This is a genomic window from Phenylobacterium sp. (assembly GCF_041913825.1).
Lineage (GTDB): Bacteria > Pseudomonadota > Alphaproteobacteria > Caulobacterales > Caulobacteraceae > Phenylobacterium.
The window spans coordinates 1-113,630 of record NZ_JAYSEO010000009.1 but is presented as its reverse complement, the minus strand read 5'-3'; the positions used below and the strand labels follow the sequence as shown (position 1 = coordinate 113,630).

At 68.6% G+C, this 113,630-nt stretch carries 94 protein-coding genes and 1 pseudogene (1 of these 95 running past the window's edge); 51 read left to right on the top strand and 44 right to left on the bottom strand.

Annotation, left to right across the window (positions count from 1 at the left end; translation table 11 throughout):
• Positions 1 to 686, bottom strand: the 5' portion of a protein-coding gene (locus ACE3Q8_RS09350; RefSeq protein ID WP_374470004.1) for an HlyD family secretion protein. Its footprint begins 448 nt before the window's first position; only the first 686 of its 1,134 coding nucleotides appear in the window; it begins with the start codon at positions 684 to 686; the stop codon falls past the left edge of the window.
• Between the two features lie 76 nt (positions 687 to 762).
• On the opposite strand from ACE3Q8_RS09350, the gene ACE3Q8_RS09345 reads away from it, so the two are divergent.
• Positions 763 to 2,361: a DHA2 family efflux MFS transporter permease subunit gene (locus ACE3Q8_RS09345; protein WP_374470003.1), complete on the top strand. Its 1,599-nt coding sequence runs from the start codon at positions 763 to 765 to the stop codon at positions 2,359 to 2,361.
• 3 nt (positions 2,362 to 2,364) lie between these two features.
• Here the strand turns inward: ACE3Q8_RS09345 and ACE3Q8_RS09340 are convergent, their stop codons facing one another.
• From ACE3Q8_RS09340 to ACE3Q8_RS09325, 4 genes are all read right to left on the bottom strand, one after another.
• Positions 2,365 to 3,573 (bottom strand): acyl-CoA dehydrogenase family protein, encoded by a 1,209-nt coding sequence (locus ACE3Q8_RS09340; protein WP_374470002.1) that lies wholly within the window; start codon positions 3,571 to 3,573, stop codon positions 2,365 to 2,367.
• 111 nt (positions 3,574 to 3,684) lie between these two features.
• Positions 3,685 to 4,089, bottom strand: coding sequence for a MerR family DNA-binding transcriptional regulator (locus ACE3Q8_RS09335; RefSeq protein WP_374470001.1), 405 nt, complete (start codon positions 4,087 to 4,089; stop codon positions 3,685 to 3,687).
• An 11-nt stretch (positions 4,090 to 4,100) separates the two neighbouring features.
• Positions 4,101 to 5,276, bottom strand: a complete 1,176-nt coding sequence (locus ACE3Q8_RS09330) for an acyl-CoA dehydrogenase family protein (protein ID WP_374470000.1) — start codon at positions 5,274 to 5,276, stop codon at positions 4,101 to 4,103.
• Between the two features lie 10 nt (positions 5,277 to 5,286).
• Positions 5,287 to 7,647 carry a TonB-dependent receptor gene (locus tag ACE3Q8_RS09325; RefSeq protein ID WP_374469999.1) on the bottom strand — a complete coding sequence of 787 codons (2,361 nt, stop codon included), beginning with the start codon at positions 7,645 to 7,647 and terminating at the stop codon, positions 5,287 to 5,289.
• A gap of 131 nt (positions 7,648 to 7,778) precedes the next feature.
• On the opposite strand from ACE3Q8_RS09325, the gene ACE3Q8_RS09320 reads away from it, so the two are divergent.
• Positions 7,779 to 8,555, top strand: a complete 777-nt coding sequence (locus ACE3Q8_RS09320) for a LuxR C-terminal-related transcriptional regulator (RefSeq protein WP_374469998.1) — start codon at positions 7,779 to 7,781, stop codon at positions 8,553 to 8,555.
• Here the strand turns inward: ACE3Q8_RS09320 and ACE3Q8_RS09315 are convergent.
• The gene (locus tag ACE3Q8_RS09315; RefSeq protein ID WP_374469997.1) at positions 8,552 to 9,442 is read right to left on the bottom strand and encodes an oxygenase MpaB family protein; all 891 of its coding nucleotides are present in this window, start codon (positions 9,440 to 9,442) and stop codon (positions 8,552 to 8,554) included. The genes ACE3Q8_RS09320 and ACE3Q8_RS09315 overlap by 4 nt on opposite strands.
• A 103-nt stretch (positions 9,443 to 9,545) precedes the next feature.
• Positions 9,546 to 10,223 (bottom strand): TetR/AcrR family transcriptional regulator, encoded by a 678-nt coding sequence (locus ACE3Q8_RS09310; RefSeq protein ID WP_374469996.1) that lies wholly within the window; start codon positions 10,221 to 10,223, stop codon positions 9,546 to 9,548.
• Between the two features lie 153 nt (positions 10,224 to 10,376).
• On the opposite strand from ACE3Q8_RS09310, the gene ACE3Q8_RS09305 reads away from it, so the two are divergent.
• Positions 10,377 to 11,213, top strand: a complete 837-nt coding sequence (locus ACE3Q8_RS09305) for an enoyl-CoA hydratase-related protein (RefSeq protein ID WP_374469995.1) — start codon at positions 10,377 to 10,379, stop codon at positions 11,211 to 11,213.
• Here the strand turns inward: ACE3Q8_RS09305 and ACE3Q8_RS09300 are convergent.
• The 6 genes from ACE3Q8_RS09300 to ACE3Q8_RS09275 all read right to left on the bottom strand — a co-directional run bounded on the left by ACE3Q8_RS09300 (position 11,210) and on the right by ACE3Q8_RS09275 (position 21,688).
• Entirely contained in the window at positions 11,210 to 12,709 is a 1,500-nt protein-coding gene (locus tag ACE3Q8_RS09300) for a tryptophan halogenase family protein (RefSeq protein WP_374469994.1), read from the bottom strand. The genes ACE3Q8_RS09305 and ACE3Q8_RS09300 overlap by 4 nt on opposite strands.
• Before the next feature lie 29 nt (positions 12,710 to 12,738).
• A complete protein-coding gene (locus tag ACE3Q8_RS09295) occupies positions 12,739 to 13,770 on the bottom strand; it encodes a cupin-like domain-containing protein (RefSeq protein ID WP_374469993.1) in 1,032 nt (343 codons plus the stop codon).
• Positions 13,767 to 14,477 (bottom strand): SapC family protein, encoded by a 711-nt coding sequence (locus ACE3Q8_RS09290; protein WP_374469992.1) that lies wholly within the window; start codon positions 14,475 to 14,477, stop codon positions 13,767 to 13,769. Before ACE3Q8_RS09290 ends, ACE3Q8_RS09295 begins: the two co-directional genes overlap by 4 nt.
• 93 nt (positions 14,478 to 14,570) lie before the next feature.
• Positions 14,571 to 17,672 carry a TonB-dependent receptor gene (locus ACE3Q8_RS09285; RefSeq protein WP_374469991.1) on the bottom strand — a complete coding sequence of 1,034 codons (3,102 nt, stop codon included), beginning with the start codon at positions 17,670 to 17,672 and terminating at the stop codon, positions 14,571 to 14,573.
• 237 nt (positions 17,673 to 17,909) lie between these two features.
• On the bottom strand, positions 17,910 to 20,393 hold the full coding sequence (locus ACE3Q8_RS09280) for an exo 1,3/1,4-beta-D-glucan glucohydrolase (protein ID WP_374469990.1): 2,484 nt from the start codon (positions 20,391 to 20,393) through the stop codon (positions 17,910 to 17,912).
• A 272-nt stretch (positions 20,394 to 20,665) separates the two neighbouring features.
• Complete coding sequence (locus ACE3Q8_RS09275; RefSeq protein WP_374469989.1) at positions 20,666 to 21,688, bottom strand: LacI family DNA-binding transcriptional regulator; 1,023 nt, start codon at positions 21,686 to 21,688, stop codon at positions 20,666 to 20,668.
• Positions 21,689 to 21,865: 177 nt separating this feature from the next.
• Here ACE3Q8_RS09275 and ACE3Q8_RS09270 point away from each other — a divergent pair, with 177 nt between their 5' ends.
• The 3 genes from ACE3Q8_RS09270 (at position 21,866) to ACE3Q8_RS09260 (ending at position 25,231) form a co-directional block, all read left to right on the top strand.
• On the top strand, positions 21,866 to 22,801 hold the full coding sequence (locus ACE3Q8_RS09270; RefSeq protein ID WP_374469988.1) for a 2-hydroxyacid dehydrogenase: 936 nt from the start codon (positions 21,866 to 21,868) through the stop codon (positions 22,799 to 22,801).
• Between the two features lies 1 nt (position 22,802).
• On the top strand, positions 22,803 to 24,002 hold the full coding sequence (locus ACE3Q8_RS09265; RefSeq protein ID WP_374469987.1) for a sodium/glutamate symporter: 1,200 nt from the start codon (positions 22,803 to 22,805) through the stop codon (positions 24,000 to 24,002).
• Positions 24,003 to 24,067: 65 nt separating this feature from the next.
• The gene (locus ACE3Q8_RS09260) at positions 24,068 to 25,231 is read left to right on the top strand and encodes an iron-containing alcohol dehydrogenase (protein ID WP_374469986.1); all 1,164 of its coding nucleotides are present in this window, start codon (positions 24,068 to 24,070) and stop codon (positions 25,229 to 25,231) included.
• On the opposite strand, the gene ACE3Q8_RS09255 is transcribed toward ACE3Q8_RS09260, so the two are convergent.
• Entirely contained in the window at positions 25,222 to 26,646 is a 1,425-nt protein-coding gene (locus tag ACE3Q8_RS09255; protein ID WP_374469985.1) for a short-chain fatty acyl-CoA regulator family protein, read from the bottom strand. The genes ACE3Q8_RS09260 and ACE3Q8_RS09255 overlap by 10 nt on opposite strands.
• A gap of 183 nt (positions 26,647 to 26,829) precedes the next feature.
• On the opposite strand from ACE3Q8_RS09255, the gene ACE3Q8_RS09250 reads away from it, so the two are divergent.
• A complete protein-coding gene (locus ACE3Q8_RS09250; RefSeq protein WP_374469984.1) occupies positions 26,830 to 27,213 on the top strand; it encodes a MerR family transcriptional regulator in 384 nt (127 codons plus the stop codon).
• 4 nt (positions 27,214 to 27,217) lie between these two features.
• On the opposite strand, the gene ACE3Q8_RS09245 is transcribed toward ACE3Q8_RS09250, so the two are convergent.
• The 3 genes from ACE3Q8_RS09245 to ACE3Q8_RS09235 all read right to left on the bottom strand — a co-directional run bounded on the left by ACE3Q8_RS09245 (position 27,218) and on the right by ACE3Q8_RS09235 (position 33,061).
• Entirely contained in the window at positions 27,218 to 29,128 is a 1,911-nt protein-coding gene (locus tag ACE3Q8_RS09245) for a tetratricopeptide repeat protein (RefSeq protein ID WP_374469983.1), read from the bottom strand.
• Positions 29,129 to 29,193: 65 nt separating this feature from the next.
• Positions 29,194 to 30,810, bottom strand: a complete 1,617-nt coding sequence (locus tag ACE3Q8_RS09240; RefSeq protein ID WP_374469982.1) for an amidohydrolase family protein — start codon at positions 30,808 to 30,810, stop codon at positions 29,194 to 29,196.
• Positions 30,811 to 30,877: 67 nt separating this feature from the next.
• The gene (locus ACE3Q8_RS09235) at positions 30,878 to 33,061 is read right to left on the bottom strand and encodes a penicillin acylase family protein (RefSeq protein ID WP_374469981.1); all 2,184 of its coding nucleotides are present in this window, start codon (positions 33,059 to 33,061) and stop codon (positions 30,878 to 30,880) included.
• Between the two features lie 179 nt (positions 33,062 to 33,240).
• Here ACE3Q8_RS09235 and ACE3Q8_RS09230 point away from each other — a divergent pair, with 179 nt between their 5' ends.
• Both ACE3Q8_RS09230 and ACE3Q8_RS09225 read left to right on the top strand, forming a co-directional pair.
• On the top strand, positions 33,241 to 33,807 hold the full coding sequence (locus ACE3Q8_RS09230) for a putative glycolipid-binding domain-containing protein (protein WP_374469980.1): 567 nt from the start codon (positions 33,241 to 33,243) through the stop codon (positions 33,805 to 33,807).
• Between the two features lie 101 nt (positions 33,808 to 33,908).
• The gene (locus ACE3Q8_RS09225; RefSeq protein WP_374469979.1) at positions 33,909 to 34,586 is read left to right on the top strand and encodes a TetR/AcrR family transcriptional regulator; all 678 of its coding nucleotides are present in this window, start codon (positions 33,909 to 33,911) and stop codon (positions 34,584 to 34,586) included.
• Here the strand turns inward: ACE3Q8_RS09225 and ACE3Q8_RS09220 are convergent.
• Genes ACE3Q8_RS09220 through ACE3Q8_RS09210 form a run of 3 tightly spaced genes read right to left on the bottom strand, consistent with a single transcriptional unit; the run spans position 34,583 to position 37,334 of the window.
• Positions 34,583 to 35,743 carry an MFS transporter gene (locus tag ACE3Q8_RS09220; RefSeq protein ID WP_374469978.1) on the bottom strand — a complete coding sequence of 387 codons (1,161 nt, stop codon included), beginning with the start codon at positions 35,741 to 35,743 and terminating at the stop codon, positions 34,583 to 34,585. The two genes, ACE3Q8_RS09225 and ACE3Q8_RS09220, sit on opposite strands and share 4 nt — an antisense overlap.
• A complete protein-coding gene (locus tag ACE3Q8_RS09215; protein ID WP_374469977.1) occupies positions 35,740 to 36,390 on the bottom strand; it encodes a class II aldolase/adducin family protein in 651 nt (216 codons plus the stop codon). Before ACE3Q8_RS09215 ends, ACE3Q8_RS09220 begins: the two co-directional genes overlap by 4 nt.
• Positions 36,390 to 37,334 carry a carbohydrate kinase family protein gene (locus tag ACE3Q8_RS09210; protein WP_374469976.1) on the bottom strand — a complete coding sequence of 315 codons (945 nt, stop codon included), beginning with the start codon at positions 37,332 to 37,334 and terminating at the stop codon, positions 36,390 to 36,392. The genes ACE3Q8_RS09215 and ACE3Q8_RS09210 overlap by 1 nt, the downstream gene beginning before the upstream one ends.
• Positions 37,335 to 37,415: 81 nt before the next feature.
• On the opposite strand from ACE3Q8_RS09210, the gene ACE3Q8_RS09205 reads away from it, so the two are divergent.
• Positions 37,416 to 38,693 carry an aminotransferase class III-fold pyridoxal phosphate-dependent enzyme gene (locus ACE3Q8_RS09205; RefSeq protein ID WP_374469975.1) on the top strand — a complete coding sequence of 426 codons (1,278 nt, stop codon included), beginning with the start codon at positions 37,416 to 37,418 and terminating at the stop codon, positions 38,691 to 38,693.
• 16 nt (positions 38,694 to 38,709) lie between these two features.
• Here the strand turns inward: ACE3Q8_RS09205 and ACE3Q8_RS09200 are convergent, their stop codons facing one another.
• Positions 38,710 to 40,260 carry a N,N-dimethylformamidase beta subunit family domain-containing protein gene (locus ACE3Q8_RS09200; protein WP_374469974.1) on the bottom strand — a complete coding sequence of 517 codons (1,551 nt, stop codon included), beginning with the start codon at positions 40,258 to 40,260 and terminating at the stop codon, positions 38,710 to 38,712.
• Between the two features lie 234 nt (positions 40,261 to 40,494).
• On the opposite strand from ACE3Q8_RS09200, the gene ACE3Q8_RS09195 reads away from it, so the two are divergent.
• The gene (locus ACE3Q8_RS09195; RefSeq protein ID WP_374469973.1) at positions 40,495 to 42,726 is read left to right on the top strand and encodes a TonB-dependent receptor; all 2,232 of its coding nucleotides are present in this window, start codon (positions 40,495 to 40,497) and stop codon (positions 42,724 to 42,726) included.
• 43 nt (positions 42,727 to 42,769) lie between these two features.
• Here ACE3Q8_RS09195 and ACE3Q8_RS09190 read toward each other — a convergent pair whose 3' ends face one another.
• On the bottom strand, positions 42,770 to 43,228 hold the full coding sequence (locus ACE3Q8_RS09190) for an Lrp/AsnC family transcriptional regulator (RefSeq protein ID WP_374469972.1): 459 nt from the start codon (positions 43,226 to 43,228) through the stop codon (positions 42,770 to 42,772).
• A 130-nt stretch (positions 43,229 to 43,358) separates the two neighbouring features.
• Between ACE3Q8_RS09190 and ald the strand changes: the two genes are divergently transcribed.
• On the top strand, positions 43,359 to 44,444 hold the full coding sequence (ald, locus tag ACE3Q8_RS09185) for an alanine dehydrogenase (RefSeq protein ID WP_374469971.1): 1,086 nt from the start codon (positions 43,359 to 43,361) through the stop codon (positions 44,442 to 44,444).
• Positions 44,445 to 44,446: 2 nt separating this feature from the next.
• On the opposite strand, the gene ACE3Q8_RS09180 is transcribed toward ald, so the two are convergent.
• The 5 genes from ACE3Q8_RS09180 to ACE3Q8_RS09160 are packed head-to-tail and all read right to left on the bottom strand — an operon-like array spanning position 44,447 to position 52,528.
• The gene (locus ACE3Q8_RS09180) at positions 44,447 to 45,760 is read right to left on the bottom strand and encodes an APC family permease (protein ID WP_374469970.1); all 1,314 of its coding nucleotides are present in this window, start codon (positions 45,758 to 45,760) and stop codon (positions 44,447 to 44,449) included.
• 13 nt (positions 45,761 to 45,773) lie between these two features.
• Positions 45,774 to 47,474: a PDZ domain-containing protein gene (locus ACE3Q8_RS09175; protein ID WP_374469969.1), complete on the bottom strand. Its 1,701-nt coding sequence runs from the start codon at positions 47,472 to 47,474 to the stop codon at positions 45,774 to 45,776.
• A gap of 5 nt (positions 47,475 to 47,479) precedes the next feature.
• Positions 47,480 to 48,979 carry a hypothetical protein gene (locus ACE3Q8_RS09170; RefSeq protein ID WP_374469968.1) on the bottom strand — a complete coding sequence of 500 codons (1,500 nt, stop codon included), beginning with the start codon at positions 48,977 to 48,979 and terminating at the stop codon, positions 47,480 to 47,482.
• Positions 48,980 to 48,983: 4 nt separating this feature from the next.
• Complete coding sequence (locus ACE3Q8_RS09165) at positions 48,984 to 51,026, bottom strand: amidohydrolase family protein (protein ID WP_374469967.1); 2,043 nt, start codon at positions 51,024 to 51,026, stop codon at positions 48,984 to 48,986.
• Complete coding sequence (locus ACE3Q8_RS09160) at positions 51,026 to 52,528, bottom strand: S10 family peptidase (protein ID WP_374469966.1); 1,503 nt, start codon at positions 52,526 to 52,528, stop codon at positions 51,026 to 51,028. Before ACE3Q8_RS09160 ends, ACE3Q8_RS09165 begins: the two co-directional genes overlap by 1 nt.
• 231 nt (positions 52,529 to 52,759) lie before the next feature.
• Between ACE3Q8_RS09160 and ACE3Q8_RS09155 the strand changes: the two genes are divergently transcribed.
• Positions 52,760 to 54,235 (top strand): S10 family peptidase, encoded by a 1,476-nt coding sequence (locus tag ACE3Q8_RS09155; RefSeq protein ID WP_374469965.1) that lies wholly within the window; start codon positions 52,760 to 52,762, stop codon positions 54,233 to 54,235.
• Positions 54,236 to 54,248: 13 nt separating this feature from the next.
• On the opposite strand, the gene ACE3Q8_RS09150 is transcribed toward ACE3Q8_RS09155, so the two are convergent.
• The 7 genes from ACE3Q8_RS09150 to ACE3Q8_RS09120 all read right to left on the bottom strand — a co-directional run bounded on the left by ACE3Q8_RS09150 (position 54,249) and on the right by ACE3Q8_RS09120 (position 64,665).
• On the bottom strand, positions 54,249 to 55,739 hold the full coding sequence (locus tag ACE3Q8_RS09150) for a hypothetical protein (protein ID WP_374469964.1): 1,491 nt from the start codon (positions 55,737 to 55,739) through the stop codon (positions 54,249 to 54,251).
• A 14-nt stretch (positions 55,740 to 55,753) separates the two neighbouring features.
• On the bottom strand, positions 55,754 to 57,031 hold the full coding sequence (locus tag ACE3Q8_RS09145; RefSeq protein WP_374469963.1) for an amidohydrolase family protein: 1,278 nt from the start codon (positions 57,029 to 57,031) through the stop codon (positions 55,754 to 55,756).
• On the bottom strand, positions 57,028 to 58,446 hold the full coding sequence (locus tag ACE3Q8_RS09140; protein ID WP_374469962.1) for an amidohydrolase family protein: 1,419 nt from the start codon (positions 58,444 to 58,446) through the stop codon (positions 57,028 to 57,030). Before ACE3Q8_RS09140 ends, ACE3Q8_RS09145 begins: the two co-directional genes overlap by 4 nt.
• A 2-nt stretch (positions 58,447 to 58,448) precedes the next feature.
• Entirely contained in the window at positions 58,449 to 59,396 is a 948-nt protein-coding gene (locus tag ACE3Q8_RS09135; protein ID WP_374469961.1) for an ornithine cyclodeaminase family protein, read from the bottom strand.
• The gene (locus ACE3Q8_RS09130; RefSeq protein WP_374469960.1) at positions 59,396 to 60,355 is read right to left on the bottom strand and encodes an ornithine cyclodeaminase family protein; all 960 of its coding nucleotides are present in this window, start codon (positions 60,353 to 60,355) and stop codon (positions 59,396 to 59,398) included. The genes ACE3Q8_RS09135 and ACE3Q8_RS09130 overlap by 1 nt, the downstream gene beginning before the upstream one ends.
• Positions 60,356 to 60,454: 99 nt before the next feature.
• Positions 60,455 to 63,445: a TonB-dependent receptor domain-containing protein gene (locus tag ACE3Q8_RS09125; RefSeq protein WP_374469959.1), complete on the bottom strand. Its 2,991-nt coding sequence runs from the start codon at positions 63,443 to 63,445 to the stop codon at positions 60,455 to 60,457.
• Between the two features lie 173 nt (positions 63,446 to 63,618).
• On the bottom strand, positions 63,619 to 64,665 hold the full coding sequence (locus ACE3Q8_RS09120) for a pyridoxal phosphate-dependent aminotransferase (protein ID WP_374469958.1): 1,047 nt from the start codon (positions 64,663 to 64,665) through the stop codon (positions 63,619 to 63,621).
• 274 nt (positions 64,666 to 64,939) lie between these two features.
• Between ACE3Q8_RS09120 and ACE3Q8_RS09115 the strand changes: the two genes are divergently transcribed.
• From ACE3Q8_RS09115 to ACE3Q8_RS09105, 3 genes are all read left to right on the top strand, one after another.
• The gene (locus ACE3Q8_RS09115; protein WP_374469957.1) at positions 64,940 to 65,422 is read left to right on the top strand and encodes an Lrp/AsnC family transcriptional regulator; all 483 of its coding nucleotides are present in this window, start codon (positions 64,940 to 64,942) and stop codon (positions 65,420 to 65,422) included.
• Positions 65,423 to 65,557: 135 nt separating this feature from the next.
• Positions 65,558 to 66,811 carry an aminotransferase class V-fold PLP-dependent enzyme gene (locus ACE3Q8_RS09110; RefSeq protein WP_374469956.1) on the top strand — a complete coding sequence of 418 codons (1,254 nt, stop codon included), beginning with the start codon at positions 65,558 to 65,560 and terminating at the stop codon, positions 66,809 to 66,811.
• The gene (locus ACE3Q8_RS09105) at positions 66,808 to 68,358 is read left to right on the top strand and encodes a S10 family peptidase (protein ID WP_374469955.1); all 1,551 of its coding nucleotides are present in this window, start codon (positions 66,808 to 66,810) and stop codon (positions 68,356 to 68,358) included. The genes ACE3Q8_RS09110 and ACE3Q8_RS09105 overlap by 4 nt, the downstream gene beginning before the upstream one ends.
• 1 nt (position 68,359) lies before the next feature.
• On the opposite strand, the gene ACE3Q8_RS09100 is transcribed toward ACE3Q8_RS09105, so the two are convergent.
• Complete coding sequence (locus ACE3Q8_RS09100) at positions 68,360 to 68,812, bottom strand: Lrp/AsnC family transcriptional regulator (RefSeq protein ID WP_374469954.1); 453 nt, start codon at positions 68,810 to 68,812, stop codon at positions 68,360 to 68,362.
• A gap of 111 nt (positions 68,813 to 68,923) precedes the next feature.
• Here ACE3Q8_RS09100 and phhA point away from each other — a divergent pair, with 111 nt between their 5' ends.
• The 15 genes from phhA (at position 68,924) to ACE3Q8_RS09025 (ending at position 82,661) form a co-directional block, all read left to right on the top strand.
• Positions 68,924 to 69,802 carry a phenylalanine 4-monooxygenase gene (gene phhA, locus ACE3Q8_RS09095; RefSeq protein ID WP_374469953.1) on the top strand — a complete coding sequence of 293 codons (879 nt, stop codon included), beginning with the start codon at positions 68,924 to 68,926 and terminating at the stop codon, positions 69,800 to 69,802.
• On the top strand, positions 69,802 to 70,998 hold the full coding sequence (locus ACE3Q8_RS09090; protein ID WP_374469952.1) for an amino acid aminotransferase: 1,197 nt from the start codon (positions 69,802 to 69,804) through the stop codon (positions 70,996 to 70,998). Before phhA ends, ACE3Q8_RS09090 begins: the two co-directional genes overlap by 1 nt.
• Positions 70,999 to 71,014: 16 nt before the next feature.
• Positions 71,015 to 72,088 carry a 4-hydroxyphenylpyruvate dioxygenase gene (gene hppD / locus ACE3Q8_RS09085; RefSeq protein ID WP_374469951.1) on the top strand — a complete coding sequence of 358 codons (1,074 nt, stop codon included), beginning with the start codon at positions 71,015 to 71,017 and terminating at the stop codon, positions 72,086 to 72,088.
• A gap of 13 nt (positions 72,089 to 72,101) precedes the next feature.
• Positions 72,102 to 73,397, top strand: a complete 1,296-nt coding sequence (gene hmgA / locus ACE3Q8_RS09080) for a homogentisate 1,2-dioxygenase (RefSeq protein ID WP_374470079.1) — start codon at positions 72,102 to 72,104, stop codon at positions 73,395 to 73,397.
• A complete protein-coding gene (gene fahA / locus ACE3Q8_RS09075) occupies positions 73,394 to 74,731 on the top strand; it encodes a fumarylacetoacetase (protein ID WP_374469950.1) in 1,338 nt (445 codons plus the stop codon). Before hmgA ends, fahA begins: the two co-directional genes overlap by 4 nt.
• Entirely contained in the window at positions 74,728 to 75,093 is a 366-nt protein-coding gene (locus ACE3Q8_RS09070) for a Rieske (2Fe-2S) protein (protein WP_374469949.1), read from the top strand. The genes fahA and ACE3Q8_RS09070 overlap by 4 nt, the downstream gene beginning before the upstream one ends.
• 526 nt (positions 75,094 to 75,619) lie before the next feature.
• The gene (locus ACE3Q8_RS09065; protein ID WP_374469948.1) at positions 75,620 to 76,054 is read left to right on the top strand and encodes a hypothetical protein; all 435 of its coding nucleotides are present in this window, start codon (positions 75,620 to 75,622) and stop codon (positions 76,052 to 76,054) included.
• Between the two features lie 194 nt (positions 76,055 to 76,248).
• Positions 76,249 to 77,043 (top strand): hypothetical protein, encoded by a 795-nt coding sequence (locus ACE3Q8_RS09060; protein WP_374469947.1) that lies wholly within the window; start codon positions 76,249 to 76,251, stop codon positions 77,041 to 77,043.
• Between the two features lie 168 nt (positions 77,044 to 77,211).
• On the top strand, positions 77,212 to 77,766 hold the full coding sequence (locus ACE3Q8_RS09055; RefSeq protein ID WP_374469946.1) for a Panacea domain-containing protein: 555 nt from the start codon (positions 77,212 to 77,214) through the stop codon (positions 77,764 to 77,766).
• A 319-nt stretch (positions 77,767 to 78,085) separates the two neighbouring features.
• Positions 78,086 to 78,469, top strand: a complete 384-nt coding sequence (locus tag ACE3Q8_RS09050) for a hypothetical protein (protein WP_374469945.1) — start codon at positions 78,086 to 78,088, stop codon at positions 78,467 to 78,469.
• 71 nt (positions 78,470 to 78,540) lie between these two features.
• Positions 78,541 to 78,936, top strand: a complete 396-nt coding sequence (locus ACE3Q8_RS09045; protein ID WP_374469944.1) for a hypothetical protein — start codon at positions 78,541 to 78,543, stop codon at positions 78,934 to 78,936.
• Complete coding sequence (locus ACE3Q8_RS09040; protein ID WP_374469943.1) at positions 78,929 to 79,402, top strand: ImmA/IrrE family metallo-endopeptidase; 474 nt, start codon at positions 78,929 to 78,931, stop codon at positions 79,400 to 79,402. The genes ACE3Q8_RS09045 and ACE3Q8_RS09040 overlap by 8 nt, the downstream gene beginning before the upstream one ends.
• A gap of 152 nt (positions 79,403 to 79,554) precedes the next feature.
• The gene (locus ACE3Q8_RS09035) at positions 79,555 to 80,706 is read left to right on the top strand and encodes a DNA cytosine methyltransferase (RefSeq protein ID WP_374469942.1); all 1,152 of its coding nucleotides are present in this window, start codon (positions 79,555 to 79,557) and stop codon (positions 80,704 to 80,706) included.
• Positions 80,693 to 81,616 carry a DUF4928 family protein gene (locus ACE3Q8_RS09030; protein WP_374469941.1) on the top strand — a complete coding sequence of 308 codons (924 nt, stop codon included), beginning with the start codon at positions 80,693 to 80,695 and terminating at the stop codon, positions 81,614 to 81,616. The genes ACE3Q8_RS09035 and ACE3Q8_RS09030 overlap by 14 nt, the downstream gene beginning before the upstream one ends.
• Before the next feature lie 70 nt (positions 81,617 to 81,686).
• Positions 81,687 to 82,661, top strand: coding sequence for an HNH endonuclease (locus tag ACE3Q8_RS09025; protein WP_374469940.1), 975 nt, complete (start codon positions 81,687 to 81,689; stop codon positions 82,659 to 82,661).
• A 36-nt stretch (positions 82,662 to 82,697) separates the two neighbouring features.
• On the opposite strand, the gene ACE3Q8_RS09020 is transcribed toward ACE3Q8_RS09025, so the two are convergent.
• The gene (locus tag ACE3Q8_RS09020; RefSeq protein WP_374469939.1) at positions 82,698 to 83,528 is read right to left on the bottom strand and encodes an AbiJ-NTD4 domain-containing protein; all 831 of its coding nucleotides are present in this window, start codon (positions 83,526 to 83,528) and stop codon (positions 82,698 to 82,700) included.
• Between the two features lie 177 nt (positions 83,529 to 83,705).
• Here ACE3Q8_RS09020 and ACE3Q8_RS09015 point away from each other — a divergent pair, with 177 nt between their 5' ends.
• From ACE3Q8_RS09015 to ACE3Q8_RS08990, 6 genes are all read left to right on the top strand, one after another.
• Positions 83,706 to 84,296: a recombinase family protein gene (locus ACE3Q8_RS09015; protein WP_374469938.1), complete on the top strand. Its 591-nt coding sequence runs from the start codon at positions 83,706 to 83,708 to the stop codon at positions 84,294 to 84,296.
• Between the two features lie 798 nt (positions 84,297 to 85,094).
• On the top strand, positions 85,095 to 85,577 hold the full coding sequence (locus tag ACE3Q8_RS09010; RefSeq protein ID WP_374469937.1) for a hypothetical protein: 483 nt from the start codon (positions 85,095 to 85,097) through the stop codon (positions 85,575 to 85,577).
• A gap of 62 nt (positions 85,578 to 85,639) precedes the next feature.
• Positions 85,640 to 86,005 (top strand): hypothetical protein, encoded by a 366-nt coding sequence (locus ACE3Q8_RS09005; protein ID WP_374469936.1) that lies wholly within the window; start codon positions 85,640 to 85,642, stop codon positions 86,003 to 86,005.
• A gap of 125 nt (positions 86,006 to 86,130) precedes the next feature.
• Positions 86,131 to 86,412, top strand: coding sequence for a hypothetical protein (locus ACE3Q8_RS09000; RefSeq protein ID WP_374469935.1), 282 nt, complete (start codon positions 86,131 to 86,133; stop codon positions 86,410 to 86,412).
• A gap of 63 nt (positions 86,413 to 86,475) precedes the next feature.
• Positions 86,476 to 86,922: a hypothetical protein gene (locus ACE3Q8_RS08995; RefSeq protein WP_374469934.1), complete on the top strand. Its 447-nt coding sequence runs from the start codon at positions 86,476 to 86,478 to the stop codon at positions 86,920 to 86,922.
• A 1-nt stretch (position 86,923) separates the two neighbouring features.
• On the top strand, positions 86,924 to 87,229 hold the full coding sequence (locus ACE3Q8_RS08990; protein ID WP_374469933.1) for a hypothetical protein: 306 nt from the start codon (positions 86,924 to 86,926) through the stop codon (positions 87,227 to 87,229).
• A 7-nt stretch (positions 87,230 to 87,236) separates the two neighbouring features.
• Here the strand turns inward: ACE3Q8_RS08990 and ACE3Q8_RS08985 are convergent, their stop codons facing one another.
• The 3 genes and pseudogenes from ACE3Q8_RS08985 to ACE3Q8_RS08975 all read right to left on the bottom strand — a co-directional run bounded on the left by ACE3Q8_RS08985 (position 87,237) and on the right by ACE3Q8_RS08975 (position 89,406).
• Positions 87,237 to 88,484: a phage integrase SAM-like domain-containing protein gene (locus tag ACE3Q8_RS08985; RefSeq protein WP_374469932.1), complete on the bottom strand. Its 1,248-nt coding sequence runs from the start codon at positions 88,482 to 88,484 to the stop codon at positions 87,237 to 87,239.
• 201 nt (positions 88,485 to 88,685) lie between these two features.
• Positions 88,686 to 88,838: pseudogene (locus ACE3Q8_RS08980) on the bottom strand (DUF6538 domain-containing protein); the annotation flags it as partial.
• Positions 88,839 to 88,950: 112 nt separating this feature from the next.
• Positions 88,951 to 89,406 (bottom strand): hypothetical protein, encoded by a 456-nt coding sequence (locus ACE3Q8_RS08975; protein WP_374469931.1) that lies wholly within the window; start codon positions 89,404 to 89,406, stop codon positions 88,951 to 88,953.
• 29 nt (positions 89,407 to 89,435) lie between these two features.
• On the opposite strand from ACE3Q8_RS08975, the gene ACE3Q8_RS08970 reads away from it, so the two are divergent.
• The 4 genes from ACE3Q8_RS08970 (at position 89,436) to ACE3Q8_RS08955 (ending at position 91,357) form a co-directional block, all read left to right on the top strand.
• Positions 89,436 to 89,573 carry a hypothetical protein gene (locus ACE3Q8_RS08970; RefSeq protein ID WP_374469930.1) on the top strand — a complete coding sequence of 46 codons (138 nt, stop codon included), beginning with the start codon at positions 89,436 to 89,438 and terminating at the stop codon, positions 89,571 to 89,573.
• 124 nt (positions 89,574 to 89,697) lie between these two features.
• The gene (locus ACE3Q8_RS08965; RefSeq protein ID WP_374469929.1) at positions 89,698 to 90,240 is read left to right on the top strand and encodes a hypothetical protein; all 543 of its coding nucleotides are present in this window, start codon (positions 89,698 to 89,700) and stop codon (positions 90,238 to 90,240) included.
• Between the two features lie 105 nt (positions 90,241 to 90,345).
• On the top strand, positions 90,346 to 90,747 hold the full coding sequence (locus ACE3Q8_RS08960) for a hypothetical protein (RefSeq protein ID WP_374469928.1): 402 nt from the start codon (positions 90,346 to 90,348) through the stop codon (positions 90,745 to 90,747).
• Between the two features lie 16 nt (positions 90,748 to 90,763).
• Positions 90,764 to 91,357, top strand: coding sequence for a hypothetical protein (locus tag ACE3Q8_RS08955; protein WP_374469927.1), 594 nt, complete (start codon positions 90,764 to 90,766; stop codon positions 91,355 to 91,357).
• Here ACE3Q8_RS08955 and ACE3Q8_RS08950 read toward each other — a convergent pair.
• Both ACE3Q8_RS08950 and ACE3Q8_RS08945 read right to left on the bottom strand, forming a co-directional pair.
• The gene (locus tag ACE3Q8_RS08950; RefSeq protein WP_374469926.1) at positions 91,354 to 94,686 is read right to left on the bottom strand and encodes a TM0106 family RecB-like putative nuclease; all 3,333 of its coding nucleotides are present in this window, start codon (positions 94,684 to 94,686) and stop codon (positions 91,354 to 91,356) included. The two genes, ACE3Q8_RS08955 and ACE3Q8_RS08950, sit on opposite strands and share 4 nt — an antisense overlap.
• A 9-nt stretch (positions 94,687 to 94,695) precedes the next feature.
• A complete protein-coding gene (locus ACE3Q8_RS08945) occupies positions 94,696 to 95,703 on the bottom strand; it encodes a helix-turn-helix transcriptional regulator (RefSeq protein ID WP_374469925.1) in 1,008 nt (335 codons plus the stop codon).
• A gap of 77 nt (positions 95,704 to 95,780) precedes the next feature.
• Here ACE3Q8_RS08945 and ACE3Q8_RS08940 point away from each other — a divergent pair, with 77 nt between their 5' ends.
• From ACE3Q8_RS08940 to ACE3Q8_RS08925, 4 genes are all read left to right on the top strand, one after another.
• Positions 95,781 to 96,083, top strand: a complete 303-nt coding sequence (locus tag ACE3Q8_RS08940; RefSeq protein ID WP_374469924.1) for a hypothetical protein — start codon at positions 95,781 to 95,783, stop codon at positions 96,081 to 96,083.
• Between the two features lie 88 nt (positions 96,084 to 96,171).
• Positions 96,172 to 99,066, top strand: a complete 2,895-nt coding sequence (locus ACE3Q8_RS08935; RefSeq protein WP_374469923.1) for an MrcB family domain-containing protein — start codon at positions 96,172 to 96,174, stop codon at positions 99,064 to 99,066.
• The gene (locus ACE3Q8_RS08930) at positions 99,063 to 100,136 is read left to right on the top strand and encodes a hypothetical protein (RefSeq protein WP_374469922.1); all 1,074 of its coding nucleotides are present in this window, start codon (positions 99,063 to 99,065) and stop codon (positions 100,134 to 100,136) included. The genes ACE3Q8_RS08935 and ACE3Q8_RS08930 overlap by 4 nt, the downstream gene beginning before the upstream one ends.
• A gap of 8 nt (positions 100,137 to 100,144) precedes the next feature.
• On the top strand, positions 100,145 to 100,420 hold the full coding sequence (locus ACE3Q8_RS08925) for a hypothetical protein (protein ID WP_374469921.1): 276 nt from the start codon (positions 100,145 to 100,147) through the stop codon (positions 100,418 to 100,420).
• Here ACE3Q8_RS08925 and ACE3Q8_RS08920 read toward each other — a convergent pair.
• Positions 100,417 to 100,752 carry a hypothetical protein gene (locus ACE3Q8_RS08920; RefSeq protein WP_374469920.1) on the bottom strand — a complete coding sequence of 112 codons (336 nt, stop codon included), beginning with the start codon at positions 100,750 to 100,752 and terminating at the stop codon, positions 100,417 to 100,419. The two genes, ACE3Q8_RS08925 and ACE3Q8_RS08920, sit on opposite strands and share 4 nt — an antisense overlap.
• A 60-nt stretch (positions 100,753 to 100,812) precedes the next feature.
• Here ACE3Q8_RS08920 and ACE3Q8_RS08915 point away from each other — a divergent pair, with 60 nt between their 5' ends.
• Together ACE3Q8_RS08915 and ACE3Q8_RS08910 are read left to right on the top strand one after the other, a co-directional pair.
• On the top strand, positions 100,813 to 101,220 hold the full coding sequence (locus ACE3Q8_RS08915) for a hypothetical protein (protein WP_374469919.1): 408 nt from the start codon (positions 100,813 to 100,815) through the stop codon (positions 101,218 to 101,220).
• A 324-nt stretch (positions 101,221 to 101,544) separates the two neighbouring features.
• The gene (locus tag ACE3Q8_RS08910) at positions 101,545 to 102,432 is read left to right on the top strand and encodes a hypothetical protein (RefSeq protein ID WP_374469918.1); all 888 of its coding nucleotides are present in this window, start codon (positions 101,545 to 101,547) and stop codon (positions 102,430 to 102,432) included.
• A 12-nt stretch (positions 102,433 to 102,444) separates the two neighbouring features.
• Here ACE3Q8_RS08910 and ACE3Q8_RS08905 read toward each other — a convergent pair whose 3' ends face one another.
• Together ACE3Q8_RS08905 and ACE3Q8_RS08900 are read right to left on the bottom strand one after the other, a co-directional pair.
• Complete coding sequence (locus ACE3Q8_RS08905) at positions 102,445 to 103,170, bottom strand: hypothetical protein (RefSeq protein WP_374469917.1); 726 nt, start codon at positions 103,168 to 103,170, stop codon at positions 102,445 to 102,447.
• Between the two features lie 9 nt (positions 103,171 to 103,179).
• Positions 103,180 to 103,398 (bottom strand): hypothetical protein, encoded by a 219-nt coding sequence (locus ACE3Q8_RS08900; protein WP_374469916.1) that lies wholly within the window; start codon positions 103,396 to 103,398, stop codon positions 103,180 to 103,182.
• A 415-nt stretch (positions 103,399 to 103,813) separates the two neighbouring features.
• On the opposite strand from ACE3Q8_RS08900, the gene ACE3Q8_RS08895 reads away from it, so the two are divergent.
• From ACE3Q8_RS08895 to ACE3Q8_RS08880, 4 genes are read left to right on the top strand one after another with little or no spacing between them, the layout of a single operon-like run.
• Positions 103,814 to 106,948, top strand: coding sequence for a DUF499 domain-containing protein (locus ACE3Q8_RS08895; protein WP_374469915.1), 3,135 nt, complete (start codon positions 103,814 to 103,816; stop codon positions 106,946 to 106,948).
• Between the two features lies 1 nt (position 106,949).
• Positions 106,950 to 107,576 (top strand): DUF3780 domain-containing protein, encoded by a 627-nt coding sequence (locus tag ACE3Q8_RS08890; protein ID WP_374469914.1) that lies wholly within the window; start codon positions 106,950 to 106,952, stop codon positions 107,574 to 107,576.
• 14 nt (positions 107,577 to 107,590) lie between these two features.
• Positions 107,591 to 110,416: an anti-phage-associated DUF1156 domain-containing protein gene (locus tag ACE3Q8_RS08885; RefSeq protein ID WP_374469913.1), complete on the top strand. Its 2,826-nt coding sequence runs from the start codon at positions 107,591 to 107,593 to the stop codon at positions 110,414 to 110,416.
• Between the two features lie 2 nt (positions 110,417 to 110,418).
• Positions 110,419 to 113,205, top strand: coding sequence for a phospholipase D-like domain-containing anti-phage protein (locus ACE3Q8_RS08880; protein ID WP_374469912.1), 2,787 nt, complete (start codon positions 110,419 to 110,421; stop codon positions 113,203 to 113,205).
• Positions 113,206 to 113,630: the final 425 nt, after the last annotated feature.

Here is a 113,630-nt window from a genome sequence, read left to right as displayed (position 1 = left end):
GCCGCCTCGGCGCGCGCCACCCGCGCCTGGGCCTTGGCCAGCGCCGCCACGAGGCTGGGGTGGCGCGCGTCGGCGGCGGCGAGCTCCTCGCGGCTCACCCGGAGCTGGGCGCGGCTCCGCTGCGCCTCCGAGGCTGCGGCCACGGCGTCGGCGCGGTAGCGGTCGAGGTCGCGGCGCGGGGCGAACCCGCGATCCGCCAGCCGCTCGAACCGGTCGCGGTCGGCCTGGGCGCGGGTGTTCTGGGCGTCGGCCGTGGCGATGGCGGTGCGCACCGCGTCCACGCCGGCGGCCGCCAGCCGCCGCTCGGCCGCCAGGGTCTCGAAGGCGGCGCGGGCGCCCAGCTCCTCGGCGCGGGCGTCCTGCAGGTCGGCCTCCGCCGAAGCCAGCCGGCTCTCGAACTCCTCGGGCGCGATCCGCACCAGCGGCTGGCCCCGCCGAACCGGCTGGTTGTGGCGGACCAGCACCTCGGCCACCAGGCCACGGACCTTGGGCGCGACTGTGGAGCTGTCGGCCTGCAGGTAGGCGTCGTCCGTGGTCACGGCCCCCTTCGGGACGCCGATCCAGGCGGCGCCGGCGGCGGCCACGGCCAGCGCCGCGCCGACCGAGACCAGGGTGCGCCGCGCCACGAGCGGCCGGCGCTCCGGCTTCGCGGTCCTGGGCGCGGTGTCGAGGAGAGCAGCGGTCACGGCAGGGCTCCGGGTCTTGCGGCAGACCTTTATATGATGCACATCATACAACGAAGCAAGCGGCTGGAGGACAAGCATGGCCGGACCCGCCTCGCCGGCCGCGCCCGCGCCGGCCCCGTTCGATCCGTCGACCCTGCCACGCGGCCGCAAGTTCCTGATCTTCGGGGTCATGGCGTTCGGCCAGTTCCTGGCCCTGATCGACATCCAGATCGTCGCCGCCTCGCTGAACAGCGTGCAGGCCGGCCTCTCCGCGGGGCCGGACGAGATAAGCTGGATCCAGACCGGCTACCTGATGGCCGAGCTGGTGATGATCCCGTTCGCGGCCTTCCTGGCGCAGGCGCTGTCCACCCGCGTGCTGTTCGCGCTTTCCGCCGGCCTGTTCACGGCGGCCAGCGCGCTGTGCGGCGCAGCCTGGGACATCGAGTCGATGATCCTCTTCCGGGTCGTCCAGGGCTTCGTCGGCGGCGCCATGGTGCCCACCGTGTTCGCCACCGGCTACGCGCTCTTCACCGGCAAGGACCGGGCCATGATCCCGGCGATCCTGGGCTCCGTCTCGGTGCTCGCGCCGACGCTGGGACCGACGCTCGGCGGGCTGCTCACCGACGCGGTGGGCTGGCGCTGGATCTTCTACATCAACGTGGTCCCGGGCATCGCAGTGGCCGCGCTCTCGCTGATGGTCATCCGGGTCGACGCGCCGAACCTCGGCATGCTCCGGCGCATCGACTACTCGCACCTGGCGGCGATGGCCGTCTTCCTCGGCGGCATCGAGTATGTCCTGGAGGAAGGGCCGCGCCGCGAGTGGCTGTCCGATCCGGCGATCGCCACGGGCGCCTGGCTGTCGCTGGTCGCCTTCCTGCTGTTCCTGGAGCGCTCGTTCCGCTCGGGGGGGCCGGTCGTGCGCCTGACCCCGTTCCGCAAGCCGACCTTCGCCTTCGCCTGTGTCTTCAACCTGGTGATCGGCTTCGGCATCTACGCCTCGACCTACCTTATCCCGGTCTACCTCGGGCGCGTGCGCGGGTTCTCCAGCGAGGAGATCGGCACGACCGTCTTCGTCACCGGCGGCGCCCAGCTCGTCTCCACCTTCCTGGTCGCGCGGCTGTCGCAGCGGGTGGACTCGCGCAAGATCATCGTCGTCGGCCTGACGCTGTTCGCCGCCAGCCTCTGGTGGACCGCGCACCTGACCAGCGAGTGGGGCTTCCGCGAACTGCTCGGCCCGCAGTTGCTGCGCGGCTTTTCGGTGATGCTGTGCATCCCGCCCAGCGTGAACCTTGCGCTCTCCGGCTTCGAGCAGGCCGAGCTGCGCTACGCCTCGGGACTGTTCAACCTGATGCGCAACCTCGGCGGCGCCATCGGCATCGCGGTGGTCAACACCATCCTGGGCGACCAGACCCGCATCCACGCCGCGCGGCTGGGCGAGACGCTCGGCCAGCCCGGGCGCGCCGCGCCCGACGTGGTGGCCGCCATGGCCCAGCGGTTCGGCGAGCTGACGCCCGACCCGGCCCACGCCCTGCTGATGGCTCAGGCGCAGCTCGGCCAGGTGGTCGCGCGCCAGGCGCTGACGCTCGCGTTCAACGAGGCCTTCCAACTCATGGCGTGGATGTTCCTCGCCGCCCTGGTGCTGGCCCCGCTCTGCAAGGCGCCGCCGCTGCCGGCCGCGGCGCCCGCAAAGCCGTGAGGATCAGGCCGACTGGGTGTTGTCAGGCAGGCCGAGGATGCGCTTGGAGATGATGTTGTTCTGGATCTCGGCCGAGCCGCCGTAGATCGACATCGCCTTGCCCCAGAGCCAGCTCCGGACCGCCTCGGTCTCCTCCTCCGAGAAGGCCTCGCCCTCCCAGCCGAGTCCCTGGTGGCCCATGATCTCGATCAGCAGCTCGGCGCGGGCCTGGCTGACGCTGGTGGCCGAGTTCTTCAGCACCGAGGCGGCGTTGGTCGCCCCGTTGCCCTTGGACTCCGCCGCGGCGCGCTGGAGCGTCAGCCCGTGGACGCGGGCGTCCATCAGGTGCCGGTTGATCCGCGCCCGCAGATCGCCGTCGGCGATGCGGCCCTGCTCGTCCACGCCGACGTAGCGTTTGGCGATGTCCTGCAGCGGCGCGGCCTTGCCGCCCATGGCCGCGCCGGTCTGGCTGGCCCGCTCGTGCTGCAGCAGCCGCTTGCCGACCGTCCAGCCCTCGTTGAGCTTGCCGAGCACCGCGTCCTTCGGGGCCACGGCGTCGGTGAAGAAGGTCTCGCAGAAGGGCGAGGCGCCGCTGATCAGGCTGATGGGCCGCGGCTCGACGCCGGGCTGGTGCATGTCGATCAGGATGAAGGTGATGCCCTCGTGCTTCTTGGCCGAGGGATCGGTGCGGACCAGCGCGCCGCACCAGTCCGACCACTGGGCGCCCGACGTCCACGTCTTTTGCCCGTTGATCTTCCAGTGGTCCCCGGCGTCCTCGCAGCGCATCTGCAGGCTGGCCAGGTCCGAGCCGGCGTTCGGCTCGGAGTAGCCGACGCACCAGCGCACCTCGCCGCGCACGATCGGCGGGATGTGCTTCTTCTTCTGCTCTTCGGTGCCGAAATCGAGGATCGTCGGGCCGATCATCGTCACGCCCATCCCGAAGGTCAGCGGGTTGAAGGCGCCGGCGCGGGCCATCTCCTGCTGCAGGACGCGGGCCTGGGCGTTGCTGAGGCCGCCGCCGCCGTACTCGGTCGGCCAGGTGGGCGTGCCCCATCCCTTGGCCCCCATCCGCTCCTTCCAGAGCGCCAGGTCGCCCTCGGCCTTCAGCCCCTCCATCATCGCCATGGCGAGGCCGGCCTTCCCCTCCAGGCTCTTGGGGAAGTTCTCCGCAAGCCAGCCGCGGGCTTCCGCCCGGAAGGCCTCGAGGTCCACGTCGCCGCCGAAATCCGCCATCTCAACTCCCTTTCCGCGTTCCGTCCGCGGTTGTTCGGGAAGGAGGCTAGACACCCGCCGCAACGTCAGTCCAGCGCCTGTACGCCGTGGCGTGCCGGCGCAGGCGGCGGCCTATTCGGCGGCGACGCCGTAGCCGGTGGAGAGCCGCTGGGACGCCTGCTTCAGGGCGTCGATGGCCTCGTCCACCTCGCGGCGCTGGGCCTCGAGCTCGGCGATCCGCTGCCGGAAGATGCTGAGCGCCTTGGCGTTCTGCGCCGCCTCTCCCTGTTCCTCGTAGAGATCGAGAATGTCGCGGATCTGGGCCAGCGACAGCCCGACCCGGCGGCCGCGCACGATCAGCGCCAGCCGCGCCCGGTCCTTGTAGGAATAGACCCGCTGCATCTCCCGACGGCTCGGGAAGACCAGGCCCTGCTCCTCGTAGAATCGGAGGGCGCGGGCGGTGACCCCGAACTCCCGGCAGAGCTGGGTGATCGAATAGGTCCGGTACGGCGGACGGCGCAGGTTGGGTCGCATCATGGTCGTCTCCTTCAGAGTCCCAACACCAGACGGGCGATGATGTCGCGCTGGATTTCATTGGAGCCGCCGTAGATCGAGGCGGCCCGGTTGTTCAGGTATCGCGGCATTGCGGTGAGGCTGTGGCGGGGGCCGACCGGCTCCACATTGGCGCCCGGCTCGCGCGCCTGCGGCTGGTCCACGGCGGCGTAGGACCCGGCCGCCTCGATGGACAGCTCGTCGATCCGCTGCATGGCCTCCGTGCCGTTGATCTTCAGCATCGAGGACGCCGGTCCGGGGTTCTTGCCGCTGGCGAGCGCCGACAGCACCCGCCGCTCCGAGATGTCGATGGCGAGGGCGGCGATCTCCGCCTCGGCCAGCCGGCGGCGATGGTCCGCGCTCACGGCCCCCTCGCCGATGGCCCGCGCCCGCTCCAGCGCCACGTAGAGCCCCGGCGCCGAGCCGCCGCCGCGCTCGAACTCCAGGAGGTGCTTGGCCACCGTCCAGCCCTGGTTCTCCTCGCCCACGCGGTTGGCCTTCGGCGCCCGCACGGCGTCGAAGAAGACCTGGTTCACCTCGTGCTCGCCGGCGAGCGTGATGATCGGCTGCACCGTGATCCCAGGCGAGGCCATGTCGAGCAGCAGGAAGGTGATCCCCGCCTGCGGCTTCCCCTCGCTGCTGGTCCGCACGAGGCAGAACATCCGGTTCGCGAACTGGGCGTGGGTCGTCCAGATTTTTGACCCCGACAGGACGTAGTGGTCGCCGTCGCTCTCGGCGCGCAACTGCAGCGAGGCGAGGTCCGATCCGGAGCCCGGCTCGGAATAGCCCTGGCACCAGTAGTCTTCGCCCGACAGGATCCGCGGCAGGTAGTGCGCCTTCTGCTCGGCCGTCCCGAAGGCCATCAGCACTGGCCCCACCATCCTGAGGCCCATGGGCGCGAGCGGCGGCGCCCCGGCCCGCGCGCACTCGGCCGCGAAGATGTAGCGCTGCATCTCGGTCCAGCCCGGGCCGCCGTATTCCCGGGGCCAGGACGGAGCGGCCCAGCCGCGGGCGTTCAGGATCCGCTGCCACGGCAGGGTGTGCTTCGGATCGCAGAACACGCTGGTGGTCAGCCGCCCCGCTTCGCGAAGCTCCGGCGTCAGCTCCGCGTCCAGGAAGGCGCGGACCTCGTCCCGGAACGCCAGGTCTTCGGCGGTAAGGTCGAGGTCCACGCCCGGTCTCCTAGAAGCGGGACCGCAAGGTCACGCCGACCGTCCGGGGCGCGCCCAGGAAGGCGGCGTAGGTGCCGGACTGGAGCGGCTGGTCGACGACCACCTGGTAGTAGTCCTCGTTGGTGAGGTTCTGGGCGAACAGCTCGAGCGTCCAACGCTCGTCCTGCGTGCCGACGCCGATCCGGCCGTTCCAGATGGTCAGCGGCTTCTGGTCCTTCAGCGGGTCGAGGTTCGAGCCGGTGTTGTAGCGCGAGGTGTAGCGCCCCGAGAGGCTGGCCCGCAGTTGCAGGGCCTCGCCCAGCGGCCGCTGGTAGGAGGCCGCCCAGGACGCCGACCACAGGGGTGCGTAGGACAGGCGCGAGCCCGGCAGCCGCGGGCCCACGCCAGGGCCCGGCACGAAGTCGCCGTACTGGGTCACGGCGTAGGTCACCCCGCCATTCACGGTCAGGCCTTCCAGCGGCGTGCGGTAGACGAAGTCGACGTCGACCCCCTTCGAGGTCACCTTCGGGATGGACGCCACTACGAAGCTGATGCCGGTGAAGGTGTTGAGCTGGAAGTGCTTGAACGTCTGATCGAAGGCGGCCGCGTTCAGCACCACCGCCGAGCCGAGGTTGGACTTGAAGCCCGCCTCGTAGCTTTCCACCGTCTCGGCGGGGAAGCTGGTGTCGGGATTGATCTGGCCCGGCGCGAACCGGGCGCGGTCGAGGTTGAAGCCGCCGCTCTTGTGGCTGGAGGCGTAGGACACATAGGTCATCAGGCTCGGATTGAGCCGGTAGCTCAGCTTCACGGTGCCGCCGAGGCGGTCCTCGGTGCGCTTCTGGCGCGTGGTGACGTTGTTGAAGGCCGGGTCGGACCCCGGCGCGCAGAGCGCCGAGCGCGCGGCGGCCGGGATCGGCCGCACGATGGCCGCAGCGCAGGCGTTGGCCGGGGCGGTGTTGCTGTAGTGGGAGGTGACCTCCTTCGTCTCGTCCGTGTAGCGCAGGCCGAAGGTCAGCTCGAGGGCGTCGGTGATGTGCCAGGTGTTGTTGGTGAACACCGCCCAGCGCTTGGTGGAGTGGTCGTAGGTGTCGTACGAGCCCTGCCCCGGGATGAAGTTCTGACCCGCCGGGATGCCGGTCAGGAGCGACACCGTGTTGGGGTTCGCGCCGCTCGACAGCAGCAGGCCGAAGTAGGTCTCGTAAGCCGTGCCGTAGGGCGTGAAGGCGCTCGAATCGAGCTGCTCGTCCGAGTAGTAGCCGCCCACCAGCCAGTCGAGCGGACCGGTGGAGCCCGCCAGCCGGACTTCCTGCGAGAAGCTCTCGATCTTGCTGAAGGTGCGGCCGTCCGCCGGGCGGTACCAGATGTCGGCCGAGGAGAAGTCGATGTCGTTGGCCTGCTGGTTGTCCCAGTCCCGCCAGGCGGTGATCGAGGTCAGGGTGACGTCGTCGTTGATCTCCCAATCGCCCTGCAGCGACACGCCCCGATCCTCGATGTCCTGATTGGACTCGCGGTTGGCGTAGGCGAGGCGCCGGAACGGGTCGGCCGGCCGCAGGGTGCCGGCGTCGGCCGCCAGCGCATCGATGATCGCCCCGGTCGGGCCCACCAGGGTGGTGGTGTTCAGGCAGCAGTGCTCCTCGCGCTTGGTGTAGTCGGCGAGGAAGCGGAGCGTCAGGGTGTCGGTGGGCAGCCACAGGAGTTGGCCGCGGACGGTGGTCACGTCCTGGTCGTCGTTGTCGCCCTGGGTGCTCGGCCCTGCCCCGTTCGCCACGTCGTAGAAGCCGTCGCGCACGCGCCGGGCGGCGAAGATGCGGCCGGCCAGGGTCTCGCCGATGGGGCCGGTGACCGAGACCGAAGCCCCGCGCGCGTCGTGGTTGCCGTAGGTCAGCTCGGCCTCGGCGCCGAAGTCGAACTCCGGCGCGCGGGTGATGACGTTGATAACCCCCGCCGAGGTGTTCTTGCCGAACACGGTGCCCTGCGGCCCCTTCAGCACCTCGATCCGCTCCAACTCGCCGAGGTCATTGAAGGCCACGCCGCTGCGAGCCCGGTAGACGCCGTCGATCACCGTGCCGACCGAGGACTCCAGGCCGGGGTTGTCGCCGATGGTGCCGACGCCGCGGATGCGGATGGAGGTCTGCGCCCCACCGGTGGACGAGGTGACGCTGAGGCCCGGTGTCAGCACCTGCAGGTCCTTCACGTCGCGGACGCCCGCGTCCTGAAGCTGCTGGCCCGAGACGACGTTCACCACGATGGGCACGTCCTGCAGGTTCTGTTCCCGCTTCTGAGCCGTGACGATCACCGTCTCGACCTCGGCGGCCTGCTGGGCCCAGGCGCTCGTGCCCGCGCAGGCAAAGGCGATCACCGCCGCCGAGGCGGCGTACATATGCAGCTTCATCCGTCCTCCCCGGCCGCCCTTTTGTTGGACGGCTCTATGGCGCCCGCACAAAGGCGAGCGATGCTCGGAGCTTGCGGAGGCCGCAGCAAGGGAACAAGCTAGCATAAGTGATAGGGAGCAGGCCCCGACCCATGTGTTCGGCCCTTCCAGCCGCGGATCTCGCCCTCGCCGAGACCTATGCCCGCGAACTCGCCCGGCTGGGCGAGGAGATCGGGCTGCCGTGTCTCGCCGCCGCGCACGACATCTCCAGCCCGCGCCCGCCGCTCGGTGTCGACGGCCGGCCACTCGCCGAGACGGTGTTCCGCTGGGTCGATCCCGACCTGCGCTACTGGGAGGACCGCGGCTTCGCCCTGCGCGCAGCCTTCATCCACGCCGTCCGCCGCTGTTCTGAGCCGTTCTGGTTCCGCGAAGGGGTGTTCGCCTCCTGGCGCCCAAACGCCGCGCTCGACGCGCTGACCGCAGAAGGGGCGTTCGAAACCTTCGGGGTGGGCGCGGCGATCGTCACGCCCGCCTACCTGCCGGGCGGCGTGATCGGCGCCGTCGTCTGGGCGACGCGGGACGCGGCCTTCCCCGTCGAGGCGGTGTTCGAGGCGCGCGCGGCCGAGCTGCAGGCGCGCGCGCTGCGCTTCGTGGCCGCCTACGACGAGGCCACCGGCGCCGACGTGGCGCGGCTGGCCGTCCGGCTGACCCGCCGCGAAATCCAGTGCCTGAAGTGGGCGGCGGCGGGGAAGACCGACCTGGAGATCGGCCAGATCGTCGGCATCTCGCTGCCGACCGTCCGCTTCCACATCACCAATGCGTCCCGGAAGATGGGCGTGACCGGCCGTTCGCAGGCCGTCCACCATGCGGGCGCCCTGGGGTACATCGGCGCTGAGCGGAGCCTGCGCCTGCTCCGCGATCCGGCCTAGACGCAGCAGCCCACCCGAGCGTGCGCGTCGCGCACCGCCTGAGGCGGGGCGAGCGCGGCCGCGGCCGCGAGGCCACGCAGCACCGGACGCGCCGCGGCGAGTTTCAGGCCGTTCAGGGGGAGTTCCAGCCGTTCCACCAGCTCCTTGGGCAGGAGGTCGATGGCGGCCTGGACGACGAGCGGCTGAAGGGCGCGTCCGGCCAGGCCCATGGGCGAGGTGGCGGAGACGATCTGCAGGAACTCCTGGATGATCGGGTGCGGCGCGAGCTTGGGCCGCATGCGATCCAACCAGCCGTCGACCGCCGCCACCGAGTCCGGCGGGTCGACCGCGCCGAACGCGCGGCCCAGCCGGCCGCCTTCGGCGTAGTAGCGGTCCTGGTCGGCGCGTCCGAGGCCCGGCTCGACATACGTCCGGTAGGCGTTCAGGAAGCCCCACCCGGCCGTGACATGGACCCAGGTCATCAGCTCGGGATCCAGCGCGGTGTAGGCGAGGCCCTCCGGCGTCACGCCCGAAACCCGGCTGTGCATCCGGGTGACCATGTCCACCCGCGCCTGGGCCGCCGCGGTCGGACCATAGGTGGTGATCATGGTCGCCTCGCCCGTGCGGCGCATGCGGCTGAGCGGATCGGTCCGGAAGATCGAGTGCTCCCAGACCCCGGTCCGGACCCGCGGCTCGGCCAGTTCGAGGATCACGGCGGCGACCCCGCCCACCGCCAGCGCGATCGGGTTGGCGTGCACCTTCCAGGCCATGGCGCGAGGGCCGTAGAACCCCGGATCGCCGGCGGGTTTGAGGTAGTCGACCCGGCCCCCGGCAGCCGGATCGAACAGGCGGCGTTCCAGCCTGCGAGCGAGGCCACGGGCGGCGGCGTGCGGATCGAGCGCGGTCATGCGTCCTCCTCGTCGACCGCCATCCTAAACCCGAGGGATGCTCGGAAAACTCGGGTTCGATGCAGGACCAGCGCCCTCGGGGCGGAGGCCCGGCGCCGTCAGCCTACTCGGAAACGCCGCCGGGGGGATCACACCCCACCGCCATGCGGAAGGTCAGCCGGGCGAGCTCGCGCTGCAGCAGCGCCCGCCGCGCTTCGGGCCCGTCCAGCAGGGCGATCTCCAACATGGCGTTGAACAGCATCTGGGAAATCAGCCAGGTGTCGGCCTGGGGCTCGGGCAGCCGTACCGTGTCGGACGCGCGCGTGCGGATGTCCTGGCAGAGGTCGGTGAGCGCCTCGCGCGCCTCCTGCACCGGCGGCAGGCGCAGGACGAACGGCGCCTCGCGCACGAGCGCTGTGAACACGTTCTCCGGCGCCCGGAGCGCCTCAACCCCGGCCTCGATCAGGTGCTCGACGCCCGCGTGCGGCGCCATGCCGGCGGTCTCCTCCACCGCCTCGTGCATCCGAACCACCAGCCGCCGGCAGGACTCCGCGGCCAGAGCGGCGACGATGGACTCGCGGTTCGGGAAGTACTCGTAGAGCGTGCCGATGCTCACCCCGGCCCGCTCGGCGATGGCGTTGGTGGTGAGCGTCTCGTAGCGGCCGCGGGCCAGCAGGCGCCCGCAGGCGTCGACGATGGCCGCGAAGGTCGCGTGCGAGCGGGCCTGGCTCGGCCGCTTGCGGGGCTCGAGCTCGCCGAGCCAGGCTGGGCCCGGCGCCGCCCTCCTCACCGTCGTCGACATGCCGCCTCCCAGCGTTCCGGCGTCGGGGCGCCGGTTTTGACGCCCACGCTCAACGACACCGCCCCCGTCGCGCAAGCTGACGGAACTGATAGGCGCCCGCTCTGGACTGACGCCACGGAGGGCGGCCGAGGCTGCGGGCCGGAGGACGATCCCATGGCCTACGAGACCCTGCTCTACGAGACGGACGGCCCGGTGCTCACCGTCACCCTGAACCGGCCAGACAAGCTGAACGCCTATACCGCCACCATGGGCGCGGAGCTGGAGGACGCGTTCCGGCGGGCGGACGCCGACGACGCCGTGCGGGTGGTGATCGTCACCGGGGCCGGACGCGGCTTCTGCGCCGGGGCGGACATCTCCAGCGGGGCGGGCGCCTTCGACAGCGCGGCCGAGGGGTCCGTGGCCTTCGCCACGGCGGACCAGCCGCGCGGCTCCGGTGCGGGGTTCGTCGGCGCGATCTACAATTGCCGCAAGCCGTCCATCGCCGCGATCAACGGCGCGGCCGTGGGCGTGGGCGTGACCCTGACGCTTCCGATGGACATCCGCATCTGCGCGGAGGGCGCGCGGTTCGGCTTCGTGTTCGCGCGGCGCGGCCTCGTCCCGGAGGCGGGCAGCGCCTGGTTCCTGCCGAGGCTCGTGGGCCTGCCGCAAGCGCTGCGATGGTGCCTCTCGGGTCGGCTGTTCCCGGCTGACGAGGCGTTGGCCGGCGGTCTGGTCAGCGAGGTCACGGCGCCGGACGCCCTGCTCGCCCGCGCCCGCGAGATCGCGCTGGAGATCGCCGAGACCACGGCGCCCGTCTCCATCGCCCTGACCCGGCAGATGCTGTGGCGCTACGCCGGCCAGCCGCATCCCTTCGACCTGCTGAAGGTCGATGGCGCGCTGGCCATGCAGCTCGGCGCCGGGCCCGACGTGCGCGAAGGCGTCGCCGCCTTCCTGGAGAAGCGGCCACCGCGCTTCCCCGGCAAGGCGTCGGAGGCCCCGCCCCTCCCCTAGGCCGGCTCGGCCACGCGCCGGCCTACGTACTGGTCGATGAAGTCCTGGTGGCGCGGCAGGCGCTCGACGGCGCGCCCGATGTTGCCCTTCAGGTCGTCCAGCGCGCGGCGGAGCTGGTCCGGCGGCATCAGCCGGCCCATGCGGTGCCAGCTCCTCGGCTCGAGCCGCTGGCCGAGCATCACCTGCAGCCAGGAGTCCACCTGGAACAGCTCGCCGGTCGCCTGGTAGGCCTGCGCCCCGTCGCGGAAGAGCTCGATCCGGTGGGCTAGCGAGTCCGGCACCGGCATGTCGCGCACGTGCCGCCAGAACGGCGTGTCGTCCCGTTCGGTCAGCTTGTAGTGCAGGACGATGAAGTCGCGGATGCCCTCGATTTCGGTGTCCTGCAGGCGGTTGAAGCGTTCGGCGAGGGCCGGGCTGCAGCCGTCGAACGGAAAGAGCTGCATCAGCCGAAGCACGCCGATCATGATCAGGTGGATCGAGGTCGACTCCAGGGGCTCGACGAAGCCGCTGGCGAGCCCGAGCGCCACGCAGTTCTTCTCCCAGGTCTTCCGCCGGCGGCCGGTGACGTAGCGGATCACCCGCGGGGTCATCAGGGCCTCCCCCTCCACCTGCCCGAGCAGGAAGGCGGTCGCCTCGTCGTCCGACATGAAGTCGTTGCAGTAGACGAGGCCGTTGCCCACCCGGTGTTGCAGCGGGATGCGCCACTGCCATCCGGCGGTGTGGGCCATGGCGCGGGTGTAGGGCACGGCCGGGCCCACCGACACGGTCTGCAGCGGCACCGCGCTGTTGGTGGGCAGCCACTGGCTCCAATCGTCGTAGCCAGCCTTCAGGGTCTGCTCGATCAGCAGGCCGCGGAAGCCGGTGCAGTCGACGAACAGGTCGCCTTCCACGTGATCCCCGCTCTCCATGACGAGGGCCCGGATGAAGCCGCTTTCCGGATCCTGCTCGACGCTGCGGATCTTGCCCTCCACGCGCCGGACGCCGGCCTTCTCCGACATGCCGCGCAGGAACCGGCCGTAGAGCGTGGCGTCGAGATGGTAGGCGTAGTTCAGCGTCGCGTCCGGCCCGGTGGCGAACCGCTGACCCTCGGCGGCCTTCAGCTCGTAGCAGTAGTCGCCGAGGTCGCCGCCGAAGCCCTGCGCCCGGGCCTCCAGCCACATGTGGTGGAAGCCGGCCATCCAGGTGGACTTCCCCACCTGACCGAAGGAGTGGATGTAGCGGTCGCCGAGCCGCGCCCAGTCCTCGAAGAGGATGCCGAGCTTGAAGGTGGCCATGGTGGCCCGCATGAACTCGCGCTCGTCGATGCCGAGAAGCTGGTTGAAGGTGCGCGCGGTAGGGATGGTGGACTCGCCCACGCCCACCGTGCCGATGTCGTCCGACTCCACGAGCGTGATGTCGAGCAGAGAACCGAGGTGCCTGGAGAGCGCCGCCGCGGCCATCCAGCCCGCCGTCCCGCCGCCAGCCACCACCACCTTCTTCACGACCTGTCCTTGCATGGGTTTCCTCCGGGCCGTGGCGGCCTCTGTCATCTGTTCAGGCGGTTGAGCAACTGGGCCCGCAGGCGCCGCGCGCTCATCTCGTCCATCGGTCCAAGCGGGCCGCGGGCCCCCTCAGGCAGGTGCGCGCCAGCCTGCTCGGCAGGACCGAAGACGTAGTAGTCGAAGAGCGCCTTCCACCCTGCCTTCTCGTGCGCGGGCCGGTCGCGCAGGCTGAGCAGCGCATGCAGGAGAGTGAGCTGCGGCGTGTCCAGGAACCCCGGCGCGTCGTTCCACCAGTAGTTCACGAGCACGTTGAACGGCTCCAGCGCCTCGACTTGGTGCCACCACAGCGCGGGGTAGACGAGCACGTCGCCGGGCTCGAGCTCGGCCACCTGGGCGGCGGCGGCGGCTTCAGGGAAGCGCGGAAAGCGCTCGAGGTCGGGGTCCCGTAAGTCCACCAGGCTGACCACCTGTCCTCCCGGCGTCGGCTCCAGCGGTCCGGGATAGAGGTTTGCCGCCTGGCCCGGCGGAAAGAGGGTGAAGCGCCGCCGGCCCGCCACGCAACAGGCGATGTTGTTGGACATGTCGTAGTGCGCGGCCGCCGTGGTCCGCCCGCCGATCCAGATGCTGACGAGCGGCGGCTGCGGGCCGAAGGCCTCCGGCGGGATCGCGAGGTCGTTCTCGGTCCTGAGGCCCGGCAGGTAGGTGTCGATGTCGGTGGAGCCGATGTAGAGCGCCGGGCCGTCCGGCGTGTTCATCGCCTCGGCCATGCGGTCCAGGAAGGCGCTGAGGCCCACCCGCTCGGCCCGGAAGTTCAGGCGGGTCAGGGTCTCGTCGTAGCCGAAGCGGCCATCGATCTCCGGAGGGCCGGTGTAGCCGACCACCGGCCGGCCGGCGTCGTGGGCCTTGAGGCAGGCGATGGCGGCGCCGGCGGACTGTCGACCCTGGCGCACCAGCGGCCAGTCGGCGGCCATGCCCTTGAAGACCCTGGGCCGCTGGCCCTCGAGGATCTCGCCCAGCGGGATCTCGTCCGGCCGGACGCCACTGACCGCCTCGACGGGCCGGGCCGCGGGGATCATGCGCCGGCCAGCCTGCGCCGCTTGGCGTCGATCAGGGCCGACATGTTGGCCATGGAGGCCAGCACCATATAGGCGGCGCGCAACGCGCCAGAGGCGTGCAGCCGCTCCAGGTCGGCGCCGCGCAGGGCCGAGAGACGGGCGTGGGAGACCGTGAAGAGGCCGGGGAGGACGTACTCGGTCCCGTCGCCTAGCTTGGCCTCCACGTCCACGGTCTCGATCAGGTCCAGCGCCTCCAGGGCCTGGAAGAACGGCCGGCTCGCCTCCAGCCCGTCGTAGATCAGCCCCAGCACGCGCGAGACGTGCTGCAGGTAGGGCGCGCTGCCGCCGGCCGGCAGGAACAGCGGCTCGCCGTCGGCCCGGCTCACCCTCGGGTGGTCCAGATCGATGTGGATCATCGGCGCGGCGTCCGCATCCTGCAGCGCGATGGAGAACGGCCCCCGCTGCTGGGCGGCGGGCACGTAGCGCGCGTTCCAGCCGCCCGGCCCCAGGAAGAGGTTCTCGTCGCGGTCTAGGCCGAGGATCGCCACCGCCTGCAGCTCGCCGTTGGCGTCGCGCCGGAAGAAGATCGGGTACTCGCGCTGCGCGGCCTCGAACTCGCTGGGCAGCACGAGCACCTGGTTCACGCTGTCGCCGAACTCGGGGCCATGCCGGGCGATCACCCGCAGGTCCGCATGGTCGACGTTGTTGAGCAGCACTCTTCGAGTCATGTCCGCCTTGTCCGTCCCGGTCCCCGGACGGCGAAAGAGGCCGCTGTGGGCAGCGGCCTCTCCCGTCTCGGAGTAACCGGTCCTCAGGGGAGGCTAGAACCGGTACCGCAGTCCGAGAAGGTACCTCGTGTCCAGCTCCTGGGCGAACCAGAGCTCGTTCTTGTCGCGAGCGTAGTGCCGCAGGCTTTCCTCGAAGATGTTGATCCCTTCGAACGACACCGCGAGGTTGTCGTTGATGTCGTAGCTGACGTTGAAGTCCACCTGCTCGAAGGGCGCGACGAACACCGGGTTGCGGTCGCCGCCGCGGTTCAGGTCCGTGAGGAACTTATCCCGCCAGTTCCACGCGATCCGGGCCGAGATCCCGTACTTCTCGTAGATCAGCGTCACGTTGGCCGTGTCGCTGAGGCCCAGCAGCGCGAACTGATCCTCGTCCGGGTCCGAACCGATGTCGAAGCCCACGTCACCGTCCACATAGGTGTAGGCGGCGGCGACACCGAAGCCGGTTTCGCCGAAGAAATGGGTGCCGGCGATCTCGAACCCGTGGATCTTCGCCGCGCGGGTGTTCACCGGCTGCGAGACCTGGAAGTTCAGCAGCGGATCGCTGGCGTTCCCGGAGATGTCGATCGAGGCCAGGATCTGGTCGACGAAGGCCTGGTTGAGGTCACCCAGCGTGCCGTTCGGGTTCACCTGGCGGTTGGCCTGGAACTGGGTCGTGGCCGCCGCCACCGAGCCGGTCTGGATGATCAGCGCCGTCGCGGTGAACAGGTTGACGTCCGAGCGATCGGCGCCGACCGAGTTCAGCAGCGCCACGGCCTGGCCGGAGCGGGTTCCCGGCGCGCCGGAGGACGGGTCACGCAGGTCGAACAGGCTGCGGGTGAAGGTGCCGGTGCCGACGAAGTTGTTCACCCGCTTCTCGAACACGCCCGCCGACACGAAGCTGCCCGGCTTGTAGTACCACTCGAGGGACAGGTCGAAGTTGTCGGAGATCAGCGGCTCCAGGTCCGGGTTGCCGGAAGTGCCGAGCGGGACCGCGCCGTTGGCGATCGGGCGGTTCGGCTGGTTGGCCGTGATCGCAGCGAACAGGTCGCCGTAGTCCGGCCGCGCGATGGTGCGGCTGAACGAGGCCCGGCCAATCAGGTTCTCGCGAAGCTCGATCTGGAAGTCGAGGGCCGGCAGCAGGTTGTTGTACTTGCCCTTCCCTTCGATCGGCTGGAACTCGTTGATGGTGTCGATGCGGAAGTCGTTGTCCGCCGTCCACACCACCGCCGAGGGGGTGCGGATCAGGGACGCGGAGTCCACCTTAGTCTGCTCGTAGCGGACGCCCGCCACGACGCTCGCCGGCCGGCCGGCCAGCTCCGCCTTCCAGGTGACCTGGGCGTAGGCGGCCATGATGTCTTCTTTGACGCGGTTGTCGTTCTGCTGGGTGATGCTGACCGCATTCCCCCGCTGGGCGTAGACCGGCGACAGGGCGTCGTAGAGGTCGATGGCGTTGGCCCGGAAGGCCGTCAGGCCGGGTCCGGTCTGCTGCGGGTCGAAGTTGTTGAAGGCGCAGGCCAGGCAGAACTCGCTGACGAGGTTGCCCGCGAACTGCGACACGTCGCGCGGGTTCGAGATCCCCCAGCTCCCCAGGTCCTGCTGGGTGTTGAGGCTGGTCTGCCGCATCTTCGACGTGCGCAGGTCGACCCCGGCGTCGAAGCGGCTGCCGTTGTCGTCCAGCTCCCAGGTGACGTCGGCGCGGATCTCCTTGATCTCCTGGCGCTGGCGCTGGGCCGAGGTGCGGGCCACCTGGCTGCCCAGGTCGCCCACGTCCATCCGGCCGTTGCCGTTGCCGCGCGGCGCCGCGTCGTTGATGGTCACGCTCTGGACCGGGATCTTGCCGCTGAAGTCCACCGAGTGCGCCGAGACGATCGGCGCGCCGATGGCGACCATGGTCGAGCTGGCCCCGTTGCGGCCGCCGGGCTTGCTTTCGGCCTTGGAGATGTGGCCGTCCACCGACACGGAGAGGCGCTCGGTGGCCTGCCAGACGCCGTTCAGGCCGTAGGATTCGAGCGTGTCGGTGTTGGCCCGGTACTGCTGCTCGAAGCCCATGTCCTTGGTGCCGCTGAGCGTCTCGCCCAGGAACACCGCGGTGGCGACGGTCGGGTTGTCGTCGAAGGTGACCCGGTCGAACGGGCGGTTGAACCAGTTGGTCTGGTCGCTGCGCTCCTCGCGGATCTTGTTGCGGGCGTAGAGGGCGTCCGCGGTCAGGGTGATGGTCTCGGTGGGGCGGAATTGCAGGGTGGCCTGGGCGTTCACCCGCTCCCGGTCGCCTTCCGAGAAGTGGTAGCGGCTGTCGTTCGGGATCGCGACCAGGGTGTTGAGGTCGGTCGGCCGGTTGGTGATCTGGGTCGAGTTGTTGTTGCGGACGAAGCCGTTGGACGGGTCCAGGAACTCGCTCAGCGTGCGGATATTCCAGTCGTTGGAGGTGGCGCTCCGGGTCGTGAAGTTCCGCTTCTGGTAGCTGCCGTAGATGTTGACCCCGAAGGTGTCGCTGGGGTCGGCGTAGTTCAGAAGGCCCGAGAGCTCCGGCGTGATCTTGTCGGCGTCGTCCAGGCTCTCCTCGACGCTGGTGTCGTAGAGCGCCTTCGCGCCGATGCTGCCCGAAAAGCCGGGTTCGGCGTCCAGCGGGCGGCGGGTGCGGACGTTGATCGTCGCCCCGATGCCGCCGGAGGGGATCGCCGCGCGGCCGGTCTTGTAGACCTCCAGGGTGCTGACGCCTTCCGAGGCGAGGTTCGAGAAGTCGAACGAGCGGCTCGTGCCGCCGGCGAAGTCGGCGTTCTGGTCGCCGCCCACCGTCTGCACGTCGGCCGTCGGCATGGAGCGGCCATTGAGCGTGACAAGGTTGAAGCCGCCGCCGAAGCCGCGGACCGTCACCTGCGAGCCTTCGCCGTTCGTCCGGTCGATGGCCACGCCGGGAATGCGCTGCAGCGATTCGGCGAGGTTGGTGTCGGGGAACTTGCCGATGTCCTCGGCCGCGATGGCGTCCACGACGCCGCTGTTGCTGCGCTTGATGTCGAGCGCCTGCTCGATCGAAGCGCGGATACCGGTGACGACGACTTCCTCAACTTCCTGGGCGGCGACGGGGCCGGCCGTAAGGAAGGCTGCGGACAAGGCAACGAAAGACGCAGACGTGCGCAAGCGGTGACGCCGCTTCATGGCGATTCCCCCCTAGGTTCGGGCGCGAGATGGACTGAGCTTATTTTTTGCACTGCAACAGCGCCGCGCCCCGAATACTAGATGCGGTGCGCGATACTGCTCTATCTCTTCTATGTTAGCGATATCATTGCGTCTCCAATCCAGTCAAGCCGCGGCGACGCTTTTTTGACGGCGCCGCGGTTTCCGGCATCTGCGGGGCGCGGAGATTTTTGGCGCTGAGGTCGAAACGGGTCCGGATCATGGGCACACCGCGTCGTTCTGATTGGGAGCGAGCCGCAGCTCGGCGACCGAGAGGCCGAGCCGGCCCGCCGAGTCCAAGGTGACCGGCGCGGCCACCGCGGCGAGGTCCTCGCCATCCCGGCGGAAGCAGGACAGCTTCACCTTCAGGGTCCGCCACTCGCCGACCGGTGCGGCGTTCAGGGTCTCGGTGAGCGCCACCGAGGTCTTGCCGAGGCCCAGGCGAACCGCGCCCGCCGGACGCTGATCCACCCGGTAGGTGATGGAGAGCGCCATGTCGCCGTTGGCCTGTCGCGTGAGGTCGGCGGCTGGCCCCGCGATCGCCGCCTGGGCCGGACCCGTCCAGGTCAGGGCGCGCCCGGCGCCCTGCACCCCGGCGGCGTCCACCAGGGCGAGCGAGACGGCGCCCGCTGGGCTGCGCGCATCGCCGGCCCCCGCCTGGATCTCGCCGCCGGCGTCCCGGAGCAGCAGGCGCCAGGGCTCCACCACCTTGCCAGCCACGAGGTAGCGGTCGGGGTTCGGCGCGACGCTGGCCACGCCGGAGACCTCCGGCAGGGCGGCGAGCGGGCGGCGGTCGCGGTAGGTCAGGCCGTATCCGTAGGCGAACAGCGGGTCGTAGCCGCGGTCGCCCCGGTTCAGGCGGTACTGGTTGGCGAGCTTCGGCCAGGAGTAGGAGAGCTTGCCGCGGAAGTCCTGGCGCGGACGGCCCCGCGCGTCGCCGATAAGCACATCGGCCACGCCGCCGCCCTCGGTCCCGGGCAGCCAGGCGGCCACGAAGGCGTCGGCGGCGTTGATCTCGGGGTTCACCCACAGCGGCCGGCCGGACAGGAAGACGGCCACAACCGGCACCCCCTGCCCCTTCAGCTTCCGCAGCAGCGCCAGGTCGGCCTTGGCGCCGGGCTGGTACTCCAGGGTGGGGCGATCGCCCAGGAACTCGGCGTAGGGATCCTCGCCGAACACCACGATGGCCACGTCCGGCTTGGTCGTGAAGCTGCCGTCGGAGCTGAGCTCGGCGCGGCCGCCGCCGGCCTCCACCGCCTCGCGGATGCCGCCCCAGATCGACTGGGCGTTGGGGAAGTCGCTGGGCTTGTTGCCGGTCCCCTGCCACGACAGCGTCCAGCCGCCCGACTGCTTGCCGATGTTGTCCGCCCCGTCGCCGGCCACCAAGACCCGGGCGTTGGCGCGGACCGGCAGCACGCCGCCGTTGTTCTTCAGCAGCACGAGCGATTCGCGCACCGCCTGGCGCGCCAGCGCCCGGTGCTCGGTCGCGCCGATCAGCTCCAGCCGGCCTTCGAGCGGCCGCTCGCCGAACACGCCCGTCTTGACCTTCACCCGCAGGATCCGGCGCACGGCGTCGTCCAGCCGGGCCATGGGGATCTCGCCGGAGCGCACCTGGGCCAGGGTGTTCCGGTAGAGCCCCTTCCAACTGTCGGGCGCCATCAGCATGTCGATGCCGGCGTTGATCGCCTGCGGGCAGCTCTCGTTGCTGCAGCCGGTCACCTGGCCGTGGGCGTTCCAGTCGCTGACGACGAAACCGTCGAAACCCATCCGGCCCTTCAGCACGTCGGTCAGCAGGCTGCGGTTGCCGTGGTTCTTGACGCCCTGCCAGCTCGAGAATGAGGCCATGACCGTCATGACGCCGGCGTTGATGGCGGAGACGTAGCCGGGGGCGTGGATGCGGGCGAGTTCCGCGTTGCTGTCCTTGTTGTCGCCCTGGTCCTTGCCGTTCTCGGTGCCGCCGTCGCCGATGAAGTGCTTGGCGGAGCCCGCCACCCCGCCGGCTTTCAGCGCAGGCCAGTCGGCCGGCCGGCCCTGCAGGCCGCGCACCAGCTCGCCGGCGTAGCCCGCGACGATCTCCGGATCCTCGGAATACCCCTCGTAGGTCCGCCCCCAACGATCGTCGCGGACCGTCGCCACGGTCGGACCGAACGCCCAGTCGATCCCGACGGCGGCGCTCTCGCGGGCGGTGACCTCGCCGATCCGGCGGATGAGGTCGGGGTTGCGGGCCGCGCCCAGCCCGATGTTGTGCGGGAAGACCACGGCGCCGATGACGTTGTTGTTCCCGTGCACCGCGTCGACGCCGAAGATCAGCGGCACCTTGGCGCCGGGACGAGCCGCGGCGGCCTCGCGGAAGGCGCGGGCGGTGGCGAGCCACGGCTGCGGGCCGGAGCGGTCCGGCGCGCCGAGCGGCGGGCTGTCGCCGCCGGCCAGGATCGAGCCGAGCGGATAGTCGCGGAGATCGGCCGGCCGCACGGTGGAGAGGTCGGCCTGGATCAACTGCCCCACCTTCTCCTCGACGGTCATCCGCCCCATCAGCTCGGTGACGAAGGCCTCGGTGCGGGCGTCCACCAGGCCGACGCTCCGCGCGACCGGCCAGGCCTGCGGGTCGGCCATGCCCGGCTGCTGGGCCTCGGCGGGCGCAGCCAGCAGGGCCGCGGCGGCGGCGCAGGTGAGGATCCGGGCGCGGAGAGTCGGGCGGGCCATGCCGTTCGGCTCAGACGCGGAAAAAGAAGGGCGCGGCGATGGGCGCGCCGCGCCAGGCAGGGGAAGCAAGATCAGCGGTTGCCGGAATGGCGGACGCGCGCGCGTCTTGCCGGCCGCGAGGCGGGATCATCTGTGTTTCCTCCCGGCCGTCGTTCGAGCGCGGCCGCTGTTCTGCGAACGAGACTGCGCAAGCGTGACAACGCTGTCAACGGGAAATCGTTAGCGGTAACATCGTGCCGCTCGCCGTCCTTCGATGGCCTTCGGTGGCCTAATCAGCCGCGGGGCGGGGCCGTCGATTCCCGGACCACGATCTCGAAGGGGAGCAGGCGAGAGGGCGCGGGGCCTGGGTCCGCCGGGTCCCACTCCCCGCGGATCAGCATTTCGGCGGCGGCCGCGGCCATCTGGAAGATCGGCTGGCGCACGGTGGTCAGGGGCGGCACCGAGGTCATGGCCGCCGGGGTGTCGTCGAAGCCGGCCACCGACAGGTCCGCGGGCACCGACAGGCGACGCCGGTGCGCGGCCGCGAGCACGCCCACGGCCATGTCGTCGTTGCTGGCGAAGATCGCCGTCGGCCGCACGTCGGCTTCCAGCAACGCGTCGGCGCAGGCATAGCCGGAGTTGAAGGAGAAGAAGCCCTGGGCCACGTGCTCGTCGCGCACGGCGAGCCCATGGTCGGCCATGGCCTGGAGGAAGCCTTCGTGGCGCAGGTGGCTGGCGCCGTGGTCGGGGTGACCGATGATGAACCCGATGTGCCGGTGGCCAAGCTCCAGCAGGTGCACGGTCATCTCATAGGCCGCCTGGCGGTCGTCGATGCGCACCCTCGCGGCGCGGTCCGGCTCCTTGTCGGGCGCGATCCGGACGAAGGGCGTCCCCGTCTCCTCCAGGGCCTGCAGGACCGAGAGCCGGTCCGAGACCGGCGGCGTCAGGATCGCCCCGTGGGCGCGCAGGGTCGCCACCGTGTTGCGGATCAGGTCGGTGGCCGTGGGCGCAGCCGAGTCCAGGGGCTCCAGCACCAGGTGGTACCCGTCCTCACGGCAGCGGCTCACGGCCCCCCGCTGGATGTCGGCGATGTAGTTGGAGCTGGGATTGTCCGAGAACAGCGCGATCAGATAGCTGCGCGCGCCCGCCAGGCTGCGCGCCGAAACGCTCGGCCGGTAGCGCAGGGTCTCGGCCGCCGCCAGGACCTTGTCCCGGGTCGCCGGCTTGACGTTGGGCTCCTTGTTCAGGACCCGCGACACGGTCTTGATCGAGACGCCTGCGCGCTCGGCGACGTGATGAATGGTGACTGTGGCCACAGCTTTCCGCCGTTCGCCCCCTCTTCACGCGCGAGGCTAAGCCGTCGCATCCGGCGCGCAAGTCCCACGGGCGCCGCAGCCGCGCCGCCTTGCGCCGAGTCGCCACGCCGGACAGTCTCGCCCCCTGCGGGCGCCTCGCCGGTCGGCCGTGACCCTTGAGGTGGAGCCCGAGCGGAATTGAACGCCGAACGCCGTCCCGTCCTGCTGTTCGCCTACTTCCGGCCGGACGCCGACGCCTGGCTGTCCGCCCTCGCCCCGGCCGCCGCCGACGTGGAGATCCGTCGCTGGCCCGAGGCGGGCGATCCCGCCGAGGTGGACTACCTCGTGGCCTGGCAGCACCCGGCCGGCTTCCTGCGCCAGTTCCCGAACCTGCAGGCGATCTTCTGGATCGGCGCCGGGGTCGACCGCCTGATGGGGGATCCCGACCTCCCCGACACGCCCGTCGTTCGGATGCAGGACGACAGCCTGACGATCGGCATGGCGGAGTACGTGGCGGAGCGGGTGCTGCACTACCATCGCCGGATGCCGCTCTACGCCGCGCAGCAGCGGGAGCGCACGTGGCGTCCCCTCCCCCAGCCGCTGGCCCGTGACCGGGTGGTGGGCGTGCTGGGCCTGGGTGAGATCGGCGGCGCCAGCGCCACCGCGCTGGCCGGCCTCGGCTTCGACGTGCGCGGCTGGAGCCGGACGCAAAAGACGATCCCCGGCGTCCGCGCCGCGACCGGGCCGCTCGCGGAGGCGGTCCGGGGCTGGGAGATCGTGGTCTGCCTGCTGCCCCTCACGCCCGAGACCCGCGGCGTGCTGAACCGGGAGCTGTTCGCGGCGCTCGACGGCGCCTGGCTGATCAACGCCGCCCGCGGCGGCCACCTGGCCGAGGCCGACCTGATCCCGGCGCTCGACGCGGGATGTCTGGCGGGTGCGACCCTCGACGTATTCGAGACCGAGCCGCTGCCCCCGGAGCACCCCTTCTGGTCCGACGCCAGGATCACGATCACGCCGCATGCCGCCGCCATCAGCGATCCGGCCAGCGCCGGGGCGCAGATCGTCGCCAACCTCCGCCGACATCTCTCGGGCCAGCCCATGCGCGGCCTCGTGGACCGCAACCGGGGCTACTGAGATGACCGTGTCGCCGATCGCCACCACCGCGCTCGCCGCCGTGCTGCTGCTCGCGGGGTACGGGCTGCGGGCGCGAATCCGGCTGCTGGACCGGCTGAACCTCCCGGTCCCGGTGATCGGCGGGATGCTCGCGGCGCTGGCGGCGCTTGCCGTCCGGCTGGCCGGCCTGCCGCCGCTGACCTTCGAGGCGGTGCTGCAGACCCCGATGATGATCGCCTTCTTCACCACCCTCGGCTTCGCCGCCAGCGTGCGCCTGCTGCGCAGGGGCGGGCCGCAGGTGTTGCTGCTGCTGGTCCTGGCGAGCGGTGTCGGGGTGCTGCAGGCGCTGCTGGGCGCCGGGATCGCGGTGGGCTTCGGCCTCAATCCGCTGCTGGGCGTGCTGACCGGCACCGCCACGCTCTCCGGCGGTCCGGCCACCGGTCTCGCCTTCGCGCCGCAGTTCGAGGCCGCCGGCGTGGCGGGCGCGGCGGCCGTGGCCACGGCTAACGGGATGGCGGGGATCGTGCTGGCGAGCCTCTTCGGCGCGCCGCTCGCCACCTGGCTCATCGCCTCGCGCCGGCTCGACCCGCGCCAGGCGGTTCCGGCGGAGGCGCGGGTGACGGTCAGCACGCAGGCTGGCCCCAGCCATGGCCACGCCAACCTGACCTTCCTCGTCCTCAAGACGATCTGCGTGATCGCCCTCTCCATGTGGCTGGGCGGCCTGGTCAGCGAGGTGCTGAAGGGCTGGGGCGCGGTGCTGCCGGCCTACATCGGGGCCATGCTGGTGGCCGCCGCCTTCCGGAACCTCGACGACGTCACGGGGCTCGTGAAGCTGCCGCACGAGGCCATCGAGGTCGCCGGCGCGACAGCCCTGTCGTTCTTCCTGGTCCTGGCGATCATGACCCTCGACCTGGCCAAGCTGGCGGGCCTGGCCGTGCCGCTCGTGGCGATCCTGGCCGCGCAGCTCGCGATGATCGCGCTCCTGGTGCTTGGGCCGGTGTGGTGGCTGATGGGCCGCGACTACGACGCGGCGGTCACGGCGGGCGGCTTCGCGGGGTTCATGCTGGGCACCACCGCCAACGCCATGGCGATCATGCGGGCGTTGGTGGAGAAGTACGCCGAGGCGCCGCGCGCCTTCCTGACCGTGCCGCTGGTGGGCGCCTTCTTCATCGACTTCGCCAACGCCCTCATTATCACGGCCTTCCTGAACCTCTGGAGCTGACCGGCCTCTCCCGGGTTGCCCGCGGCGGGCCGCCTTCCTAGGCTGGCCGCCGTGAGGAGACCGCGATGAGCGCCATGATCGCCCTGCCCCGGCTGATGCGGATCGGCGCGGGCGCCTCGACCGAGCTCGCCGCGACGCTGACCAGCCTCGGCCTCTCGCGGCCGCTGGTGATCACCGACCGCTATCTGCTGGAGTCCGGCCGCGTGGAACGGCTGCTCGCCGACCTCAAGGCGGGCGGCGTGGCCGAGGCCCGGGTGTTCGCCGACACCGTCTCGGACCCGACCGCCAGCTCCATCGAGGCCGGGGTCGCCTTCCTGGCCGAGGGGGAGCACGACTGCGTCGTGGGCTTCGGCGGGGGCAGTCCGCTGGACTCCGCCAAGGCCATCGCGGTGCTCAGTCGGTTCGGGGGGGGAATGCGCGACTACATGGTCCCGCACGTACAGGACACGCCCGGCCTGCCGGTCATCGCCGTGCCGACCACCGCCGGCACCGGATCCGAGGCCACCCGCTTCACCATCGTCACCGACGAGGCGACGAACGAGAAGATGCTGTGCGTCGGCCTGGCCTACCTGCCCATTGCCGCCCTCGTGGACTACGAGCTGACGCTGACCATGCCCCGCCGGCTGACCGCCGACACCGGCATCGATAGCCTGACCCACGCCATCGAGGCCTACGTCAGCAAGCGGGCGAATCCCTTCAGCGACGCCATGGCGCTGCAGGCCATGCGCGCCATCGCGCCCAATCTCCGCGTCGTGGACCGCGAGCCCGACAACCGCGCCGCACGCGAGGCGATGATGCTGGGCGCCACCCAGGCCGGAATCGCCTTCTCCAACGCCTCGGTGGCCCTGGTGCACGGCATGAGCCGCCCGGTGGGCGCCTACTTCCACGTGCCGCACGGGCTCTCCAACGCCATGCTGCTGCCGGCGGTGACCGCCTGGTCGGCGCCGGCGGCGCTCGGCCGCTATGCGCAGTGCGCGGTGGCCATGGGCGTGGCCGGCGAGAACGAGGGCGACCAGTCCGCCGTGGCCCGGCTGCTGGAGGAACTGCGGGCGCTGAACGCGGACCTCGAAGTGCCCTCCCCCGCCCGCTACGGCATCGACCGGGCGCGGTGGGACGCGGTGATGGACAGCATGGCCGAGCAGGCCCTGGCCTCCGGCTCGCCCGGCAACAATCCGCGGGTTCCCGACGCCGAGGAGATCAAGGCGCTCTACCGACTCGCCTACGCCTGAGGATCGGGGGCCAGGCGGAAAGGAACGCTCCGCCGCTCGTTGCGTGGGACGGTCAGCGGCCGGTCCACCGGCGGGAAGGCGCGCTGGCCGCAGTCGAGCCGCTCGCAGATGCGGCAGCTCACCCCGATGGGCGCCGCGGGTCCCTTGAGGTCGACGCCGGCGGAGTAGACCAGCTCGCGGGCGTGCTCGACCTCGCAGCCGAAGCCCAGGACGTAGCGGCGGTCAGGTTCGAGATAGGCGTCGGAGCGCTTCACCACGGCCCGCGCGACGCAGAGGTAGCGCACCCCGTCCGGCATCTCCGCCACCTGGACCAGGAACCGCTCGGGCGCGCTCACCGCGTCGTGCACGTTCCACAGGGGGCAGGCGCCGCCAAACCGCGCGAAGCGGAAACGCGTGGCGCTGTGGCGCTTGGTGATGTTCCCGGCGAAGTCCAGCCGCACGAAATAGAGCGGCACGCCCCGCTCGCCGGGCCGCTGCAGGGTGCTGAGCCGGTGGCAGACCTGCTCCAGGCTGGCGCCGAAGCGCGCCGCGAGCTGCTCCACGTCGTGGCGCCGCGCCCGGGCGGCGCCGGCGAAGGCCCGATAGGGCATCAGGAGCGCGCCGGCCGCGTAGTTGCCGAGGCCCATGCGGCAGACGTCCACGGCTTCGCGGCTGCGGAACCGCGCCGCCTCTAGCTCACGCTCGATCACGTCCGAGAGCGTGGCCGAGACCATGTGGTAGGCCATCTGGAACGCGCGGCTGGCGGCCGGCTGGCTGGCGTTGAGGGTCAGCTCGCGGGTGACGGGATCGTAGCGCCGCATCAGGTCGCCCTCCCCGTCGTAGCGCACCTGGATCCCGAGCCGCTCGCGCAGGTGCATCTCGAGCAGCATGTCGGACGCGCGGCCCTCCTGGACGCCGATCTCCTGGGCCAGCTCCTCGGCCGCGCGGTCGAGCGCGTCGATGTAGTTGTCCTTGAAGTGGAAGAAGTCGCGGACCTCCTCGTAGGGCAGCAGCGAGCTCGCGGCCGTGGCCTCGTCCAGCGCGACCGCCTCCTCCGTCAGCTTGAGGCGCTCGTTCAGGCGGTGGTTGGCGCGGTGAAGGTTGAGGAACCGCCGGGCGAGCGTGGGCGCGTGCAGCGCCGCCTGCCGGAGCTCGCTGAGCGGGATCGGCTCCTCGCCCGCGCCGCTCTCCGCCGCCGCCTCGCGCAGGTCGGCGATCAGCCGCTGCTCGCCCTCGGCGTCGAACGCCTCGGCGGGCAGGCCGAAGTAGGCGCTCAGGCTCGCCAGGACGCGGTCGGTGACCGGCCGCTGGTTGGCCTCGATCTGGGAGAGGTAGCTGGGCGAGATGCCGAGCGCGCGGGCGCAGGGTTCGAGCCGCCAGCCGCGCTGTTCCCTCAGCGCGCGGACCTTCGGGCCGACGAAGAGCTTGTAGCGCATTTCACAACTTTGCAAACGAGCCGGGGCCGACCGCCAAGTCTTCGCACGTTGTCATTTGAATCCCTAGCAGGAACAGCGCCTCATCCCCGTCCCGGGCCACAGGGCCTCGGCGGCGACGTTTGCGCAGGCTTGTGAAGCGCGGCCTCCGACCCTGCCCCGCACGACCTCTGCGGAGCGAGCGCCATGACCAGAGACAACATCCGCCACCTGCCCCGGCTCAGCCTCTCCAGCGCCATGCGGGTCTTCGGCCTCACGGCGCGGGCGCTCCGGTTCTACGAGGAGAAGGGGCTGATCGAGGCCCGCCGCGACCGGCTCAACTGCCGCTACTACGACGGCGCCGCCAGGGTGCGGCTGGAATGGATCGCCAAGCTGCGCCAGGCGCAGGTGTCGCTGCCCGACATCGAGGAGGTGCTGGAGGCGGACGACGACGCCCAGCGCCGCGACTGCGCCCGGGCGAAGCTCGCCCGCCGGCGCGACGCCGTCCTGAAGGACCTCGCGGCCATCGACGCGGTGCTCGCCGAGCTCGACGGGCCCGCCACCCCGGCCAAGCGGCTGGCCGGCGCCTGACGCCTCACGCGCGGCCGACCATCCCTGCGTAGAGCCGCTCGAGGTCGGCGACATAGGCCGGCGTGTCGAACACCGGCGAGGTGTCCCGCACGCGCTCCACCCGGGCGCGCAGCGCCCGCAGGGCGGCGGGATCCGCCGACAGCCGCCGCGCCCGCTCGAGGTAGCCGTCGACATCGGTGGCGACGAGCTCCTCCAGGCCGGAGGCGCGCAGCAGGCTGGCCGCCACCCGGCTGGCGAAGGTCTGCCCCGCCCGCGTCACGATCGGCAGCCCGGCCCAGAGCGCGTCACTGGCCGTCGTGTGGGCGGTGTAGGGGAAGGTGTCCAGGAACAGGTCGGCGTGCCGGATCCGCTCCTGGTGGACCGGCTGTGGCCGCTTCGGCGCGAACACCAGCCGGCCGGGATCGACGCCGCGCGCGGACGCCTCCCGCCGCAGGCTCGCGGCCACGTCGATCCCGTCCTCCAGCAACCACATGACCGCGGACGGGAACTCCCGCAGGAGCCGCATCCACAGTTCGAAGACGTCCGGCGTGATCTTGTAGGCGCCGTTGAAGCTCGCGAAGACCAGGGCGTCGCCCGGCAGACCGTGATCTTCGCGGGTGGTCGGCGGCCCCACGGCCCGCCGCCGGTCGTTGGGCTGGTAGCAATGCGGCATCCGCACCACCTGCTCGGCGTAGCAGGCCTCCCCGTCGGGCGGGATCAGGGTCGGATCGCCGATGATGTAGTCGATGAAGGCCGCGCCCATGGTCATGGGGTAACCGAGATAGTTCACCTGCACCGGCGCGGCGCCGTGGGCGAAGATCTCCGGACGGGTGTCTGCGGTCAGGCCCTTGAGGTCCACGGCGATGTCGACGCCCAGGCCACGCGCCATCTCCGCGATCTCGGCGTCGCCGAGGTCACGGACGTCGTAGAAGCGGTCGAACGCCGCCTTCAGCCGGGTCCGCATCGGATCGCCGGTCTCGGGACCATAGGAGAAGGCGGTGACCTCGAACCGCTCGCGGTCGTGCAGCTCGAACAGCTCGGCCATCAGATAGGCGGTGGCGTGCTCGTGCAGGTCGGCCGAGAAATAGGCCACGTGGATGCGGCGGCCGGGCCGCCGTTCCGGCCGCACGCGCCGCGCGCCGCTGGTCTCGGCGATGTAGGCTTCGGCGTACCGGCGCTGGGCGTCAGCGGAGACCGGGACGGAGGCGAGCACGAACGGCGGGGTGGCGAGCTCCCCCCGGTCGATCCGGGCGGCGAGGTCGGCGACGTGCGCCTCGAATCCGTCCCATAGGCACGCACGCATCCGGGCGTGGAGCCGGTGTCCGGCCAGGAACCGTTCGGCGGGCGCCAGCCGGAAGGCCTCGTCATAGGCGCCTACCGCCTCGCGCCAGCGGCCCATGGCGGCCAGGGCGTGGCCGCGGGTCAGGTGGGGCTTGGCCTCCGACGGCCGCGCGGCCGCCGCCTGCTCGGCGCAGCGGAGCGCGTCGGCAGGCCGGCCAAGGGCCAGGTTGGCTTGGGCGGCGTTCAGCACCCCCAGCGCCCCGGCCCGCTCGTAGGCGATAAGCGCCTCGGCCGCGCGGCCGAGGCCCAGCAGCGCGTTGCCGCGCGCGTTGTGCGCCATCTCGCGTCCGGGCTCGACGGCCAGCGCCCGCTCGGCGCTGGCGAGCGCCTCCGCCCAGCGCCGCAGGTCGTTGAGAAGGTTGGCGCGGTTGGTGAGCAGGATGGATGCGGCGGGACTGTGGGCCAGGGCGGCGTCGTAAGTCGCCAGCGCCTCGGCGGCCCGGCCGCCGCGGCGCAGCAGCGCGCCCAGATCCGCCGCCACGTTCGGATCGCGGGGGTCGAGGTCCAGCGCTTCCCGATAGGCCGCGGTGGCGTCGTCCAGCCGGCCGGCGGCCAGGTGACGCCCGGCCGCTCCGAGCAGTTCGGCTTTCCCCATGGCGGTTCACAGAAGCGAACCGCCCCATCCCGTCAAGCTCAGCCGTCGGAATATCTGCTCACAGATCAGCGTTCCGCCTTCTGGCGGTCCACCATCGCCTTGACGTCGGCCAGCAGCGCCTTGGCGTCGTAGGCGACGCCGCGGACCACCGTCCACTTCACGCCGCCGACGGTCTCGATCCGATTGTCCGCGCTCAGCCGCTGGTGGCCGGTTCCGTAGAGCGTCTTGAAGTTCTGCAACGGGTTCTCCGGCACGATGACCAGGTCGGCGCTGAGGCCGGGCCGCACGACGCCGAACGAGATCGGCTCGCCCTTCGGCTCGGCGAGCGTCCGCGCGCCGTTGATGGTGGCGGCCTGGATCACCTCCAGCGGGGAGAAGCCGGCTTCCTGCAGCAGCTCCAGCTCCTCGATGTAGGCGAAGCCGTACAGCTTCCAGATGAAGCCGCTGTCGGAGCCGGTGGTCACCCGCCCGCCGATGTTCTTGTAGTCGTTCACCAGCCGCAGGTAGCGGTCGTAGAACCGCTTCCACGCCACCTCGTTGGCGGTCGTCCAGTCGAAGAAGTAGCTGCCGTGGTTGTCGCGGGTGGAGACGAAGTAGGCCCGGAGGCTCGGCAGGGTGTAGTCTGCGTGCCAGTCGGCGTTGCGGGCCCGCATCAGGTCGCGGGAGGCCGCATAGATGTTGAAGGTCGGGTCGAAGGTGACGCCGTTGGCCTTCTGCGCCTCGAGGTAGGCGACCCACTGCGGCGAGCCCGGCTCGGCCATCTCGTCCCAGATCTCGGCGACCTGCCCGAACCGCTTCTGCTCGTCGTAGTAGTTGTAGTCGGCCGGGTAGTCCTGCAGCCGCCGCTCCTTCAGCAGGGCCTCGGAGTGGCCGTAGAAGTGGGTGACGGTCCCCAGCCCCGCCTTGCCGAAGCCCAGCGCGTTCAGCTCGGCGACGCCGGGCTGGGAGATGTGCGCCACCGTGCCCAGGCCCTGCGCCTTGGCCTCGGCCAGCGCGCCCAGGATCACTTCCGGCGTCTCGTCGTCGCGATTGAAGAACTTGATCCCGTCGACGCCATTGCGGGCCGCCCAGCGGACCCAGGCTCGCGCCTTCTCGGCGCTGTCGACGCGGCCCTGCGACCAGCCGGCGCCGAGCGTCTGGTAGTTGTAGATGCGCGGGGCGACGATCTCGCCCCGGGCCGCGCGCGCCTTTTCGGACACGGCCTGGGCGTGGGGCGCCAGCGGCACGCCGCGGACGGTTGTCACGCCGTGCGCCAGCCAGAGCTTGTAGACGTACTCAAGGTCCGGGGCCTTGGCGGGCGTTCCGGCGTGGGCGTGCACGTCCACGAACCCCGGCAGGACGTACATGCCGGTGGCGTCGATCTCGTGGTCGACGTCGCGCGGGGGCCGGTTCGCCGCGAGCTTCAGACCCGGCCAGCCCGCCTGGCGGACTTCGGCGATCCGGTCGCCCTCGATGACGATGTCCACCGGTCCGCGGGGCGGCGCGCCCGTCCCGTCGATCAACGTCGCGCCGCGGATCACCATCCGGCGGAACGGGCCGAGGCCCTCGCCCGGCCGTCGGGCCGGCGCGGGCCGGAGCTCCGCGGCGGCCGATGTCGGGGCCTGGGCCCGGGCCGCCGGCGGCGCCGTCGCCGCCACCAGCACGGCGCTCACCGCCGCCAGGATCAGACCTGTGGTTCTCATCGCCCGCCCCCTCTGCGCCTCCGGCCCCGTATCACACCCCGCCCGCGCCGCGGCAACCGGCCGGCGTCTAGCCGCCGGGTCGATAGGTCCGCGCCACGTGGCCCCGGAGCTCGTCGGGGTAGAAGTAGACGGGTCGCAGGTCGCCGCGCGTGTAGCGGAGCGCCTGGTCATTGAAATGCGGCGACAGCGGATCGCCGCTCTCCCCGCCGGCGCTGATCGCCCGAGCGCGCACCCGCGGCCCGAACTCCACGACGGCCACGAAGCTGTTGCCGCTGCTGCCGTAGTAGCGCCGGGTCCCCTCGTACCGGCGCGCGCCGAACGAGGCCAGCGAGCCCCACTGGGCGGAGGTGAAGGGGGTCGGCAGGCTCGGGGCGGCGTCGTCGAACTTGGGCGTGATGTCGCCGGTCAGCCGCTGGAAGCGGTTGATCTCCCCCCAGGGCGTGCGCCAGTCGCCGAAGTCCTGGCGCAGCCGGGCCACCGCGGCGTCGAGGGCGGCCAGTCGCTGCTCGGCCGTCGCGTGCTCGGCCATGTAGTCGAGGTTCGACTGTCCTGCGGCCTTGGCGGCCGGCGCGACCGCGTCCCACAGCGCCTCGCCCCAGAACACCGCAAGCGAGGTCTCGACGGATTGCGCCGACCAGCGCCGGTCCCACTGGCGCAGTGCGGCCACAGGCTCGGCCAGCGCGGCGCGGCGCGGATCGCCCGCAGGAAGCGCGTCATAGGCAGCGGCGAGGCCTGGCAGCAGCCGCTCGAACGCCGGCAGCCAGGGATCGTAGGCGGCGTCGATCAGGCCCTGGACGGTGAAATCCGTCCGGTCCTGAAGCACCTTCAGGGCATGCGGCGTGCGGGCGTTCTGGCCCACCTGGTCGAAATAGGCCGGGAAGGCCGTGCGCTCGAATCGCCCCGCTCCCGCCGCCCACCAGGGGCCGTCGTTGGCGTTGTAGACCCAGCCGTTCGGCGGGTTGGCCACGTTCGGCGTGGTGTCGGGCGCATGCACGCCCTGCCAGTCCGTGGCGGGGTCGGAACCGTCCACCGGCCGCGTGTAGTCGAACCGCCCGTCCCGCCGGGGCAGGAACTGCGGCATCAGAAAAGCCACGTTGCCGCGGCTGTCGGCGAAGAGGGTGTTGTTGGAGGAGTTCGCCGCCAGTTCCGAGACCTTCATGAAGCCGGCCAGGTCGCGGACCTTGGTGCGTTCGAAGGACTGGCGCAGCGCCTCCACCGGCCGGTGCATCAGGGCGGTAGCGATCCACTTGCCGCCCTCGGCCCGGACGATGGGCCCATGGTGGGTGCGGTAGACGGTGAAGTTGCGGCTCGCGCGGCCGCCGTCCGCGGTCCGGTACGGGATGACGATCTGCGACACCGCCACGGGCCGCGCCTCGGCGCCGTAGCGGTAGAACGGCCGCCCGTCGCGCTCGACGATCGTCTCGGCGAACTCGTCCACCGCGTCCATGGACGAGGTGGTGTGCATCCACCCCGCGTTGGCGTTGAAGCCCTGGTAGATGAAGAACTGACCCCAGGTCACCGCGCCGTAGGCGTCCAGCCCCTCGTCGCTGGTCATCTGCAGCTCGGAGCGGAAGTAGAACGAGGTGTGCGGGTTGATCAGCAGCAGCGCCCGTCCGTCGGCGGTCCGGGACGGGGCGATGGCGATGCCGTTGGAGCCGGTGGGCTCGGGGAACCGCTCCTGCGCCGCCGGATCGAGCCCCGCGGTGCGCGTTTCTCCGTAGAAGGCGGCGAGGCCCTCCAGTGAGACCTTCGAAATGTCCCCGCCGATGCTGCCCTCCGAGAAGGACAGCGCCATCCAAGGCTCGAAGCGCGCGATCACCTGGGGGCGGACCTTCGGATGGGTGGCCAGGTAGTAGTTGAGCCCGTCCGCCCAGGCCTGCATCAGCCGCTTCAGCGAGGCCGGCGCGCCTTCGTAGCGGCGGCGCAGGTCGTCGTGGTCGACGAACAGCCGCTGGCGGAGATCGCGCCAGATCGCCGCCTCGCCCTCCGCCTCCGCCGCGCGCCCCAGGCTGGCCAGATAGTTGGCCTCGATGCGCGGGAAGTCGTCCTCGGCCTGGGCATAGATCATGCCGAACACCGCGTCGGCGTCGGTGCGGCCGCGCACGTGGGCGATGCCCCAGTCGTCGCGGACGATGCGGACCTTGGCGGCCTGCCGCTGCAGCCGCGCGAGATCCTGCGGCTCGGCCTGCGCAGGAAGCGCCAGGCCCGCGGCCAGCGCCAGGGCGAGGAGGAGGGACGGAGCGCGACGCACGATGCGGGACCTCTTCGGAAGCGGGCGACCTGCCCGGCGCCGGGACCGAAGCTTCGGCGGCGGCTCGGAGGCGAGAGTCTGACATCCTGGCCATACCTCCCCTCGCCCGTCCGGTGAAGGTCAGGTAGGCGCGCGGACTTGCCGGGTTCTGCGCTAGAGTCCGGCGCCAGGAGGCGACGATGCCCAGGCGAAGGGAAATCCTGTTCTGGCGGCGGACGGATGTCCCGGGCCTGGAGCGCCTGAGCCTGGAGGTCGGGCCGGAGGGCGTGCGCGCCGAGGCGAGCGTCCTCTGCGCCGAGGACGGCGGCTTCCGGATCGACCATCGCTGGACCCTGACACCGGACTGGCGGGCGCTGACGCTCGAGGTGGAGCGGTGGGGCGCCGCCGGACGCCAGGCCTTGCGCGTGGAGCGGACGCGCGGCGGCTGGCTCGTGGATGGGGCCCGGCGGCCGGATCTGGACGGCGCGGAGGAGCCGGACCTGTCGATCACGCCCTTCTGCAACACCTTTCCCATCCGGCGGACGCCCGAAGCGCCTGGCGCGAGCGTGACGCTGGAGACCTGCTACGTCGACGCCGCGGTCATGGCGGTGGCCCGGTCGCGCCAGCGCTACGACAGGCTCGGGGCCCGCCGCCTGCGCTACGTGGACCTCGGCCACTCGGCCGGCTTCGAGGCCGACCTTGAGGTGGACGACGAAGGTCTCGTCCTGCGCTACGAGCACCTCTTCGAGCGGGTGGCGCCGACCTGAGCGCGCTGGCCGCGCGCACGGCTCGTGGTGACCTGCTCCGGGGGATGGGCTAGTTTGACGGCCCGGCGCCCCGGCGCCGACGACGTTTCCGACGAGGTGAGATGCCCAAGCGCGCCGCGACCGCCGAAACTCCTCCGGTCGAGCTCGACGCCCGCGCCATCCCCTCGCAGAGCCGCGCCCGCAACACCTTCGAGGCGGTTCTGACGACGGCCGGGGAGCTGCTGGGCGAGGTCGGGTTCGAGCGGCTTTCGACCAATCTCGTGTGCGAACGCGCGGGGATGACCCCGCCGGCGCTCTATCGCTACTTCCCCAACAAGTACGCGATCCTCAGCGAGCTGGCGCGCCGGCTCATGGAGGCGCAGGACGAGGCGGTGTTCGCCTGGGTCCAGGCCGGCGGCCTGCAGGCGTCGAGCCTGCAGGAGACGGTCGAGAAGAATGCCCGCCTGCAGCAGCAGGTGAACGAGATCACCCGGCGGAGCCCCGGCGGGGTGTGGATCATGCGGGCGCTGCGGGCCGTGCCGCTGCTGCGCGACATCCGCATCGAGTCCCGGAACAAGGTCGCCGCGCACATCAGCGCCCGGCTCACCACCACCTATCCCCACGTGCCGGAGGCGGAGCTGTTCCGCGCCGCCACGCTGACCACCGAGATGATGTACGCCGCCACCGAGATGGTGCTCGAGGAGCCGGCCGAGGACGAAGCGCGGATCAACGAGGACGTCTGCTGGATGGTGGTCCTCCACTACCAGCGGCTGGCCGACCGCTACGCCAAAGCCCGCTAGGCCGGGACCACCGTCCGGCGCGCCATCACCGCCGTCACTCCGACGATCAGGGTGAGCGCCAGGACAAGGCAGGCTGCGGCCAGCCTCATCGCGCCGCCGGCGTCGGTGTCGCCCACCAGCAAGGAGGCCGCGAGCGGCCCCGCGCTGCTGCCGAGGAGTTGCGCCGCGCCGAGCTGCATGGCGGCGCGCCGGCTGGGATCGATCGCGATCAGCAGCACGGTGTGGAACGGCAGCACGAACAGCCAGAGGAAGCCGAACACCGCCACCAGGCCGATGAACGCCGGGCCCGCCGGATGCGCGGACAGGGCCGCCACCAGCCCAAGGTTGATCACGCCGGCGCCGATCAGCACCGGGCCGGCCGGGAGACGGTCGCCGGCCACCGTCGCGACGAGACCGCCGAGAACCTGCATGGCGAGCGCCGCGGCCACGGCGTCGTGCGCCCGCGCCGGCGGCAATCCGGCGGCGGCCGCGAGCGGCTCGAGATAGACCCAGATCGCCACGATGAAGGCCATGTAGAGGAAGACCGCCGCCAGACCTGCCCAGGCGAGCGGCGAGAAGCCGCCGCCGCGGCCCTCGGGCCTGGGCAGCGGGGCGTAGCCGCGGGGCGCCCCGAGCGCCGCGCCGGCCGCCGTCACCGAGATCGCCGCCAGGGCCACGAGCGCGCCGTCGACGCCCCAGGCCGCCATCACCGTGCGCGGCAGGACCGCCGCCAGCAGGAGCTGCGCGAGGGTCTGGACGGTGACGAACACCCCTGCCTGCCGCTCCGGCCGCGCGGACCGGGAGATCATGCCGACCGTCGACCAGAGCATCACCCCGGCGAACAGGCCGGTGGCCGCCCTCACGCCGATCAGCGCCCCGTCGGCAACCCAGAGGGTCGCGAGGTTGCACAGCGCATGGGCCACGGCCGCGAGAGCCAGCTTCGTCCGCAGGGCGGTGGGACGCAGGAGCGCGGCCGAGCCGCCGCAGGCGAGGCCGAGGGCGAGAAGCTCGACCGTGGCCGCCGGCCCGATGCCGGAGACGGAGAGCCGCCCCGCCTCGACCAACCCGCCCAGCACCACCGGCTGCAGGCCGGCGATCAGCAGGGCGACGACGCCGATGTAGAGGACCGGCAGGTTCAGCGGCTGCGGCGTGCGCAGCGGCTCGGCCCGCGCGCTCACGCCTTCTGCCCGTAGGCGCGGAACTGGACCATGATCTCCGCCATCTGATCGTCGGAGAGCAGGTTCGGCCCGCCGATCGCCAGGCAGCCCCAGTAGACCGCCGCCTGCTCCTCGATCTCCTCCGCGATGAGCAGCGCATGGTTCAGGCTGGGAGCCACGGCGATCTGACCGTGGTTGGCCATCAGGGCCGCGTTGCGCCCGTCCAGCGCCTCCACCACTGCGTCGGCGAGCGCCTCCGAGCCGAACGTCGCATAGGGCGCAACGGGCACGCTCGCGCCGCCGCTGACGCCGACCATGTAGTGCACGGCGGGGATCGGCCGTCCGGCGCAGGCGAGGATTGTCGCGTGCCGCGAATGGCAGTGGACCACCGCGCCCACGTCCGCGCGGCGGCGCAGGATCTGCATGTGCATCCGCCACTCGCTCGACGGCTTCAACTGTCCCTCGACCACGCCGCCGTCGGCCGCCACCAGGACGATCGACTCCGGCGTCAGGCGCTCGGGCGGAACGCCGCTCGGCGTCACCAGCATGCCGTCGCCGCAACGGGCCGAGACATTCCCGGAGGTGCCGCGGTTGAGGCCGCGGGCGTCCATCGCCTGCATGACCTCAACGATCCGGACCCTGAGCTTGGCTTCGTCCGGCGAGACCATCAGGCCGCGTCCTTCAGGGTCATGGTCGTCATCGCCTCCAGCACCCCCTCGTAGCTCTCCAGCCGACCCAGCGTGGCCAGCCCCTGGGCCACCAGCGCGGCGACCGCAGTGGCGAACCGCGCCGCCTCCAGGGGGGCGAGCCCCCTGTCCAGCGCCGCGATGAAGCCTGCGCAGTAGGAGTCGCCGCAGCTCGTGGTGTCCAGCGGGGTGATGTCGTAGGCCGGCAGGGCATTGCGCTCGCTCCCGAGAGCGACATAGGACCCCGCGCCGCCATTCTTGATGAGCACGGCTGCGGCGCCCAGGCCGAGGAAGAAGCTCGCGGCGGCCTCCAGGCTGTCGGTCTTCGACAGGGCGAAGGCCTCGCTGACGCTCGGCATGAAGTAGTCCACGTGCGGCAGCAGGCGCTCCAGCTCGGCGAGCGCGCTGGGCTGGGGCGAAATCAGGTCGCAGGTGACGGTGGCTCCGCCGGCCTTGGCGGCCTGCACCACGGCGAGTCCCGGCCCGCCGTCGGCGCCGGGCCCCCCGATGGCCGCGTAGTGCAGGAAGCGGCAGTCGCCGGCGGCGGCGATCACCGCCTCGTCCGTCGGCGCGAAGAGGCCCGCGCCTAGGGCGTGGAAGTTCGGCCGCCGGCCGTGGGAGTCGATGGTGAGCACGGTGGCCGAAGTGGGGTAGCCGTCCAGCACCGCCAGGAGGCTGGTGTCGATCCCCTGCTCCTCCAGGCCCATGCGCACGACGCGCCCCATGAAGTCGGCGCCGATTCCGCCGGCCAGCCGCGTCTTCACGCCCAGGCGTGCGGCGACCATGGCTGCGCCCGCCGCGGTGCCGGCGGGGGCGACGGCGATGCCATCCACCAGCCGCGTGCCCTCGCCCACCGGCAGGGCGTCGATGGGGCGGGCCACCATGTCCAGCGTGGTCAGCCCAATCGCGAGGAGCCCCTGGCCCATGTCACCCCCTGATGAAGTCCGGTTGATTTGTACCTGCGCAGCGATAAGCTAGTCAAAACTATCTTTTTTGCAGGGGCACCCATGGGCTGGACGAACAGCATGAACAAGGCGCTGACCGAACGCGCCCAGGCGGTGATTCCCATGGGCATGTACGGGCACCAGTCCGTGCTCCTGCTGCCGGAGGACTATCCGCAGTTCTTCCGCCGCGCGGAAGGCGCCTACCTGTGGGACGTGGACGGCAACCGCTACCTCGACTTCCTCTGCGGCTACGGCCCCAACCTGTTCGGCTACGGCGACCGGGAGATCGACGACGCCTACGTCGAGCGGATGCGCCAGGGCGACACCATGACCGGTCCGGGCGAGGCCATGGTCGAACTCGCCGAGGCCATGGTGGGCATGGTCGGCCACGCCGACTGGGCGATGTTCTGCAAGAACGGCACGGACGCCACGACCATGGCGCTGATGATCGCCCGCAACCACACCGGCAAGAATACGATCGTGCTGGCGCGGGGCGCCTACCACGGGGCTGCGCCCTGGTGCACGCCGCTGAAGAAGGGCGTCGCTCCGGGAGACCGGGCGAACCAGGTGTTCTACGACTACAACGACGTCGAGAGCCTCGAGGCCGCGGTGCGAGAGGCCGGCGACGATCTGGCGGCGATCTTCGCCTCCCCCATCAAGCACGACACCTTCGTCGACCAGGAGTTGCCCGATCCGGAGTACGCCCGCCGCGCCCGCGAGCTCTGCGACGAGCACGGCGCGCTGCTGATCGTGGACGACGTGCGCGCCGGGTTCCGGCTGGCGCGGGACTCGAGCTGGTCGCTGGTCGGGGTGAAGCCCGACCTGTCGAGCTGGGGCAAGGCGATCGCCAACGGCCACCCGATCTCGGCCCTGCTGGGCGCCGACGTCTGCCGGATGGCTGCGGCGACCATCTACGCCACCGGCTCCTTCTGGTTCTCGGCCGCGCCCATGGCGGCGGCGCTGAAGACCCTGGCCCGCATCCGCGACACCGACTACCTGGAGCGCACCCGCGCGCTCGGCCAGCGCCTGCGCGACGGGCTGGACGAGAGCGCCGCCCGTCACGGGCTGGCGCTGCGCCAGACCGGCCCGGCCGAACTGCCGCTGATCATGGTCGACGACGATCCGACGCTGGCCAAAGGCTACTTCTGGAACGAGGCGCTGATGAAGCGCGGCGTCTACTTCCACCCCTGGCACAACATGTTCATGTGCGCCGCGATGACCGAGGGCGACATCGACTTCGCCATCGAGGCGGCGGACGACGCGTTCAAGCTGCTGAAGGCCGCCGGGCCGCTGGAGGCGCCCCAGAAGCTCGCCTTCATGAACCAGATGCTCGACCACTAGGCCCGGCGCGCACGCCTCAGCCGTCCGCGCCCGGCCGACTCACACCGAAGCGCCGCAGCACGTTGTGGGTGATGGTTTGCACGAACGGGTCGCCGGCGCCCAGGCCGTGCGCCCATTCCGTCGTGCCGCTGTTGAACACCTCCCCCTTGCCGCGCCGGAAGCTCGCCAGCACCGCATGCCCCCGCAGCACCTTCTGCTGGGCCTCGGGGCTGGCGTCGCCGAACATCACTTCGGCGATCACGTCCAGCTTCTCGGGCGGGATGATCGGATTGTAGCCGCGCCCCGCCTCCTCGCCGAAGGCGCAGGGCGCGATGCCGATGATCTCGAGGCTCTCGGGAACGCCCAGCGTCGGGATCGCCCGCGGCAGGCCATCGTCGCCGAACTGGAAGCGGCAGCCATCGCTCTCGTAGCCGATCAGCGGCAGGTCCGCGCCCAGGAGGTCGCCGTAGAACAGGTCCGTCCCCTCCAGCGCCCAATGGCGGTCGTCGTAGACGGTGAAGCCGCCCTGCCCTCGCGCGACGCACATGCCCAGCCGGTGGTAGCCGGCGAAGACGAAGCTGAGGCCGGTGATCTCCGCTTCCGGCTTGGCGAAGGCCGGGTGGGACCACAGGTGCGTGGCCTGCGCCGGCGCCACGTCCTCGGCCTCGAAGCCCTTCCACTTATGGCAGACGTAGGTCCTGCCCTCGTCCTCCCAGCGAACCTTCCAGAAGCAGGTGTTGCCCGAGAGGATCGCGGCGTTGCCGCCCTCGTCGACGAAGCGTTCGACCTGCTCGCGCTCGCCCGCCGACCAGTACTCGCTGTGGCCCACGAACAGCACCGCCGCATAACCGGTCAGCAGGTCGGGCTCGACCTCCAGGTCGTAGTCGGTGGCGTAGTCCAGCACGTAGCCTTCCGCCTCCGCCCAAGCGACGAAGACGTGCTCCCACTTGTGCAGGAAGCCGGCCGACCCGTCGTAGGGCGACGCCCGGTGCTTCACCATCCACGCGTGGTCCGAGGCCCACGGCCGCTCGCGGAAGCCACGCTTGCGCAGGTTCACGAGCCTGGGGGCGTCAGCGGGCGGGGCGACGATCAGGGGCGGGAACGGGCGCTGGGTCGACAGCACCCCGATCGCCTCGCCCATCGCCTGGGCGAAGGGGACCTCCCCGCTCATCAGGCCGGTCACGTTCGAATAGGCGTTCGCCCCGCCCCAGTAGTTGTAGGACTGGTAGGTGTTGGTCGCCAGGACCAGAAGGGCGGTGGCGCGGCGCTGGCCCGCCGGCGGCTTCACGCAGACGAAGTGGTGGGTCTCCTCGCCGGCCGCATCGGTGAGCACGATGTCGTAGTACCCTGAGGCCCAGTCGGCGCCGACCTGCACCTCGAGCGCGGCCGGCCAGCCGCAGCCGTCCCGGTCGGCGTTCGGCGGCGTCGGGTGATCGCCCACCGCCACGCCGTCCAGGCGCAGCACCTCCGTCCGCTCCCTCCCGACGCGGGCGATGGTCAGGCGGCAGGGGCCCTGCGCGGCGGTCGCGTGGAGCGTGAATGTCTCGCCCGGGCGGACGCTGAGGCGATCGGTGTAGCAGGCAGGCATCGTCGGCTCCCTCTGAACCCCACAAGCGTGGGCGTTTGCTTCGTCCTCAAGCTGGGCGTCTCCGGCGCCCCAGCGGTCCGCGTATTGCTCCGCCGCGCGTCACCGCTCCGGACCGGCGCCGCAAAATCGTGCTCCCCGCGCACGGCGCAGAGACGAGCGGTCCACGAACATCGCTTTTCATAGCTTTTACTATCGTATACCCGTTGTCGCAAACACGACAGGAAGGGGATGTCCATGAGAGCGAAACTGCTTGTGAGCTGCGCGGCCTTCGCGCTGAGCGCCGGGGCCGCCGTGGCCCAGGAGGGCGGCGAGTTCGCGGTCGAGGAAGTGGTGGTCACGGCGCAGAAGCGCAGCGAGAACCTGCAGGACGTCCCCGTGTCGGTGACCGCGCTGTCGGGCGACGCCCTGGTCGACCGAGGCGTCAGCAACGTCACCGGGCTCAACAACCTGGCGCCCGGCCTGCGGGTCAGCAGCGGCGACGCCGCCGCAAACCCGAAGATCTTCATCCGCGGCGTGGGCCTCAGCGACTTCAACCCCAATTCGTCGAGCGGCGTCGGCATCTACGTGGACGGCGTCTACGTCAGCTCGCCGCTGGCCCAGATGGCGGGCTTCTTCGACATCGGCCAGATCGAGATCCTCCGCGGACCGCAGGGCACGCTCTATGGCCGCAACACCAACGGCGGGGCGGTCAACGTCGCCACGAAGCGGCCGACCCGCACCTTCTCGGCCGAAGCCTCGGCCGAGTACGCAACCTACGACGCGGTCAATCTGAGCGGCGCTGTGAGCGGTCCGGTGATCCAGGACGTGCTGTCGGTCCGCGCCGCGGGCCAGGTCGTGAAGGACGACGGCTACACCTACAACCGGGTGACCGGGAACGACCTCAACGACACGGACTACTGGGCGGTTCGCCTATCGGCGCTTTACACCCCACGGGAGGACGTCGAGGCGCTGTTCCAGGTGAACCGCTTCGTCAACCGCGGCGACGCCACCCAGCCGCAGCATCGCGCCCTCTTCCCGCTCACGCCCGCTGCGGCCGGCCCCGACGGCTTCTGCGCGCCAGGCTTCTACGGCTCCGGCCAGTGCGGCGACGCCTTCGGCTACGCCGACCTGGACAACGACGACCGGGCCACGGCGGCGAACCAGGAGGGCAAGGACAAGATCGACCTCTTCGGCGCCTCGGCCCAGGTGACCTGGGATCTCGGCCCGATCTCCCTCGTCTCCGTGACAGCCTACTCCTGGGCGCATCGCAACGCGTTCGAGAACACCGACTCCAGCCCGAACCGGATGATCGAGATCAACTATCTCGCCCGGCAGCGGCAGTTCACCCAGGAGCTTCGCCTGCAGTCGAACAGCGGTCCCGACGCCCCGCTCAACTGGGTGCTCGGCGGCTACTACATGGACGAGACGGTGAAGGACGCCTCCACTCAGGACGTCCTCGGCGACCTGCGCCCGCTGTTCCCGGACGGCTTCAGCCTCGCCGACAGCGTGGCGGCGTTCAGCTATCCCTACACCCAGAAGACCAAGAGCTACGCGGTGTTCGGACAGGCCGACTATCGCCTCACTGAGCGCCTCGTGGGCACGGTCGGCCTGCGCTACTCGGCCGACGACAAATCCTTCGACTACCGCAGCCAGGCGGAGGGCGGGCTGATCGTCCTGCTCACCTCCAACCAGGACAAGACCTTCTCGGCCTGGTCCGGCCGCCTGGGCCTGCGCTACGAGGTCAGCGACGACCTCAACATCTATGCGACCTACAACCGGGGCTTCAAAAGCGGCGGCTTCTTCGGCGGTCTGGCGACCACGCCCGAGGAGCTCATCCCCTATGACAACGAGCAGCTCGACGCCTATGAGGTCGGACTGAAGTCGGAGCTGTTCGACCGCCGGCTGCGGCTCAACCTCTCGGCCTTCTACTACGACTACAAGGACCAGCAGGTCTTCGCCCAGGCGCTCCGCAACGGCCTGACCGTGCTGGTGCTGGACAACGCCGCGAACTCGGAGGTCTACGGCGCCGAGATCGAGGCCACCGCCCGCCTCAGCCAGAACCTGAGCGTCGACGCGGGCCTGTCGCTGCTGGACGCCAAGTACGGCGAGTATTTCTCGGAAGGCGATGACTTCACCGGCAACCGCCTCCCGCAGTCGCCTAAGTTGACCTTCAACGCCGCGGCCAACTACGTCCGCCCCTTGGCCTGGGGCGGCGACGTGGTGGCCACCGTGGACGCCGCCTACTCGTCGAAGATCTACTTCGACAACTCCAACGCCGAACGGCTCTCGCAGGACGGGGTCTGGGTGTTCGGCGCACAGGCGGGCTGGCGGGCGCCCGGCGGCAAGCTGGAGGCCGGCGTCTTCGCGCGCAACCTGTTCGACGAGACCTACGCCGTCGCGATCTCGAACATCGACAGCCTCGGGGTCGATCTGGTCACCCTGAACCGGCCGCGCAGCCTCGGGGCCTATCTGCGCTATCGATACTAACGGACAGGCGTCGCCGTCGGGCAGGCTCCCGGCGGCGACGCCGCTAGCGGATCGGCGCGCCGGGCCTCGACACCGCCGCCCGCAGGCTGATCGACGAGCTGATCCGCGCTACCCCGGGCAGTTTCGTCAGCACGTGGGTGTGGAAGCGCTCCAGGTCGGCGACGTCGGCCACGGCCACGCGGACCAGGTAGTCCGCCTCCCCGGTCATCAGGTGACACTCCACGATCTCGGGAGCCCCGCGAACGGCGGTCTCGAACGCCTCCAGCACCGGTTGCGACTGGCTCGACAGGCTGATCGAGACGAACACCGTCAGCCCGCGCCCCACGGCCTGCGGATCGATCCGGGCCGCATAGCCGGCGATGACGCCCCGCTGCTCCAGGGCCCGCACCCGGCGGGAGCAGGCGGACTCCGACAGGCATGCGAGCTCCGCGAGCTCGGCGTTGGTGGCGCGGGCGTTGGCCTGCAGGGCGATCAGCAAGGTCCGGTCGACGTCATCCAGCACTTCGCAGCTTTCCCCCGCTTCTGAGCCGCCTCAAGCAAGGATCGTGCAGATCGCCTGCCCCGCGCGCGCCACTTCTCAAGGACCTGCCAACCTTAAAACGATAGTCTTCACTATCACAACGGAGGCGGCGGTGCGGATTGGAACGGTCACGGAGATCAAGCCCGACGAGCGGCGGGTGGGGCTCACGCCCGAGCTGGTCGCAACCCTCGCTGCCCGGGGTCACGAGGTCTTCGTGCAATCTGGCGCCGGGGCCGGGATCGGGCGGGTCGACGAGGCCTACGCCGCCGCCGGCGCGGAGATCCTGGCGGACGCGGCCGCCGTCTTCGAAGCCGCCGAGATCATCGTCAAGGTGAAGGAGCCGCAGCCGGTGGAGATCGCCCGGCTGCGCCCCCACCACCTGCTCTTCACCTATCTGCACCTCGCGCCCGATCCCGAGCAGGCTCGCGGGCTGATGGCCTCGGGCGCCACGGCGATCGCCTACGAGACGATCATGGACGCCCGCCACGGCCTGCCGCTGCTCACGCCGATGAGCCAGGTCGCCGGCCGGATGGCGGCCCAGGTGGGCGCCCAGTACCTACTCGCGCCGGCCGGCGGACGGGGCCTGCTGATGGGCGGCGTCCCCGGTGTGCCGCCGGCCCGGGCCGTGATCCTCGGCGGCGGGGTGGCGGGCTTCAACGCCGCCGAGATCGCGCTCGGCATGCGGGCCGATGTCACCATCCTCGACATCTCGCCGGCCAGGCTGGCGGAGCTCGACGCCCTGTTCGAAGGCCGCGTGCGCACTGTGCTCTCGTCCCGAGGCGCGATGCTCGACCTGCTGCCGACCGCCGACCTGATCATCGGCTGCGTGCTGGTCACCGGCGCCGCGGCGCCCAAGCTGATCCTGCGGGAAGATCTGGCGAGGATGCGCCCGGGCTCGGTGCTGGTGGACGTGGCCATCGACCAGGGCGGCTGCTTCGAGACCTCGCGCCCGACCACCCACCAGGATCCCATCTATGTGGTGGACGGCGTCGTCCACTACTGCGTGGCGAACATGCCCGGGGCGGCGCCCCTCACCTCCACCTATGCGCTCTCGGCGGCCACGGCCCCTTACGTCCTTGCGCTCGCGGACCTGGGCCTCGACGGCGCGTTCGCGGCTGATCCCGGCTTCGCCGCCGGCCTGAACGTCAAGGCCGGCCGCATCGCCCATCCGGCGGTGGCCGCGGCGCTGGGCGCCTGAGGTCAGGCCTCGGACGTCTGGGCCGCGACGGCGCTGCGGCGACGGCGCCAGGCGTACCAGGCCAGGCCGATGGCCAGCCACGCCAGCAGCAGGCCATAGGGCCTCGGGTCCGTGCCTAGGCCCAGCAGTGCGATGACCACCGCCGCGAGGACCCCAAGGCCGGAGAGCCACATGACCGTCGACCGCGGGAACCGCAGGCGCGCCGCCGCGTGGACCTCCGGGTGCGACCGCGCGACGTTCCAGGCCGCCAGGCAGGTGCCCATGTACTTCATCATGGTGGGCACGTTCACGGCGAGCAGCAGGAACAGCAGGCTGGACGGCAGGAACACCGCGGCCAGGCACGCGACGAACGCCACGATGGTGGCGATATGCGGGGTGCCGAACTTCGGATGGATCCGCCCGAGGGGCGCCGGCAGGACCTCGGCGCGGGCCATGGCGAAGAGGAACCGCGAATAGACCAGGAAGACCGCGTTCATGGACTTCACCAACGCGAAGGTGGCCGCGGTGACGATCAGGGGGGTGGCAACCGGGCCCAGGGCGACCTTCGCCGCGTCCAGGAGCGGAGCCTTGCTGGCGGCCAGCACCTCGGGCGGAAGAAGGCTCAGGGCGGCGAAGGTGACCGTCAGGTAGACGACCACGGTGAGGGCCAGGGCGCCGGCCATGCCCAGCGGCACCACGCGCTTGGCGTCGGCGACCTCCTCCCCCACCTCGGTGGCGGTTTCGATCCCCAGGAAGAGCTGGATCATCAGCGGCAGGGCGGCCAGGATCGGCAGCAGGCCATCGCCGGCAGCTTCCACGAACAGCCGCGGCTGAAAGCTGGGCGCCGCCGCGAACACGAACACGGCGAGGGCGCCCAGCAGCAGGATCATGAGGACGGTCTGGGCCCGGGCCGCCACCGCCACGCCGACGTAGTTCAGGACGAACACAAGGGCGAAGAAGCCGAGGATGGTCGGCGTCGCCGGAAGCGGCAGCACCATCGAGAGGTAGTTGGTCAGAACCCGCGCCAGCACGATCATGACGACGGCGTTCGAAAGGACCCGCATCCAGACGATGGCGAAGGCCAGAGTGGGGCTGGTGAACTGGCGTTGCCACTCGAACGAGGCGGCTGTCCGCGGCGCGGTCGAGGCCAGGTAGGCGTAAACCAGGGCGAACAGGCCCATCGGCAGCGCTGCGAGCGCGGTCGCGATCAGCACGCCGTACCCGCCCACCTTCGCCGCCGGTCCCAGCACCGTGAAGATGGCCGCGCCGATGGCGGTCCCCGCCCCCAGCATCACGAGATCGATCAGGCGTACGCTGTGGCGGAGTTGGGCGGTCATTCGGTCTCCGTCGTCAGAACTGGCAGGATTCGGCAGGCGCCGCCGGGTCGCGGGCGAAGGCGTAGCCCTCGCGCGCCGGCCCGCGGGGCAGGTAGGTGATCGTTCGACTCTCGCCGCCGCGACCGACGACCAGGCGGAGGGGCGCCGTCTCGTCCTTCCGGACCGCGTCGATGTCGCCGACCTCGGTGAGCACATCACCCTCACGGAGCCCCGCTTCCGCCGCGGCCGAGCCGGGCTGGAGGCCGCGGACGACGCGATCGTCATTGAGCGAGGCGCGGGCGAAGCCGAGCTCGAAGGCGCGGCTGGCGCGCGGGGTCACCTTGAAGCACGGCGCGAAGCGGGGCGCCGGAACCAGGAGCCCGCCGGCGGCCATGCGCTCGTAGTCGCGGCGGGCCCGCTCGACGCCGATCTCCGCACCGACCAGCGCCAGCCAGTCGGCGAGCCCATAGGTCTGGCCGGCGACGTCGCGGCGCCGCATGGCCTTGGCGACGTCGTCGAGGCTGCGGCGGCCGCCGCTCGCCTCGCGGATCGCCGCGTCGGTGTTGAGCAGGTAGAAGAAGCCTCGGCCGTAGGGGATCGTCTGGGCGATGGGATCGGTCCAGAAGCGCTTCGCGCCTTCGACGTTGCTGAGGTCTCGGTAGGGGTTCGAGTAGTAGGCCGCCGCCTTGTCGTTCAGCGTCTTCAGCAGGCGGTCCGGCGGCAGCAGGCCGGCGCGGTGCGACAGCAGCACCGAATAGTACTCGGCCATCCCCTCGCTGTACCAGGCGGTCTCACCGTGCTCGCCCTGCATGCGCGGCCAGTTGTGGGCCATCTCGTGGGCGATCAGGCCCTGGAGGTCGTCGATGCCGGGCCTTGCCGGCGGGTGGTAGCCGAACATGAAGGAGCGGCCCAAGGCGCTGCCGCCCATGCCCTTGTAGGGGTTCTGGCGCATGAACACCCGGTAGGCCCCGCCCTCGTCGCCGAAGAAGGCCGACATCGGCTTGAAGAGGCTCTCGATGCGGGCGCCCAGCGCGGGCGCGTCGAAGGGCGGTTCTCCCAGCCAGTACAGGCTGAACCCCTTCGGATCGGGCGGGTGGCTCTTCAGCGGGCCGGCCGCATAGTAGCTGAACGACAGGGCCTGGGAGGGCAGCACGATCTCGACCGGCCCCTCGCCATAGGTCCAGGCGCCGCGGGAGCCCGGCGGCGAGGCCGACAAGTCCCACCGCAGCCGGACCTTCCACGGCCCATCGGCGACCGGCGTCGCGAGGAAGCCGACGCCCGCCCCGGCGAAGCCGCCCGCCTCCTGCCGCAGGTCGAACAGCGGCCCGTTGTTGGTGGCGGCGGTCACCGCCCGCGGCGGCGCCTCGTAGGTCACCACGACGTCGCCTTTCGTGGGCCGCGTCACGCTCCATCGGCGATAGACGCCCTGGGGCGTGGGCGGCTCCTCCGCCTGGACCAGCGGAAGGCCCCCGAGGTCGTCGCGGGCCTGCAGCGCGTCGCCGTCGTAGCGGGCGCTGGGGATGCCCACCAGGGTGAGCGGCAGCCGGACGAGGCCGGCGCCGGGGGCGAGATCGGGGGCGGCCAGGGTCATCCGCACGGCCAGCCGGCCCTGCTGCGGCTTGGGCGTCAGGACCAGCTCGAGCGGCGCAGGCGCGGCCGCGGCGGCGGCGGCCGGCCCAGTGAGCGTGACGACGGCGAGAAGCGACAGGACGGCGCGGCCCAGGCGACGGAGCATGGCGATCACCACCGCTTGCAGGTGGCGTCGGAGACGCCCGGCCGGCGCACGAAGGCGTATCCCTCGAGCGCCTCGCCCTTCCGGTCGTAGGTCCTGGTCTTCAGTTCGAAGCAAGGCCCGAACGCGTTCGTGTGCGGCTTGAACAGCTCGCCCCGCAGGATGCGCGCCTCGAACTCCCGGTCGGCCCCCGGCCCGAGCTCGCGCACCACAAAGGCCTTCCACGCGGCGTGGTCGAAGCGCTGCCCTTGCTCGCGGGCGATGAACAGCGGCCGGAGCGCGTCCTCCAGACGGCGCTTGCCCTTGGATTTCTGACGGATGCGGGCGTCGAGGTCCGCGAAGTAGAGCGCGCCGCGGTTGTACGGCACGTGGCGGACGCCCTCGTCCCCGAAGCCGGCCTGGGCGATCCGCTCGGCGCTCCAGGTCCGCGCCGGCTCTCCGAAATAGCCTTTCGCGATCTCGTTCACCTCGTCCGCATAGTCCGTCACCGAGACGAACCCGCCGCGCTTGGGCACGACGGCGGTGAGGTAGGTGTTCAGGCCCTCGCTGAACCAGCTCGAGACGCCCTGCGGGGCGTCGATGCCGCCCGTCCACTGGTGCATCATCTCGTGGGCCAGGGTCCGGCGCGGACCCATGCTGCCGGGCTCGCGCGGGGCCGAGGCCTGCGAGAGCATGAACGAGTTCGGCAGCGCCGTGCCGCCGCCCACCGGTGGGGTGTCGAGGAAGCGCATGAACACCCGGTAGGGCGGCGGCGGCTTCAGGTAGCGCAGCTCGTCGGCGATGTAGGTGTAGAGCTTCGCCGACCAGGCGGACTCCGTCCCGGGATCGAACGGCGAGGAGCCCAGCCACGCCGCGCTGAAGCCGTGATCCTGGCCGTGGGCGGGATAGCGGCCCACCGGCCCGGCCATGTACCAGGCCTGCATCAGGCGCGCGGGCGGCCCGCTCACCTCCGCTGTTCCCTCGCCGAACGAGGCGATGCCGGTGGAGCCGGCGGGCAGGTCGCTGAGGTCCCACGTCACCCGGCTGACGCCGCCTTTGACGTGCTCCGGGATCACCAGGAAGCCGGAGCCTGCGCCGCTCACGCCCCCGCCCGATGGCCGGATCCCGAACGGCGGACCCTGGCGCGAGCCGGCCGGCTGGACCAGCGAGCGATAGCTGATGGTGACGGGGTAGCTCACCGCGCGGGCCGGTTTCCAATGACGGAAGTAGGGGAAGCCGCCGGGGGCGGCGGGATCGTCCGAGGAGGTCAGCGGCACCTGCCCCTGGGAGTCAGTGACCACCAGGTCCCGGACGCGGTCGGCGATCCCGGGCACACCGGCATAGACCACCGGCGCCGACAGGCTGAACGGCGCGGCGTCAGCGGGGACGTCGGTGAGCACCGACCTCACCGCGACGGCGGCGACCTCGTCGCCCTGGCGGATCGGCTTGAACGTCGATTCGAAGGTCTGGGCCTGGGCAGCGGCGGCCACCGCGGCCAGACCGGTCCCGAGCAAAAGGGCGCGCCCCATCAGCTCACTCCTTGCCCGGCCGGGCGACCGCCGGCGGGGTCGCGAACGGCTTGATGCTGAGGTGCTCGTAGATCTCGGCGGGGAAATAGACGACGCCCCCGACCACGGTCATCCGGACCTGGCGGATCTTGGAGATGTCAGCCACGGGATCGCCCGCCACCAGGATGAAGTCGGCCAGCTTGCCGCGCTCGATGGTCCCGAGCTGCTGATCGCGGCCGAAGTAGGTCTCCGCGTCGAGCGTGGCGAGGCGGAGCGCCTTGCCGGCGGGGATGCCGGCCTTCACGTAGAGTTCCAGCTCCCGATGGAGGGTGAAGCCGGTCCCGTCATCGGTGCCGGGCAGGAGCTGCACGCCGCTGGTGTCGAGCAGCTTCAGGGTCTCCAGCACGCGTTCGAAGCCGCCCTGGTAGCGCTCGTCGTCGTGCGGGTGCTCCAGGGTGACGAAGCCGCGCTTGCGATAGCGCTGGTAGCCGATGGGCACGTGGTCGAGGTACGGCCTGTCGCCCGCGTTCACCTGGCCCGAGCGGCTCAGCATCAGGCGCTCCAGGATCACCGCCGTGGTGTCCAGTTTGACGCCCTTCTCGCGCATGAGGGCGACGGTCGCCCGAACCTTCGGAGAGTTCAGATCGAGGTCGGCGCCGCGGGCCATGCCGGTCAGGCGGAGCGGCGTGCGCGTGTCCTCGTCGGGCGTGAGCATCCAGCCCAGCATCAACTGGTTCACATGCGCGATGTCGTTGTAGCCGTCGCGGATCACCCGGTCGGGCGAGGAGAAGGCCGGCACGTGGCCGCTGACGCCCAGGCCCAAGCGGTGGGCCTCGGCCGCCACGGGCGCGACCCAGTCGGGGTTGAAGCTGTTGTAGATCTTGATCTGCCAGTAGCCGTGGTCGGCGTACCAGCGGACGTCGTCCAGCGCCTCTTCGAGGCTGTCGGCGATGAAGCCGTTGCGGGCCGAATACGGGCTGCGCCCCTCAAGGAAGCCATTGCGGACGATGCGCGGGCCAGCGATCTCGCCGGCCTCCAGCATCCGGATCCGGGCCAGGAGTTCCTCGTTGTCGTTGCCCTGGTCGCGGACCGCCGTGACGCCGGCCGCCAGGTTGAACAGATTGGACGACAGCGACACGTGGTGATGCATGTCGTGGAGGCCGGGCACGAGCACGCCGCCCTCGGCGTCGATCACCGTTTCGCCCCGGACCGGCGGGCCGCTGCGGGGCGGCTCGATACTGACGATACGGTCCTCGTAGATCACGACCTCCGACGGCGCGCCGACCTTCATGGTCCGCGGATCGAAGATGCGCGCGTTGCGGATGCGCACCGGGCCGTCGAAGGTGTGGGCGAGCTTGCTGCGGGCGGCCTTGGCGCTCTCCAGGGAGAGCTCGCGGCTCATCTTCTGCAGCGTCTTGAACTCGGCCTCGTAGCCCTCGCGCACCAGGCCGTCGCCCGGCAGGGCGAAGAGTTCGCCCTTGTCGTCGAGGACCACGAAGAACGGCTGCAGCTCCACGCCGCCCAGCTCGTAGACCGTCAGCGAAACGGCCCTGGCCCCCTCGCCAAGGCTGACCTTGCGCACCTCGTCCAGCCGCATGGAGCCGGACGGGAGCACCGGCAGCGTGCGGTTCGGCGCCTTGATGAGGGCGCGGGCGAACTGCCCCTGGATCCACGGGCTGGCGTCGGCGGGAACGTAGAAGACCGGCTGGGCGGCCTTCACGGCGCCCTTGTCGGGCGCGCTCGTCCACGTGGCGCGACCGCGCGCCCAGTCGAACTGCTCCTTGACCGGGTTGCCGAACAGCGAGGCGCCCTCGATGGTCCACTTCAGAGGGCGGCCGTCGGCGCCGAGCTGGATCCGTTCGCGGGCCTTCGGGCCACGCCCGTTGTTGCTGACCGCGTAGTCGATGGCGACGTTCGCACCCTCGACCTCCGCGGTGAGGTGGCCGACCTTCTCGCCGTTGGCGATAACCGTGTAGCGCTCGGTGGCGGCGAGCGCCTGCCCGGAGAGCGCCAGCGCCGCCGTGGCGCAGACCAGTCCAAGGATGCGGCCAGACACGACGCGCGCCATCAATCTTCCCCTTGCGGCCGAACAAACCTGCGCACCGCCTCGGCCAGGGCTGCGCGATTGCCTTCCTCGGTGAACACCGAGTGGCCGCCCTGGAACTGGGCGGCGGTGAGCCGGTCGGCGGGCACGCCCGCCTGGTCCAGCGCATAGCGCCCACGGTAGGCGGGCGTGCTGATGTCGTAGAGGCCCGAGGCCCAGAACAACCGCATCCCCGGGTTGGCGCGCATGGCCTCGCCGAGGAAACGGTTGGCGTCGCTGCGGTCCTCGTAGTCCCAGGCGGCGTTCACATCGAGGTTGAGCGAGGTGTAGGTCTCGGGGCTGTCGAACTTCAGCGTCTTGCGGAAGTAGAGCTCGACCGCCCGGGATTCCCCCTTGCCGACTGGCACGGCCACGTCGCGACGGCTAGCGGATCTCGGCGGGGCTGGCGCCTTCTCGAGCGAGAACGAGAGACCGGGGTCATCGTAGGGCGGCCGCTGGGCCGGCGCATCGAGGCGGCGCGTCGCACGGCCGTCGAGCTGTCCCGTGCGGAGCCCCTGGTCCTTGAGCAGCTCGAACATGAAGTCCTGGTTCGAGAGCCGCAGGTCCTTGGCCAGGATGAACTCGACCGGCAGGCCGGTCAGCGCAGACATCCTGCGGGCCACCGCCTGCTTCTCGGCCGGCGGGAGGCTGGCGCCCTGGATCAGGGCCGTCACGTAGTCCGCGCGGGCGAAGCGGACCGCCTCGTCGTAGACCTGCTCGACCGTGCGGCCGCGGTGGTCGCCGCGCTTGTGCCACCAGGCGACCGTGGCGAAGGTCGGCAGGCTGGTGACGTAGGGCATCTCGCGCCCTTCGACGTTGCCCACCAGGGCGAACAGCAGCACGCCGTCGAGCTTCAGCGCGCCCGCGTCCCGGGCGATCATCGCCGCCCGGGTCGTGCCGTAGCTCTGGCCCAGGATGTAGCGCGGCGAGGCCTGGCGGCCATGGACCTGCAGCCATTGCGCGATCACCGCGCCCACCGAGGCCGCGTCGCTGGTGCGCCCCCAGAAGCTCTTGCCGTCAACGCCCGGGAACGGCCGGCTGTAGCCGGTGCCGACGGGATCGATGAACACCAGGTCCACCGCGTCGAGCGGGCTCGCCGGATTGTCGATCAGCACCTGATCCGCGCCCTCGCCGACCCTGCGCATCGGGCCGAAGGCGCCGAAGTGCAGTGGCGTCGTGGAGGCGCCGGGCCCGCCATTGAACACGAACATGACCGGACGCCTGGCTGGGTCCTTCACGCCGGTCCGGACATAGGAGGTGGTGACGACCGAGGCCTGCGGCCGGCCCGCCGCATCCTTCAGGAAGGTCTCCGCGACGATCGCCCGGTACGCCACCGCCTGGCCGTTGAAGCGTGCCGCATGCCGCGTTTCGGCGACCAGCGGCTGGCGCGCCGCCACCTCGGCCGGCGCGCTCGCGGCCTGGCCGGCGGCCATCGCCGGCTGGCTCAGGAGCACGAGAACGGCAAGCGCCGTGGACCTTAGCGACATAGATGGATCCCCCGTCCGCGGAGCACGCGGAGCACGCATCATCCTACCCGGCGGAGCTGGCATTTCTATTCGAAGTGCGGCTCCCGCCGTGCAAGGTCGACACGTTCAATGCGGGCCGGCGCAAAGCGTCGCATAGGCTATGTCGGGACAGCTGCGGTCGCGCACGCATACGAAAAGAAAATCCGCCCACTGGTCGATAGGGTGGCGGCATATCGGAGGACGGGGGACCTGATGGCGTCGATCACCAAGCGCGAGTGGCTGGCGGGCGGCGCGGCCCTGGCGGGGCTGGCCCGAGCCGGCGGGGCGGTCGCCCAGGCGGCAGGCGGCCCCTTCGTGACCCGGCGCTCCGGCGTCTTCAACGGCCGCAGGCTCAGCTACGTCGCCACGGTGGGCGAGACCATCCTGCGCGACGCCACGGGGACGCCGACCGTCCGCCTCGTCAGCACCTCGTACGTGCGCGAAAGGGCCGACCCGGCCCGGCCGGTCCTGTTCGCCTTCAACGGCGGCCCCAGCAGTTCTTCCCAGACCCTGCACATGATGGCCCTGGGGCCGAAGCGGCCGCTTGTGGCGCAGGATCCGCGCGCGCCGGAGCCCGCGCCGCAGCTCGTCGACAACACCTACTCGCCGCTGGACGCCGTCGACATCGTCATGGTCGATCCGGCCGAGACCGGCTTCAGCCGGGTGCTGCCCGGCGGCAAGCGCGAAGAGTTCTATTCGGTCGAGGGCGACTCCCAGTCGGTCTCCGACTTCGTCATCGCCTGGTGCCGCGCGAACGGCCGGGAGGCCTCGCCCAAGTACGTGCTCGGAGAGAGCTACGGCACGCTCCGCGCCGCCTTCATGGCGGGGCAGTTGGCCACGACCATGCCGCTCGACGGTGTGTTCATCTTCGGCCAGGCGGTGAACATGATCGAGACCAGCCAGCGGGCGAAGAACGTGGTCTCCTACGCCACCAACATCACGGCGCTGGCCGCCATCGCCGCCTACCACGGCAAGGCCGAACGCAGCGACCGGCCGATGAACGAGATCATCGACGACGCCTACGCCTTCGGCATGGGGGACTATCTGCAGGCCCTGCTGAAAGGCGCCGACCTGCCGGCCGCCGACCGCGAGGCCATGGCGCGGCGCCTGCAGGCGGTCACCGGCATCGGCGCCGACTACTACCTCGCCAACGAGTTGAAGATCACCAAGCTCGCCTTCCAGCGCGAGCTGCTGAAGGACCAGGGCCTGATGCTGGGGATGTACGACGCCCGCTACGTCGGCCCCCTGCCCCAGCCGGGCCAGCGCCTGGCCGACCCTTCCGCCAAGCCGATGCAGGCGATCGGGCCGACCATGCTCGAGCATTACGCCAGGAACCTGGGCGTGACCTGGCCCGCGTCCGACTACCGCCCTTCCGCGCCCCAGACCAACACCTGGACCTGGGCGCCGACCCTGGGGCCCGGCGGCCCCTTCTACGACTTCGACTACCAGGCCGAGATCTCGAAGGCGTTCCGCGCCAACCCACGGTTCCGCCTGATGGTGGGCACGGGGGTCTTCGACCTGACGACGACGGTGGGCCCCGCGCGCTACCTCGTCACCCAGAGCGACTATCCCCGGGACCGCGTGATCCAGCGGCAGTACCTCGGCGGCCACATGGCCTACACCCACGAGCCGACGCTGAAGGCCTTCAACGACGACATTCGCGCCTTCGTGACGGGCCGGCGGCTCTAGCCGCCCGGCCCCATCAGCCCAGCGCCGCCCGGTAGAACGCCCGCAGGTCGTCGGTGGCCTGGCGGCGTGTCGCGTCATCGGAGAAGACCGCGTGGCCGGCCGGATAGACGCTCTGCGTGAAGCGACCCTTCGGCAACCCCGCAGCGAGGTACTCCTCCAGGGGGCCGGCGTAAGGGATCGTCAGATCGTAGTAGCCCAGCATCAGGGTGACCCTCAGCGCCGGGTCCTGGGCCATGAGGTCCTTGAACAGCAGCGGCATGCTCACCGGCCCGCGGGCGACGCTGTGGTTCCAGCGCTCGTTGGCGGGATAGGACAGACGCACGTAACCACTGGCAGGGCGATAGCCGAACTCCCCGCGGAACAGGCCCTCGACCGCCTTCGTCAGATCGTACTTCAGCGTGTAGGGCGAGGTGGACGGGTCGTCGTAGGGCGGCTTCTTCGTGTCGGTGATGCTGCGGGGCGCCTTGGCCCGCGCGTCCGAACCGCCGATGCGCTCGCCCGTATCGGACAGCAGCTCGCGCACGAAGCGGTCGACCGGGATCTTCAGCCCAGCCTCACGGACCGTCGCAGCCGGAAAGCCCGTGTAGCGCGCCACCTGGGCGGCGATCTGCTCGGCCTCGGTGTCCGGGAGCGCGGCCCCCTTCGCGAGCGCCGCCGCGTACGGTCCCGAAGCGAAGCGGTGCGCCTCGGAGGCCACGGCCTCGACCGGCCGCTCCCTGTAGGCGCCGCGGCCGTGATACCAGGCCGCCGCCGCCTGGCTCGGCAGGGCGCGCACGGCGGGATCGGCCGGCCCGGCCAGGGGCGGCCGGCCCCGCGTCGCCGTGGACGGCGAGACCAGCACCACCCCCGCCATCCGGGTGGGCCGCGGCTCGGCGGCCAGCAGTTCGGCGACGAAGCCGACGCGGATGCCGGCGTAGCTCTCCCCCACGAGGAACTTGGGCGAGGCCGCTCGACCGTTCGCCCTCAGCCATTCGCGGATGAAGGCGGCCACGGCGCGGGCGTCCTCCTCCACGCCCCAGAACTCGCGCTCCGCGCCTTCCGTCAGGAAGCGGCTGTAGCCCACGCCCGGCGGGTCGACGAACACCAGGTCTGAGACGTCCAGCAGGCTGTGCGGATTGTCCGCGAAGGCGAAGCCGTCAGGCGTCGCGGCGTTGACGGTCAAGCGCGGCGCGAGCCCTTCGCGCAGCGCGATGGTTGCGCCGCCCGGCCCGCCGTTGAACAGGAAGGTTACGGGCCGCCTGGCCGCGGCCGCGCCCTCCGCCAAATAGGCGGCGGAGAAGACGGTGGCCCCCGGGGCGCCCGTGGCGGTCGGCAGGACGATCTCGGAGGCCACCGCGCGGTACGGGATGGTCTTGCCGCGGATCCGCGCGACCCCGCGGATGGTCGCCGGCGCCGGAACCTGCGCCTCGGCGGCGGCGGACACGCCGGGCAGCGCCGACGCGCCCAGCCACAGCAGCGAGGACGTGGCCCGGGCGCCCAGCGTCCGGCGGGTTATAGGCGGCATCGGTGGTCCTTCTCTCAGCGCGCCGGGCGGACGGCGCCGATGTATCGGTCGCGAAGCTCGCGGCTGCGCGAGGTCATGGGCTGCTCGGCGCCGCGGATCAGGACCCGGCGGGCGACGGTGGTGGTCTCCAGGGGATCGCCGCTCCAGATCACGAGATCGGCGTCCCGCCCGGGAGCGATAGAGCCCAGCCGGTCGTCGAAGCCAAAGATGCGCGCGGGGTTCACGGTGATCGCGGCGAGCGCCGCCTCCCAGGGCAGGCCGAAGCGCACCGTGCGACCGGCGAGGAAGCGCGGCGTGCGGATCAGGAAGACAATGCGGGCGATGCCGGGCTTGAAGGCGATCAGCACCCCCGCCTCATGCAGGATGGCGGCGTTGCGGTAGGTGGCGTTCAGGCTCTCAAAGGTGAAGGCCTGGTTGTCCTCGGCGTCCAGCACCACCGGCGCCCGCGCGGCGGCGATCTGCGGCGCCAGCATCCAGGCCTCGGCGGCGCCGGACAGGACGACCCGGACGTTCTCCTCGCGCGCGACGTCCAGGACGAGCCGGATGTCGGAAGCGCGGTTGACCTCCACCAAGAGCGGGCGACGCCGTTCGACGACCGGGACCAGAGCTTCGAGGTCCGCCCGCGACAGGGACAGTTCCTCCAGCCGCCCATCGTCGACCCGGCCCCGGCGGTAGTCGCGGGCCAGGGCCAGGGACTGCTTCACGAGGGTCCGCCAGGCGCCGCGGCTTCCGCCCGCTGCGGCCGCCCCGCCCTCGCCCACCGCCGTGACCACCGCCACGTGCGGCGCGACCAGGTAGTCCCCGTCCGCCGAGAGCCGCACGATGGCGGCCTGGCCGCCGAACACCTTGCGCGGCGCACCGGCGGCCGGCCCGGGCGCATTGGGGGCCAGCACGGCCCAGGTCACGCCCTCGACGCGCGCCTCGGGGATCTGCGGCGAGTCCGGGTTGACGTCGTAGGCCACGTCGAAGCCGGCGCTGAGCCGCTCATTGGTAGACCCGCGGCCGCCCCACCCGCTGCCAATCGTGTCGTTCAGCGCCAGCGGCGACACGGTGGCCGCCAGCCCTGGCGTGACCGTCTGGCCCGTCGCGTCGATCACTTTGGCGCCGGCGGGCACACGCACCGCGGCTCCCACCGCCGCGATCCTGCCGTCGCGGACCAGCACCGTGCCGCGGGGAATGTCGCCGGCCGGGCCAAGGCTCACCACCCGCGCACCCACGATAGCGATCGTCTCGGCCGCCGCCGGCGCCGCCGACGCGGCCAGCACGGCGGCGAGGATCAGCTTGCGCATCATCGGGAGGCCTCCGGACGGCGCTGGGCGCCCAGTTCGAAGTCCGACCTGGGCCGCTCCGGCGGGCGGGCGCGGTCATGCATCAGCGCGCCGTCGACGAACACGAGGTCGGGCTGGCTGTAGACGCTGAACGGATCGGCGCTCCACAGGACCACGTCGGCGGCCTTGCCCGGCTCCAGCGAGCCGGTCTGCCCGTCGATCCCGAGGATCCGCGCGGGATTGAGCGTGAGCCACCGGATCGCATCCTCCGGCGTCACCCGCAGGCCGGCCTCGTTGCCGGCGGTCATCGCCCGCGCGGCCTCGTGGTTCAGGTGCTGCATCAGCATGACATTGTCGGAGTGCATGGCGGCCATACCGCCCGCGGCTTGGACGAAGGCCGCGTTCTCCATGACGGAGTCGTAGGCCTCCATCTTGTAGCCGGACCAGTCCCCGGCCCAGGTGACGACGGGAATGCCCTCGCGCGCCAGCACCGGCGCGATCTTGAAGGCCTCCAGCGCATGATGGAAGGCGGCGATCTTGAAGCCGAACTCGTGCGACAGATCGATCATCTGCAGCATCTCGTCGGCGCGGTAGCAGTGGATGTGCACCTTGGCCCGCCCTTCCAGGGCGGCGGCGACGGTTTCCAGTGCCAGGTCCCGGCGCGGCGGCTGGGCCGGCTGACCGGCGTCCTTCTTCCGGCGGTACTCCCGGACCTGGTCGGCATAGGCGGCCGCGGCCGCGAAGGTGGTGCGGTAGCCCAGCATGCCGCCGGCCCGGGTGCCGGGCTTGCCCGGCCCGCCGCCGGTGGGGTTCTCGCCGCAGGCGATCTTCAGGCCGTACGGCGCGCCAGGGACCTTCATGGCCTGGGGGGACAGCGCCGGCACGGTCTTCAGCGTGACGGTGCGGCCGTTGAACAGGTTGGCCGACCCGGGGAGGATCATGGTGGTGGTGACACCCGCCGCCAGCGCGCGCTCGAACATCGGATCCTGCGGCCAGACCGCATGCTCGACCCAGATGCCGGCGGCGTTCGGCCCGGACTCGTTGGAGCCGTCGCCATTGGCCTCGCCCGGGCTCGAGCCGACGCCGATGTGCGAATGCGGGTCGATGATGCCGGGGGTCACCCAGCGGCCCCGGGCGTCGATCACATGCACGCCCGCCGGGACCGCCACGTCGCGGCCCACCGCCGCCACCTTACCGTCGCGGATCAGCAGCACGCCGGCGTCGATCCGGGGGCCGGCTGCGGTGAGGATCGTGGCGTTGACGATCGCCACCGGCTCGGAAGACGCCGGCCGGTAGGTGGACGGGAAGGCGTCAAGTTCAAAGCTGGGGTCGAGCCCGGCGCGGACAGGCGCGGGCTTCGGCGCCGGCTGCGGCGGCGCGGCCGCCTGCGTGGCGCAGCCGGCGAGCGCCAGGCTCGCGAGCAAGGCCGTGAGCCGCATCGTCATTGCTGTCCTTGGTTGTAGAGCGCCTGGGCGGCGGCGAGGTCCTGCACGATGTGGCCCAACGACTTGTAGACCGTGACCTGGTCGGCGGACTGCCGGCCCGGAAGGTCGCCGGCCAGCACCTGGCCTATCTCGCCGACCACGTGGCTGTCGTCCACCAGGCCCGCGGCCTTGGCGCGGAGGAACTCCGCCCCCTGGGCCAGCACGCCCTCGCGGCTGTCCGCGATGAACCGGGCGCGGGTGACCACCTCGTGGTCGGCTTCGCTGGGGCCGGCGTAGCTGGAGCCCACCAGGTTGACGTGCGCGCCGGGCGCCAGCCACGCGCCTTCCAGGATCGGCTCGGAAGCGCCGCTCACGGTGGTGACGATGTCGGCGCCCTGTACGGCCTGCCGGGCCGCGGGCGCCGCGAAACTCGGGATCCTGAGTTCGCGCTCCAGCCGCCTCGCGGCGGCGGCGGCGCGCTCGGGCGACCGGCCCCAGATGGTGATCGCCTCCAGCCGCCGGACGCGGGATATGGCGTGGGCATGGGTGATGGCCTGCTCGCCATAGCCGAGGATCGCCAGCCGGCGCGCCTCGGGCCGAGCCAGGGCGTCGGTCGCGACGGCGCTGGCCGCCGCGGTGCGGATGGCGGTGATCTCGCCCGCGTGGGCGACGCAGACGGGAACGCCGCTCTCGCCGTCGAACAGCACCACCACGCCCTGATGGGACTGGACGCCCTTGGCGAAGTTCTCCGGGAAGACGCTGATGAGCTTGGCGCCGAACACCGCCCGCTCACCCAGGGCGCCTGGCATGACGCCGAACATCCGGCCGTCCCCCAGCGGGATGATCGCGCGGAGCAACTGACGCGTCTGGCCACGGGAGAGCGCGACCATCGCGTCGCGCACCAGCGGGATGCAGACCTCGTAGGTGAGCCGTCGGCGGACCTCGTCCTGGTCGATGACGCGCATCAGGCCGGCCTCCCGTTCAGCCAGGCGACGCAGGCGAGATCCTGCACCGCATGGCCAAGCGACTTGTAGAGGGTGACCTCCGCATCGGACGTACGGCCGGGCGCCGCCCCGGCCAGCACCTCGCCGATCTCGGCGGCGATGTGGCTCTCGTCCGCCATTCCCGCCGCCCTGGCGCGGAGGAACTCGCCGCCGTGGACCAGCACATGCTCGCGATGGTCGACGATGTAGCGGCTGCGCGCGACCAGGGCCCCGTCGGCCTCGGCCTGGGCGGGGCCGCTCGAGCCCACCAGGTTCACGTGCGTCCCAGGCGCAATCCAGGCGCCTTCCAGCACCGGGTCGGCGGCGGTCGTCACCGTGCAGACCACATCGGCGTGCTGCACGGCGGTCTCTGCGTCGCCGGCCACCCGGCAGGGCAGCCCGGTCGCGTCCGTCATCCGGGCGGCGAAGGCCGCGGCGCGCACAGCGTCTCGGCCCCAGACGCGGACCTCCTCCAGCACCCGGACGTGAGCGATCGCGCGGATGTGGGCCTCGGCCTGACGCCCGGTTCCCAGGACCGCCAGCCGGCGCGCGTCGGCGCGGGCGAGAGCGTCGGTCGCCACCGCGCTGGCGGCGGCGGTGCGGATGGCGGTCACCTCGCCCGCGTCGGCCAGGCAGACAGGCGCCCCGCCCTCCCCGTCGAACAGCACCACCAGCCCCTCGTGCGACTTGCCGCCCTTCCCGTCCGCGAAGACGCTGACGAGCTTGGCCCCGAACACCGCCGTCTCGTCGAGGGCGGCCGGCATGATGGCGAAGGTGCGGCCGGGTCCCAGGCCGATGAAGCTGCGCAGTTGCTGGCGCACGCGGCCGGACGACAGGGCGACCATGGCGCGGCGCAGGACCGGAATGGCGGCCTCGTGAGTCAGCGCGGCGCGGACGGCGGCGGCGTCCAGCACTTCGATGCCGGCGATGGTCGCTCCCATCTCTCCTCGCCACCCCCTTGGAAACAGAAGCCGGCGGCGCCCTGGGGTGGCGCCGCCGTCTGGTACCCGGCCCGAACCTCAGCCCGGGCCGTTACTAGCCTAGAACCGGGCGTTGACGCCGACGAAGTAGCGCCGGCCCAGGATGTCGCCGTAAGTCCGCGTCGGATACGAGGGCTGCTCGTCCGTCAGGTTCGTGACGCCCGCGCGCAGCGTATAGGCGCCGAAGTCGTAGGAGCCCGACACGTTGTGGCGCCAGTTCTCCTTGATGTGGGGCACCGGCACATCCTCGATGGTGGAGGTGTAGGTGGCCTTCACCGGCGACAGGTAGTTGACCGTGTAGGTGAGCCGCAGCGGCCCCTTGCGATAGCGTGCGTCGAACTTGCCCGCGAAGTCCGGCGATGGGCCGAAGTCCGTCGTCGAAGAGGTGTTGTCGACGCGGGTCCGGTCCACGCCCGTGACCGAGATCTCGTACTTCTCGATGCGCGTGGCCTCGAAGTTCAGCTCCAGCTCGCCCAGGTCCGCGTCGTCGAAGTAGCGGCCGATCGGGAAGCTGTAGTTGATGTTGTAGACCTCGCCGCGGAACGTCATCCGGCCCGCATTGAACGTGGTGGAGAGCGCGGTGGCGGTGTTGCCCTGGGCGTCGCGGGTGAAGGTGCCGCAGATGTCCTCCGGCTGGTCGACCGAGTCGTAGCAGGTCGCCATGAAGCTGGCGGGCGTGAAGTTGGACAGGCCGTCCTTCAGGTCCACCTCGACGCGGTCGGCGACGATCGACAGTCCCGGCACGAAGGTGGGCTGGAAGACGAAACCGTAGGTCCAGGTCTTCGAGATCTCGTTCCGCAGGTCGGGGTTGCCGCCCGAGGTCACCAGCGCCCGGCTGAAGTTCTCGGACTGGTTCTGGAAGGTGGCCAACGGCCCGTAGCCCGGATTGGCCGCGAACAGGGCTTCGCAGTTGGCGCGGCGGACGGCCGGGTTCGGGCCGCCGGCGATCCGGTCCGCATCGCACGGATCGTTCCCCGTGTTGGCCAGGACGGTGCGTTGCGGCGCGAGCAACTGATCCAGGTTCGGCGCCCGGAAGTTGCGGCTGCGGGAGGCGCGGACGCTGAAGCCTTCGACGACCTCCCAGCGGCCGCCGACGCCCCAGACGTCTTCCTTGCCGGCGAGCGAGTTGTCGACGAAGCGATACGAGCCGGTCAGCTCCACCGCACGGGCGAAGGGCAGCGTGACGTCGCCGCCCAGCACCGGCACGAGGACTTCGCCGGAGAGCTCCTCGGTGTTGTAGCCGCCGCCCGTCGCCAGGGTCGGCGACTGGGAACCGGTGAGCCCCCGCTGCAGCGACGTGAGCGGGACGAACTTGGCCTTCTCCTCACGGTGCTCGTAGGCGGCGCTGAACTTCACGGCGCCGGCCGGCAGATTGAAGAGATCGCCGCCGATGGTCGCCAGGAAGTCGTCCTGGGTGTTCAGGTAATCCTGGCCGATCAGGCTGGTGGCGTAGAGGCGCGCCTCCTGGCTGACGTTGCCGTTCCCGAAGGGATTGATCGGCGCGCAGGCGGGATCGTCGTTGGCGGTCGTCCCGTCGGCGTTGACGCCGCAGACGATGGCGCCCTGGCTGTTCCGCACCGCGTTGATCGCGTTGTTGAACCGCGCGGTATAGACGCCGTAGCCGCGCGTCTTGCCGTCGGCCTCGGCGTGGCTGAACGACAGGCTCCAGTAGAAGTTGCGGTCGGCGAAGTCGAAGTCGCCGTCGAGCGAGACCAGAGCGCGGAAGGTGTCGGTCTGGTAGGTCTGCTCCCGGGTCGGCAGCAGGTCGTCCCACCACTTCGAAAGGGTGAGCGGCGCGCCGGCCGGGCCGAGGACCGCGCGAACCGCGTCCGACAGATAGGGGTTGGTCCGCGAGACGCTGATCGGGCCGGAGCCGCTGGCGGCGTTGTTCAGGACCGTGTTGCTGGCCTGGTTGCCGTAGGGGTCGCGGGTCTCGACGCGGGCGAACAGCAGCTCGCCCGAGAGCTTGATCCGGTCAGTGAGGTCGTAGTGGCCGATGACCGTGCAGGTCCACCGCTCCACGCCGGCGAAAAGCGCGGCGAGTTCCTGGTAGGGCTGGCCGTCGCCGCCGCTGGTGAACGGCGGCACGTTGTTGTTGAGCAGGGCGCCGACGCTGTAGGGGATCAGCGTCTGGCCGTCGGGGCTGAACTGCTGCGGCGTCCCATTCACGCGATAGATCGAGCTGGCGAAGGGCGGGCCGGGATTGAACAGCACGCCGTTGGCGTTGAAGCTGACAAACCGGGTGTCGAAGTTCTCGGTGACCGCCGGGACGCCATCCGAGGGCCCCCGGTTCGCCGGGTTCGAAATGGTCACGCGGCCGAGGTTCGAGCGCGGCCGGTCGTAGTCGTAGAGCGGCCGGGTCTTGGACCATTCCAGGTTCACCGCGACGTTGGCGCGGTCGTCCAGGAAGTTGCGGCCGCCCGTGGCCCGCAGGCTCTGCTGCGGATAGTCTTCGCGCGAGCTGATCCCGTACTGGGCGTCCAGCTCCAGGCCCTCGAAGTCCTCCTTCAGGATGTAGTTCACCACGCCCGCGACGGCGTCGGAGCCGTAGACCGCCGCGCCCCCCGCCTGGGCGATGTCGATGCGTTGGATGAGGCCGGTCGGGATGATGTTGGTGTCCACCACCCGCTCGCCTGCGCCCGCCCCGGCGCCCGAGCCGGCGGAGGTCGTCACGAACCGACGTCCGTTCACGAGCGTGAGCGTGCGGCCGGGACCGAGACCGAAGAGGTTGGGGAACTGCTGGCCGTTGCCGGCCGCCGAGCCGCTGCCGCCCGCGATGGCGAACTGCGGCATGTTGGCGGTGACTTCGTTGAGCGCCTGGCCGGCCTGGACGAAGCCGCGATCGACGATCGCCTGGGCGTCCAGCACAGCGACCGGCGCCTCGGTGGTCGTCTCCGCCCGCCGGATCCGCGAGCCGGTGACGACGATCTCGTCGACGGCCTGGCCTTCGTCCTGGGCATAGGCCGGCGCCGCCGCCGCCGAAACCAGCAGGCCCGCGCCCACCATGATGCTGGAAGCGAGCAGCCGCCCGCGAACCGAATTCCCGCTCATCCTATCCCCCAAGACTTCCGATACCGCCGATGCGTCCCTTTGGGCCGCCCGTCTCCGCAGGTCTGACCCGTGATTAGGTTAGTCAGCCGAGCGGGAATTTTCTTTGCGTTCTCGTCACTGTCATCGCTGTGACGCAGATCGGTCATGCAAACCGCAACGGAAACTTGCATGGCCTATGCGCTGAAGCTGCGGCGCGCTTCGAGCGCTATGCGCAGGCGCGACAGCCCCCTGTCGAGCTCCTCGGGCCTGGCGCCGAAGCCGATACGCACGTGGCCGGCCAGGCCGAAGTGTTCGCCCGGCGCGACGATCAGCCGATGCTCGCTCCAGAGCACCTCCGCCAAGCGAAGGGTGTCGGAGACGCCCACGACCCGGGGGAAGTACATGCAGCCGTGCGGCGGAACCTCCCCCTCCAGCAGCCCGGCGGCGATCATCGCCTGGGCGTGCCGCTCCACGACCGGCCGCGCGGCGGCGAGCGCTCCTCGCCAGTGCGCGTCGAAGGGCGCGATGTCCTCGAGGACGAGAGCGCCCAGGGCGTGCGTCAGCTTTGAGACGCCAAGGTCTCCCTGAGGGTTGGCAGCTTCGATCCGGGCGATGTTCTCGGGCGAGGCCGCGACCCAGCCGCAGCGGAGCGCAAAGAGGCCGTGCACCTTCGACAGGCTGCCAGTGACGATGAACTCCGGGGCGCGGAGCAGGTCCGCTGTCGAGCCCAGGAAGTCGGCGTAGACGGCGTCGATCAGCACGGGCACGCCGGCCCGGCGCGCGACCCCGCCGATCTCATCCAGCGCCGCCGGGGCCAGGGCCACGCCCGAGGGGTTGTGCAGGTGGGTGAGCAGGACGAGGCGTGTGTCCGGCCGGATCGCGGCTGCGAGTTCGGCCGGGTCGACCTGGAAGTGCGGGGCCCGGCGGGGCAGCCAGTCGACCACCGCCCCTGCATCGCGGGCCACCGTCGCCAGCAGATCGAAGCCGGGCTGCTCCACAAGCACCCGTTCGCCGGGGCGGACGAAGGCGCGGATCGCCATGGCCATGGCGCTGGTGGCCCCCGTGGCGCTGATCACCTGGTCGGGCGCGACGCCGTATCGGGCGCCCACGGCGCGGGCCAGGAAGCGGTTGCCGGACGAAAAGACGCTCTCGTAGCGGTCGGTGACGCCGCCGGCGAACGCGCTGCGGACGAGCTCGGCCAGCAGGTCGGTAGGCTCCGGGATGGTGGAGTCGAAGAGCATCGCCGCGGCGGGATCGCTTGCGCGGCGCGCCAGCGCAGTGCGGACCCAACGCGGATAGGTCTCGTCCGGAACGGCGACGCGCCGCCTCCGCGAGGCTTCCGACACTGTCAAAGCGACCCCCTAGCTCGACTGCATGCGCGGCGATCAAGGAACGCCCGTCACAACGCCAGAGGAGATCGTAATCCGTCGTCTGGGATTTTCTTGTCGTTGTCCTGCTTGACGGAAGCCGTTTGCGCATCCGCTATGCACAGGCACGGAAAGGCGAGCATAAGCTATGTCGACCAAACTCGACACCATCGACCTCAAGATCCTCGACCTCATGCAGCGCGACGCCTCGCTGTCCACGGCGGAGCTCGCGGAGCGCGTCGGCCTCTCCCAGTCCCCCTGCTGGCGCCGGATCCAGCGGCTGCGGGAGGAGGGCTACATCACCTCGGTGGTGGCGATCGTCGACCCGCGGAAGCTGGGCTTCACGATGCAGATCTTCGCGCAGGTGAAGATGACCACGCTCAGCGAGGCCGAGCGGGCGGACTTCTACCGACAGATCAACAATATCCCCGAGATCCTGGAGTGCTGGACCGTGTTCGGGGAAATGGACGCGATGATGAAGATCCTCGCCCCCGACGTGGTCTGGTACCAGGACTTCGTGTTCGCCGTCCTGCTCAAGCTGCCGGGCGTCGTCGACGTCCGGTCGATCGTGACGCTGGCGGAATCGAAGACAACGACGGCGGTGCCCCTGCGAGCACGCCAATTCCGCTGACGGCCTGCTCCCCGGCATGCGCATGCGCGCCCCTGGAAGCGCACGCATAATCCATTCACCGCGCCCTCCCGCGGCGCAGGACAACGAAAGAACAATCCCGCCGCCCGAAGCTAGGCTCTGCGGGAGGAGACTCGGATGACGTTCACCCGCCGCGCCCTGGTCGCCGCCGCAGCCGCCGCGCCAGCCCTGGCGGACGGCGCAGCCGCGGCCGCCCCACCCGCAGCCGCCCCGGCCGCCCTTCCCGCCAGATCGGCGTTCGCAGCCATGCCGTACGTCTATCTGGACTCCGGCTCGACCCATCCGATGCCGCTCGGCGCCCGCACCGCGCTCGAAGACTACCTCCGCTACAAGACGCGCGCCGCCGACGCCCCGGCCCTGGACATGGGCGAGAAGGAGAGGAACGTCATCGCCGCGTTCGGCGAGCTGGTCGGCGCGAGCCCGGACGAACTCAGCCTCGTCCAGTCGACCACCATGGGCGAGAATCTGGTCCTCCAGGGGCTGGGCCTGCCGGTCGCCGGCGGACGGATCGTCACCGACGCACTGCACTTTTTCGGCTCCTTCTACACCTACGGCGAGATGGCCAAGGCGGGTGTGGACGTCGTCACACTGCCGATGACCCGCGAGGGGCGTATCGACCTCGACCAGATGGCCGCCGCGGTGAACGACAAGACCCGCTTGGTCGCGATCAGCGCGGTCTCCACGACCAACGGCTTCCAGCACGACCTGAAGCGCGTCTGCGACATCGCGCATGCGCACGGCGCCTACGTCTACGCCGACCTGGCGCACGCCGCCGGGGCGGTCCCCCTGGACCTGCGGGCGACGGGCGTCGATTTCGCGGCCACGTCTTCCTACAAGTGGCTGATGGGCGACTTCGGCCTGGGCTTCCTCTACGTGCGTAAGGAACTCCAGCAGAAGGTGAAGCGGCCCTGGTGGGGCTACCACCAGGTGGGCCGTTTCCAGACGCACGTCTTCCCCTACGACGCCCCAGGCGCGGCGGTCGCGGACTATGCCGCACAGCCCAACGCCGCCGGCCTCTTCGGCATGGGGACGACCTCGTGGACCGGCGTCGTCCAGCTCGACCACACCCTGCCCTGGATCCGGGCGCTGGACGTCGGCCGCATACAGGCCTGGCGCCAGCCGATGATCGACGCTGTCCAGACCGAGCTGCGCCGGCGGGGATACGAGCCGCTGACTCCGCTGGACTCCCGCACGCCGCTGGTCGCATTCGCGCTCAAGGACGCCCGGAGCAGGCTCCGCGATCCGCTGGCCAAGGGAGACGTACGGATCACGGTCTCCCAGAACCGCTTCCGCGTCTCGGTGTCGGTCTTCAACGACATGAACGATATCGACCGTCTGCTCGCCGCGCTGCCGAAGGCTCCGCCCGCGTGACACGGCTCCTTCCGGCGATCGCCGCCGCCCTGCTTTCCGCCGGCCCCGCGGCGGCCCAGGCCCCGCCGTTCGAGCTGGCCGTGTCGGCGCCGCGCGCCGAGGCCAGCGCTGCGCCGGCGCCCGCCCCGCCGCGCCGGTTCGTCACGAAGCATCGGACCACCATCCGCGGTCAGCGGATCGACTACACGGCCACGGCCGGCGAGACCTATCTGTCGTCTCCGGGCGGAGAGCCCATCGGCAGCATCTTCAGCTTCGCCTACGTCAAGGACGGGCCGCGCGATCCCAGGCGTCCGGTCCTGTTCGTCTTCAACGGCGGCCCGGGTTCGTCGTCGCTGTGGCTGCACATGGGCGTGGTCGGCCCGCGCCGGGTGGCGCTCGATCGCGAGGTGAACCCCAGCAACGTCCCGCCGTTCGGGGTCGCCGACAACCCGGACAGCCTGCTCGACGTGGCCGACCTGGTGTTCATCGACCCGGTGGGGACCGGCTTCAGCCGCGCGGTCGGGAGCGGCCGCCCGGAAGACTTCTGGGGCGTCGATCAGGACGCCGATTCCGTGGCCCAGTTCATCGAGCTGTGGCTGACCGAGAATGGCCGCTGGGGCGCGCCCAAGTTCCTGATGGGCGAGAGCTACGGCAGCGTGCGCGCCGCCTTGCTCCCGCGCGCTCTCATGGGCGGCCCGACCTACCTCGGCGTGATGCGCGGCATCACTGTGAACGGGATCGTGCTGCTGGGCGCCACGTTTGATGGGCGCGACGTGCCGCCGAAGCCCGAGCGGGCCTTTTCCGCGGCCGCCGACGATTTCACTGCCCAGGCCGCGGTCGCCTGGGCCCACGGACGGACGGCGCACCAGGCGAAGCCGCTCGCCGCCTTCCAGGCGGAGGTCAACCGGTTCGCGGCCACCGACTACGAGGATGCGCTCCGCCGCAGCGCCGCTGGCGCGCTCACGTCGGCGGAACGGCATGCGCTGGTCGCCAGGCTGAGCGGCTACACCGGCCTGCCGCCGACGGCCTATGCCAGCGACCTGAAGGTCAGCACCGGCCAGTTCGCCCGCCAGCTCCTGGCCGACAAGGGCCTCAGCGTCGGGCTCTACGACGGCCGCTACACCCTGCCGACCGCAGGGTCCGGGGGTGAACCGGTGGCCGACGATCCAGCCATGGGCCGCTACGTTCCGGGCTTCATCGCCGCCTTCCACCAGATGCTGCACGACGACCTGAAGGTCGACATGGGCCGGCCCTACGGGGCCATCGTGTGGAAGGATCTGCTCTCCAAATGGAAGTGGACGCGCGCCCAGACGCCGCCCGGCCAGAGCTTCGCCGTCGATCTCGCCACCGCGATGCGGCGCAACGAGCGGCTGCGCGTGCTGGTCGCCTCCGGCAACTACGACCTGGTCACCACCCCGGCGGCGGCGCGCCGCAGCCTCGAGGCGGCCCAGTTGCCGGTCGGTCGGGTGACCTTCCGCGACTATCCCTCAGGGCACATGCTCTACGTGGGCGACACCGCGGCCGCGTTCTCCGACGACGTCCGCGCCCTCATCCGCGCCGCCAGCTAGTTCAGACCGGTACGGCCGTGGTGTACTTCACCTGGCTCAGCGCGAAGTGCGAGGCCGAGGTGTCGACGTTCGGGTGCGCCAGCAGCTCGCGCATGAGGAAGCGCTCATAGCCGGCCACGTCGGGCACCACGATGCGCATCAGGTAGTCCCACTCGCCGGACATGGAGTAGCACTCCATCACCTCCGGCCGGCCCAGCAGATAGCGCTCGAACGCCTCGCGCACCGCCGGCTCGTGCGACTTGGCGCGGACCTGCAGCATCACGCTGACCCCGCGGCCGACCTTCTGCGGATCCACCAGCCGCACGGCGCCGCGCAGGACGCCCGACTCTTCGAGCGCGCGGATCCGCCGCCAGCACGAGGTCGGCGAAGCCCCCACCTTCTCCGCCAGGGCGGCGTGACTCACCCCCGCGTCGGCCTGCAACTCGCGTACGATGCGGCGGTCGATCTCGTCCAATGAAACGTTCCTTTCGCGCGGTGGCTGATTTTCGGCTTCGCGTTCCAATCCTGCTCGCGTGGCCGGACAGTTTGGAAGCCATTTCTGCGCGGATGCGCTTAGATTCCGTCTATGAGCGAGCCTAAGGCCCATATGCCGCCCGCGCCGCCTGAAGGCGCCGCCGCGGACTGGACCGTCCCGCAGGGCTGGTCCGCCTACACGCCTGCCGAGCATGCGATGTGGGACCGGCTGTTCGAACGCCAGAGCGCCATGCTGCCGGGTCGCGTCACGCCCGCCTTCCTCAAAGGCCTGGACGTTCTGCGGCTGTCCAAGCCGGGCATCCCCGATTTCGAGGAGCTCTCGGAGCGGCTGACGAAGGCGACGGGCTGGCGCGTGGTCGCCGTGCCGGGGCTGGTCCCCGACGAAGTCTTCTTCCGCCACCTCGCCAACCGGACCTTCGTGGCCGGCAACTTCATCCGCACGCCCGAACAGATCGACTACCTGCAGGAGCCGGACGTGTTCCACGACGTGTTCGGGCACGTCCCGCTGCTCGCCGATCCGGTCTTCGCCGACTACATGCAGGCCTACGGCGAGGGCGGGCTGCGCTCCCTGGGCTTCGGCGCCCTGCACAAACTGGCGCGTCTCTACTGGTACACCGTGGAGTTCGGGCTGGTGCGCGAGGGCGGCGACCTGCGGCTCTACGGCGCCGGCATCGTCTCGAGCTACGGCGAGTCCGTTTTCGCGCTGGACGATCCCTCCCCGAACCGGATCGGCTTCGACCTCAAGCGCGTCATGCGCACGCCCTACCGGATCGACGACTACCAGCAGACCTACTTCGTCATCGACAGCTTCGAAGACCTGCTGCGCCAGACGCTCGAGACCGACTTCGCGCCGCTCTACGCCGAGCTGGAGACGGCCTCCGACCTCGACCTCGCCACCATCCAGCCGGGCGACACGGTCCTGCACCGCGGCAGCCAGGCCTACGCCCAATCCAGGAAGGTTCGCGCCTGATGACCACCTTGCTCGAGGCCTCGTCGGACGTGCTGTTCGCCGGCCTGACCCCGCAGCCGCCGGATGTCGTGCTGTCGCTGATCAAGCTGTTCCGCGACGACCCGCGCCCGAACAAGATCGACGTGGGCGTCGGCGTCTATCGCGACGCGCAGGGCCGCACGCCCGTCTTCCAGGCCATGAAGGCCGCCGAGCGCCGGCTGCTCGAGATCCAGGAAACCAAGGCCTACCTCGGCCCCGAGGGGGATTTCGGCTTCCTCGAACGCATCCAGCCGATCGTCTTCGGCGACGGCGCGGCCGCCTCGGACCTGTTCTCGGTGCAGACGCCCGGCGGCACCGGCGCGCTCAGGCTCGCCGCCGAACTCGCCCAGGCCGGGCGACCGGGCGCCCGTATCTGGCTCGGCGCGCCGAGCTGGCCCATCCACAGCCAGATCTTCGCGGAGGCGGGGCTGCAGATCGCCACCTTCCGCCAGTTCGACCAGGCGTCGCAGACGCTCTGCTTCGACGAAATGATCGGGGCGCTGCGACAGGCTTCCCCCGGCGACGTCGTCCTGCTGCACGCCTGCTGCCATAACCCGTCGGGCGCGGACCCCGACGTCGGCCAATGGCGCGAGTTGGCCGGGGTGATCGCCGGCCGCGGTCTCGTGCCCCTGCTCGACATCGCCTACCAGGGGCTGGGCGACGGCCTGGAACCCGACGCCGCCGGCCTGCGGATCGTCATGGAGGCGGTCGACAACGCCATGGTCGCCTTCTCCTGCGACAAGAACTTCGGCCTCTACCGCGAACGGACAGGCGCCCTGTTCGTCCGGGCCCGGCGCCACCACGAGGCGGCGCGCACCAACGTGCTGAAGATCGCCCGCTGTGCGTGGTCCATGCCGCCGGATCACGGCGCCGCCGCGGTGCGCGTGATCCTTGAGGACCCGGCGCTCACCGGGCTCTGGCGCGAGGAGCTGGACGCCCAGCGCCGGCGGCTGCAGGAGGTCCGTGAAGGCCTGGCCGACGCCGACCCGCGCTTCGAGCCGTTCCGAAACCAGCGCGGCCTGTTCTCGCTTCTGCCGATCGCCCCCGCGCAGGTGGACGCCATGCGCCGCGACCACGGCGTCTACATGACCGGCAACGGCCGCATCAACATCGCCGGCCTGACGGCCGAGACCATCCCCGCCTTCGCAGCCGCCTACGCGGCCTGCGTCCCCAACTGAGACACGCGAGCAGACCATGAGCCAGATCACCGCCGAGAACCCGCTGGGCCTGGACGGCTTCGAATTCGTCGAGTTCACCAGCCCCGAGCCGGAGAAGATGAAGGGGCTTCTGGAGCAGATGGGCTTCACCGCCTACGCCCGGCATCCATCGAAGGACGTCGTGCGCTACAAGCAGGGCCGCACCAACCTGCTGGTGAACCAGGAGGCCACGGGGCAGGCCGCCGCCTTCCGCGGCGACCACGGACCGTCGGCGAACGGCATGGCCTTCCGGGTGGCGGACGCCAAGGCCGCCTACGAGACGGCGCTCTCTCGCGGCGCCAAGGCGGCCGACCCCTCCCAGGGCGCCCTGGGTGAAGACTCCTACGTGCTCGAAGGCATCGGCGGCAGCCTGCTGTACCTGGTCGACCGGTTCGGCGACAAAGGCTCGATCTACGACGGCTGGGAGCAGATCCCCGGCGCGGCGGAGGCCGAGGCGGCGAACAGCGTGGGCCTCGACCTGCTGGACCACCTGACCCACAACGTGCGCCGCGGCCAGATGCGCACCTGGTCGGCCTTCTACAATCAGATCTTCGGCTTCGAGGAGCAGAAGTACTTCGACATCAAGGGCCAGGCGACGGGCCTCTTCAGCCAGGCGATGATCGCGCCGGACAAGGCCATCCGCATCCCGCTCAACGAGAGCCAGGACGACAAGAGCCAGATCGAGGAGTTCATCCGCGAGTACAACGGCGAGGGCATCCAGCACCTCGCCCTGACGACCGAGGACATCTACGACACCGTCGAGCGCCTGCGCGCCCGCGGCGTGAAGCTGCAGGACACCATCGAGACCTACTACGAGCTCGTGGACAAGCGCGTCCCCGGCCACGGCGAGGATCTGGACCGCCTGAAGAAGAACCGCATCCTGATCGACGGCGACGTGGAGAAGGACGGGATCCTGCTGCAGATCTTCACCGAGAACCTGTTCGGACCGATCTTCTTCGAGATCATCCAGCGGAAGGGCAACGAAGGCTTCGGCAACGGCAACTTCCAGGCGCTGTTCGAGTCCATCGAGCTCGACCAGATCCGCCGGGGCGTCATCCAGGTCGAGGCCTGACGTGACGGACCGCGTGAACGCGCCGCCGGCCTACGGCGTCGGCTTCGGCAACAGCTTCGCCACCGAGGCCGTGCCCGGCGCCCTGCCGCAGGGCCGCAACTCGCCGCAGCGGCCGGCCTTCGGCCTCTATGCCGAACAGCTCTCCGGCAGCGCGTTCACGGCGCCGCGCCATGAGAACCGCCGCTCGTGGCTCTATCGCCTGCGGCCGAGCGCGTCGCATCCGCCCTACCGGCCCTATGCCGGCGCGCGGTGGCTGCGCTCCGGCCCTTTCGACGAGACGCCGGCCGATCCCAACCGCCTGCGATGGGACCCGCTGCCCCTGCCCTCCGAGCCCACGGACTTCGTGGACGGACTCGTGACCTACGCCGGGAACGGAGACGCGGCTTCGGGGGCCGGCATCGCGATCCACCTCTACGCCGCCAACCGCTCCATGAGCGGCCGTGTCTTCTACAACGCGGACGGCGAGCTGCTGATCGTGCCGCAGGAGGGCGTGCTGCGGATCGCCAGCGAACTCGGCCGCCTCGACGCGCCGCCCGGCCACATCGCCGTCGTGCCGCGCGGGGTCCGCTTCGGGGTCGAGCTGGACGGCCCCGCGCGCGGCTATGTGTGCGAGAATTACGGGCAGCCCTTCCGCCTGCCGGAACTGGGGCCCATCGGCGCCAACGGCCTGGCCAACGCCCGGGATTTCGAGACGCCCGTCGCCTGGTTCGAGGACCGGGACGAGCCCACCGAGGTGATCCAGAAGTTCCAGGGTCGGCTCTGGAGCACGACCCTCGACCACTCCCCGCTGGACGTGGTCGCCTGGCACGGCAACCTCGCGCCCTGCCGGTACGACCTCGCCCGCTTCAACACCATCGGCACGGTCAGCTACGACCACCCCGACCCGTCGATCTTCACCGTCCTGACCTCGCCGTCGGAGGCTCCGGGCACGGCGAACTGCGACTTCGTGATCTTCCCGCCCCGCTGGATGGTGGCCGAGGACACCTTCCGTCCGCCGTGGTTCCACCGCAACGTCATGAGCGAGTTCATGGGGCTCGTGCACGGGGCCTATGACGCCAAGGCCGGCGGCTTCGCGCCCGGCGGCGCGTCGCTGCACAACTGCATGAGCGGCCACGGACCGGATCTGGAGAGCCACGCCAAGGCCACGGCGGCCGAGCTGAAGCCGCACAAGATCGAGAACACCATGGCCTTCATGTTCGAGAGCCGCTGGGTGATCCGCCCGACGCGCTACGCGATGGAAGCCGGGACGCTGCAACGGGACTACGACGGCTGCTGGGACGGCTTCGCCAAGGCGGACCTGCCGAAGTGAGCCACCTGATCGACGACACGCACGACCCGGCCCGCAGGAGCTGGGTGGCGACGGCGCACGGCTCGGAGTTCCCGATCCAGAACCTGCCGCTGGGGGTGTTCAGCCCGCCGGGCGGCCGTCCCCGCGGCGGGGTGGCTATCGGCGACATGATCCTCGACCTGTCCCTGGCGGCGCGCTCGGGACTCCTCGCCGGTCCCGCAAAGCTGGCGGCGGAGGCCGCCTCCGGCCGCGAGCTGAACGCGCTGCTCGGCCTGGGCGCGGGCCCGCGGCGGGCGCTCCGGCGACGCCTGTCGGAGCTGCTCACCGACCGCTCTCCCGACCGGCCGGAGGTGGAGACCTGGCTCTACCCCACGGCGCGCTGCGAGCTGCACCTGCCGTGCGCCATCGGCGACTACACGGACTTCTACGCCGGCATCCACCACGCCCTGAACGTCGGCCGGCAGTTCCGGCCCGACAGCCCGCTGCTGCCCAACTACAAGCACGTGCCGATCGGCTACCACGGGCGGGCGTCGTCGGTGCGCGTCTCCGGCGCGGCGGTGCGCCGGCCGAACGGCCAGCGCAGGGCGCCCGACGCCGAGGCGCCGACCTTCGGCCCCGCCCAGCGGCTGGACCTGGAGCTCGAGCTGGGCGTCTGGATCGGCCCGGGCAACGCCCTGGGGGAGCCCATCGCGATCGGGCGGGCGGCCGACCACATCGCCGGCCTGTGCCTGCTCAACGACTGGTCGGCGCGCGATCTGCAGGCGTGGGAATACCAGCCGCTGGGTCCCTTCCTGGCGAAGAACTTCATGACCACGGTGTCGCCGTGGATCGTCACGGCCGAGGCCCTGGCGCCGTTCCGCACGGCGCAGCCCGCCCGCCCCGCGGGCGATCCCCGGCCCCTCCCCTACCTCTGGGACGAGACCGACCAGGCCAGCGGCGCCTTCGCCCTGGAACTCGAGGTGCTGATCGCCAGCGAGCAGATGCGCCGCCGGGGATCGCCGCCCCACCGCCTGGGCCGGGGCCCCGCCACCAATCTCTACTGGACGGTGGCCCAGATGGCCGCCCACCACACCAGCGGCGGCTGCGACCTGCGGCCCGGCGACCTGTTCGGCACCGGCACCATCTCCACGCCGGACGAGGCCGGCGTCGGCAGCCTGCTGGAGCTGACGCGCGGCGGCCAGCGGCCCGTGAGCCTGCCTACGGGAGAGACCCGGACCTTCCTGCAGGACGGCGACGAGCTGATCCTGGCGGGCTGGGCGCGGGCCGAGGGGTATGTCCCGATCGGCTTCGGCCCCTGCCGGGGCGTGGTGATCCCCGCGGCGGCGCCGGCTCCGGCCGCGGCCTGCGCGCCGTGAGCGAGCCCCCGGCCCGGCTGTTCGCCACCCCGGCCGGGGTGCGCCTTGGGCCCGTCGAGATCGTCCCCGACGGCGGCGCCCGCAACTTCGTGCTGCAGATCGGCGCGGGCCGCTTCCATGGCTTCGTCGTGCGGCGGGGGCAGGACGTCCGCGGCTATGTGGACCGCTGCCCCCACGCCGGCCTGCCCCTGGCCCAGACGCTGGACGCCTATCTCACCGGCGACGGCGCCCTGATCGCCTGCAGTTGGCACGGGGCCCTGTTCGACTGGGACGACGGCCACTGTGTCGGCGGCCCCTGCCCCGGCGCCACGCTCACCCCCTGGCCGGTCGCCGTCGAAGCCGGCTGGCTGCAGACGGCGTAATCCCGGCAGGCAGCGCCCGCCTCCCGGCACATGCGCTGGTGGGCCCGGCAGGAAACCCTATGCGCCGGCCAGCACCTAGCAAAAACAGGCACTTAGCGGTGCGCCAACGCCTGTTGTGTCACACCGCCTGTGTCACAGCAAGGCTCGGCCTTCCGGTTGCAGGTTCGAGTCCTGCGGAGGGACCAACAGCGATCCGAGCGGCCTTGCAGCCCCTCACGTTACCGCCCGCCTTTGTGACGGCAGCATCGTGGCCACCGAAACGGGCTGCTAGCCGCAGGCTGAAGGGTCCGAGGATTGGCCTCATCGATCACTGCTCGGAGCTGCCCAGCTGCCGTGCGCCACCGTGACTAATTCAGGTCCGCTCCCTCTGCTGTTTGAGGTTGAAGGGGCGGGGCTGGATCATCGCCGCGCTCCTCATTGTCGTCCCTCTCCTTCGGGTGGCTGCTCTCCGCGTCCTCGCGTGATTGCGCGCCTACATCCGGCCCAGGTAGCGTGCCTCGCATCCAATGGGGTGGGTGGCTACGGGATGGACAGCTCGAAAGAAGGCGCAAGCTTCTGGCGGATGGGCTTCGTAGCCTCAGCCGTCGCGCTGCTTAGTGCTGCCTTGTTGCCCCTGCAGTGGGAGCAGACGGTCGGCGCGGGGGCGGTCGCTTGGATGTTCTTCTTGATCGCCCTCACGGCCGACCCGCAGTGGAAGAAGTCGGCCATCCGCGCTCGGTTGAGGGAATGGCTGCGCGACCGCTACGACCATCACGGCGAGCGCCTGAGAGGGATGGAGTTAGTCGCGGCCTCCTCGCTCCTTCTGGGTTCCGCCGGTCTAGGCCTCGCGCTCACCCTTGCCGGGGACCAACTTGGCGGACCGCCGATGCGCCTGCTGACTGCCCTGGGAGTCCCTTTGATGGGCTTTTCGGCGCTCCTCGCCGCGGCGGCCCTAACTATGTTCGTGGCCGACAGGCGCTGAAGCGCCGAATCCCGCAAGCGACCACCTGATCGACCATCGATTGCCGCGTGATTGTTCGTCAGGGTCAATTCGTTGAGCGCCCGCGAGCGGACGCTTCCGAGGTCAGTGCTGGGTAGAAAGCAGACACCTTCGCTTTAAACATCCTGCGTGACAGGCAAGGCGACGGCTGAACTCGCCGCACAACAGGACAGCTCATGCTTGAAGGCCGCTTCATCATCGCGGACGCGACGAACAGCTACGATTTCGACGGCGACGATCCTTGGGAAAAAGTAGTTGCTGGTCTAGCGCCCTTTGGGTTGGCACCACCTTCGATTCTCGACCTGATGCACTCCTCTGTCCGGGAGCGGCGCGACCTTCTAGTCGGGAAGGTGGTGAAGAATGTTTTGCGCATCCAGGCGGTCGAACTGGGCCTCGAGCCGATCTGCTCGACGGTGATCCATCGGATCGTGACGACCAACCATCTTGATGGCTGCTGGCGGCAGCGCGCCGATGACGGGACTATCGACACTATCGAAACACCGGCCCGTGACATCAGCGGGGCCTTACCAACAGTGGTCTACCACGGCACCTCTGAGGCCTCTCTGGCCACCATTTTGCCGCAAGGCCTGCTCATCGACCGTCCCCCCAACTGGGAGAACGGGGGGCGGAACCACGTCTATTTGGCGGCCGAGGCCCAGGTCTCCGCCTTCCATGCTCGCAGGACCGCTCAAGAGCATGCCAGCACCCCTGTCGTCCTCAAATGCAAGATGCCCACCCGCTGGGTGGCCGATCACGATGTCGAGCACCAGATGGTAAAAAACCCTCTCGTCCCCGGCGACGACGGGCTGTTCTTCGCCCAGGAAGCGGGTCTGTTCGCCTCGCCAGCGCCCATTCCGCCGGCCGACATCCTCGAAGTGCGCCGCCCCGCCTTCAATTCGCGCTATGAAACCTGGGACATCGTGGGGGTGCCTCGGGAGACGAGCCGGCGGGTGCGAGACCGCTCCAGCTAGGATTATCGGCCCGCCACCGCCAGCACGCCGCCCCCAAGGTGTAGTGGATCACGAGGCGGGCGGCGGATGGGCGGTGCCCGGCTGCCCGCAGCAGCCCGGCTTAAATGCCGTTAACCCTCTCCCGCCGCAGAGGCGTATGGTGCCGGCCGCGCCAGCCTCGGGACTCACGTGAACGACAACGCACAGTTTGATGCCCGCGCCATTGCGAACCTACTGCTGGACACCGCGGAGGAGCAGCAGCTGCCGGTCACCAACCTGATGCTCCAGAAGCTGCTCTACTTCACTCATGGGCTGCACCTCAGCACCACGCGCATGCCTCTAGTGGACGGCTATTTCGAGGCCTGGACCTACGGCCCCGTGCATCCGAACGTCTACCTGACCTTCAAGGCCGCCGGCAGCGCCCCGATCTCGTGGCGAGCGACGCGGTCAGACTACTCCACGGGCCGGGTCCTGCCCATCCAACCCGTCGAGGACGCTGACGTGGTAGCCCTGGCTCGCCGGGTGGTCGCTACCCTGGGGAAGCTGAGCGCGAGCAGGCTTGTCGCCCTCTCCCACGTGCCGGGCGGCCCCTGGCATGCGGTCGCGAACGAAGCTAGAACGAGGCCAGGGCGAGGAATGCGTATCTCTGATATGCTGATCTCCGAGCGATTCGACCGGCACAAGCTGGCGGTGAACGGCGTCGATCTAGGAGCGGACCCTGACCAAGAAGCGCCCCTTACCTAGTGAGGACATTGCGAACATTGCGCCTCTGCCTCTCTCGGAGCAGCGCAAGCAGCTGAAAAAGCTCCTGGGACCAGCCCTCATCTCCTACCGATCCCTGAGGCTGGTCGAGGACGCCATTTGGGGCCTTAGCCTGCCCCTCCCGTTCGCGCTCTCCCATCCGACGCTCAATGAGATTCTGACCGCAGTCGCCGCGCACTCGCGGAAGGGCAAGGAGCTGGAGTCCTGCCTTGAGCTGGCCGAACTGTTCTACGCCCTGGTCCAGCGGGAGCGGTTCCTGGCCACCCCGAGGGAGTTCGGGCGGCTCCAGCTGGCGGTCGGCGTGTCCGTCGATTACTGCGCCGACGTGGTCCTCGGCACCCCCGGCACCGCTCCCGTCATCGCCGGGGTCAACTACCGTCGCCGGCCCTACACGGCTGCCGGCCTCAGGTTCGCCTTCTCGGCGATGCACGAACAGAGCCGGGCTCTCGACCGCGACCTCCACGCGGCGCGTCTGGCCATGGTTCAGTTCCCGCAACCCCCGAAGAAGCGCCCCCGCTACGCCTCGGTGACGTTCGCCGACAACCTTGACCTTATCGACTACCGCCAGCTCGCCCAGATGGCGGCCGGCACGAACGAATTGTGGGACGAGATGCAGGAGCATGCGGCTGAGGAAGCGCGCCGCACCGGGACGGACGATCAAGACTGGTGGGGTCGAGGGGACTGATCGGCGTGTCCTCTCGGTCGGCTCTTAGAAGCGTCGCGGAGTGGGGCAACCGCCTAACCCTGCTGCTAAACGTGGTGCTGTTCGGCCTCGCATTCTGGTTCATCTCCACGCGAGGCCTCCAGGCCGCGCCGCAAGGCTTCAGCTACCAAGACCTCGTCACCATATTGCTGACGGCAATCGCGGTGATCCTAGCCGCCGTGACGATCTTCGTCGCTCTCGTTGCCCTGTGGGGCTACACGGCGCTCAAGGAGAACGCGAAGGCTGCCGCAGAGAAGGTCGCGAGGGAGACGGCCGAGGAAACTGCAAAACTTGAGGCCACGGCTGCCGCGCGGACGCTCACCATGCGGGAACTACCGGGCATGGTGCGGCTCTACTTTGCTACCGAGGGATCCCCCTCGCAGACGGTTGAAAGCGGAGACTTGGCAGAGGCGTTGAAGATCGGTGACGGCGATGGCTCACATGGCTGACGAGGGGGAGGCTGCGGTCGTCAACCGCTACCTCCAGCAGACGCCTGTTGACCTCGACGGCATGGCGGCCGAGCTTGGCTTGGCCGTCGAGCGGTCGCCACTCGCGAACAGCATCGCGGGCAAGCTGATCCGAGACCACGCCGCGCGGGCCGGCTACCGCATCGTCATCAACTCCCATGACGCACCGCGCCGGCAGCGTTTCACCTTCGCCCACGAACTAGCGCACTTCATGCTGCATCGGGACCTCGTGGACGAGGTCGTGGACAACGCGCTCTACCGCAGCCCGAATCTCGGCGACGACATGGAGCGCCAAGCTGACCGCTTCGCCGCTCAGCTCCTTCTGCCAGCCCAGGAAGTCAGGCGCGCATACCGCGACGATAAAGTCCTCGCGAGCCTCGCCGAGCGGTTCGACGTGTCCGACACCGCCCTGCGCATCCGTCTGCGGGAGCTCGGGCTAGCCCCCTGAGTGATCTGGCCCGTCTCCGAGGGTTGGTCGTGCGAACCCCTGACGCATGCTCCGGGGCTGTGAGAATCGGTTAGCCTTTCGTTGCGTTCCGCCTCGACCAGCAGCGATGCTGTGACTAGAACGCACCCAGAACACTGACTTGCTGGCAGACCATGGCGCGCTATTACGAGTTCTTCGCTGGAGGCGGCATGGCGCGCGCCGGGCTTGGAGGGGGCTGGAGCTGCGCGTTCGCTAATGACTTCGACCCCATGAAGGGCGAAGCCTATACTGCGAATTGGGGTAGCGATCACTTCCACCTAGCCGATATCAATAGTCTCGCCCCTGGAAACCTCCCTGGTGAGGCCGATCTGGCCTGGGCTTCCTTCCCGTGTCAGGACCTGTCATTGGCCGGCAACTACGCCGGCCTCGGTAGCGCAAGCGACAATCAACAGACCCGCTCGGGCACCTTCTGGGGCTTCTGGCGACTGATGTTGGGATTGCAGCGAGAGGGACGCGCGCCGCGCACGATCGTCCTAGAGAACGTCTACGGCGTCTTGACTGCTAACGAGGGCGGGGACTTCGTGGCAATTGCCAGCGCGCTGGCTCAAGCAGGGTATCGGTTCGGTGCGCTGCTCGTAGACGCAGTTCACTTCTTGCCGCAGTCGCGACCACGGGTGTTCATTGTGGCGGTGCAGAGCGGTCACCCCATCCCGTCCGCCCTGTTGGCCGCCGAACCTCAACTACCATGGCACCCGCCCGCGCTTATCAAGGCGGCTGAAGCCCTTCCTGCTGAGGTAGCGGACGCATGGTTGTGGTGGCGCTTGCCCCTCCCAAATAATGCGCGGCCTTCGCTTGTGGACATCATCGAAGAGACGCCTCGTGACGTGACCTGGCACCAGCGAGGCGAAACAGACCGTCTCGTATCGCTGATGAACCAGCGTCATGCAGACCGTCTTGAGCAGATGAAGCGTTCGCCCGACAGAACAGTGGGGACAGTTTACCGGCGCACTCGTCAGGGTCAGCAGCGTGCCGAATTGCGATCCGATGGGATCGCCGGCTGCTTGCGAACTCCAGCGGGAGGCTCATCGAAGCAGTTCGTCCTTCTGGTGGAGAAGGGGCGCGTTCGAAGCCGGTTGCTCTCTGCGCGCGAGGCGGCGCGTCTGATGGGACTGCCCGACAGCTATGTGCTTCCGCAGAGCCACAACGACGCCTACCACGTCGCTGGAGATGGCGTGGCCGTTCCCGTGGTCAGGCACTTGGCCGCCGCCATTCTAGAACCCCTCCTGAACCCCACTGCGGCCGCGCTCGCTCATGCCGCTGAGTGACGCGGCGAGGGCTGAACTCGATGCCCTGGGCCTCAAAACTAAGGGACCGCTCGGCGTTGCACTCGTAGTAGTGGCTCGCGCATCGACGGAGCCATTCCCTCTCGACACTTCGCGGTTTCTCACGCCCCGCGGCGGTCAAGTGAAGGGGGCGGGGGGCCCCGCCGTTGCGCGCATTCTCAAGAAGCACGGCATAGTTCGAAGGCTTGCCGCGGAAGCCGGTCGCACATCCCGCGGGAGCATCATGGCCATGGAGGCCCTCGTTGGTCTGCTGAACCGATGGGCGGCCGAAGGTCACCTCGATCTAGAGGCGGTTGAGGCCTATTGGGTCGATCGTGTTCGAGACTACTTTGCTAGCACGCCGATCTCATTCCGAATGGATCCCGCATTCGGCTTCACAGCGACGGTTCGGGGCCTGATGGAGCAAGCGGCGGCACGCCAGCGCGAATCCAATGGGACCATGGTCGTTGGAACTGTAATGCAGCACCTCGTAGGGGCAGCGCTGGAGATGGCGATGCCGGGCGTTCCGGTCACTCATCACCCATCCAATCAGAACGACGCTTCCGGTCGAGGGGGAGACTTCGACATAGGTGATGCGGTCCTGCATGTGACCGGCTCACCGTCAGAGGCACTACTTGCCAAGTGCAGAGATAATCTCGAACGCGGTTGGCGACCTGTGATCATCACGACCCGCAACGGGATAGTCACTGCGGAAGTGTTGGCGGAAGCGGCCGGAATTGCCGGTCGTGTTGACATGATTGATTTTGAGCAGTTCATCGCCACGAATGCGCAGCTCCGAGGCCACTTCGGGAGCGGAGACTCGCGGAGCGCGATGCTCGGCCTGATCGACCGCTACAACTTGATCGTCGGCAAGGTTGAGACCGACCCCAGCCTAAGAATTGTTGTCGATTGACGCAGCCATCGCCGACATCCGCGGCCATTGATGGCGTTCTAAGCTGAAGAACTATCCAGCGAATACGAGAATGACCGGGATCGCCGACCCGCCACCGAACGGACTGGCCAAGCCCCTCGGCTCCTTAACGGTCCGTGACGTGGTTTCCGACCCCTCTCGGCTGATGGGGGTCAAGGCGGTTTGGGGCAAGAGCCGGGAAGCAGTCATGTGCTTCGGGTCGCGCGGCAACGCTGCGACGAAGGACCCAGCGCACTTCCAGCAAGCGCGGCTGACGGCTGAGAAAAGTGTCGCGCGTCCCTTCCTATTGACCATCGGGGGCGGCGAGCAGGTCCCGGCCGACCTCCAAGGTCGCGTCCTCGAACTCGTCCGCGTCTCGGGTGCGTATGGGGAGACCGCCGCCTTCGTTCACGATCCTGGCCTACGCGAGCGGCTGTCGCAGTGGCCCGTCGCGGTCGTGCTAACCGAAGTCTACCGCATTGTCGGCGACCCACATCTGATCCATGACCTGGGCTTCCCCGACCGCCGGGTCTTGGAGAACGCATACGACGGCGTCAGGTCGAACGCGGCCGATATCGCCGCCCTTTGGCAGGCGCTGAAGGATCGTCCGGTGGAGTTGCGCGGGGACGTTCTGCCCCCAGCTGACTTCCGTGAACCCGGCAAGGCTCAGCTCTGCTTCAGCCTCTACCCCAAGGTCTCAGCCACGGAGGGCAAGCGGCGCTACAAGCTGGCGCAGGACGTGGAGCGCAGTTCACAGGTCTCCCGTGAAGCGAAGCGACTGAATAAGGAGCGCAACGGCGGCGTCCTAGTTTGCGAGGCATGCAACTTCGCGGATGCAGATTCACGACTGTTCGACGCGCACCACCTGATCCCAATTGCTGTCGGCGAGCGTGAGACCCACGTCGGTCACCTCGCGGTTCTGTGCCCCAGGTGCCACCGCTGGGCGCACGCCAAGGGGCCGGCGGTCTACGAGCCGCTTCCAGTGACTACAGTGCGTGCCGATATGGCCCGGATAGTTTTCGGATCAAAAATTCTCGCCCCCATCTAGACGGCGGCGCGGCTGAGTTCCCCCCCCCCTGCCCTCTCATGCCGAGACGTCAGCGACCTCTCGTTCGATGAGGAACGCTGCAAAGGACGAAGCAACCCCAACCACGAACACGGCGTCTGCCATCGTGGGCACCCGGCCTTCACGCACATGCCGGGCAAACTCAGAAGCGTAGCCCCACAAGGTGTTTGCCGTCTGTCGCAGCGGCTGCGGAAGCAGGTCCGGATAGCGCCCCAGAATCTCTCCGAAGGTGGCCTGAGGGTCGCCTACTAGGTCACGTGACAGGCACTCCAGGGAGGCAAGCGCATGGCGAACCGCGCCCGTAAGGTTGGGCTCTGGGCGGCGGGAAAGGGCGAGACGGGCCTCCCGCAGCTCAGTCGCGGCTGTGTGCCTACCGGTCTGCTCCATCCCGTCCGCTGCTCGTTGCACGTCGGCTTCGAGCGGCTCAGGTCCGCGAAACTCGATCATGCCGCCACTCATTCGCCAGCCGATTCCGCGCTCTAGGAACACCTCGTTTAGCTCACGCTCGAACCAAAGATGGGGCGCGGGGTCCATGAACTGCTGCTCGTGGAGCTGTGCCAGTCGGAGGTAGATCGCCTCTGCTAGGTCGTAGACGCGATACCACGGAGCCCCATGGAGCAGCTCCTGGGCCTCGTTCCTCAGGTAGTCGGCCCGCCGGTTTCCCTGGGGCGGAACAAGGAGCACTTGGGTCAGCAGCCGCACGATCTGCTCCGGCGTGAGAGAACCTCTCTCCGCGAGCGCCAGCAGAGCGAAGCGAAGTTCCTCTGGGGCCTCATGCCTAACCGCAATTGCGGGAGGGTCAGCGCGAAACCCAAATCGGCGGGAGAAGGGCTGATCTGCTTCGCTCATGCTTGCATCCGTGGCTTGGCTAGAGCGCAATCTATCGCAACGTTTTGCGGCGCGGGACACACTGCGCTTCGGCGCACAAGTCCTAGGTTTTGCGCTGGGGCTCACAAGATAGTTGACGACGGTTATGAGCCAGCATATGAGCTAGGCCACAGCAGCCCCCTAACTTGTGAGCCGGCCATGCGTATCGCCTACTACCGCGTCTCCACCGCAGACCAGAGCATCGACGCCCAGCGCCACGCTATGGGCGGAGGCTTCGACCGCGAGTTCTCAGACGAAGGCGTGAGCGGCGGGATCATGGCCGCCGACCGCCCAAGCTTCGCCAAGCTCATGGAGGTGATCCGAGGGGGCGACACCCTCTGCGTCTACGCCGTGGACCGTCTCGGGCGTGACGCGCTGGACGTTCAGGGAACCGTGCGGCGGCTGATGCAGATGGGCGTGGTCCTCCACATCCACGGCATCGGCCCCGTCGGCGGCGGTGCGGGCGAGATCGTCCTCGCAGTCCTGGCCCAAGTAGCCGACCTGGAGCGGCGGAAGATCAGGGAGCGGACGGAGGCGGGCCGCGCCGCCGCTAGGGCCGCCCTGGAGGTCACCGGCAGGACGCACCGGGGGAAGGCTAGCCTCGGCCGTCCGATGGCCCATGATGCCACCACGGTGGCCGCCTGGAGGCGGGAGAACCGGGCCAGCATCAAGGGCACGGCCCATCACTTCGGGCTCTCTGAGGCCACCGTCAAACGCTACTGTGCTGCCGTGCTACCTGCTGCAGATTGAGCCCCGGCCCGGTCGCTCTCCCGGCCGAGGAAGCCGCATACGGGCCAAGCCCGGTAGTAGGGTAGCGGGGCGGGTCCGTATGGACTCCTGAGGCGTCCTGGCGGCCCGCGAATTACCGCCGCCCCTAGGCCCCACCGGCCCACGACGCCAGAGCGTCCGAGGCCGGCGGAACAGACCGCGCCACTTTGTCCGCAGCCTGGGAGCCGCCAGCCGCCCCCAGGCGCATTTGTGCGACCCCTTAGTCAGCACCCTAGGACCCACAGCAGGGGGGCGCGAATTGAGTTGCGCCCTCGGACCCAAGCAGCAGGTCCGTGCGAGTTAGTGCCCAGCCTAGGAGCCACCGAACCGCCGACGGTCAATTACTGCTGAGCCTTGGAGACAGAGCGCCGACTGTGGGGGGACTATAGGGGGGACCTATAGGTTCTCCTGAAGGAGTCCCCTTCAAGACCCCCTCTAGAGATACTCCATCAAGATCAGCCACTGAGGTCACCTTCGAGGCCCTGAGGTTCCCTGTGGGCCTCCTGAAGGACACCCCGGCTGTGGACGGGGACGCCAGTCGCCAGGCCCGGCCACCACCAGAGCCCGCCCCCAGCGCCTGCAGTCCGATGGTCGCGCTCTCGGGCGGGCTCTGCCCTGCTTAGCGTTTTTGGCCTCTTTTGACGGCCCCCAGCGGGCCCGCCTTTTCGGCCGCCTCTTTCGGCGACGCGGGCCAGCTGCCCGGCCGCACCCCGAAGCCACCGATCCACCCCAACGCCTCCTGCCGGTCTCCCGGCGGGTCGCTTTCACGCGAGCATGACCATGACTCACGCCAACACCGCGCCCGGCCTGACCGGCGAGCTGATCACCATCGACGGCGAGGCGGCCTACAGCATTCCCCTGACCGGACGCGACGGCGCTGGTAGCTTCGCCCTGGTGGACCCCGAGGGTCTGGAGCGTCTGCGCCAAGCCGGCGCGCGCTTCCTCTACGCCGTAGGTGACGGCCACCAGAACCGCTACGTCGCCTTCCTTGGGCTTCCCTCCAAGCAGGCCCAGATGGCCGCTCGGGCCGTCCTCGATGCCCCCAAGGGCCGTCGCGTGATCTACGCCAACGGCGACCGCTTTGACCTCCGCACGGGGAACCTGCTCATCCAGCCCCGCAAGGGTGAGGGCGGCCAGCGGCTGAGCGGTCGGAAGGTCCACGCCGTCAACGAGTCCTGGCAGGCTCACAGCAGCCTGCGCCGCCGCGAGGAAGGCGCGTGGAAGCGCCCGGCCCGGTCGGTCGGAGATCGCCGGCCGTGGTGACGGGCAACTTCCCTCATCCCCTCCATGGACTACCGGTCAGGCGGGTCTTCACGGCGCAGGCCGTGGGGCTCCTGCCGGCCGCCGTGCTGGCGGACCCGGAACACCCCTGGCTTCGCCTTCAGGAGGCGCGGCTCCCGCGTGGTGTGTTGGGCGTCATCTACTACCGAGATGCCGTCGAGCTGGTCACGCCTCAGGGCGTCCAGCGGCGGCCCTTCACCGGAGCCGTGGAGCTGCACAGCCGGGAGCCTGCCCCGGTCCCCACCCCCGCCCCGTCTGCCAAGCAGATCACCGCAGCGGAGCGGGCCAAGGCCTGGCGGGCGGCCAACCGCGAGAAGGTCAAGGCCCAGCACCAGCGCAAGGCCCAGCAGCGTAGGGCCGCGCGGGACCAGCTTCGCGACGCCCTGGCGGCCTCCTGCCGGGCCTCCTGAGGCGAGGCTCGAGAACGGCCCAGGAGCGCATGCGGACAAGCCCAGCTAGCCCAGTAGCCGCCATGGCCCGTATGCGCCCTCCCGCCCCGACGGAACGCCACACGCACCACCTACCGGAGCCCAGATTGGACCAGATCAGACGACCGCCCGGCCGCCCCAGGACCCCTGAGGACGAGCTGGACGAACGCGAGCGCCGCAGGCGGGAACGCTGGCGGGCCTATGCAGCCGCCCGCTACGAGGCCCAGCGCCCCCAGCGGGAAGCCCAACGGCTCGCCAGGGAGGCGCTGAAGGCTGAGAAGCCGGCCGCCCGCCGCCGGAAGGCATCCACCGCCAAGCCCCGCCGCGACCGCAAGGCGGCCAGCCAGTGGCCCCAAGGCATCCCCGCAGAGGACACGCGGCCCTGGTGACGGGCCACGTCCCCAAACCCGACACCGCCGGCCACCGCCGGCCCAACCATACGGATCACGAACATGGACACCAACGAACCCACCGGCATCTTCTACGACCGCGCCGAGTTCCTGAAGGCGGCCTCATCGCCGGAATATGCAGCCAGCGCCCGCTACCGCGATGACGTGGCGGCGAAGCTGCAACGCTCGATGGAGGCGGGGACGATCAGCCCCATGGGCGAGTTCATCAACCCAGCCGATCGCACCCACACCCGCAACGCCTACTACGCTGACGACAACGCGAACGGCTACATCGTCCAGGGCGCGGACCCCACCTGGGCCGAAGCCGGCAAGGTCGGTCGGGGCTTCTTCAAGAGCCCCGAGGAGATCGCCGCCGCGTTCAGCGCCCCGGCCTACGAGATCGACCCCACCTATCAGAACGCCGTGCGGGAGAAGATCGGCCGCAGCATCCGCGAGGGCTTCCTGACCCCCGACCTCCAGGCGGCTGATCCGGCCGAGCGGGGCCGTTGACGTGGAGTCCGAGAAGCGCCTGTCCCTGAACCAAGGGCTGGAGGTGGCGCGGCGTGAGGCCAAGGAGCGGCAGGAGGGCGCGGTCCAGCCCGCCCCCGTCGCCGAGGCCGCCTTCGAGACCCCCGAGGACACCCAAGAGGCCGCCCCGGCGGTGATCCTGCCGGCTGCCGCCGAGGTCGCCCGGACGGTCGGCTTCGACGGGACGCTCATCGAGACGAACGTCGCCTTGGACGCCCCGCCACCCGGTGCGTGGCGCTACCAGCCGAAGCCGCAGACGCGCCGCGCCTCCTCGCTGCCCACGCGCTGAGCCGCGTCTAGGTCCGCTTCGCGGTCCTGAGGCGGAAGCTGCCGTAGCGAACTCGCCGCAGCTCCGCAGCCAGGAGCGAGACGAGCGCACGCCGGTTGCCGTAGCCCGCCCCAACGCCCGGCGTCTTCCATCCGCCCAGCGCGTCGATGGTGGCGTCGGGTATGCGGGCCAGAGCCCCCGCGTCACGGAATCCGTGGCGGAAGCCGTGGAAGGTGAGGGTCGGATCGCTGAGGCCGATGCGGTCGAGGCGACGTCCGAACCACTTGCTGAACTCGTGCGTGTGGCCGCCATGGGGGCCTTCGCGAAGCTCAGGGAACAGCCTCTCCGAAGCCGCGCCGCGCGAGCGCACGAAGCGCAGGAAGCCGGCTCTGATGACGGCGGGGTGGATCGGCACGATCCGCTCGCTCGCGTCGGTCTTCAGGCGCTTGGCGCGGTGCCGCAGCCCCTTCTCATCGAACTCCGACAGATCGTAGCACCAGCGACCCTCCACCAGCTTGATGTCGCCGACCAGCAGCTGAGCCAGCTCGCCGGCCCGTGCGCCCGAGTAGAGCGACATGGCCGGAAGCCAGAAGTGCGAGGGATACGTCTCCCGCTCGGCCGCCAGCGAGCCGAACAGCGTCTCCAGCTCGGCAGGCGTGAAGCCGCGCCGCTTGACCTTCGCCCCTCCCCGCGAGGCGATCCCACGTGCGGGGTTCTTGTCGAGCCACTCCTCCTCGACAGCCCAGTTGAAGACCGCAGAGAGGTTGTTGAGGTAGCTCCAGAGGGTGCCCTCGGAGATCGTCTCGACCCCATCCCGCTGAGCGGCTGCGCTCGCCTGGGCAATGGTCAGGCCGGGGTATCGCTTGCCCATGTGAGCCGGCATGCCTGCCAGCCGGTCCCGCAGCTCTCGGCAGTCCGCCCGCGTGATCCCTCGCAGCGAACGGTCCCGACCGAGCCCCTCCTCCAGAACCCGGAAGACGTGGCGATACTTGCGGTCGGTCGCTTCGTCACCGTGCCGCTTCACGCGCTCCGCACGGTAGGCGTCGATCAGATGACCGACTGTCACGCCCGTAGGCGCGGCGGCCGCAACCGGCGTCACGACAGGGGCCTCAACGAGCTCACCGCCCTGGCGCTTCTCCAGCGCTTCATTGAGGCGGACGCGGGCCTTCAGCATCTCCCCAGCCACTAACCGGAAGCTAGGGTCCGAACGGGGATACCACCGGCCGGCGCGGGCGAGCGCCTCCTCGACGGTGCGGGCCTCCTCCGTCCAGTCCATCTCGGCCAATGCCCGGCGAGCGTCGGAGCCGACCAACTGGAGCGCGATCTCAGTTTGGCGGTGGGCTCGCTCGCCGCTGGTGAGCCTCGCCTCCTCGTCATTGTTCAGCCACAGCGCCAGTTGCTCGCCAGCCAGCGCGCGGGCTTCGGCGGCTGTCAGGGGCGGTGAGGCTGCGGCTGCGCCTCGGGCGCGGGCGACGGCGATCTCCTGATCCGTCTCAACCGCCCGCGTGCGGCAACGCCGCTTGGCGTCCTCGAAGTCCCGAGTTCCGAGGCTCTCCTTCCACTCCTTCTTCCCGAGAGTCGTCAGGAGGTCGGTGGGGACCCTGCGCCGGAACCAGTAAGCGGCTCCACGGCGGTAAAGGTGATTCTATCCGGGCACGCGCTGCATCTCCGCTGCGTGTGGCACACCCTTGTGTCACACTTCAACTGCGCAACCGCCTGAATTGCCTGATCTCTTTGTCGCATCAGCGACTTAGAATGCGCTGGTGGGCCCGGCAGGACTCGAAGTTGTAGGATTGCCTCAAGTCATTGAGGAACTTGGCTTTTTGGTCAGGCTCGATACCAACAAAAGTACCGCCCCGCTCTTCTCTACCTGTATCACGGTAGCGACACTTCGCCAACGCGCGAGGTCGCAGCGCGATGTTCGAAGCGATACGCAGCAAGTTGTAGCTGCTACAGGAAGCCTGACTGCTGGCGCTGAGCACCTGCGCCCTGCCCGGCAGCGAGGCAAAGGGCGTCTGCTCGCCACGGCTCAGGCTGCATTCCGACCAGGGCCCTTGGCAGCCCTCTTTCCGCTGCCCACCCATTGTTCCTCGCTTGAGAAGCTTGGGCCGGCCACCGAGGCCCGCTCCGTCGAAGCGTTCTCTGACCGCGCCCTTCTGCCCAAGCGCGACGCCGCCGCCCTCCTGGGCATCGACCATGGCACCCTCGACGCCCTTCCCAGGCCGGCGTGATCCCCGCGGTCCCCTTCTCGAACCTCTTTGGGGCGGCGCCTGAGATCGGCAAGGGCTGGCGCATCGCGCTTCCCTCAGGGCTGCCGCTCTACGTCGCCTGGGCCATCGGGGATCAGCGGTTCCGGGCGGGCTAGCCCGGCTACATCGCCCCCTGGTTCCGGGAGGCTCGCCCCCTCGCGTGCGCGGACGCACGCGCGCGCCCGTTCTTTTGATGGGTGAGGGCCTCACGAACGGGGCTCGATCATCGAAGGACAGACAATGGCGCCGTCATCCCATCAAGATCCCCTCCTCCTCGCCTTTGGTCCTGCAGCCGTGCGGTGGCGCGACGAAGACCTCTTCTGGTTCTTCGGGCAGTTCCAGGTGGAGATGTCGGAGTACGAGGAGGCGATCACCGACCTACAAGGAAGGCTCGAGGTCCTCGCCCGCTGGCGGGACGATGTGTGGCTGGCCCAGAACGGAGGCCCGGCCGCGACGCTTCTGGAGCACCCGCTTGCCCTTCTCGGACGTAGGTCGGCGGCCGGGCTTGAGGAGATGGCCAGCCGTCTTGACGCACAGGCTGCGGAACTTCGCGCTGAGCTCGAGGAGCTCCTAGGAGATCGTCAGGAGAAGTCGGACCATACGCTAGCCGCCGCCGGCGAGCTTGTGCGTCGATTCCACGACCCTTCATCTGCAGCGACCTTCAAGCTTATCGAGGGGCAGTTGGTGTGCCTTCAGCTCGTCGATGGGACACCGCTCGCAGCGGTGGTCTCGTTTGTAGATCCGGCCGCCCGAGCGGTGCGGGGCCTGCGGGACGCCGTCTGATCGCCTTTCAAAGCTGCCGCCGGCCCGTGAGTTGCATCAGACGAACTCAGGTCAGGCGGTCACGCCCGAACGCGTCTTTGCACAGAACCGACGATAGGATTGCCCGTGAACGAGCGTGACCTACAACAGCCCTTCGATGTGCTCCTGTTCAGGTACGTCGCTGGCGGATACGGGAGCATTCGCCAACTCGCGCCCCTGGTCCGCGTCCGCCATCTGCGCCATTCCGACATCACCTACTTGCACGGCTACGACCTTGCGCTTCGCGAGGCACGCACCTTTCGGGAGGACAAGCTTCTTCCACTCACGGACGCGGCAGCGCGCAAGCACGGGTTCGACGCCGGGCAGGCGGTTTGGCGGCTTGATCGAACGCGGGAGTGGATCCCCATGACCGGGGCCGCGCTGGCGCGCGTCGGCTTTGGACCCTGCCTCTCGCTGCACGGGGAGCTGGGGCCCGAGGAGAACGAGGTGTGGATGAAGAAGCTCGGACGGTTTGCCCCGGGCGGGTAGGTGCGGCCTTCATTGGGTGACCGGTTATTCGGCCCGGACGGTCGCTCATGCTTGGGAGGCCTCTGACGGGCTCCCGCCTGACGTTGCAGCCTGCCTTGAACAGCACTTCGGGCGCGTTGAGCTTCTGCTGGCCATTCCAGAACATAAGGTGCCGTTGCCCGGCGGTCGCCGGGAGAGTCAGTGTGATGTCTTCGCCCTCGTTCCAACGCCCAGCCAAGTCGTGGCGTGCGCCATCGAAGGAAAGGTGGACGAGCCGTTCGGCCCCACGCTGGCGGAATGGATGGCCAGCCCCTCGGAGTGGAAGCGCGAGCGGCTCGCCTATATCCAGGGCATCTTGAGCTTAAAGGGAGAGCTCGACGGGGGTGTTCGCTATCAGCTCCTCCATCGGACCGCCTCGGCCGTCGTCGAGGCACAGCGCTTCTTAACCGGCGCTGCGGCCATGATTGTCCATTCCTTCTCTCCGGAACGTCGATGGTTCGAAGACTACGCGCGCTTCGTCCAGCTCTTCGGGCCCGCGCCGGCGCCGGAGAGCACGACCGTGGAGATTCCATGCGGTCGGCGGCTCCTCCTCGGTTGGGCCGCAGGCGACCAGGCCTACCGGCTCCGCTAAGCGGACCTAGCCTCGCCCGCCTCGATGCGGGCTATGAGATCCAGCCGCGCCAGATCCGCGACAGTGCCGCCCGCCCCCTCCAACAACCGGTCGCTCGCCACCACGAACGCGAGACACATCGCACGACTGATGGCGACGTTGAGCCGGTTCTTATTGAACAGGAATTCGGTTCCGCGTGGCGCATCCGATCCTCTTGAGGTCGCCATGGAGACAACAACCACCGGCGCCTCCTGCCCCTGGAACTTGTCGACCGTCCCCACCCGTATCCCTTGCGGCAGGTGCTCCTTCAGGAGGTTCACCTGGAGGTTATAGGGTGCGACGACGAGGACATCGGCGAGCTCCATTGCGCGCTCCTCTCCGTATTCGTCCCGGAAGCGCCCACTAAGGAGACGCTGAACAAGGTCGGCGATGGCCTCCGCCTCTTGTCGACTCGCCTGACGACAACCCTCGTGGGCGATTGGCATATGGACAACGCCGGCGCCGGGAAATCCCTCGACCAGCACGGCCCGCGCCTCAGCTGTTGCGTGCGAGGAGAGCCTCCCCTCGTACACAGCCTCAGATATCAGCGAGCAAACCCCGGGATGCATTCGCCAGCTGATGTTTAGGAGGACGCCAAGCTCCGGAGGCACGGTGGCGCGTCCCTGCAGCAGGTAGTCCAAGCAAGAGAGGCCCGTTTCGCCAGGATGCACGCCCTGCACCGGCTGCGGTAGCTGCATCTGGTCGCCGATGAGGACGATGTTCCGCGCACATCCCGCCATGGCGACTAGGTTTGCGAGGCAGACCTGACCCGCCTCATCGACGAACAGATAGTCGAACTCCCGCTCCGACTTGCAGAAATGGAAGGCGGTGCCCCCGACCAGCGGATACCCCGCGGCGTCCGACGAGCTGTAGACGTTGGCGATGAACTTGCCGTCGATCTCAGTCTCGGGGTCCCCGCGCGTCGCCTTCTTCACGCCCACCAGCGCAAACCCATCCTCTTCAGCGCGCTTTTCAACTGCCTCGAGGAGATTGTTGATCGCCTTGTGCGAGTTCGAAGCCACGGCCACCCGTGCGCCGCCCTTCAACAACTGCAGAATGGCGTGGGAGGACGTGTAGGTCTTACCCGTGCCTGGGGGCCCCTGAATGAACAAGTGACTGTTCTGTAGCGCTCGGACCGCTCGAACGACGCCAGGCACGAGATCCTCCCCCTCGCGCAGGATCGGCCGGCCGGGTTCGCCGCCAGCGATGCGCGGCGCTGCGCGAAGGAGCAAATCCACTAGAGCCTGGTCGTCCGCGAGATCGCCAGCAGCGACCCGCTCGGCGAACCCGACGATGGCTTCGACAAGTCCGTTCTGATCGATAGGACCGTCCGGAGAGATCCCGCACGTCTGGGGGTACTCTCCTGCCTTAGAGCCACGCTTCAAGACGATCAGCCCGGCCGCTGCATCCAGCTCCTGAATGACACCCGCCGGCTCCAGGGTAGCCGCGATCTTGCACGATTGGCCGACCCTCAGCTTCGTTTCCTGCGGCGGAAAGCGATAGGTAGCGAGATCGGAACGCGCAGGCTTCGGCAGCGTCTGCTGAGCTACCAGCTCAAGCCCGCCTAGCCCGTCGATGTCCTCGATCAGTTCTTCGTCGGACCAGGTCTGGCGATCGAACAGAGACCACCATTGCGGCTTGTTGGCGCGTTGGTGGAACCAGAGGAGCTCAGCGACAAGGTCACGAAAGGCTTCGCTTCCAACGCCACTTGCTCGAACTCGCTCCGCCAGGTTACGACGCCGGGCTTCGAACGCTTCGCGGGCCGCCCTCCGCTCGTCGGCGGCGGCATCCGGTTCCTCAACAGCGGGCTCTCCGCCGTCGTAGACGGCGCCGTCAGGCCTGAGGCTCTCCAGCCACTCGCGCAGCTTCGCCGTCGAGACGCAGTCGTCATCATTGTAGCGCTCGATCGACTCCAGGATCGCAGGGTCCCCGGTCTCACGCCAACGCTCGTACTCGACGATGCTGTCGCCAGCGTTCGTCACCTCCCCCGCGCGCTTGCCCCAGTAGATTTTCTCGAGAGCCTTTAGCGAATAGCTCTCGGTTGAAGCGCGCAGGCCTTGTTTGGCCACGCGGTAGAGATCGACAAACCGGCGCTCACGCAAAAGCTGATCAAGCTCAGCCTCCCGAGTGGCGTAGCGGCTCGCGAGCTTCTTCAGAGCAACCGTCTCGTAGGCTGCGTAGTGGTAGATGTGCGCACTGGGATACTGCCGCAGATGCTCGACGAAGAGGTCCATGAGCTCTTCAAAGGCAAGCTTCTCCTCAGCGGCGTTGTGAGCCCAGATCCCCTTGAATCGGTCCTCCCCTGCTGGGCCTAGCGGGCCGAAGAGGCCTAAGAGATATTCGAGGCCGCCCGGATCATGAGGATAGCCCTCCATATCGAAGAAGAGGTCTCCGGCGGCCGGCGGCGGCAGCAGCCCAAAGCCTCTCCCAGGCTCGTGCGGGAGGGGCTCGACGACGTGCTCGCCAGTCTCTCGCGCCTGCGCTTGCAGGCTCGCCTGTTCGGCGAGCTTCCGAAGCGCTTCATCGCTGATCCCAGGAACACGTGCGTCGGCCGATAGGTCGGCAAGATGCTGGAGCGTCGTTAGACCCGCCTTTCCGAGCTTTAGGAGCTGATCGCTTCGCAGTCCGGCGACGAATGTTGGGCTGTCAGCCTCACGCCACTCCGTCTCACAGCGAGTCTTATACGCGCAACGTCCGCAGGCGCCGGTTGGAAGTGGCCTCGTGGTGCGACTCTGCGCATCGGCGAAGGCTTCAAACTCCGCCATGTAGCGGCCCGTGATGTGATCAGTCTCTTCCAGGCGGAAGCGCTCTGGCGCCTTGCCGCCGCCGACGTGGATCGTTCCGCCGGGCCCAGGCACGCCGCCAAAGTCGACGATCAGCTTTCGATAGATGCCGAGCTGAATGACGTGCTCTGCCTTGGCGCGCGTCGCAAGCTTGGCGTCCTCCGGCTCGTAGGTCGGCCGCCCATCCTCGGCTTCACCCGTTCGAACGAGGAAGTCGGGGAAGCCGACCCAGCGTTCGTTGAAGAGCGCCGCTTGGTAGATCAGCGGTGCTCCGGCCGCCATTGCGGAGCGAGTGGCATCGGCTTTGACGCTGGCGGAAGCTTTGTCGGGGATGGCGACGGCTTTGCCGTATGTCGCCTCGAGGCGCGCCAACACATGAGCCTCGTGCTCGAAGCCCTTCTTGCGCACCAGCTCCAGACCAGCGTCCGTCTGATCTGGAGGCGTCACGCCGTCTAGCCACAGCGCTGCGGCGTGCGCGCAGCCGAGATATTCGTTGAGACGCGAGGCTGAAAGACGAGGTTGGGTCATATCCCCGAGCTACAAGGCCGCTACGCCGAATTTGGTCGTAGACCTGTGTTTGGTCAAAGCGCCTTCGAGCTCCCTGACCAACGTCTCCCTTAACTTCGGCGGCTCCAGCACCTCGACGCAGTCGCCCCAGGTGAACAGGTGCCACGAAAGCTCAAGCATGCCGCTCGCGCGGAACCGCACGATCACCGAGCCATCCGCCTGCGCCTGCAGGGTCTGGGTGGGATGAAACCGCCAGCGCAGAGCGTCCTCGACGCGATCGCCGGAGATGCGAAGCACAATCTCATGCACCTCGTCTTGGTAGATGCCGAAGGACCTTGAAGCGTAGTCGTGCAGGTTGAAGTCGGCAGGCGGCGCGCCTGTCTCCTCCAACACTTCCAAGTCTACGATCCGATCGAGCCGCCAGTTGCGCGGCCCCTCCGCTCGCTTTTCCGCGGCCACCAAATAATTCATCCGGCTGAACATCAGTCCGTAGGGCGTGACGGTGCGCAGGTCGCCCGGCGTACTGCCCCCCAAGTAGCGGAAGCGCAGCTTCTTCATGGCCGTGAGAGCAAACCGCAGGTCCGCAATGAGCGTGGGGTCCTCGTGGGGCCGCGGACCAGCCTGAACAGCTATGGCCTCGGCCCGAACAAGCGCTTCCACATCGGTCGCAACCTTCTGCAAAGCCTGCTTGCGCATCGCTGAGCGGACCTTGCGCTCCAACGACTGCAGCGCTGCGGCTCTTGGATGGGCGCCAGTTGCTTCCAGTTGCGCGGCGGCCTTCCCGAGCTCCAAGAGCTCCTCGGTGGTCGGGGCTTGCGAGAAGCTGTCGAGGCCGCTGGGGATGCGGAACCGCTTCGTAGGCGGCTCAGAAATCTCGTCCATCTGCGGAAAGACGAAGGCGAGCGTATCCCTCATCCGCTCTGCCGTGCGACGGCTTACGCGAGCGACACTCGCCATCTCATCAAGCGTCAGCCCTTCTGCGCTGGCCGCCAAGTGCCGCGCGAGCTCAATTAGGTCCGCGAGTTTCTCGTGCCGCATAGACGCCCCCACGTCCAAATCTGGCGTAACGCCAGCCTACTCCTGAGCTCGACGAAAGCTCAACGGGAGATCTCGCGGTGCACAGCTTCACGCTTTCCAGCCACGCCAAGCTGCGCGCGAACCAGCGCGGCATCACTCACAAGATGATCGGCGATGTGATCGCCTACGCGGACATCGAGGCTCCTGCCGGCAGCGGGTGCACCGTGTTGCGGGTTAGTCGCGAGCGACTGAAGGACCGAGCGCTCAAGGCCGAACTTGCATGCAATCCGGACAAGCTGAGCTCGCTTGCGATTGTCTGGAGCGAGGACAGCGCCGAGATCGTAACGGTCCTTATCGATCACGGTCGGGGCAAAGGGCGGCGTTACCGCAAGCCTCACTAAGCTCACCGCGCTCTTGCAAGCCTCAGCCTGCACAATCCAAAGTCGCGCTTGAAGATGCGCGCCGAGCGGCGCGCGGGGGAATGAGTTGATGTCGCTTGCTCTGTTGACCCGCCCCGAGGCGGTTCATGCCGCTATGGATGAGTATGACGCGCTGGGGCGCGACGCCTTCCTTGAGAAGTACGGCTACAGGCCAGCGCAGACCTACTTCGTGGTGCGCGAAGGTCGCCTTTACGACTCGAAGGCCATCGCCGGCGTCGCCGTGGGCAAGGAGCACACCGACCGCGGACCGCTGAGTTCCGATGAATTCTCCGGCGGGACCAGCACCGTCAGAGCCAAGCTGGAGGGGCTTGGCTTCACTGTCTTCGGCGGCGAGGACGACGAAGCTGAAGCTGCCGACTCTGAGTTCAACTCGGAGCGCGCCTTCCAAGTCATTCAAGAGGCTTGGGGAGCTCCGGCTGAGCCCGTTGGCAAGTACCTGGCCGTTTGGCGCACAGCGCCGGGCCGGGAACTCGCCCTTCAGCTTGAGCAAGGCACTCCTCGAGTTTGGGTGGAGGTCCCTCCTCCCGCCGAGGTCTGGGCGGCCGTGACGCGGTATGAAGGAGCCAAAAGCCGTCACTCCTATCTGAGGACCCATTCGGAGCGGCTCGGAGAGCCGAACGTCGCATACAGAGCCGTCGTGACGTCGCCGGAAGGGCTCGAGCGGCTGCTCGCATGGTACGCGGCAGTGCCAGTCACTAGCCTCGACGCTGCGGAGCTAGAGACCCTCCGCGCCGTCTTTCTGAAGGAGATGACCGGCTTCCGGACGTTTGAACAACCGGGGGCGACCTATGTCGATCATGAGCGAGCCTATAAAGACGAGCTCGTTCAGCTCTTCCACGCGGAAGTCATGCCCCTGGTCGGGCGCGGCCTAGCGAGTGATGAGGACGCCCGCCGACTTACGGGGGCGTGGGTGGACGTACTCAGCCGCAAGCTCACCGCCGGCAATCGACCGCAGAACCTGATCGGGTGGCAGGCCGTCGACCGTGTCCGTCGCCTGGACGAGATTGGCAAGGCGACGTTCGGGCGCGATCTCCACGAGCTCCTGCAAGACCATGACGACTCGGAAGCGGCGCTGGACGGCTTCATCGCCAGCGCCGGCGACGCGCTAAAGGCCGCGGGCGCCAGCGGGCCCGCCGGCATCGCCAGACTTATGGGCTCCTGCGCCCTTATGCTGAAGGATCCAGCAAGCTTCCACGCCATCCGAAGCGATCTTTTCGAGCTTGCCCTTCGGCGACTGAAGCGGGAGCCCTTCCCGACGTACACCGACGAGCCCGCCCGCGTACGCGCGGCCATGGCGTTAGCCCGCGAAGTCTTCGCCCACTTGCGCTCGCAATGGGGCTGGGCGCCAAAGGACATGATCGACGTCCAGAGCTTCCTTTGGGTGGCCCTTAAGTACGACCAGCCGGAAGAAGCTGAGGGGCACAGGTTCGCCGACCTGATGCAGGCGTTCGCCAAGCGGTTCAGCGAGGTCCGGATGGGTCCCCTCGCTCAAGACCCTGAGCTCTGGGGCGTCTCCGAACAGCTGAAAGATCACCTCTCTGAGCTGGAAGCGGTAAAGCGGCGGCCCACGATCACGGTCGACTGGAGCGCCGGACGCGGGGTGTGGGCGACCGTGCCGTGGTTTGCACTGCTTGATAGCCGCGTCACCCGCTCCACGCAGTCGGGCTACTACATCTGCTTCCTGATCAACCGCGAGCTGACGCGCGTCCATCTCACACTGATGCAGGGGATGACAGAAGCGGTGTCGGAGCACGGCCGATCGGCGGGCAGCGCTGAGCTCATCTCGCGCGCGAAGGCCTTCCGCGCCCGCATGCCCGAGCTCGCTGACCATGGGTTTCAGCTCTCAGGCGACATTGAACTGGGCGCCCAAGGATGGCGGGCCCGCACCTACGAGGTTGCGACCATCGCCCACCTGCCGTTGGAGATCTCAGACCTCCCGTCCGACGGGGAGCTCGCTGCCGTCCTAGAACCGCTCCTCGCCGCCTATGATCGCCTGATCACCGGCGAAGTCGCCTCTCTAGAGGAGGACGTACCCATCGCATTTGAGCCTCACGTTGCGGCGACCGCTTACACGCTGGACGACGCCCTTGCCGGTCTCTTCATGGAGCGCGCCGACTTCGAGCGCATCCTCAGCGTCTGGCGCTCGAAGAAAAACGTGGTCCTGCAGGGCGCTCCGGGTGTCGGGAAGTCCTTTGTCGCTAAGCGACTTGCCTATGCCTTGATGGGACAGAAGGACCCTGATCGCGTCGAGGTTATCCAGTTCCACCAGTCCTACGGCTACGAAGACTTCATCCAGGGCTACCGTCCAACCGAAGATGGCGGGTTCCACCTGCAGGACGGCGTCTTCTTCCGCTTCTGTCAGAAGGCGACAGCAAACCCAGCGCAGCCGCACGTTTTCATCATCGACGAAATCAACCGCGGCAATCTGTCGAAGATTTTTGGCGAGCTGATGCTCCTGATCGAGCATGACAAGCGTGGCTCTGAGTGGGGCGCCAAGCTCGCGTATTCGAAGGACCGAGATCCCGCCTTCCACGTGCCCTCCAACCTCTTCATTCTTGGGATGATGAACACCGCCGATCGGTCGCTGTCATTGGTCGACTACGCGCTTAGGCGCCGGTTTGGCTTCATCACCCTCGAGCCAGCCTTCCTAACCTCTAAGTTTCGGGACCATCTGCATGCCCGTGGCGCGGCAGCCGAGATCCAGCGCGCGATTATCGAAGGCATGACGAGCCTGAACGCGGCGATCGCGGACGACACGGTGAATCTTGGTGCGGGCTTCCGCATCGGCCACAGCTTCTTCGTGCCGCCCGATGGACAGTCCTTGGACCGGGCTTGGTTCGAACAAGTCGTGGCGACGGAAATCCGGCCGCTTTTGGAGGAGTACTGGTTTGACGAGCCGGCGAAGGCCGCAGACTGGTGCGAACGGCTTCTGGGTCAGCCGTGACCCAGATCCCGATCCGCAATCTCTACTACCTCTTCTGCTACGCGTGGGCCCGGTTCCCCGACCAGGCGCAGGCGGTGGAGGTCGGCGTAGATGACTGCCCGGACCTCCCCAACCTCTTCGCCCGCGTCCTCATCAACAGCGCCAACCGGCTGATGCGCCGCGGTCTTGACCGTGGCTACCGAGAGTTCGTGGAGGAGACTCGCAGCCCGCGCGGGCGGATGCTGATAGGCGAGATCGTCAAGCGTCAGACGCTGCTGCGAGGTGCAGTCGTCTGCGCCTTCGATGAGCTCACGCCCGACGTCCCGCACAACCAGATCATCAAGGCAACCGCGCTGTCCCTCGCCCGCGCTCGAGGGGTTAGCGCTGAACACTCTCACGAGCTTCGACTGATCGCCCTGCGCATGAGCGGAGTTGGCGACATCCGCCTGACCGGAGACTGCTTCCGTCGGGTTCAGCTCTCCAGGAATACGGGTCAGTACGCCTCCGTCCTCAAGCTCTGTGAGCTCGTCTTCCGCGCGCTGTTGCCCGAGGAGGATGGCCAGGGATCTCGCTTCGCCGAGATCCTCGAGGACGAAGTGACCATGTCGGCGGTCTTTGAGGAGTTCCTGCTAAACTTCTATCGTCACGAGCAGCGGACCTTCACGGCCCGCGCTGAGTCCTGGCCTTGGGATGGGGTAAGTCTTGAGCCTGGCAGCGAAGGGCTCCTGCCGCAGATGATCACCGACATCACTCTTCGCTCTCGAGAGCGGACGATCGTGATCGACGCGAAGTTCTACAAGGAAGCGCTCGCGGCCAGCCACGGCGCGAAGAAGGTGCGTTCAGGTCACCTCTATCAACTGCTCGCCTACATGGAGCACGCCAATCTGCGCAGCCCGCACCTCCCCTGCGATGGCGCCCTCATCTATCCGGCTGTCGGCGACCCAATCGCACTCAGGTACCGATTGCGGGGACACGAGGTCGTGGTCCGATCCATCGACCTGACGCGTGAGTGGCAGGCGATCCATGACGAACTTCTCGCCTTGCCGTTCGAATTCGGCGGTGAGCGCGCAACTCAGAACCAAGCGGCGTGACGGACAGAATGGCGGCCGAAATCCAACTCAGAGACCACGTGATCTGGATCTCGCACATTCGAGGCGACGACGAATTGAAGTCATGGCTCACGAGCGTCCCGGCAGGGGCGCTCATCGAGCTCGAGCTCGACGGCTGGCGGGCCGCTTGGCGCAAGATGGACGACGGCAAGGATGGACGCCCGACGTCCGGCTTCAAACCGGTAGGCGGCGCGGAGGTCCGTTGGAACGAGCTGCAATCGGAGCGCGGACGATGGATGTCGCTCCGGCTATGCGAGGATCACTAGCCTTCGTGATGAAGAAGGTCCTGCAACTGTCGAAGGGTCACCCGCGCGGCGTCAATCGAGGAGGCGACACTCGGCTCAAGCCAGACGAAGCCTTCGGTCCTCCGGGTAAGCAAGAAGCCGTTGGAGAGAAGACGCTGCTGCAGCGCAGAGCTCAGTTCCTGCTTAGGCATCTGCTGCACGCCGAGCTTGATGCGCCCTTCCGTGTGTGTCGCCCAGTACCTATAGCCCGCGGCTGGACCAGGCTCCCCACAGGGATAGCGGCGACCTGCACCCTCTTTGACGATGTTAAGGCCCAGCGCTTCGAGCAGTTGATGCGCCTTGGTGTCGTTCATCCCCGCCCCTCTCAAGACAGTCCCTCACGCAAGGGCGTGAGCAGTGTGGAGTAGCTTAGCTTGAACGAGATTTATCAGGACATCCTCCGCCGCGTGGAAGAAGCCAACGCAGCTCGACCGACGCCGTTAAGGTCCGCCCTCACCGACCTGCTGATCAACCACCCGGCTACGCAGCCACATGATCAATGCGGCCCAGCAAACAAGAAGATGATCCGATACAAGCTCGCCAACGGCATGAGCCTTGGCCATGAGATAGAAAATGGGCCTCAGCACTTGTGGTTTCGCGCGGATCATCTTCCGCATGGCTTTGAGAACGAAGCAAAGCTCTATCCCCCGACGCAGGGTGGCAAGGGGAGGCACGCAAACGTAAATCAGATGCCAGACCTCAGGGACGAGGCCGTAGCCCGGCTAACAATCAAGGACCTCGATCAAGCTGTGCGGCTACTGAACGGCCTGCTTGGGAAGTAGCGCTACTGAACTCATGACCACGTCGCACCTGGAGCAAAATCGCCAATGACCTTGGTCGCCAAAACGGGACCAGTGAGGCTCGACTCCGCTCGTAGTTGCTTCCTGAAGCTCCCACCCTACGGCGAGGTGGAGCCCCGCGTTGGTGAGCCGATCTTCCTTTGGATCTCAGAGTCGAAGGGTGGGGAGGGCTTAACCTACCGGGGAGAAGTGGAGGCAGTCGGCGACGGTTCTCCCCTCCCCCTGGTGGTCCGGGTCTTCGCTGAGCAGCCAAGCAGGCCACTGACGAAGGCAGACCTCCTGCAGGCGCCCAGCCAAGGGCTCGGGATGAGTGGCCTGGCCGAGAAGCTCTATCGGCATTCGCTCCATAAGATTGCTGCGCTCACGGCGGAAGAAGCAGAGCTCCTGGCGAGCCACTTCCCGTCGACCTCCGAACCCACCGACCGGCAAAGAGCTGACCACCGAGCTTGGTGGCAGCCGGTTCTCGACGCGCTGCAGACGCCGGGCGAGCCCCCGCCTCGCCTCTACACAAATAACGTGCGGCTTCCGCTTCCATGGCCTGGCACCTGGGTCACCGCCTACGTCGCGGACGGTGTCGACGGCCGGATTGGTGTCTTCCTCGGAGGTTCGGACGCCGACCTCGCCGCGTTTTGGACCAGGGCCGAGCCACGACTGGTGACGATCCGCGCTGCGCTGCAGACGCCTGTGACCATCGAGCAGCAGAATAATCGCTTCATTCTCAAGAGCGTTCGGCGCAGGCGTGAGTTTGCGACCGATCACGAACAGCAAGCATGGCTCAGCAGTACAGCCGATGATTTTGCCACCGTTCTGCGCCCGCTCATGCGCGAACTGCTGAGTGGCGCGAACGCTGGCCTGAACGCTCCGGACGGCGCGTGGCAGTCTAAGGGTGTCGTGCTCCCGCAAGGCACTCAGCTGCGCATGCGCTACAATGGACGAGCATTCACCGGCACAATCGACCACGGCCAGTTTCTGGTGGAGGGGCAGCGGTACGGATCGCCCTCAGCCGCTGCTCGCGCAGTTGGCATAACGCGTTCGGGGAAACGGACGAACCTGAATGGATGGACCTGCTGGGAAGCTCGCCTGCCTGGCTCAAGCACCTGGCGCCTGCTCGACGAGCTGCATGCCGAGGCTAATCCTAGCCGCGCTCATGATGGAGAGGAACTCCTTCGCGACCTCGGTCTCCTCGATGATTGAGAGGAATGCAGGTCACTCAGGCCGGTAGCCTGAAAGAAGCTGATCAATGAGGGTGCGACGCTCCAGCACCCGTTCGCCAAGCAGATCAGTTCGGCGGGTCTCACCGGCCTCCACGCACCAGGCACTGAGATCCGCCAGAAGTTGGACGACCCGCGGCTCATGGAGGTGACCAAGCGCCGCTCCGCGCCACACCTGCATGTCGAACTCTCGAGGGCTAAGTCCCTGTCGCTGCGCCAAATCCAGCGCCAGGGCCTCTAGGCGAAGGTATTCCGCGCGTCTTTGAGGCGTTGTGTGGGGAACGCTGGCGCTCGGGTACGCCGCGGCCAGCCGGCGAAGTACGTGGCCGTCGAGTACTGCATGCTGCGCCTCCTCTCGTGCGTAGAGCGCAAAGAGACGAGCGGTCTTCATTCCCGAGCCGGAAATCGACTCCAGATCCTCCACGGCCACTTCGGCCAGTCGAGCGCTCAGCACCTCAACGCTCTCGCAGTAGCTTCGATGGAGCCTGTCGTATTTCCCAAGGCGAGAAGCCTCGAGCAGCTGTCGGAGGGTCCCGTTGCGGATCGCCTGGCGCAGGCGTTGGAATGGCGTTGCGCCGTTGGGAAGCGAGGAAAGCAAGGTAGCAAAGCGAGCAGCTTGTCGTTCAGCGCTGGCTCCGCCCGTCGTCAGGCAGAAGAGCCACCACGCTTCTAAGCCCGCAGGCGACCGATCGATACGGTCAAGGTTGTGCACGTCAATCATGTGAAGCCGTTACTTCACCTGCACGTACTCGGCCAACCTCATGCCCTTCCTGATTTCGGTTCCGAATGAGCGACCGATCCCGGCGCGCTCAGCGATCTCATGAGCGCTGTGGCCTTCGAGTGCGTCAGCATTCCGAATCCCGAAGAGGTGGATGGCGACAACCTTGTCGCCCTTGCCCGCGCGGGCGTAGTCATCCCTCAGTCGCCGCGCCAACTCGTCCGTGGTCATCGCAGTCTTCCTACTCAGCCGCGCCCCTCGTGAGATAGCGACGCAATCGGGCGATTGTGTCGGAGAGCCGCGCCACGGCCAAGCTCAGAGGCCTACGGACTACTCAGCCGACGGGTCCGGCGCCGGTTCATGCTCCCGGAATAGTCCCGAAGCGCTTCGGTCAAGCCTGCGCATTTCCATCCAGCGTCAGCGCGTTGGAGTCCCCTCGCAAGCGATGCTAGGGCGCTTGGGCATCGACGAAACGGTACGACCAAACCTGTCGCAAGCGTGCTACCAAACTATCGATGAGGCTGCTCGCTTTCGGAGTGAGCGCCTCACATTTGGGTGCGTCATGGGGCGCACGCACCACGATGGCGCCGCTAGATTTAGGCTAGTTTGACGGGGCCTAGTTCGGATTCGGGGGGTACCTCTGCCTATGACGCTGCAGACGTTTTGCAAACCGCGTGCCTCTGCGTTCGCGGCAGATCGCCGAGCGACAGTTCTCAGCCTGGACGCATTCCTTAAGGGTGAAGTTAGCGGTCCGGAGTTCTTCAGTGAGAACTACTTCACGACGGGAATGGAAACGCTCGTCGATCGAGCTTTCCGTCACCTCGGCGGCAAGGGGGCGGGTTCATCCGTGTTCCTGCTCTCGCAGGCTATGGGTGGGGGTAAGACCCACAGCATGATCGCGTTGGGGCTTTTGGCTAAAGACCCTGCCCTACGAAAAGCGATCCTCGGTGCTAAGGATCCAAGTCCGAGCCTCGGCGCCTGCCGTGTTGCAGGTTTCAATGGGCGCAGCACTGACGCCCCTGGCGGCATCTGGGGTTCCATCGCCGAGCAGCTCGGCAAGGCACAGCTCTTCGCGACCTACGTGTCGCCGCTACTGAGCGCCCCTGGGCCAGAAGCGTGGAAACAGTTGTTGAGTGGCGAGCCGCTTGTCCTTTTCCTCGACGAGCTCCCGCCGTATCTCGAGTACGCCGTGGCCGTTCCTGTGGGGAACGCAGACCTGAGCGTCGTGACCACTGCTGCACTCGCCAACCTGTTCGTCGCTGTGGCCGACATGGACAATGTCTGCCTCGTGCTCTCAGATCTCGCCGGCACGAACTTCAGCGTTGGCCAGGAAAGACTTCAGGCAGCCTTCGCTCGGGCTGTGCAAGGCATTGGTGCAGAGGCTCGGCGGATCGCCGTACCGATCACGCCCGTGAATCCGAACGGCGACGAGCTGTATCACATCCTTCGTAAGCGTCTGTTTGAGACCGTCGCGCCGGATGCGGAAATCAAGCGTGTCGCTGAGCAATATCGCGAAGCTCTTAGCGAAGCTCAGAAGATGGGGCTTACGACCACCACTCCAGAGTCTCTTTATACTCGCACTCTAGATTCATACCCCTTTCACCCCGACCTCCGCGAGTTGGTGGGCAAGTTCAAAGAGAACGAGGGCTTCCAGCAAACAAGAGGCGTTATCCGCTTGATGCAGATGGTCGTCTCCAACCTGTGGAATTCGAAGAGGGCGGATCAGGCAGACCTGATCCACCCTTACGACTTGGACTTCAACCTTGATGAGATCGCGTCCGAGGTCCGTACTATCAACCCGTCCCTGAGCGAGGCAATCGCTCACGACATCGCCCACGGCGGAGACGCGGAAGTTGAACAGATTGATATTGCGAACGGGAATAGCGACGCCTCTGACGCTGCTCGGCTGATCTTGATCGCGTCCCTGTCTACGACGCCGGGCGCCATTCACGGCCTGCGGGAATATCAGCTCGTGGACTGCCTTCAGCGCCCCGGCCGCGATTTGAGCACCTTTAAGACAAACGTGCTCGATAAGCTCGCGACCCGCGCTTGGTACCTCCACAATTCGGCTGATGGTCGGCTGTTCTTCAAGAACCAGCAGAACCTGGCCGCGAAGTTGCGGTCCACGGCCTTGTCGCTGCACCCAGAGACGGTAGACCGGATGCTCCGGGAGCATCTTGAGACCTATTTCTCGCCGTCGATGCGCGACTGTTACCAGCTCATCAAGGTATTGCCCCCGCTAGACGAGGTGCAGCTGGAGATCGAAAAGACGACCCTGGTAATTGTCAGACCGGGCGGCCAGGCGAACCAGCTGCCCATCTCCGCGGATTGGCAGAACTGGTGGGGTCAACAGCAATACAAGAACCGCGTTCTGTTCCTAACCGGCTCGAGAGACACATTCCAAAAGGTGGTCGACTCAGCCCGACAGGCGCGCGCGCTGCAAAGCATTGAAGACGAACTGAAGAGCGAGAACACGCCCAATGACGACCCCCAATGGCGCGCACTTGACGCCCTTCGGGACCGCGTCGGCCTTCAATTTACGGCTGCGTTGAAAGAAGCATTCGACCAGATCGTGTATCCGTCAATCAGCTCAGCGCTCCGAACGACGGGCACTGATCTCTCGTTTGCCGGCAATCAGAATGGTGAGGCCACGATCCGGAATACGCTCGAAGGCGCACAGAAATTCACGACGAGGATCGACGACGAGAGCTTCCGCTCAAGGGCAGAAGCCCGGCTCTTTGGGTCCGAAGAGACCAAGACCGTCTTGTGGGCGGACTTCAAGCGCGCTGCGGCGGTCAACACCAATTGGCCCCTGCACAAGCTCTCAGCGCTAGAAGACCTCAAGGCGGACTGCATTCGTCGGGACCTTTGGCGCGAAGAAGGAAGTCACATCCGGCGCGGGCCTTTCCCCCCGGCGATGCCCGAGGTCGCGATCCGCGAGCTGGCCGTCGACGACGAGGGAGATGGCATCACCTACCTGAAAATCGAGCCTCTGCATGCGCCGGTGGTCGTCTATGAAACGGGGAGTGCTGAGCCCACTCGGGCGTCGACGCCTGTCCCGACGCCAAATCGCTTCGAGGCTAGAGGATTAAGGTATCGCTTCATCGCGATAGATCCTGACGACCTCGGTCGTTGCAGTGCCGTCAGGGATTGGACCGCCAAACTCCGGTTGAAGTACCAGATCCATGATCTGGGCGATCACTACGAGGTCGAGCTGTTGGCACTCCCTAAGGCCAACGGTATCGCCATCTACTACACCACGGACGGCTCGGCGCCGACGAACGCTGGGCGGGCAACCTATGACGGCAGGCTCAAGGTGCCGCCAAACGCGCGTGTCGTCTGCGCTATCGCTGTGTGTCCCGAGTTCGATCTTAATTCGGAGATCCTTCGCATCGCGATCCCGCAGCGGGGAGAGGAAGCTCGCCCGCTAATCGATGCATCGCGTCCGGCGCGCTGGCATCAAGTGGCCAAGCTCGATGACTCTGGGGCGGTGTGGGATTTCATCCAGAGGCTGGAGAAGGCGAGCTCTGTGCGAGCACACGATCTTAGCGTCACAGCCGAGAGCGCCGACGGGGAGCAGAATGTCGACTACTCGGGTTCCGTGGAGCGGGGCTATGACGCAACTGACGTCAGAGCTCTTGCCGACAAACTGCAGGAGCTAGTGGGCGATGGCAGCATTCGGATGTCTGTAGGAACCCTGGCGTTTCTAACGGGACAGGACTTGCTCGACTGGCTGAGATCCACAAATCAGCAATTCAACCCGGCTAAGGTGACTCAATAGGATGGCTCGCCCTCGTTCAACGCCCACTAGGAGGGTGATTGGGCTCGGCTTCCTGCCGGACGAAGCCCGGCATGGCTTCCTCATCGAGGTGCCTAAAGGCGCTGGAGCAGGCGACATCGTTTGCATCAGTGAACACAGGGGCGACGGCGTGGATCGCGCGGACTCCCGAGAGGCTGCCGGCCTCCCGCCGACCGACCCATCGGTTAGGGTACTAATAGATCGGGGCCGTTGGTTGTCGCTCGCGCCTGGATTTTGGGAGGAGGCAAACCGCCGCCTTCGAGCGAATGGCCTGCCGCCGGCCAAATTCTCGAAAAACCCCGCGAACCCCATTCCGGTGCATCCATCCCTTGGTAAGGAGCTCTGCATCCTTTGCTGGGCCGTCGAAGAAGCCACGCCGGAAGATATTCCCAATGCACTGCACAACTGGGAAGCGCTCGCTCCAGAGGAGCGGTGGTGGCTGTACACCATGACTGTTGCGACCACGGGGCAAGCTCTGCAGAGGGGCAAAGGCTGGCGCAAGGCGCTACGAGCAGCTCTTGCCGACAACCCGTACGTGAAGGGCGAGGGGATGTCTCCCCGAGCCCGCCGTGAACTGCTGGGTCACTCGCAGCTCTCACTGGAACTTTGACGAGAACTCACTCCGTGCCTGCATTTATCGAAACACAGTTCCCCATCGCGAGGTTATCTGCCGAGGCCTACAAGGAGCGGAAGGCGAATAACGGTCAGACGCTAACCCGCCTGGGAAAGTGGTGGGGACGCAAGCCGCTTATTCTCGTGCGGGCGTCGATCGTCGGCATGCTCATGCCCGCCTCTCACGACCCGAAGAAGGATCGTGAGATCTTTCTCAAGATCCTGACCATGGACGACGCAGGCGCTTGGGATCGCTGCAAGCCCGCGGTCCAACGCAAGACCTCGCGAACGGACTTTGACCGCTTGCCCTATGCCGAGCGCATCGCCGTCTGCGAACGGCCGGAGAACGTTGTCGGGCCATCAACCGCCGTATGGGCGGAAATCAACGCTCATCTCAGCACCACTGCCCAGTCTTTGCCCGAGCTAGTAGAGCAGCTCGGGAAGCGAACCTTCGGCCACCGGCCGCGCGTCGGCGACAGCTTCTGCGGCGGCGGCTCCATCCCCTTCGAAGCTGCCCGCATCGGCTGCGAGGCTTTCGGAGCTGACCTTAACCCAGTGGCAGGCCTTCTCACCTGGGCAAGCCTCAATCTACTTGGCGGGGACGAGGCGGTTCAAGAAAGGGTGATTGAGCTCCAAGAAGAAATATTCGCGGCCGCTGACCGGGAAGTCACCACCTGGGGGATAGAACACAACGAGCGGGGCGAGCGCGCCGATGCTTACCTCTACTGCGTGGAGGTCAAACCCGATGGCTGCGAGTTTTTCATTCCCCTGGCTCCCACGTGGCTCATCGGCGAGAAGTCTAAGGTGGTGGCTCGATGGCAGCGGGTTCCGGGCTCAGACCGCCTGCAGCCAATTATCGAGGTCGTGAACGATGTTGAGCTAAGCCTCTATAAAGACAAGAAGGGCGCAACGCTTCTGGACGGCAGGGTGATTGACCCCTTTGACACCAGCCGATCTTGGTCGGTCGAAGCTTTGCGGGGGCCCGGAGGGCTTCGACGCTGGAGTAATGACGACCTCGTACCTCGCGCATCCGACGTCTTTCAAGAACGGCTCTATTGTATCCGCTGGATCAACGCCAAGGGAGAGCGCCGATATGCAGCGCCGGACGACAATGATCTAGCCCGAGAAGCCTACACCCTCGAACTCTTGCGGGAGCGCTTTGCAGATTGGCAGCGCAAGGGGTTCATTCCCTCAATGTCGATCCCAGAAGTAGGCGACGAAACAGCGCGTCTCTTTCGCGAGCGCGGATGGGCTTATTGGCACCAACTATTTACGCCACGGCAGCTTTTAACACACGGATTACTTGCGGAAATAAGCGCAGGAATCACGGCCCCCCAGAGCTCTCGAGCGGCTTTCCTGCTGGGCCTCGGACGCATGGCAGATTGGAACTCGAGGTTAAGCGCCTGGATGTTCCACGCGGGAAACGAAAAAGGCAATCAAGTTTTCTACAATCAAGCGCTCAACTGTCATTCAAACTACGCTGCGCGTCCACTTTCAAAACTCGAAGATACGTTCAAGATTGCAATCAACTCGAAAGGGAATACCACTCTCAATGCGACAGTTGAACTGTCTGACGCACGGGACATCAGGACATCCTGTGACCTCTGGATCACGGATCCGCCTTATGCAGACGCGGTGAACTACCACGAGCTCGGCGACTTCTTCTTAGCTTGGTACGAGAAGCAGCTTGTAAAGGCCTTCCCGGAATGGACTCCGGACGCGCGCGCAGAGCTCGCCGTGCGGGGGGATGGCGACGACTTCCGTCGCTCCATGGTGGAGATCTACCGCAACCTTGCCCAGCATATGCCCGACAACGGCATGCAAATGGTTATGTTCACCCATCAAGACCCGGCGGTCTGGGCCGACCTAGGCATGATCCTTTGGGCAGCTGGACTTACTGCGACGGCTGCATGGACAATCAGCACTGAAACCGAAGCGGCCGGGATTAAGAAGGGGAATTACGTCCAGGGGACAGTGTGCCTGGTTCTCCGTAAGCGCCTCTCAAGCGAGCCCGGCTTCTTAGATGAGGTGTATCCGCTCGTTGAGGACGAGGTGAAGCGCCAAATCGCCTCAATGCAGGCTTTGGATGAGGGCGGCGATCCCAACTTCAACGATGCCGACTATCAGCTCGCCGCGTACGCGGCCGCCCTAAAGGTCTTGACCAGATACAGCAACCTCGACGGCCGTGATGTTCAACATGAGGTTTTCGCCGTTCGAGCCAGGAACGAGAAAAGCGAGTTCCAGACCGTAATTGAGCGCGCGCTAGAGATCGCCTGCGACACACTCGTTCCGCGAGGCCTGGATAGTTCCTGGCGAGATTTGTCCCTCGTTGAGCGGTATTACCTTCGCGCATTAGACATTGAGAGCCGAGGAGAGCGCCGTAAGGGGATGTACGAAGAATTAGCGCGGGGCTTCGGCATAGCGGATATTCGGCCGCTCCTTAAAAGCGACAAGGCCAATGGAGCTCGGATGCTAACCCCCAGCGCCATGTCCTCCAGCCTGCTGGCGCCAACCGAAAGCTCGCCACAAGCGGGCGTGGCACTGCCCCGCCGGCGCGGTCGAGTTGCTGCAGGCGGTCCTCATCCCTTCGCGGCCACATCACTTCGCCATCTGCTGTTTGCCGTTCGCGAAACGGCCGCCGCGGACAACAATCCAGAGCCAGGCCGACAGTACCTGCGAGACACCTTCGGCCAGGCCTATTGGGGAAAGCGCGAGGGTTTCGTAGCGCTGCTGGAATGGATGGCGGCCCTCAGCAACGCTGAGGGAATGACCGAATGGCTAGAAGACTCTGAGGCCGCCCGCATCCTGGCTGGCCGGATGCGAAATGACCACGCCTGATCATGCAGCGCCACTCTAGTCGAAGGACCCGCCTCGACCACACCGTGCTTACGACGCGCCTCGAAGGTGCGGTGTCATACGACCGTATCGCCGGCTATTTCCGCTCTAGCCTCTTCGAGGTAGCGGGCGAAGCGATTGCCAACGTGGCGGGCCCCGTTCGCATCGTCTGCAACTCGGACATAGATCCACAGGATCTGGCGACGGCCGCTGCCGCCCAAGCAGCCCTCCGCCAAAGCTGGTGCGCGGGAAAGCCGGAGGATGCGCCGCCCCTCGCGATGCCGCGATATCGGGCGCTGTACGACGCGCTCGTCAGCAAAAAGATGCAGGTGCGAGTCCTGCCGGACTCGGCCTTCGGACTGATCCATGGCAAGGCCGGCGTAATCACACGAGCTGATGGCTCAGCGACCGCCTTTCTGGGCAGCGTCAATGAAAGTAAGTCGGCCTGGAGGGTGAACTACGAGCTGCTGTGGGAGGATGACTCGCCGGAGACCGTCGCCTGGGTACAGGAAGAGTTTGATGCCCTCTGGGACGATGCCCGCGCAGTTGATCTGGCCTGCTGCCCGTTCGTGGCGCAGGACCTTCAGCGAATTATCAAGCGGAAGGTCATTGAACCGACCGAACTCGAGGCGCTCGCTGATCCCACAACGGTTGCTGCCGCCGCTGCTGTCGAAACTCCCGTCTACCGACGCGAACAGGGGCTCTGGCCCCACCAGAAGTACTTCGCCAGGCTCGCCTTAGAACGCCATAGGCTCGGCGGAGCGCGGCTCGTTCTCGCCGACCAGGTTGGCCTTGGGAAAACGATCCAACTTGCGATGGCGGCGCTACTCATTGCGCTTGATGATCCGGATGGCGGCCCCATCCTCGTGCTGGCGCCCAAACCCCTCCTTCAGCAGTGGCAGGATGAGCTTATGGAGCTCCTGCACCTGCCCTCAGCGCGATGGAACGGAAGGGCTTGGGTCGACGAAAACGACGTGGAGCACCCGTCGGACGGACCCAAGTCGCTTGGAGCCTGCCCAAGGCGGATCGGCCTAGTCTCGCAAGGTCTTGTGGTTCGTGGACACTCTGAAGCGGTCAGCCACTTGCTTGGGCGCCGTTATGCCTGCGTCATCGTCGACGAAGCCCACCGGGCGCGCCGTCGCAACATTCCGAAGGTCGATGCCGGACCCGACGAGGTCGATGAGAAGGCGGATCCGAACAACCTCATGGCTTTCCTACGAGAGATCGGGCCCAGGGCGAAAAGCATGCTCTTGGCGACGGCGACGCCTGTTCAGTTACATCCCGTCGAAGCGTGGGACCTCTTGCATGTTCTCTCGCATGGCAACGACGGCGTCCTTGGAGGTTGGACGCAGAGTAGCCCTTGGTTCCAGCCCAGCCATTGTCTGGACGTCGCCACCGGCGTCATCGCCGTTCCCACCCACGACGACCGTGCAGGGTGGCAATATGTCATGGACCCCCTACCCTCGCGTTTCGAAGGCCCAGCGTTTGACAAGATCAGGCGCAACCTAGGCGCTGAAGACAGCCGCTGGCAGTTCCAGCCAGAGAGCCTTGATAAGCTCTCCGCCGCGATCCGGCGGGTCCAACTCGATAATCGGGTCCTGCCCGGCTACGGCGAGACGTACAACCCGCTGCTTCGTTGCATCGTGCGTCGGACACGCGCCTACCTCGAGGCGACGATCAACCCTTCCACCGGCGCGCCCTTCCTTCCCAAGATCAACGTGAAGCTGTTCGGCGAAAGCCAGAAGGACGCCATCGTGCTCGCGGGTTACCTCCGTGACGCCTACGACGAGGCGGAGGTGTTCTCGAGATTGCTTCAGCAGCGCGTTAAAGGCGCAGGGTTCTTCAAGACTTTGCTCCTTCGCCGCCTTGGAAGCTCGATGGAGGCTGGCCGTCGAACCATCGCTAAGCTGCTGGGCGCCAACCCAGAGGCGCCAGACGACGAGGAAGACGACGACGCCGAAGAAGAAGCGTTCGCAGGGCACCAGGTGGCTGTGTCGAGCGACTTCAAGAACTTTACTTCCGCCGAAGTGGCGTCGCTCAATCGGTGCTTGAGCCTCTTGAAAGAAGGCGGAAACAACGACCCGAAACTCGACGCCATCGTCGGGTTTCTACGAGGAACGAGGCCGGGGTCACAGCGCCCTTGGCTAGATCTCGGCTGCATTCTTTTTTCGCAGTACTACGACACCGCACGGTGGGTTGGCGAGGAACTGTCTAAGCGCGCGGAATTTGCTGACATCGACATTGGCCTCTATGCCGGCAGTAACCGTTCGGGTTTCTGGCGAGGCGGACGATTCCAGCGCTGTGACCGAAACGTGCTGAAAGGTTGGGTGCGCTCGGGCGAGATGAAGCTCCTCTTAGGCACCGATGCAGCGTCGGAAGGCCTAAACCTTCAGCGGCTGGGAACGCTCATCAACATCGACTTGCCGTGGAACCCCACCAGGCTGGAACAGCGGAAGGGTCGCATTCAGCGTATCGGCCAAACGCGCAGCGAAATCTGGATTGCTAACCTCCGCTATCTCGGCTCAGTCGAAGACCGCGTTCATCAGGTTCTCGCCGACAGGCTAGAGGCTATCCATGGACTGTTCGGCCAGATCCCAGACACCCTGGAGGAAGTTTGGGTCCAGATGGCGCTAGACGACCAGCATGCCGCCAGTCTGTTGATCGATCGCACCACGGCGACCCGCAACCCGTTCGACGTCAAATACAGCAAGGTCGAGGACGCCGATTGGGAGACGTCGCCTCTCGTCCTCGACCCGATCGCTGTGAAGGAAGAGCTATCAGTTGGCTGGTAGGGGCAAGGCCCGCGCTGAGCTCTGCTCATTGCGATAGGCCATCCCGCAGCCGCCCGCTGGTAGGGAGGTTTGAACGCACAGGATCTGCAGCTCCGGAATAGTTGCCAACCTGCGCCCTCGACCGGCCCAATGAGGTGGCTGACCAGTGCGTTAGCACCGACACCCAAGCGATGCAGTGTCGGTTGGGTGCGTTATAGCGAGGGCAAGCGCCCCAAATCCCTCCCGAAGTCAGCCCGGAAAGCACCAATCAGAACAAGGCTCATGATGAGCCTTCAGGGCTTCGTCGGAAGTATCTGGTCTTTGACACAGCCACCAGAATGGCCAAGCTGGTCGGTAGAAGGACCGAATGTACAAGAGCAAGTCGGCATCGATGCGGAATCCGGAACGCTTCGGCCACCGATTCCGAAGTGACCTCGGCCACCCAT

Bases quoted from the DNA above. Each gene is read 5' to 3' on its own strand.
- ACE3Q8_RS09130 (WP_374469960.1), bottom strand. From the start codon at position 60,355: ATGGGAGCGACCATCGCCGGCATCGAAGTGCTGGACGCCGCCGCCGTC.
- ACE3Q8_RS09345 (WP_374470003.1), top strand. From the start codon at position 763: ATGGCCGGACCCGCCTCGCCGGCCGCGCCCGCGCCGGCCCCGTTCGAT.
- ACE3Q8_RS08985 (WP_374469932.1), bottom strand. From the start codon at position 88,484: ATGGACTGGACGGAGGAGGCCCGCACCGTCGAGGAGGCGCTCGCCCGC.
- ACE3Q8_RS09280 (WP_374469990.1), bottom strand. From the start codon at position 20,393: ATGGCCCGCCCGACTCTCCGCGCCCGGATCCTCACCTGCGCCGCCGCC.
- ACE3Q8_RS08945 (WP_374469925.1), bottom strand. From the start codon at position 95,703: ATGCGGCACGAGAAACTCGCGGACCTAATTGAGCTCGCGCGGCACTTG.
- ACE3Q8_RS09090 (WP_374469952.1), top strand. From the start codon at position 69,802: ATGACCACCTTGCTCGAGGCCTCGTCGGACGTGCTGTTCGCCGGCCTG.
- ACE3Q8_RS09250 (WP_374469984.1), top strand. From the start codon at position 26,830: ATGACCAGAGACAACATCCGCCACCTGCCCCGGCTCAGCCTCTCCAGC.
- ACE3Q8_RS09015 (WP_374469938.1), top strand. From the start codon at position 83,706: ATGCGTATCGCCTACTACCGCGTCTCCACCGCAGACCAGAGCATCGAC.
- ACE3Q8_RS09110 (WP_374469956.1), top strand. From the start codon at position 65,558: ATGACGTTCACCCGCCGCGCCCTGGTCGCCGCCGCAGCCGCCGCGCCA.
- ACE3Q8_RS09205 (WP_374469975.1), top strand. From the start codon at position 37,416: ATGGGCTGGACGAACAGCATGAACAAGGCGCTGACCGAACGCGCCCAG.
- ACE3Q8_RS09175 (WP_374469969.1), bottom strand. From the start codon at position 47,474: ATGCTCCGTCGCCTGGGCCGCGCCGTCCTGTCGCTTCTCGCCGTCGTC.
- ACE3Q8_RS09225 (WP_374469979.1), top strand. From the start codon at position 33,909: ATGCCCAAGCGCGCCGCGACCGCCGAAACTCCTCCGGTCGAGCTCGAC.
- ACE3Q8_RS09170 (WP_374469968.1), bottom strand. From the start codon at position 48,979: ATGGGGCGCGCCCTTTTGCTCGGGACCGGTCTGGCCGCGGTGGCCGCC.
- ACE3Q8_RS09300 (WP_374469994.1), bottom strand. From the start codon at position 12,709: ATGCAAGGACAGGTCGTGAAGAAGGTGGTGGTGGCTGGCGGCGGGACG.
- ACE3Q8_RS09065 (WP_374469948.1), top strand. From the start codon at position 75,620: ATGGACAGCTCGAAAGAAGGCGCAAGCTTCTGGCGGATGGGCTTCGTA.
- ACE3Q8_RS09215 (WP_374469977.1), bottom strand. From the start codon at position 36,390: ATGGTCTCGCCGGACGAAGCCAAGCTCAGGGTCCGGATCGTTGAGGTC.
- ACE3Q8_RS09150 (WP_374469964.1), bottom strand. From the start codon at position 55,739: ATGCCGCCTATAACCCGCCGGACGCTGGGCGCCCGGGCCACGTCCTCG.
- ACE3Q8_RS09240 (WP_374469982.1), bottom strand. From the start codon at position 30,810: ATGAGAACCACAGGTCTGATCCTGGCGGCGGTGAGCGCCGTGCTGGTG.
- ACE3Q8_RS09305 (WP_374469995.1), top strand. From the start codon at position 10,377: ATGGCCTACGAGACCCTGCTCTACGAGACGGACGGCCCGGTGCTCACC.
- ACE3Q8_RS09285 (WP_374469991.1), bottom strand. From the start codon at position 17,672: ATGAAGCGGCGTCACCGCTTGCGCACGTCTGCGTCTTTCGTTGCCTTG.
- ACE3Q8_RS09135 (WP_374469961.1), bottom strand. From the start codon at position 59,396: ATGCGCGTCATCGACCAGGACGAGGTCCGCCGACGGCTCACCTACGAG.
- ACE3Q8_RS09195 (WP_374469973.1), top strand. From the start codon at position 40,495: ATGAGAGCGAAACTGCTTGTGAGCTGCGCGGCCTTCGCGCTGAGCGCC.
- ACE3Q8_RS08910 (WP_374469918.1), top strand. From the start codon at position 101,545: ATGAGTGGCCTGGCCGAGAAGCTCTATCGGCATTCGCTCCATAAGATT.
- ACE3Q8_RS09315 (WP_374469997.1), bottom strand. From the start codon at position 9,442: ATGACCGCGCTCGATCCGCACGCCGCCGCCCGTGGCCTCGCTCGCAGG.
- ACE3Q8_RS08890 (WP_374469914.1), top strand. From the start codon at position 106,950: ATGGCTCGCCCTCGTTCAACGCCCACTAGGAGGGTGATTGGGCTCGGC.
- ACE3Q8_RS09025 (WP_374469940.1), top strand. From the start codon at position 81,687: ATGACCGGGATCGCCGACCCGCCACCGAACGGACTGGCCAAGCCCCTC.
- ACE3Q8_RS09310 (WP_374469996.1), bottom strand. From the start codon at position 10,223: ATGTCGACGACGGTGAGGAGGGCGGCGCCGGGCCCAGCCTGGCTCGGC.
- ACE3Q8_RS09325 (WP_374469999.1), bottom strand. From the start codon at position 7,647: ATGAAGCTGCATATGTACGCCGCCTCGGCGGCGGTGATCGCCTTTGCC.
- ACE3Q8_RS08880 (WP_374469912.1), top strand. From the start codon at position 110,419: ATGCAGCGCCACTCTAGTCGAAGGACCCGCCTCGACCACACCGTGCTT.
- ACE3Q8_RS09335 (WP_374470001.1), bottom strand. From the start codon at position 4,089: ATGATGCGACCCAACCTGCGCCGTCCGCCGTACCGGACCTATTCGATC.
- ACE3Q8_RS09035 (WP_374469942.1), top strand. From the start codon at position 79,555: ATGGCGCGCTATTACGAGTTCTTCGCTGGAGGCGGCATGGCGCGCGCC.
- ACE3Q8_RS08995 (WP_374469934.1), top strand. From the start codon at position 86,476: ATGGACACCAACGAACCCACCGGCATCTTCTACGACCGCGCCGAGTTC.
- ACE3Q8_RS09295 (WP_374469993.1), bottom strand. From the start codon at position 13,770: ATGATCCCCGCGGCCCGGCCCGTCGAGGCGGTCAGTGGCGTCCGGCCG.
- ACE3Q8_RS09115 (WP_374469957.1), top strand. From the start codon at position 64,940: ATGTCGACCAAACTCGACACCATCGACCTCAAGATCCTCGACCTCATG.
- ACE3Q8_RS09140 (WP_374469962.1), bottom strand. From the start codon at position 58,446: ATGCGGCTCACGGCCTTGCTCGCGAGCCTGGCGCTCGCCGGCTGCGCC.
- ACE3Q8_RS09060 (WP_374469947.1), top strand. From the start codon at position 76,249: ATGCTTGAAGGCCGCTTCATCATCGCGGACGCGACGAACAGCTACGAT.
- ACE3Q8_RS08920 (WP_374469920.1), bottom strand. From the start codon at position 100,752: ATGAACGACACCAAGGCGCATCAACTGCTCGAAGCGCTGGGCCTTAAC.
- ACE3Q8_RS09145 (WP_374469963.1), bottom strand. From the start codon at position 57,031: ATGATGCGCAAGCTGATCCTCGCCGCCGTGCTGGCCGCGTCGGCGGCG.
- ACE3Q8_RS09010 (WP_374469937.1), top strand. From the start codon at position 85,095: ATGACTCACGCCAACACCGCGCCCGGCCTGACCGGCGAGCTGATCACC.
- ACE3Q8_RS09180 (WP_374469970.1), bottom strand. From the start codon at position 45,760: ATGACCGCCCAACTCCGCCACAGCGTACGCCTGATCGATCTCGTGATG.
- ACE3Q8_RS08965 (WP_374469929.1), top strand. From the start codon at position 89,698: ATGGCGCCGTCATCCCATCAAGATCCCCTCCTCCTCGCCTTTGGTCCT.
- ACE3Q8_RS08905 (WP_374469917.1), bottom strand. From the start codon at position 103,170: ATGATTGACGTGCACAACCTTGACCGTATCGATCGGTCGCCTGCGGGC.
- ACE3Q8_RS09125 (WP_374469959.1), bottom strand. From the start codon at position 63,445: ATGAGCGGGAATTCGGTTCGCGGGCGGCTGCTCGCTTCCAGCATCATG.
- phhA (WP_374469953.1), top strand. From the start codon at position 68,924: ATGAGCGAGCCTAAGGCCCATATGCCGCCCGCGCCGCCTGAAGGCGCC.
- ACE3Q8_RS09200 (WP_374469974.1), bottom strand. From the start codon at position 40,260: ATGCCTGCCTGCTACACCGATCGCCTCAGCGTCCGCCCGGGCGAGACA.
- ACE3Q8_RS09260 (WP_374469986.1), top strand. From the start codon at position 24,068: ATGAGCGCCATGATCGCCCTGCCCCGGCTGATGCGGATCGGCGCGGGC.
- ACE3Q8_RS08895 (WP_374469915.1), top strand. From the start codon at position 103,814: ATGACGCTGCAGACGTTTTGCAAACCGCGTGCCTCTGCGTTCGCGGCA.
- ACE3Q8_RS08925 (WP_374469921.1), top strand. From the start codon at position 100,145: ATGGCGGCCGAAATCCAACTCAGAGACCACGTGATCTGGATCTCGCAC.
- ACE3Q8_RS08935 (WP_374469923.1), top strand. From the start codon at position 96,172: ATGTCGCTTGCTCTGTTGACCCGCCCCGAGGCGGTTCATGCCGCTATG.
- ACE3Q8_RS09120 (WP_374469958.1), bottom strand. From the start codon at position 64,665: ATGCTCTTCGACTCCACCATCCCGGAGCCTACCGACCTGCTGGCCGAG.
- hppD (WP_374469951.1), top strand. From the start codon at position 71,015: ATGAGCCAGATCACCGCCGAGAACCCGCTGGGCCTGGACGGCTTCGAA.
- ACE3Q8_RS09155 (WP_374469965.1), top strand. From the start codon at position 52,760: ATGGCGTCGATCACCAAGCGCGAGTGGCTGGCGGGCGGCGCGGCCCTG.
- ACE3Q8_RS09320 (WP_374469998.1), top strand. From the start codon at position 7,779: ATGTGTTCGGCCCTTCCAGCCGCGGATCTCGCCCTCGCCGAGACCTAT.
- ACE3Q8_RS09160 (WP_374469966.1), bottom strand. From the start codon at position 52,528: ATGTCGCTAAGGTCCACGGCGCTTGCCGTTCTCGTGCTCCTGAGCCAG.
- ACE3Q8_RS09210 (WP_374469976.1), bottom strand. From the start codon at position 37,334: ATGGGCCAGGGGCTCCTCGCGATTGGGCTGACCACGCTGGACATGGTG.
- ACE3Q8_RS08950 (WP_374469926.1), bottom strand. From the start codon at position 94,686: ATGACCCAACCTCGTCTTTCAGCCTCGCGTCTCAACGAATATCTCGGC.
- ACE3Q8_RS09255 (WP_374469985.1), bottom strand. From the start codon at position 26,646: ATGCGCTACAAGCTCTTCGTCGGCCCGAAGGTCCGCGCGCTGAGGGAA.
- ACE3Q8_RS09265 (WP_374469987.1), top strand. From the start codon at position 22,803: ATGACCGTGTCGCCGATCGCCACCACCGCGCTCGCCGCCGTGCTGCTG.
- ACE3Q8_RS09230 (WP_374469980.1), top strand. From the start codon at position 33,241: ATGCCCAGGCGAAGGGAAATCCTGTTCTGGCGGCGGACGGATGTCCCG.
- ACE3Q8_RS09165 (WP_374469967.1), bottom strand. From the start codon at position 51,026: ATGGCGCGCGTCGTGTCTGGCCGCATCCTTGGACTGGTCTGCGCCACG.
- ACE3Q8_RS09040 (WP_374469943.1), top strand. From the start codon at position 78,929: ATGGCTGACGAGGGGGAGGCTGCGGTCGTCAACCGCTACCTCCAGCAG.
- ACE3Q8_RS09020 (WP_374469939.1), bottom strand. From the start codon at position 83,528: ATGAGCGAAGCAGATCAGCCCTTCTCCCGCCGATTTGGGTTTCGCGCT.
- ACE3Q8_RS08975 (WP_374469931.1), bottom strand. From the start codon at position 89,406: ATGGTCGATGCCCAGGAGGGCGGCGGCGTCGCGCTTGGGCAGAAGGGC.
- ACE3Q8_RS09245 (WP_374469983.1), bottom strand. From the start codon at position 29,128: ATGGGGAAAGCCGAACTGCTCGGAGCGGCCGGGCGTCACCTGGCCGCC.
- ACE3Q8_RS09290 (WP_374469992.1), bottom strand. From the start codon at position 14,477: ATGACTCGAAGAGTGCTGCTCAACAACGTCGACCATGCGGACCTGCGG.
- ACE3Q8_RS09340 (WP_374470002.1), bottom strand. From the start codon at position 3,573: ATGGCGGATTTCGGCGGCGACGTGGACCTCGAGGCCTTCCGGGCGGAA.
- ACE3Q8_RS08900 (WP_374469916.1), bottom strand. From the start codon at position 103,398: ATGACCACGGACGAGTTGGCGCGGCGACTGAGGGATGACTACGCCCGC.
- ACE3Q8_RS09030 (WP_374469941.1), top strand. From the start codon at position 80,693: ATGCCGCTGAGTGACGCGGCGAGGGCTGAACTCGATGCCCTGGGCCTC.